This is a genomic window from Erwinia sp. CGal63 (assembly GCF_037026505.1).
GTDB lineage: Bacteria > Pseudomonadota > Gammaproteobacteria > Enterobacterales > Enterobacteriaceae > Erwinia.
Genome location: NZ_JAKUMN010000010.1, coordinates 1 through 85,272 on the forward strand (window position 1 = coordinate 1; position 85,272 = coordinate 85,272).

Here is an 85,272-nt window from a genome sequence, read left to right on the forward strand (position 1 = left end):
CAGCTTCCTGAACCTGCTGAGCCGCTGGTGTAAACCGTTGTGCCGTCTCAGTGGTTGCGCATTATAGGGAGTTCTCGACGGCTGACAAGCGTTTATTACAAATAAATTACCGACAGCCGTATTTTTCTACAAAACGTCTTTTTTTACTGCGCTTTGCCTGATAAAGCAGCAAATTCATGGGTAAAACGCGTTACCTGCTCCCAGTCTGTGTACTCTACTTCTTTACTGGCATCCGTTTCGCCGCCGGTCATACGCATAATCAGCTGGATCATAAAGCGATCGAAGAAACCGTAGCGCGGATAGCGCAGCGCGCCAGCAAACACGGCGCAGCAGTCAGGCTGCCACGGCGAGCTCAGTAAAAACTTGCGCGTATAGGCATTAGTCTGCGGCGTGCGCTTTTCAGGCTTGCGCGCCGTGAGGTTTACCGAGAAGAATCCCGACGGACGCTGTTTAAGCGCCTGCAAATGCTGTTTTACGAACTTTTCTACCTTCGGATGGAAATGCCCGTAGCGAATAGAAGCGCCGATCAGCACGCGATCGTACTTTGCCCATTCGATATTATCCGCGTGCAGGATATTGATCGTATCGCACTCCTGCTGCGCTTTAAGTTGGTTAGCTATAAAGGCCGCGATTTCCCGGGTTTGTCCGTCGCGGCTGGAGTAAAGGATAAGTGCTTTCATAAGTTTCAACTTTTGTTACTCGCGCCAGAACGTCGGCGTGAACAGAACCAACAGCGTAAAGACCTCAAGACGACCAAACAGCATCGTCAGAATCAAAATCCATTTCGCCGCATCATTCATAGTAGTGAAGTTATCCGCTACTACCCCTAAGCCAGGCCCAAGATTGTTCAGCGTGGCGGCAACGGCGGCAAAGGCCGAGAAGTCATCCACGCCCGTGGCGATGATGGCCAGCATACTGAGCAGGAAGACCAGCGCGTAGGCCGAGAAGAATCCCCACACCGCTTCAAGTATTCTCTCAGGCAGCGCTCGCTGTCCCAGCTTAATGGTATAGACGGCATTTGGATGTACCAGACGCTTTAATTCACGCGAGCCTTGTTTAAACAGCAGCAGAATACGGATCACTTTCAGGCCGCCGCCAGTCGATCCGGCGCAGCCGCCGATAAAAGCGGAGCAGAGCAGCAGCACCGGTAAAAAAAGCGGCCAGCGGGCGATACTGTCCGTGGTGAAACCGGCGGTGGTCGCCATAGAAACGACCTGGAAAAAAGCCTGGTTCAGCGTCTGCATACCGCTTTGATAAACATTGTGCGCCCACAGCACTATCGTACAGATGATAACAAGCGTGAACTGCACGCCGATAAACATGCGAAATTCCGGATCGCGCCAGTAGACGCGCAAATTACGTCCGCTGAGCAGCGTAAAGTGCAGACCGTAGTTACAGCCGGAGATCAGCAGGAAGATGGCGATAATGGTGTTGATGGTCGGACTATGGAAGTAGCCGATACTGGCGTCATGCGTCGAGAAGCCGCCGATAGCGATAGTGGAAAAGCTATGGCCGATGGCGTCAAACAGCGGCATTCCCGCCAGCCAAAGCGCCAGCGCGCAGATAACCGTGAGCAGCACGTAGATTAGCCAGAGCGTTTTCGCCGTTTCGGCAATTCTGGGACGCATCTTGTTATCTTTCAGCGGGCCGGGCATTTCGGCGCGATAGAGCTGCATACCGCCAACGCCCAGAATCGGCAGGATAGCCACCGCCAGTACGATGATCCCCATGCCGCCAAGCCACTGCAGCATCTGTCGATAGAACAGGATGGCTTTCGGCAGCGAATCCAGCCCCACCAGCGTTGTCGCGCCCGTGGTGGTCAGCCCGGAGAAAGATTCAAAGAACGCGTCAGTAAAAGAGAGATTGGGATGTTCGGCAAAGATAAAAGGCATGGCCCCAACGCTGCCCAGTACTGTCCAGAACAGCACCACGATCAGAAAACCTTCGCGCGGCTTCAGCTCGCTTTTCTGTTTGCGGTTCGGCCACCACAGCAGCGAGCCGATCAGCAGCGCCATAAAGAAGGTTTGCGTAAAGGCTCGCCCGGCGCCGTCACGATAGATTAGCGCCACCAGGCCTGGCACAATCATGGTGCCAGAGAATAAAATGACCAGTAAACCCACGATGCGGGTGATGGCACGAAAATGCATGTGGCCTTTCCTTTCTTGACAGGATGTTAGTCGACAGGGGCCAGATGAAGCGCCCCTCTGCTGAAATCGGCGAGATGGCGCTTGAAGTCCGCTACCTGCGCGTGCGGTAAAGCCAGCGTCAGCGAGACGCACTGCAGGAACTCGCTGTGCCGCAGCTGACCGTGAAAGCGGGCAATCATTCTTTCGATTTCCGCCAGCTGCGCGTAGTCGCAGGAGAGCGTAAAGGTCAGCATCGGCACCTTTTGCTGCCTGGGCAGCGCTTTTAACGCCTGCTGCACGCCGCCGCCGTAAGCCTTAACCAGGCCGCCTGTGCCCAGCATAATGCCGCCGTAATAGCGCACCACCACCGCCGTTATCTCGCCAACGCCGCTACCCATCAGCTGGGCCAGCATCGGTTTGCCCGCCGTGCCGGAAGGCTCGCCGTCATCAGAGAAACCGAGCTGTTGCGAATCGTCAGGCGCGCCCGCTACCCAGGCCCAGCAGTGGTGCCTGGCGGCAGGATGTTCGCTTTTAACCTGTTGCAGAAAAGCGCGCGCCGCTTCCACGCCGTCGGTATGAGCCAGCAGCGTGATAAAGCGACTTTTTTTAATTTCCTCGCTAAAGCTGAAGGTTTCAGCGGGAATATCGTATGCGTCCATCAGTCCAGCTTGAGATCCCTGGTCATATTTTCCACGCCCTGCTCGCGGATCACCACGTTGTCTTCGATGCGGATGCCGCCGTAAGGCTTCAGCGCCTCAATGCGCGCCCAGTCAAAGTGGTGGCTGAACCGGCCTTCGCGCCACGGCGCCAGCAGCGATTCAATAAAATAGATGCCGGGTTCGATCGTGAGCACCATGCGCGGTTCGAGAATGCGCGTACAGCGCAGATAAGGATACTGCTGCGGCGCGGCCAGATGCGTGCCGCAATCGTCCTGCATAAATCCGGCCACGTCATGTACCTGCAAGCCAAGCGGATGGCCGACGCCGTGCGGCATAAACGGCCCGGTCAGGTTTTCCGCCACCATCGCCTCTTCGCTCAGGCCTTTCACCAGCTGATGTTTTAACAGTAGCTTAGCCAGGCGATGATGCATCTGCTGATGATAGTCGGTATAGCGCACGCCCGCTTTCAGCGTGGCGATCAGCGCCAGCTCCTCTTCATTCATATCCTGAACAAGCTGCGCATAGTCGCTGGCCGAATCCCAGGCGTAGCTGCGCGTCAAGTCGGCGGCGTAGCCGTTATATTCCGTGCCGGCGTCCAGCAAAAAGCTGCGCGGCTGCTCCGGCGGCAGATGATCAAGCTTAGTGTAGTGCAGCACAGCGGCGTGCTCGTTCAGCGCCACGATGTTGCCGTAAGGCACGTCGATATCGCGATGTCCGGTAGCCGCAAGGTAGGCGATGTTGATATCGAACTCGCTCATGCCGGAGAGGAAGGCTTCTTTCGCCGCGCGATGACCGATCACCGCCGTCTTTTGCGCTTCGCGCAGGCAGTAAAGCTCATAGTCGGTTTTATAAGAACGATGGTAGTGCAGAAAATCGATCACGCCTTTTGGGTTGACGGCGGCGGCGTTAATACCAAGCTGCGCGGCGCGTTCCGGCACCGGGCCGATATAAGCGACGTTTTCACGTTGTGTCGGCAGCAGTTGGCCAATCTCATCGGCTTTTTTCAACGCCGAGATCTCGATTTCATCTGTCCAGAAGCTTTGCGGTAGCGGCTCGACGTTGTGCCAGTAATCCACCGGCGAATAGAACCAGAGCTTCGGCTTATTGACGCCGTCGACCCACAGCCAGCAGTTGGGCACGCTGGTGATCGGCAGCCAGGCTTTAAACTGTGGATTCACTTTGAAAGGGTAGTCGTGGTCATCCAGGAAAACCGTCAGCAGTTCGCCGGAATGGATCAGCATGGCATCCAGCTTAAAGCGGGCCAGCACCTGCTGCGCGCGCGCCTGTAGCGTTTTAATATGCTCCTGATAAAGGGCGCTCAACGAGTCCATCACTTTGCCTCCGTTAATCACGAAATTGAGCGCATCTTAGCACGCCGTCGCCGTTTTGCCGCGCCTGTGATCTTGTTTGCAAATAAGCAAACTCTCGTTTGCAAATAATTAACATCAACCGCACACTCTCGATCATCTGGTATGACCAGATCCCTTAAGCGCGGCAGCAGGAGAGAAGAATGCTTTACCAAGGCGACACCCTGACTCTGGACTGGCTGGAAAATGGCATTGCCGAACTGGTTTTTGATGCGCCCGGTTCGGTCAACAAGCTGGATACGCAAACCGTCGCCAGCCTGGGCGAAGCGATTAGCGTGCTGGAACGGCTTACCGATCTGAAAGCGGTGCTGCTCAGTTCACGCAAGCCCACTTTTATCGTCGGCGCGGATATCACCGAATTTCTGTCGCTGTTCGCCGCGCCGGCCGAGCAGCTGACGCAGTGGCTGACCTACGCCAACGGCATATTTAATCGTCTCGAAGATTTACCGGTGCCGACGCTGTCGGCGATACAGGGCTACGCGCTGGGCGGCGGCTGCGAATGTGTGCTGGCGACCGATTTTCGCATCGCCGCGCCGGACGCGCGGATCGGCCTGCCGGAAACAAAGCTGGGCATTATGCCGGGCTTTGGCGGTTCGGTACGCCTGCCGCGCCTGCTGGGCGCCGACAGCGCGCTGGAGATTATCGCCGCCGGAAAAGATGTAGATGCACAAAAAGCGCTGGCGCTGGGCCTGGTGGATGCCGTGGTGCCGGCCGATAAGCTGCGCGACGCCGCTCTGGCTATACTGCGCGACGCCATTAGCGGCAAACAGCCGTGGCGCGAGCGCCGCCAGCCGAAGCTGCAGCCGCTGAAGCTCAGCAAGATCGAAGCCATGATGAGCTTTACCACCGCCAAAGGCGTAGTGCTGCAAACGGCAGGCAAACACTACCCTGCTCCACTGACGGCGGTAAAAACCATTGAGGCCGCAGCCACGCTGAGCCGCGACGAAGCGCTGCTGCTCGAAACCCGGGCTTTTGTGCCGCTGGCGCGTTCCGACGAAGCCCGCGCGCTGGTCGGCATTTTCCTTAACGATCAGGCGCTGAAGGCGAAAGCGAAAAAGCTGGCGCGGGACGCGGCTCCGCCACAGCAGGCTGGCGTACTGGGCGCTGGCATTATGGGCGGCGGCATCGCTTATCAGTCGGCCAGCAAAGGCGTGCCGATAATAATGAAGGATATCAATCCGGCTTCGCTGACGCTCGGCATGAACGAAGTGGCCGGCCTGCTGAACAAGCAGCTTGAGCGCGGCAAAATCGATGCTATGCAGCTGACGACCGCGCTCGGCGCTATTCATCCAACCCTAAGCTACGAAGGGTTCGAGCGGGCCGATGTGGTGGTCGAAGCGGTGGTGGAGAATCCTCAGATCAAAGCGGCGGTGCTGGCGGAAACGGAACAGCATCTTGCCAAAGAGGCCGTGCTGGCCTCCAACACTTCCACTATCCCTGTCAGCCAGCTTGCTCAGGCCCTGCAGCGCCCGGAAAATTTCTGCGGCATGCATTTCTTTAACCCGGTGCATCGGATGCCGCTGGTCGAGGTGATCCGCGGCGAGAAAACTTCTGACGCTACGCTGGCGAAAGTGGTCGCCTGGGCAGGAAAAATGGGCAAAACGGCGATCGTGGTCAACGACTGTCCCGGCTTTTTCGTCAACCGCGTGCTCTTCCCCTATTTCGCGGGCTTCAGCCTGCTGCTGCGGGACGGCGCGGACTACCGCCAGATTGATAAGGTGATGGAGAAAAGCTTCGGCTGGCCGATGGGCCCTGCGTGGCTGCTGGACGTGGTCGGCATCGATACCGCGCACCATGCGCAGAGCTTGATGGCCGACGGCTTCCCGAACCGAATGAAGAAGGATTATCGCGACGCCATCGACGTGCTGTTCGAGGCGAAGCGTTTCGGACAGAAAAACCAGGCGGGCTTTTATCGCTGGGAGAAAGACAGCAAAGGTAAACCGAAAAAAGTTATCGATCCTGAAGGCGATAAGCTGCTGCAGAGCGTTTGCCAGCCGCAGCGCGTGTTCAGCGACGAGGAGATCCTCGCCCGTATGACGATTCCGATGGTCAACGAGGTGGTGCGCTGCCTGGAAGAGAACATTATCGCCACGCCGGCCGAAGCGGATATGGCGCTGGTCTACGGCCTGGGCTTCCCGCCGTTTCGCGGCGGCGTCTTCCGCTATCTGGACACGCTGAGCAGCGCCAGCTTCGCCAGTCAGGCGGGCTATTTCGCCAGCCTCGGCCCGCTTTATCAGCTTCCCGTCAGCCTGCAGGAAAAAGCGCAGCGCAAAGAGCTGTGGTATCCCCAGGTTCAACCGGCCGATGCCGTCCTGAAAACGGCGTAAGGAAAGAATGATGGAAAAAGTCGTAATTGTTGATGCCGTACGCACGCCGATGGGCCGTTCGAAAGGCGGCGCTTTTCGCCATGTCAGGGCCGAAGATTTGTCGGCGCATCTGATGCGCGCGCTGCTGAGCCGCAATGCCGCGCTGGCGGCGGAAAGTCTGGACGATATCTATTGGGGCTGCGTGCAGCAGACGCTGGAGCAGGGTTTTAATATCGCCCGTAACGCCGCCCTGCTGGCGGAGATCCCGCACCGGGTTCCGGCGACGACCGTTAATCGCCTGTGCGGCTCGTCGATGCAGGCGATGCACGACGCCGCGCGAGCCATTATGGTCGGCGACGCCAGCGCCTGTCTGGTCGGCGGCGTCGAGCATATGGGCCACGTGCCGATGAGTCACGGCGTCGATTTTCATCCCGGCCTGGGTAAAACCGTGGCGAAAGCCGCCGGCATGATGGGTCTGACCGCAGAGATGCTGGCGCGAATGCACCATATCGACCGGGAAATGCAGGACGCGTTCGCCGCCCGATCGCACCAGCGCGCCTGGGCTGCTACGCAGGCTGGCCATTTCGCCGAGGAAATTGTCGCCACCAGCGGCCACGACGGCGACGGCGTACTGAAGCGCTACGATTTTGACGAGGTGATCCGGCCTGATACAACGGCGGCGGGACTGGCGGCGCTGAAGCCCGCGTTCGATCCGGTTAACGGCACGGTGACGGCAGGCAGCTCGTCGGCGCTTTCCGACGGCGCGGCCGCTATGCTGCTGATGAGCGAGTCGCGCGCCCGCGAGCTGGGACTGAAAGCGCGAGCGCGGATCAGATCGATGGCGGTGGTTGGCTGCGATCCGTCGATTATGGGGTTTGGGCCGGTGCCCGCTTCACGGCTGGCGCTGAAGAAAGCGGGCCTGAGCGTGGACGATATCGATCTGTTTGAAATGAATGAGGCTTTCGCCGCTCAGGTGCTGCCGTGTATTAAAGAGCTTGGCCTGATGGATAAGCTGGATGACAAGGTCAACCTGAACGGCGGCGCGATAGCACTGGGCCACCCGCTGGGCTGTTCCGGCGCGCGCATTAGCACTACGCTGCTGAACCTGATGGAGCGGCGCGACGCGCAGTTTGGCCTGGCGACCATGTGCATCGGTCTGGGCCAGGGCATCGCTACCGTACTGGAAAGGATTTAATACCGTCCTTTGCGGACGGTATTTGACCGGAGATCGCGGTTCAGATAAAGGCGAAGGCGTCGCCGAACATCTGTTCCGCTTTCGCTTCGCGCTCGGCGCAGAAACGATCGCGCGCGATTTTCGCCATTTCAAAGCGGCCGGCGATATAGATTTCGTAATCGGCCAGGCTGCTGTGGTCGTTCATTACCGCCGTCAGCACAGTGCCGCTGCGCCCTTCCCAGCCTGGCTCAGGCTGTTCCACTACCGGAATCACCTTCAGGTTAGGATGCTTCACCGCCAGCGCTTCCAGCTCGTCCATATCGTACAGGTGCTTCAGCTCGCGGCCGCCCCAGTAGATTTCAATATGGCGCTGCGGCTGCTGCGCCAGCGCGGTCAGCAGGATGGAGCGGGCGTAGGAAAAGCCAGTGCCGCCCGCAATCAGGATCAGCGGTCGCTCGCTCTCTTCGCGCAGCCAGGCGTCGCCGTGCGGAATATCCACGGTGATCCTGCGCTGCTCCTGAATCCGCTCCATGACCGCCATAGCGTAGAGGTTGAGTTCCGAAGCGCCGATATGCAGCTCGATAATCTCTTTCTCCATCGGCGTGGAGGCCAGCGAAAACGGCCGCTTGTCGCGTTCGTCCATCACCACCATCAGATACTGACCGGCCCGGAAGCTGAAATCGGCTTCCGGCACCATGCGGACTCGGTAAACGGTATCGGTTATCGCCTCTACCGAGATCACTTTACAGCTTAGCGTTGTCATGCATTCCCTCTGTCGGGTCGATTAATTGCCGGGCGCTTATTTGCGCGTGGGCGACTCACTGAAGATGCCCAGTTCATCCCATATCGCATCAATGCGCGCGGTGACGGCGGGATCTTTACGAATTGGGCGACCCCATTCGCGCTGGGTTTCTCCCGGCCACTTGTTGGTGGCGTCCAGGCCCATTTTCGATCCCAGTCCGGAAACCGGCGAGGCGAAATCCAGATAATCAATGGGCGTGTTTTCTACCAGCACCGTATCCCTGGCGGGATCCATACGAGTAGTAATAGCCCAGATGACATCGTTCCAGTCGCGCGCGTTAACATCGTCGTCACAAACAATAACAAATTTAGTGTACATAAACTGACGAAGAAATGACCAAACGCCCATCATTACCCGTTTAGCGTGGCCCGCGTACTGTTTTTTCATCGTCACGACCGCCAGGCGATAGGAGCAACCTTCCGGCGGCAGATAGAAATCGACAATTTCCGGGAACTGCTTCTGCAGGATCGGCACGAAGACTTCGTTCAGCGCTACGCCCAGCACGGCGGGCTCGTCCGGCGGACGGCCGGTATAGGTGGAGTGATAGATGGCGTCGCGGCGCTGCGTAATATGCGTAACGGTGAACACCGGGAAGTTATCAATCTCATTATAGTAGCCGGTATGGTCGCCATACGGCCCTTCCGGCGCGACTTCGCCCGCTTCGATATAGCCTTCCAGCACGATTTCAGCACTGGCCGGCACTTCCAGATCGTTGGAAATACACTTCACGACTTCCGATTTCGTGCCGCGCAGCAGCCCGGCGAAAGCGTATTCGGAAAGCGTGTCGGGAACCGGCGTGACAGCGCCCAGAATAGTGGCGGGATCGGCACCCAGCGCGACGGAAACCGGGAAGCGTTCGCCAGGATGGTGTTGCGACCACTCCTGGAAATCGAGCGCGCCGCCGCGGTGCGACAGCCAGCGCATGATGAGTTTGTTTTTGCCGATCACCTGCTGACGATAGATACCAAGGTTCTGCCGCTCTTTATGCGGGCCGCGCGTGACCGTCAGTCCCCAGGTAATCAGCGGCGCGGCGTCTTCCGGCCAGCATTTCATTACCGGAATGCGGCTTAAATCGACCTCGTCGCCCTGCCAGACCTGCTGCTGGCACGGCGCGTCGCGCAGGCGCTTCGTCGGCATATTTAAGACCTGTTTCCACTGCGGCATCTTGTCGAAAAAGTCGCGGAAACCGCGCGGCGGCTCCGGCTCTTTCAGAAAGGCGAGCAGGCGACCGACTTCGCGCAGCGCTTTTACATCCTGCTGGCCCATACCCAGCGCAACGCGGTCTGGCGTGCCGAAGAGATTGCAGAGCACCGGCATACTGTAGCCTTTCGGATTTTCAAACAGCAGCGCCGGCCCGCCGGCTCGCAGCGTGCGATCGGCGATTTCGGTCATTTCCAGATCGGGATCGATCTCTTGCGTAATACGTTTTAATTCCCCGCGCTGCTCCAGCAGGGAAAGGAAGTCGCGTAGGTCGTGATATTTCATGACTTCTCATCAATACGGTCAGTGAATCGGCCATTATAGGGAGGATTAAGGCGTTGTGCTTAGTTTTTCGCGGCAGGAAGCCGCCGCTCTCTTCCTGCCGCGGCGAAATCTTTTTCGCCAGAAGGTTCCGGTAAACCAGCCGATCCGTTTATTACTACAGTAAATAAGCTTTCTGCTTTACTTCATCCGGCTACCCCGAACGATTTCAGGCATCATCCAGCCCGCATGTTGCTATAACTGTCACGCTATTTTTGCTATTCTTAGCGCCCCTGTAATTGCAAAGTGACGTTATGGAATCCTGGTATTTACTTTATTGCAAACGTGGCCAGCTTACCCGCGCGAAAGAGCATCTTGAGCGTCAGGCGGTGCATTGTCTCAGCCCCATGATTGCCTTAGAGAAACTGGTGCGCGGCAAGCGTACTCAGGTGAATGAGCCGCTGTTTCCGAACTATCTGTTTATCGAGTTCGACCCGGAAGCGATTCATACCACGACCATCAGCGCCACGCGCGGCGTCAGCCATTTCGTGCGCTTCGGCAGTTTGCCGGCAACCGTGCCGCAGGATGTTATCGAGGCTTTGCAGACGCAGACGACGGCGACGCTGCCCGATCCGGAGCTGCCGCAGCCCGGCGACAGAGTGCTGATCACCGCCGGGGCTTTTGAAGGACTAAAGGCTATTTTTACCGAGCCGGACGGCGAAGCGCGCTCTATGCTGCTGCTGAACCTGCTGAACAAGCAAATCGTACGTAGCCTGGACAACCGGCAGTTTCAGAAGCTTTAAGCTGCCGTCAGACGGAACAGCGCGCGGGCGTTGCGATCGCACTGCTCTCCCAGCGCCGCAGCTTCTTCGCCGCGCAGCAGCGCCACCTGCTCCACAATATGCGGCAGAAAGCAGGGTTCGTTGCGGCGCGAGGCCGGACGAGGACGCATATCGCGCGGCAGCAGGTAAGGCGCATCCGTTTCCAACAGCAGCCTGTCGGCCGGGATCAGCGGCATCAGTTCGCGCAGCTCCAGCCCGCGACGCTCGTCGCATACCCAACCCGTAATACCAACCGAAAGTCCCGCAGCCAGACAGGCTTCCAGCTCCGCTTTGGTGCCCGTAAAGCAGTGGACAACGGCGCCGGAGAGCTTTGGCAGCCAGGGATTCAGGATGTCGAGAAAGCGATCGTGCGCTTCGCGGCAGTGGAGAAAGACGGGCAGCTGTAGATCGGCGGCCAGCTCCAGCTGAGCGTTAAAGGCGTAAGCCTGCTGCTCCGGGCCGCAGATGTTGCGGTTAAAATCCAGGCCGCACTCGCCAATCGCCACCACTTCCGGGCTTTCGGCCAGCCTTCTTAGCGTGGCCGCCGTTTCCGCCGACCATTCGCTGGCATGATGCGGATGCACGCCTGCAGTAGACCAGCAGTAGCCAGGCCGACGCTTCGCCAGGCTGTGCGCCTGCTGGCTCTCCAGCGCGTTGGTGCCGGTAATCAGGATGCCGGTCACGCCTGCGTCAACGGCGCGTTTCACTACCTTGTCACGATCTTTGGCGAACTGCGTGCTGGTCAGGTTGACCCCAATATCAAACATAGCGTGTTCCAAACAGTAACCGCCCTGACGGGCGGTTATTTTTTTAATTGTGCGGGCCTTAGCGGTTACTCAGGCTCCTCGTCACTCTCTTCGCGGCGTAGTCCGGTATAGAAGCGGGAGAAGAAAACGCCGACTTCAAACAGGCAGTACATCGGGATCGCCAGCAGCGTCTGGGAAAGCACGTCCGGCGGCGTCAGCAACATGCCGACCACGAAGGCGCCTACCAATACGTAAGGCCGCTTTTTCTTGAGTTCTTCCGGCGTGGTCACGCCAGTCCAGCACAGCAGCACGATGGCGATAGGCACCTCAAACGAGACGCCAAAGGCCATAAACAACGCCATCACGAAATCGAGATAGTTGTTGATATCGGTGGCAATCTGTACGCCATGCGGCGCGGTTTTCGCAAAGAAGCCAAAGGCCAGCGGGAAGACGATAAAGTAGGCGAAAGCCATCCCCACATAGAATAGGAATGAACTGGAAATCAGCAGCGGCACCACCAGCCTGCGCTCGTGGCGGTACAGCGCGGGCGCAATAAAAGCCCAGATCTGATAAAGGATGACCGGCACCGCGATGAAGATGGAGACAATCATGGTGAGCTTGACCGGCGCAAAGAAAGGCGAAGCCACGTCGGTCGCGATCATACTGGCGCCAGCGGGCATCTGTTTCAGCAGCGGTGCGGAAACCAGCTGATAGATATCGTTAGAAAAGTAAGCCAGGCAAAGAAAGATCGCCACGACGGCGATAATGCAGTTCAGCAGACGCTTACGCAGCTCAATCAGATGGCTGATAAGCGGTTGGGTATCTTCAACAGCCATGTTTAGCGTTCATCCGGTTGGGTGGTGGAGACAGGCGCACGGCTGGAGAGCGGCGACGCTTCTTCGGTTACGCCAGGTTTCGCCTTTGCGGCAGCCGGTTTTGCGGCGCCTGCTTCGCTGGCGTTTATAACGCCTTTAGCGTCGGTAACGACATTCGGCGCGGCGGCGACGCCGGGCTCATAAGGCGCGCTGGCGGCGGCTGGCGGCTCGTTGGCCTCTGTAACCGCAGACGATGGCGCGACCGGTTCGCTGGCGGCAGAGGAAACGTGAACCACCGGCGCGGCCGTTTCGGCAGCGGGCTGCGCTGCTGTGACAGCGGCAGAAGCGGCGGGCGCCTGCACCGGCGCGCTGGCCTGATGATCGGCCGCCGCCGGCGTCACGCCATCATGCGACTCGGCATTTTTCACCAGCGGATTATGAATGGTGTTCGCTTCATCATCCGCTTTCTCGTTTTCGCCCAGATATGATCGCTTCATCGACTCTGCGGTTTGCTTCAGCTCCTCCATCGACGCCTTCAGTTCGGGCGTCAGGCTGTTTTTGCTGGCCTCTTCCACTTTTTTCAGGCTGTCCTGCAGCTCCTGCAGCTTCAGCTCCTGCGCCAGCTCATTTTGCACGTTAGCGGCCAGCGAGCGCAGCGCGCGGATCCAGCCGACCACGGTTTTCACCGCTACCGGCAAACGCTGCGGGCCAAGCACCACCAGACCGATAATAAAAACCAGAATCAGTTCACTAAAACCTATGTCGAACACGGCTTACACCTTGTCGTTCTTAACGTCTTCTTTCTTCACTTCAGTATGCTGCTTATCGGCCAGCGTGGCTTTGAAGTCGGCATCATCGGCGTGCGTTTTCGGTTTCTCGTCTTCGTCGCTCATGGCTTTTTTAAAGCCTTTGATCGACGACCCCAGATCGGAGCCAAGACCGCGTAATTTTTTGGTGCCGAACAGCAGAACCACGATTACAGCAATGATTAACAATTGCGTGATACTAATACCGCCCATATGTGTCGCCTCTGATATCAAATAATGCGGGTTTCGCAGTATATAAGCCGGGCTGACGGCACGCAAAGCGCCGCCAGCCTCTCTTTACCTTTCATGACAGTCAGTCGGTTTTACGCCATCCTACCAGCCAGCTTACCAGACCGCCCGCCACCATCGCGGCCGACAGCAGATCCCATTGCGGCCTGGTCAGCAGGATCGCGGTGCCGCTCAGCAGCAGCGTGGCGCCGACGCCGAACAGATAGTGGGATTGATGATGGCGAACGCGATCGTTTCTCAGGTCATGCGTGAGTTTTTCAACGCTGTGCTTCAAATGCTTATGGTGCTTCAGGCTTTCATAAAACAGCTCCGGCAGTTCCGGCAGTTTTTCCGCCCAGAACGGCGCTTTATCTTTCAGCGCACGCACGATGGCCGGAATGCCGATCTGATCCTTAATCCAGTCTTCCAGGAACGGTTTGGCGGTCTTCCACAGATCGAGCTGCGGATAGAGCTGGCGGCCGACGCCTTCGACATACAGCAGCGTTTTCTGCAGCAGCACCAGCTGCGGCTGCACTTCCATATTGAAGCGGCGCGCGGTGTTAAAGAGGTTTAGCAGCACGTGGCCGAAGGAGATCTCCGCCAGCGGCTTTTCAAAAATCGGTTCGCAAACGGTGCGGATAGCGAACTCAAAATCCTCTACGTTGGTATCCGGCGGCACCCAGCCAGAGTCAACGTGCAGCTCGGCCACCTTACGGTAGTCGCGATTAAAGAAGGCGATAAAGTTTTCCGCCAGGTAGCGCTTGTCCTCTTTATTCAGCGAGCCAACGATGCCGCAATCGATACCGATATACTGCGGATCTTCGGGATGCTCATAGCTGACAAAGATATTGCCCGGATGCATATCGGCATGGAAAAAGCTGTCGCGGAACACCTGGGTAAAGAAAACCTGCACGCCGCGCTCGGCCAGCAGTTTCATATTGACGCCACGCTGCTCAAGCTGCGCCACGTCGGAGATAGGAATACCGTAGATACGCTCCATCACCAGCATGCCTTCGCTGCAGTAGTCGGAGTAGATTTCCGGCACGTAGAGCATATTGCTGCCTTCGAAATTGCGGCGCAGCTGGATGGCGTTGGCCGCTTCGCGCAGCAGGTTCAGCTCGTCGATCAGCGTTTTTTCGTAATCGGCCACCACTTCCTGCGGACGCAGACGACGACCGTCCGGCAGCAGACGCGGCACCCAGGCCGCCATGCGGTTGATAAGCTTCATATCCGCTTTGATCACCGGCAGGATATCCGGGCGAATCACTTTGATGACCACTTCCTTGCCGTTTTCTTTCAGCGTGGCGGTATGCACCTGCGCGATAGAGGCGGAAGCGAGCGGCGTGATCACGAAGTCATCAAACAGCGTTTCCACTTTACAGCCAAGCGACAGCTCAATTTGCTTTTTCGCCAGCACGCCGTCGAAAGGCGCAACTTTGTCCTGCAGCATCGCCAGCTGATCGGCGATATGCGGCGGAAAAAGGTCGCGGCGCGTGGACATCATCTGCCCGAACTTGATCCATACCGGGCCAAGCTGCTCCATCGCCAGGCGGATACGTTCGCCCAGCTGGCGCTCTTTATGCAGATTAGGCATCCAGAACAAGGTTCTGCGCCACAGGCGCAGCGGCAGCGCCAGACGGGTTTTCGGAATCAGCTCGTCAAGGCCGTAGCTGAGGAAAATGCGGATAATAAAATAGAGACGGCGTATTTCTCCGAGGGTCATTTGCCCTCCAGTTGGTTGAGACGGGTTTCCAACGCCGCCAGCTCGCGAGCGGCAGCGTCAACTTCTTCAGCAAACCAGGCCAGCTCCAGCGAGCCTGGCGCCAGGCGCCACTCTTCCGTCAGCGCCTGGCTAAGGTAGCTCTGCTTGCGAGTGACATCGCCGCGCAGCAGCTGCAGCCCGCGGCGAGCGGCCTGACTAAGGCCCTGAGCGGCGACATCGCCAATCCAGGGCGCGAGGTATTCAGCAGGATCCAGCTCGGCCAGATCGATCAGCGCGGAAAACTGCTGAACGACCTGCAGATCGCCTTCGACCTCCAGCTCACCGCTGCGGATCAAGCTGGTTAACTGCTGGCGATCGCGTAGCTTGCGCAGCGTGGCCAGGCGAGTTTTCACCCGGCAATCCGGCGTATCGCTCCAGTCGCCCAGCACATCGACCTGGGCTTCGCTAAAGATGAAGATCAGCGGCTGCTTCAGCTCGAATAGCTCTACGGCCAGGCTTTTGCCATTAAGACGCTGGCGCGCCGCTTTCAGGCCGCGATCGCGATAGAGAATCTGATTGAGCGCCGTTTCCAGCCCCGCGGTTAACAGCGGCGTTAAGGTCATTCGCTATCCTGTTCAGAACTTGAATCCGCGGTGCAGCGCAACGATGCCACCGGTCAGATTGTGGTAAGTGGTGTTTTCGAAGCCGACGTCATCCATCATCTGCTTTAGCGTATCCTGGTCCGGATGCATACGGATGGATTCGGCCAGGTAGCGATAGCTGCCGGCGTCTTTCGCCACCAGCTCGCCGATGCGCGGCAGCACGTGGAACGAGTAAGCATCGTAAGCCTTGCTCAGCGGCTCCAGTACCGGTTTGGAGAACTCCAGCACCAGCAGACGTCCGCCTGGCTTCAGCACGCGAAACATTGAGGCCAGCGCCTTCTCTTTTTCGGTGACGTTGCGCAGACCAAAAGCGATAGTGATGCAGTCGAAATAGTTGTCCGGGAACGGCAGCGCCTCGGCGTTGGCCTGCACATAGCTGACGTTGCCGATAATCCCGATGTTGCGCAGTTTTTCACGCCCAACCTTGAGCATGGAGCTGTTGATATCGGCCAGCACGACTTCGCCGGTTTCGCCTACCAGACGAGAGAATTTAGCGGTCAGATCGCCGGTGCCGCCCGCCAGATCCAGCACGCGCTGGCCTCGGCGCACACCGCTGCAGTCGATAGTAAAGCGTTTCCAGACGCGGTGAATGCCGAACGACATCAGATCGTTCATCAGGTCATATTTGGCCGCAACGGAATGGAAAACATCAGCCACCATTTCAGCCTTGTCGCTTTTCGCTACCGTCTGAAAGCCGAAGTGCGTGGTATCCTTTGATTCATCTGCCATTTGTTTTGCCTGCTCTGCAATCAGTTATCTGCCAAGTGTATCAGAGTCCCGCAGGCCAGGCACTGCCTTGCGGGTTATTCGTTGACTCGGGCCGCGCCTGGCCCGGTTTGCGTCGCCAGATACGCGACCTCGTCGTCATCGTCATTCTCTTGCTGCTCTGCCGCGTCCGGCATCGCCTGTTCCACCAGATGCGGATTGATAGGTCGCTTAATGGAGACGCCCAGCTGACGAAAGCTTTCCGTCTGCGCTATCAGGTTGCCCCGCCCTTCCGCCAGTTTTTTCATCGCCTGGCGATAGCTTTCACGAGCCTTATCGAGGTTTTGCCCTATTGCTGACATATCGTCGACAAACAGCCGCATCTTGTCGTAAAGCTTAGCCGCCCGATCGGCGATGCGCTGCGCGTGACGGCTCTGGTGTTCATAGCGCCACAGATTATTGATGGTGCGCAACGCCACCAGCAGCGTTGTCGGACTGACCAGCATGATGTTCTGGCTTAGCGCCTCGTTGATCAGCTCCGGCTGACGGTCGATCGCCACCAGAAAGGCGGGTTCGACAGGAATAAACATCAGCACGTAGTCCAGCGAGCGCAAACCGGGCAGCTGCTGATAATCTTTGCGGCTCAGCAGACGAATATGGCTGCGGATGGCGGCGATATGTTCGCCGATGGCCGCTTCGCGCGTGGCTTCATCCTCGCCGTTGAAGTAGCGTTCGTAGGCGACCAGCGTCATCTTGGCGTCGATCACCACATCTTTGCCCTGCGGCAGACGCACAATGACATCCGGCTGCATCCGGGCGTTGTGCTCGAGCTGGATATTGACCTGGGTTTCATACTCGTGCCCTTCGCGCAGGCCGGAAGCCTCCAGCACGCGACTGAGCACCACTTCGCCCCAGTTGCCCTGCATTTTATTATCGCCCTTCAGCGCTTTCGTCAGGTTGATCGCTTCCTGCGCCATCTGGGCGTTGAGCCGCTGCAGGTTCTGAATTTCATGGGAGAGCGTGTGGCGCTCGCGCGCCTCCTGGCCGAAGCCTTCCTGCACCTGGCGACGAAAGCCTTCCAGCTGCTCACGCAGCGGCGAGAGCAGGCCGTCCAGGCTCTGGCGATTCTGTTCATCGACGCGCCGGTTGCTGTGTTCGAAAATACGGTTGGCTAAGTGTTCAAACTGCGCGTTCAGCCGCTGCTCGCTGTTGACCAGCAGGCGCTGTTTCTCTTCCGCCGCCATTCTGCTCTCTTCAAGCCGAATGGTGACCTCGCGCAGCTCCGCTTCCTGCGCGCTATTGATCTCCAGCTGCGTGCGTAGCTCGCGCGCCAGCTGTTCAGCCTCGCCGCGCCAGTGGTCAAGCTGAGTCAGTTTTTCCTGCGCGGCCGCCAGCGAACCATGCAGCTGACGCAGCTCCAGCTCCTGCTGCTTTTGCGCCTGCTGCTGCTGGATCTGCTGCTGAGCCAGGCGATCGCGATCCTGTTTCAGCTGTTCGGCGGCCTGCTGCTGCAGCCTGCGCTCCGTTTCCTGCTGCGCGGCGCGCTGTTGGCTCTGATACCAGGCGATAAGCCAGCCGACCAGCAGACCCGCCAGGCCTGAACCGATGCCGTAACCGATTGTTGCATCCACGCGCTTTCTCCCGCACAAGCTTCTCTGGCAGAAAAGGTAAGGGCAGCCTGCGGCAATGTCGAGCTAAAAAGCGTGATGTAACGGCGCTGGCGGGAGTTTCATCGAAATGCCGGAGACGGCTCGAAGAATTTGCCCGGTCGGCGCGGTTAAAGAAGAGGAGCGCACGGCTCCCCTGAGGATATTTTCAATGCGATGGGCAACTGTTCGCCGCCCTCAGTGACGAGTCAGATCAAACGACGAGCCGCGTCGACCACGATGCGCACCGCATCGCTTTCGGTTTTCTTCATGGTTTCCGCGTCGGGGATTTCCTGCTGGGTACGGTTGACGATAACGCCCGCCACCATACCGGCGCGCAGGCCCTGGCTGGCGCACATAGTCAGCAGCGTGGCGGACTCCATCTCATAGTTCAGCACGCCCATCTGCTGCCACTCTTTCATCGAATTCTGGAAACGGCTGACCACACGACCGGAGAAAGTGTCGTAGCGCTCCTGGCCTGGATAGAAGGTGTCGGAAGAGGCAGTCACGCCAATATGCGTGGTGGCGCCAGCCGCTTTCGCCGCTTCGACCAGCGCGGTGGTGCAGGTGAAATCAGCGACGGCCGGGAACTCCAGCGGCGCGAAGTGCAGGCTTGCACCGTCCAGGCGAACGGAACCGGTTGTTACCAGCACGTCACCCACGTTGATTTCCGGCTGAATAGCGCCCGTAGTGCCGACGCGTAGAAAAGTGCGTACGCCAAGCTGCGCCAGCTCTTCCACAGCGATAGAGGTCGACGGGCCGCCGATGCCGGTCGAACATACCACCACCGCTTTGCCGTCGATTTCGGCTCGCCAGGTGGTGAATTCACGATGCGACGCCAGATGAACAGGATTCTCCATCAGCGCGGCAATTTTTTTAACGCGCTCAGGATCGCCTGGCACAATGGCAAGGGTCGCGCCCTGAAGGTCGGCTTTGGTTAAACCCAGGTGGAAAACGTCTGACTGTGCCATAGCAAGCTCCGGTTAAAAGGGGAAGGCGATAAAACGCTTACAGTAACGTAACCTTGCGTGAAATTGTGTGAGTAACTTCACTTGAGATAATGAAAATTACATTTGGAATTCATTGGAGCGTGATGATAGTCACATAAAAATGCCATTCAGCCTTATCGCTCTGTCAGAAATGCGCGGCGACGGCGAAGATGACAGCGTGACCTTCACCCGTTCGAAACGTAATCCTGGCTATAGTTAGCTGATTGCGCTACTGCATGCATGGAGAGGACAATGAAAACCGACGATAATCCGACTCAAACATCGAATAAGGGATTCGCTCCTGCGGTTTCACCTGCCGCAGCGACCACCATCGTTACCGACAGCGCCGATATCGTTTCCGGCGAAACGTCAATCCCGACCCAGGGCGAAAATATGCCTGCCTTTCACGCCAGGCCCCGCGACGCCAGCGGCCCGCTGCCGGTCATTCTGGTAGTGCAGGAGATTTTCGGCGTGCATGAGCATATTCGCGATATTTGCCGCCGTCTGGCGACGGAAGGCTATCTGGCCGTGGCGCCCGAACTCTATTTCCGCCAGGGCGATCCCGCCGACTACAACGATATCCCTACGCTATTTAAAGAACTGGTCAGCAAAGTGCCGGATACCCAGGTGCTGGCGGATCTGGATCACGTGGCGAACTGGGCGTCGCGCCACGGCGGCGATATGCGCAATATGGGCATTACCGGATTCTGCTGGGGCGGCCGCATCACCTGGCTTTACGCCGCGCATAATCCACAGCTGAAGGCAGGCGTCGCCTGGTACGGCAAGCTGGTAGGCGATAAGACGCTGCAGCAGCAGAAGCATCCGGTCGATGTCGCGGTCGATCTGAACGCGCCGGTGCTGGGGCTGTATGGCGCGCAGGATGAGAGCATCCCGGCAGAAAGCGTGGACAAGATGCGGCAGGCGCTACGGGCGGCGAACGCCAATTCAGAGATTGTGGTTTATCCCGACGCCGGGCACGCTTTCAATGCCGACTATCGTCCCAGCTACCATGAAGAATCCGCCAAAGATGGCTGGCAGCGGATGCTGAACTGGTTCCGACAGAACGGCGTTAAATAACGGCGCGGTCGGTCAACAGCGAAAAAGGGGCGCCCAAAGCGCCCCGATATCATTCAACACTCAGACGACGGCTTTACGCAGATTGCGGGCGGCCTGCACCATATTAGCCAGCGCCTGACGGGTTTCCGGCCAGCCGCGCGTTTTCAGACCGCAGTCCGGATTGACCCATAAACGTTCCACCGGAATACGCTTCGCCGCTTTACGCAGCAGCGCCTCCATCCACTCCACGCTCGGCACGTTTGGCGAATGGATATCGTACACGCCCGGGCCGATTTCGTTCGGATAGTCAAACTCCTCAAACGCTTCCAGCAGCTCCATATCGGAACGTGAGGTTTCGATGGTGATCACATCCGCGTCCAGCGCGGCGATGGAATCCATAATGTCGTTGAATTCGCAGTAACACATATGGGTGTGGATCTGGGTATCGTCCCGCGCGACAGCGGCGTTCAGGCGGAAAGCGTCCACGGCCCATTCCAGATAGGCCGCCCAGTCTGACTTGCGCAGCGGCAGACCTTCGCGCAGCGCCGGCTCGTCGATTTGAATAATGCCGATGCCCGCTTTTTCCAGATCCGCCACTTCATCACGCAGCGCCAGCGCGATCTGCTTAGCGATAGTTTCACGGGAAACGTCTTCACGCGGGAAAGACCAGCAGAGAATAGTGACCGGGCCAGTCAGCATCCCTTTTACCGGCTTGTCGGTCAGCGACTGCGCGTATTTGGCCCACTCCACGGTGATTGCCTGCGGACGGCTGACGTCGCCGATGATGACCGGCGGCTTGACGCAGCGGGAGCCGTAGCTCTGTACCCAGCCGTTCTGGGTAAAGGCGAAGCCATCGAGGTTTTCACCAAAATATTCCACCATGTCGTTGCGCTCCGCCTCGCCATGAACCAGCACGTCCAGCCCCAGGCGTTCCTGCTCGACGATCGCCTGCTTAATGTGCTCTGCGATACCGGTTCGATAGCGGTTTCCGTCCAGACGACCCTGCTTAAAGTCCAGCCGCAGGCCGCGAATTTCAGGGGTTTGCGGAAAAGAGCCGATGGTGGTGGTCGGCCACGCAGGCAGTTGAAAACGCTGGCGCTGCGCTGCGGCGCGTACGGGATAGCTGCTGTTACGCTCGCTCTCTTTCGCGCTGACGGCAGCCAGGCGCTCGCCAACGGCGGCATTATGCACGCGGGCGGAGTCGCGACGGGCGCGGATCGGCGCGCTCCAGGCTTCCAGCGACTGCGGATCGTTAGCGTTCAGCGCCTTGCTCAGCAGCGCCAGCTCCTGGCATTTCTGCAGCGCGAAAGCGAACCAGCTTTTCACCTCCTCATCCAGACGCGTCTCCGAACTCAGGTCGATCGGGCTGTGCAGCAGCGAGCAGGAAGAGCCGATCCACAGCTGTTTACGCTTGTCGACCAGCGGCCGCAGGCGCTCAAACCAGCTGCTGAGGTCGGCGCGCCAGACGTTGCGGCCATTGATCACGCCCAAAGAAAGCAGCCAGTCAGCCGGCACTTTGGCGTTCAGCGCAGCGATATCATCTTTGCCATGAACCAGGTCGACGTGCAAACCCTGTACGGGCAGCTTCACGATGGTATTGAGGCTGGAGCCGACGCTTTCAAAGTAGGTGGTCAGCAGCAGTTTGGTCTTTCCCTGCAGCGCATCGTAAGCCGGCTGGAAAGCGTCCAGCCATGCCTGCGGCAGCTCCAGTACCAGCGCTGGCTCGTCAATCTGCACCCATTCGATATCGCGCTTTGCCAGCTCGGCCAGCACCTGTTGGTAAACCGGCAGTATCTCCTGTAACAGGCTCAGACGGTCGAACGCTTCGCCTTTGACTTTTCCCAGCCAGAGATAAGTTACCGGCCCAAGCAGCACAGGCTTCACCTTGTGGCCCAGCGCCAGCGCTTCATCCACTTCGTCCAGAATCTGCGTCCAGCTCAGCCGGAAACGCTGACCTTTGGTAAATTCCGGCACCATATAGTGGTAGTTGGTGTTAAACCATTTGGTCATTTCGGCCGCCGCCGCCGGTTCGCCGGTTGGCGCACGGCCACGGCCCAGACGAAACAGGGTATCCAGATCCACCGAACCTTCTTTGTTCTGATGGCGCGCGGGCACGTTGCCCAGCAGCAGGCTGGTGGTCAGCACATGATCGTACCAGGCGAAATCGCCGACCGGCACGTAGTCCACTCCCGCCTGCTTCTGCTGCTCCCAATGGCGGGCGCGCAGCTCGCGGCCTACCGCCAGCAGCTCCTCCTGCGTGCTGTTGCCCGCCCAGTAGCTTTCCTGGGCTTTTTTTAGTTCGCGACGCAGGCCGACACGGGGAAAGCCGAGCGTATGGTTTAAAATTGTCATCAATACGTTCCTCAGTTATCGCCCGCTGTCGTGGCTATCGGGCTTTTAGACGTCCAGATGTTTACACATCTATAATCCGCAGGTACTGTATGGGCCACAAGCGCAAATTGTTCATTGTCGATGTGAAGGACTCTCATGATTGAACTCAAACACCTGCGAACGCTGCAAGCGCTGCGCAACAGCGGTTCGCTGGCCGCCGCCGCCGCCCAGCTTCATCAGACGCAGTCGGCCCTGTCTCACCAGTTCAGCGATCTGGAGCAGCGCCTGGGTTTCCGCCTGTTCGTGCGTAAAAGCCAGCCGCTGCGCTTTACGCCGCAGGGCGAAATTCTGCTGCAGCTCGCCGAGCAGGTGCTGCCGCAGATCCAACACGCGTTGCAGGCCTGCCACGAGCCGCATCAGACCACGCTACGCATCGCCATCGAGTGTCACAGCTGCATTCAGTGGCTGACTCCGGCGCTGAATAATTTCCGTAAAAGCTGGCCGCAGGTGGTGATGGACTTTAAATCGGGCGTGACGTTCGACCCGCAGCCCGCGCTGCAGCAGGGCGAACTGGACGTGGTACTGACCTCCGACATTCTGCCGCGCAGCGGGCTCTTCTATTCGCCGATGTTCGATTTTGAGGTCAGGCTGGTGCTGGCGCCCGATCATCCGCTGGCGATGGTGGAACATATTTCGCCTGAGGATTTGGCCAGCGAAGTGCTGATGATCTATCCGGTGCAGCGCCAGCGCCTGGATATCTGGCGCCATTTTTTACAGCCTGCGGGCGTCAGTCCGGCCCTGAAAAGCGTGGACAATACGCTGCTGCTAATCCAGATGGTGTCGGCGGGCATGGGCATCGCCGCGCTGCCGCACTGGGTGGTGGAGAGCTTCGAGACTCAGGGGCTGGTGGTAACGAAAACGCTTGGCCAGGGATTATGGAGCCGTTTATACGCTGCCGTACGCGACGGTGAGCAGCGGCAACCGGTAGTAGAAGCTTTTATTCATTCCGCCCGCCAGCACGCCTGCGAGCATCTGCCGCTGGTCAGAGACGCCTCCGCGCCAGGTGCGCCGCTGCCCGCTTCGCTCAGCCATTTATAATTGCCCTGCTTATCCGCCGTCGGCTTTTTGCTGACGGTATTCCTTTATCCGGCGTCATTTGTCTCTATAATGCGGCCAACGATCCTGAACCGATGAGATTTCTATGACCAATAACGACGTTTTGCGCAGCGTGCGCTATATGCTGAATCTGAGCGATGCCCAAATGGTCACCATTCTGGCGCTGGCGGAAAGTGAAGTGAGCGAAGCGGAGATGCAAAGCTTTCTGAAAAAAGAGGATGAAGCGGGCTTTCGCGCCTGTCCGGACGTGATCATGGGCTATTTCCTGAACGGTCTGATTTTCCAGCGCCGCGGCAAGAGCGAAGATGCGCCGGAACCCTCTATTGAGCGCAAAATGACGAATAATATTATTATTAAAAAATTGCGAATCGCTTTTGATTTAAAAACTACCGATATTATCGACGTGCTTAAACTGGCTGATTTTGCCGTAGGTCAGTCTGAAATTGGCGCGATTTTCCGCAAGCCTGGTCATAAAAATTATCGCGAGTGCGGCGATCAAATTTTAAGGAATTTCCTGAAAGGAATGACATTAAAATTAAGACCTGCTCCTGCTAAAAAACAATAATTCATTTCGCAGCCTTCGGGCTGCCTTTTATTAAAAGACGTCAGAAATAATAAATCACGCCGTAAAATAAATCTTTCCGCCTTACACTTTCTTGACAATATAAAATAACGCTCATATTATCCGCGATGCTATTTACATTCCGTAAATACGTTAACCATGAAAAAGGATATATCATGAGAGAGCTTAATACTACTGAAGTTGCCGCTGTGAGTGGCGCAGGTAAGATTCAGGAAAAAGCCACTGAAATTTATGGCTCCGTATTCTCCAGCCTGTATAAAGCGTTGTCGCTGGGCAATCTGGGCTATACCGCAGAGCAGGTAAAAACTGCGGGTGAGGATCTGGGCAGCCGTATTGGCGGCGCCATTGAAACAGGCATTAATAAAATTGCCGCGAAACTAAATGAGTTTGTCACTTCCATCGCTGGTTAAGTTATAGCTTTAGCAGGGCGCGACGCGCCCTGCTAAAGCATCGCGTTATTTTATCCAGCGTCGGTGTAGCCAAAGTGAAGCAAAAATCACCGCAGCGCCAATAATAAAGCTTGGCCAGTGCGGCTGCTGCTGCCATATCGCCAGATTAACCAGCAAGCCTGCAGGAACATGCATATTGTTCATAATCCCCAGCGTGCCGGCATCCACCTGCGTCGCGCCGTAATTCCACATAAAGTAGCCCAGCCCGGACGCCACAACGCCCAGCCAGATCAGAATGCTCCACTGCAGCGTCGTGGTCGGCAGCTTTTGCGGATTGCCCCACAGAAACCAGGCGACGACCGCGACAAGCGCCGCGCCCATATAGAACCATGAGAAAGCGGTATGCTGCGGCATCGGCCGTGTTTCCTGCAGCCGCTTGTAGCCCACCATGCCGACCGCGAAGCAGAGGTTAGCCAGCTGCACCAGCAGCAGCCCGTACCAGAAGTGATCGCTGACTTTGTCGTAGCGGATAATGGCCGCGCCCGCTACCGCCAGCAGCGCGCTCAGGAGATAGCCTGAACGCACGCCGCGACCGCTCATCAGATCGTAGATCAGCGTGATATAAAGCGGCGTCATCACTGTAAACAGCAGCAACTCGGAAACGCTGAGGTAGAGATAGGCTTCAAAGCTGAACAGGTACATCACGCCCAGCTGCAGCGCGCCTACGGCCATATAGAGCAGCAGCGTTGAAAGCCGGTGGCCGCGCCAGCGCAGAAACGGCAGGAACACCACGGCGGCCAGCAGCAGACGGATCAGCACCGAGAAGACGCTGTCGACCTGGCCCGCCAGATACTCCCCTATCAAGCTGAATGAAAAGGCCCACAAAATAGTGGTGACGATCAATAAGGTCACGATAAAAATCCCTGGTAAAAAAGTCGGCACAGTGTAGCGAAAAGCCTCTGCCGATGGGGAAATATCTGGTTGACATCCGGTCACAAAAAATACAGCGACGCCAGCTTCAGTGAACGGCCTCACACTCTTCTCTTTTCGCGGCGCAGGCATAGAGAGATATCCGCCACATAATTGGTTTTGGCTGTCATAAAACTGTCATCTTTGCGTCTCTCTTCACAGCGATCGCGCTCGCTTTCTTTTAGGCTCTGCCCGCTACGGTAAATATTCTTATTTATTCCTGCACGGATTCATAAAAGAGAAAAAACATCGCCATCGGAGGCTGTTATGTTATCTGTTTTCAAACCTGCGGCGCATCGGCCGCGCGTAAGCGCCAGCGAAATCGATCCGCTTTATCGCAAGCTGCGCTGGCAAATATTTTTCGGCATTTTCTTCGGCTATGCAGCCTATTATCTGGTGCGGAAAAATTTTGCGTTAGCCATGCCCTCGCTGATTGAACAGGGATTTTCCCGCGGCGATTTAGGATTCGCGCTTTCCGGTATTTCTATTGCCTATGGCTTTTCAAAATTTATTATGGGCTCCGTTTCGGATCGCTCCAATCCTCGCGTCTTTTTACCGGCCGGATTAATACTGGCGGCGGCGGTTATGCTGTTTATGGGCTTTGTGCCCTGGGCCACCTCCAGCATTATGGTGATGTTCGTGCTGCTGTTTCTCTGCGGCTGGTTTCAGGGGATGGGCTGGCCGCCCTGCGGACGCACCATGGTGCACTGGTGGTCGCAAAAAGAGCGCGGCGGCATTGTCTCCGTCTGGAACTGCGCGCACAACGTCGGCGGCGGCATTCCGCCGCTGCTGTTTTTGCTTGGCATGTACTGGTTTAACGACTGGAAAGCATCATTTTATATGCCTGCCTTCGCCGCCATGCTGGTGGCAGTTTTCGCCTTTGCGCTGATGCGCGATACGCCGCAGTCATGCGGGCTGCCGCCGATCGAGGAGTATAAAAACGACTATCCGCCCGACTACGATAAAAGCCAGGAGGAAGAACTCACTGCGAAACAGATATTTATGCAGTATGTGCTGCCCAATAAACTGCTCTGGTATATCGCGCTGGCTAACGTATTCGTCTATCTGCTGCGCTACGGCATTCTCGACTGGTCGCCGACCTATTTAAAAGAGGTCAAACATTTCACGCTGGATAAATCCTCCTGGGCCTACTTTCTTTATGAGTATGCCGGTATTCCCGGCACGCTGCTGTGCGGCTGGATGTCCGATAAGGTGTTTAAAGGCAATCGCGGCGCCACCGGCGTCTTCTTTATGCTGCTGGTAACGCTGGCCACCGTGGTCTACTGGCTGAATCCGCCCGGCAATCCCGGCGTGGATATCGCCTGTATGATCGTTATCGGCTTTCTGATTTATGGCCCCGTAATGCTGATTGGTCTGCATGCTCTGGAGCTGGCGCCGAAGAAAGCGGCGGGCACCGCAGCGGGCTTTACCGGGCTGTTCGGCTATCTCGGCGGTTCGGTGGCCGCCAGCGCCATCGTGGGCTATACGGTGGATTATTTCGGCTGGGACGGCGGCTTTATCGTGATGATCGGCGGCGGCGTGCTGGCGGTCGTGCTGTTGGTTATCACCATGCTGAGCGAGCGCAAACATAAAAGAGAGGTGATGCAATGAATAAGCTGATAGCCCTGCTGCTGCTGGGCGCTTCACTCGGCGCGACGGCGGCTGAAACAGGCAAAATCGTTATCGCCCATCGCGGCGCCAGCGGCTACCTGCCGGAACATACTCTGCCGGCGAAAGCGATGGCCTACGCGCAGGGATCCGACTTCCTGGAGCAGGATCTGGTGATGACGAAGGACGATCAACTGATTGTGCTGCACGATCACTACCTGGATCGCGTGACGGACGTAGCGGATCGCTATCCCAATCGCGCCAGAAAAGATGGCCGTTACTACGCTATCGATTTTACGCTGGCGGAAATCAAGGGGCTGAAGTTTACCGAAGGCTTTACGCTAAAGGACGGTAAAAAAACGCAGACTTTTCCGCAGCGCTTTCCCATGGGCAAATCTGATTTTCGTATCCATACCTTTGCCGAAGAGCTTGAGTTTATTCAGGGTCTGAACCAGTCGACGGGGAAAAATATCGGCATCTACACCGAGATCAAAGCGCCCTGGTTCCACCGTCAGGAAGGCAAAGATATTTCCGCGAAGGTGCTGGATACGCTTAAGCAGTACGGCTATACCTCGAAAAGCGATCGCGTTTATCTGCAGTGCTTTGACTACAACGAGCTTAAACGGATTAAAACCGAGCTGGAACCGCAAAGAGGCATGGAGGTAAAACTGGTACAGCTGATTACCGAAACGGCGTCAAAAGAGACTCAGGAGCAGCAAAACGGCAAGTGGGTCAACTACAGCTATGACTGGATGCTGCAGCCCGGCGCGATGAAAACGCTGGCGCGCTACGTCGACGGCATCGGCCCCGATTATCATATGCTGATAGCCGCCGGATCGGACAAAGAGACGCTGCGCTTCACGCCAATGGTGAAAGAGGCGCATCAGAACGGCCTGGTGGTTCATCCTTATACGGTGCGGGCCGACCAGCTGCCCGACTGGGCGGAAAACGTCGATCGGGTCTACGACGTTCTCTATAACCAGGCGGGCGTCGACGGCCTGTTTACCGACTTTCCGGACAAGGCGGTAAACTTTTTACAACGCTAAGATTTCCGCCTCTTTACGGAGGCGGTTTTCTTTCAGACGTTGTACAGCCTGCGCAGATAGTTCGGCACGGCGTTATCCACGTTGCTGCCAATCACTTCCAGCTCCGGCAGCAGATCCTTCAGGCGCTGGTGCGAGTTGCTCATAATGCAGCCCTTGCCCGCCATGCTCAGCATCTCTTTATCGTTCATGCCGTCGCCAAAGGAGATGCAGTCCGCCAGGCCAAAGCCCAACAGCCGCGAAACCGCATCCAGCGCGTGGCCTTTAGATACGCCGCCCGCCATCACTTCCAGACAGGTCGGCAGCGAGAAGCTGACGTTGACGCGATCGCCCCAGCGCGCGATCAGCGCCTCTTCCAGCGGGATCAGCAGCTCGGGTTTGGCGCAGGTGAAGAACACTTTACTGATGCCGTCGGTCGGCAGGGAGTCCGGCTGATAGGTTTGATAGTTGAAGTTGGACTCGCGGAAAAAATCCATCTCTTCCGACCGATGACGGTTCAGGAACCACTCTTCATCACGATAGACGTTGGTATAGATATCCTCGTGGCGATGATGTAAAGCAAACAGCTCAAGCGCGATATCTTCGTCCAGGTTGTGGCTGAAAATCAGCTCGCCGGCGGTGTTGTGCACGCGCGCGCCGTTTGAGGTAATCATATAAGCGTCAATGCCCAGGCTGTCGCGCATCTGGCCGACGTCAATATGGTGGCGACCGGTGGCAAAGACAAAATGGACGCCTTTTTGCGTCAGCAGCTGCAGCGTTTCGCGGGCGAAAGCGGATAAACGGTGATCCGGCGACAGCAGCGTGCCGTCGAGGTCGGAAGCAACAATCGGATACATAAAACCTCTGTTAATGGTGAGAAACGGTTGCCATATCTGAGCAGTAAAATCAGGAATGCCGGGCAAAAAACGCCGTAATGGCCTCCAGCGCTTCGGCGCGCATGCTGTCTTTTTCAAACAAGATCTCATGACGCGCGCCTGCAATAGTCAGCGGCCCTTCGCAAGGGTTGCCCGCCGCTTTCATAGCCTGGCAAAAGAGATCCTGCGCGCGGTTATCCACCACTTTTTCAGCGCCGGCCTGTAGCAGCAGCAGCGGCGTGACGATCTCTTTCGCCTGAGCCAGAATATTTTTTCCGGCCAGAATACCTTCTCTGACCCAGTGGTAGGTTGGCCCGCCGACGCGCAGCCCCGGATCGTCGGCGTAAAAGCGCAGGTTGCGGCGATAGCGCTCGCGGCTGTGGGTCAGCTGGTTCATGCCAAACGGCCGCGGCTGCCACTGACCTGTGCCTATCGCGTAGCCGTCGCGTACTGCCGGACGCTTTTCCGCCCAGTTAAGGATGCAGTGCGTCATCCACAGCGGCATCGGCAGAAAAATGCCGAACATGGGCGAGGCCAGCGCGACCGCGTCAAAAGCTCGCGGCTGCCGGGTCAGCATCAGCGTCAGGATCGCGCCGCCCATAGAGTGCGCCAGCGCATAGCGGCGCTGATAGCGGCGGCTGAGGATCTCTTTTAAGTAGAGCGTTTCCAGATCGTCCACATAGTGGTCGAACAGCTCCACATGACCGCGATGGGAATCCTGCAGCAGCCGTCCGGAACGTCCCTGGCCGCGATGATCGACGATAATGATGTCGTAACCGCAGTGAAAGAGATCGTAAGCCAGCTCGGGATATTTCACATAGCTTTCGATACGTCCCGGGCAGATCAGAATAACTTTGTCATGTTGCGGTGAGGTGAAGCGGACATAGCGAATGGGAACATTTTCCACGCCGGTAAATTCGTCCTCTTCCCGTCGCTGCCAGAACGCCAGCAGCGGGCCGGTGGCAAAAGCGGCGAAGGCCTGTTCACGCCGCCGCCAGGCCTGCTTGTTCATCGACCCGTTCTCCGCTTTTTTCTCATTCCGCACGCTCCTCGTAGCTCGTGCCGCCGCAATGGCGTATTGTGTCATACTTCTGCGCTATCAGGGAGTCTGACCCAATGACCATCCAATGGTGGCTGGCCTATCTTTTAACTACCAGCATCTTAAGCCTTTCGCCGGGTTCCGGCGCGATCAACACCATGAGTACCGGTATCAGCCACGGCTATCGCGGCGCGGCGGCGTCGATTAGCGGCCTGCAGGTTGGACTGTCGGCGCATATTCTGCTGGTCGGCATCGGGCTGGGCGCGCTGTTTTCACAGTCCGTGCTGGCGTTCGAAGTGCTGAAATGGGCGGGCGCGGCTTACCTGATCTGGCTGGGTATTCAGCAGTGGCGCGCCGCTGGCGCCATCGATCTGCAGGCCGTCACCAAAGCGATGCCGCGCCGCAAGCTCTTTCAGCGCGCGGTGCTGGTGAATCTCACCAACCCGAAAAGCATCGTGTTTCTGGCAGCGCTGTTTCCGCAATTTATTATTCCGCATCAGCCGCAGGCGATGCAGTATCTGGTGCTGGGCGTCACCACGGTCGTGGTCGATATTATCGTGATGATCGGTTACGCCACGCTGGCGCAGCGCATTGCGGCCTGGATTAAAGGGCCGAAGCAGATGAAGCTGCTGAACCGGCTGTTTGGCGGCATGTTTATCGCGGTAGGCGCGCTGCTGGCCTCGGCCAGGCGCATCGCCTGACCATTGCTGCTAGCGAAACGGCGCGTAAATAAGCGCGCCGGCTTTACTCCTCTTCGCCGTCGACGTGCTCGCGGATCATCACCATAAACGGCTTGCCGAAGCGCTCCAGCTTGCGCTGGCCGACGCCGTTGACGCTCAGCATTTCCGATGCGGTCAGCGGCATCTGCTCGGCCATCTCGATCAGCGTGGCGTCGTTAAACACCACATAGGGCGGAATATTCTCTTCATCGGCAATCGCTTTACGCAGCTTGCGCAGTTTGGCGAACAGCTTGCGGTCGTAGTTGCCGCCGAAGGATTTTTGACTGCTGCTGCGCGGTTTGACGCTGACCATACGCGGCACGGCCAGCAGCAGCGGCGCTTCGCCGCGCAGCACCGGACGCGCGGCCTCCGTCAGCTGTAGCGCGGAGTGCATGGCGATATTTTGCGTCACCAGCCCCAGATGAATCAGCTGGCGGATCACGCTGATCCAGTGTTCGTGGCTCTGATCGCGGCCAATACCGTAGACCGGCAGCTTGTCGTGCTGCATATCGCGGATGCGCTGGTTGTTGGCGCCGCGCAGCACCTCGACCACGTAGCCCATGCCGAAGCGCTGGCCGACACGATAGATGCAGGAAAGCGCTTTCTGCGCCTCTACCGTGCCGTCGTAACGCTTGGGCGGATCGAGACAGATATCGCAGTTATCGCACGGCTGCTGGCGCCCTTCGCCGAAATAGTTCAGCAGCACCAGTCGGCGACAGGTTTGCGCTTCCGCGAAGGCGCCCATCGCGTTCAGCTTGTGGCGCTCGATATCCTGTAACGGGCCGGGCGCCTTCTCTTCCAGACATTTGCGCAGCCAGGCCATATCGGCCGGATCGTAGAGCATCAGCGCTTCGGCTGGCAGGCCGTCGCGTCCGGCACGGCCCGTTTCCTGATAGTAGGATTCGATGTTGCGCGGAATATCAAAGTGCACCACAAAGCGCACGTTGGGTTTGTTGATGCCCATACCGAAGGCGACGGTAGCGACGACAATTTGTAAATCATCGCGCTGGAAAGCCTCCTGCACGCGAGCGCGATGCACGTTGTCCATCCCGGCGTGATAGGCGCCCACGCTCAGACCACGGCTTTGCAGACGCGCGGCGGTGTCTTCCACCTTCGCCCGGCTGTTGCAGTAGATGATGCCGCACTTGCCGCGCTGATCCTGCACGTAGCGGAGCAGCTGCTCGGTCGGCTTGAACTTCTCCACCAGCGTATAGCGAATATTGGGACGGTCGAAGCTGCTGACCAGGATAAGCGGATCGTCCAGCTGCAGCAGGCGCGCGATATCCAGCCGCGTGGTTTCGTCGGCGGTGGCGGTCAGCGCCATCACCGGCACCTCCGGCAGCCTTTGCCGCAGCTGGCCCAGCGCGCCATATTCCGGGCGGAAATCGTGGCCCCACTGCGAGATGCAGTGCGCTTCGTCCACCGCCAGCATCGCCGGGTTCCAGTGCGCCAGGTTATCCAGGAAGTTATCCATCATCAGGCGTTCGGGCGCGATATAGAGCAGCTTGATCCTGCCCGTGCGGCAGCCAGCGAAAACCTCCTGCTGCTCTTCGCGCGTCTGCGTCGAGTTCAGGCAGGCGGCGGCCACGCCGTTAGCCAGCAGCTGGTCGACCTGATCCTTCATCAGCGAGATCAGCGGCGACACCACCAGCGTCAGCCCGTCGCGCACCAGCGCCGGAATCTGATAGCAAAGCGATTTGCCGCCGCCGGTCGGCATAACCACCAGACAGTCGCGCCCTTCCAGCGAAGCCTGAATAATGGTTTGCTGGCCGGGACGAAACTGCTGGTAGCCAAAGGTTTCCTGCAAAACCTGTTGCGCCAGCATCTCATGAGTGATCACTGCAGCCGTAGACACGTATACCCCAACTTGATGGCGGGCGACGCATGATGGCCGCCCGGAATGCGTTAAAACAGGTCGTTCAGTATGACACCGACGCCGACCCTGGTCTGACGATGGTTATAGTCGATTAGCGATTCGCCGTAGCCGCTAAAGACCTGCGTATAGAAGCGGACATGTTCGGTAATCGGATAGCTCCAGCCCGCCTGCGCGCCGCCGAAGCCGCTGTTCCAGTTGTAGTTGCCCTGCAGGCTGAAAATGCTCTCGCCCAGCTGGTAACCGACCGTCAGGCGATAATACCCCATGTATTTGGTGATATCAGGGTTATCGTCATTATTTTCGTTTTCCGGAAGACGGTACCAGGGTTTGGCCTCCACCATCCAGTTGCCGTTTTGCGCCATCAAACGGGCATATACGCGGTTCCAGCTGCGGGAAGTCGGCTCAGAGCGGCCGTTGGACTGGTGGTTTAATCCCAGCTCCACGTCGCGCAGCGTCCAGCCGGCAAAGCTGTAGTCGGTCGCCCAGCCGAGGAAGATCTGCGGCTGATAGTCGGTTTCACGGAACGGCGACGAACCGCCGCGGTTGGAAAGCTGCCACCAGGACGCCTGAGTATAAGAGGCGGCAAGCACCGAGTTGTCACCTAAAATGCCCCGCCAGAGAGGAAAGGCCAGGCTAAGCTGGAATTTTACCTCGTCGTGCTTCGCCTTATCCGCCCAGTTATAGGATTCAATCGCCTCTTTATTGATATTGCTGGTATCGGTGTAGAGCAGATAGTTGCTTTCGTAGGGAAAAAGTACGAAAGGGTTGTCATGCTTTTCCAGAAGGTTAGCAATAATACTGCCGCGCACCGCGGGCTGGTCATGCACCTCTGAAACCCGGGCTTCCTGCGCCAGGGCCAGGCAAGGGAAAAGGAGCGCTGCAGCCAGCGGGCCTTTCAGCATCGACATAAAATTCTCCAGAACTAGCAGGGTTAATGGATAAAAAGCACGCCATTCTACACAGAATTAGTGGCCGACATTAGTGCTGTTTTTGTAAAGTGAATGGCCCGTTAACAGCGGATAAAAATAGTCAGTCCGATAAGCGGCTTAGAGGAAATATTTATGATTTCACCTGCACAGCTCGACCAGGCCGCCGCCCGCCGTCTGATCGGGGAGATTTTTGTTTATGATATGCCGTTCAACCGCGCGCTGGGCCTGAAGCTGGAGCGGCTGGAGCCGGAGTACGCCGAGCTGAGTTTCGCTAACCAGCCGCAGCTGGTGGGGAATGTCGCGCAAAAAATTCTGCACGGCGGCGTGATTGCGGCGGTGCTGGACGTCGCGGCGGGTCTGGTCTGCGTCAGCAGCGCGTTGACACGGCAGGAAACTATCACGGAAGAAGAACTGCGCCAGCGGCTGTCACGCATGGGCACTATCGATCTGCGCGTCGACTATCTGCGGCCAGGCCGAGGCGAGCATTTTATCGCCACCAGCAGTTTGCTGCGCGGCGGCAATAAAGTCGCGGTGGCGCGTGTTGAGCTGCATAATGACGCCGGACTTTATATCGCCAGCACCACAGCAACCTATCTTGTAGGCTAAGCCAACTTTAAAGGAGTGAGAGTACATGGATGCGCAGCAAACTCGTCAGGGCATTTTTTACGCGCTGGGCGCTTATTTTATCTGGGGCATCGCGCCCGCTTATTTCAAGCTGCTGCAGCAGGTCGCGCCCGGCGAAATCATGACGCACCGCGTGATCTGGTCGTTCTTTTTTATGCTGCTGCTGCTGAGCCTGAGTCGCAGCTGGAGCAAGGTGAAAGCGGCTTTTAAAACGCCGAAAAAGGTGCTGCTGCTGGCGGTGTCCGCCACGCTGGTGTGCAGTAACTGGCTGATCTTTATCTGGGCCGTGAACAACAACCATATTCTGGAAGCCAGCCTGGGTTACTTTATTAATCCGCTGCTCAACGTGCTGGTGGGCATGCTGTTCCTGGGCGAGCGCTTTCGCCGCTTGCAGTGGCTGGCGCTGGCGCTGGCCGCCTGCGGCGTGCTCGTGCAGCTGTGGAAGTTTGGCTCGGTGCCGATCATCGCGCTGGGCCTGGCGATAACCTTTTCGCTGTATGGACTGGTGCGTAAAAAGATCGGTATCGACGCGCAAACAGGGATGCTGCTTGAAACCAGCTGGCTGCTGCCCGCCGCCGCGATCTATCTTTTTGGCATTGCCGACAGCTCAACCAGCCATCTGACGCAGAATCCGACCTCGCTGAATTTGCTGCTGATCGCCGCTGGCGTGGTAACCACGGTGCCGCTGATGCTGTTTACCGCCGCCTGCACGCGTCTGCGTCTTTCTACGGTAGGGTTTTTCCAGTACCTCGGCCCGACGCTGATGTTCCTGCTGGCGGTGATTTTTTACGGTGAAACCATGACGCCGGATAAAGCAGTGACGTTCACCTTTATCTGGGCGGCGCTGGCTCTGTTTATTTTTGACGCGCTGGTGACGCTAAAACGTCATCGTTCGGCCAGCATTTAATTATTCTGTCGCGCCGGATGGACGCATCCGGCGTAATTAACAACTTATTAAAATTCGCAACCTTAATTTATCTTCGTAAATGAGTGCAAATGTTTTGGCACAGTGATTCAGGATAGTGCCAGAATAGCGGCGTGTTTAACTACCGAGGACAATATTCACTCCACCAGGATGAGAAGCAATAGCGTGGATGAGTTGTAAATTTATGGACACTTTGTTCATTTCCCTGATGCTCCCTGCTTTTTCCTTTAACCGGCCCTTCTGTCATCTTATCACCGATCGGCACTGGCGTTTCGCGCTGTAGCCTTTTCTCTACGGATTTTTTTCCGCGTTTATTCGCACAAATTTATTTATCTCATATTCCGGAGAGAGAAAATGCTGTACTGGTTATTACTGGCGCTCGCCATCGTATTTGAAATTGTCGGCACGCTGGCGATGAAATGGGCCAGCCTTAACGGCCACGCCGCAGGCTATATTTTTATGCTGACGATGATCGCCCTTTCTTATATTTCGCTCTGTTTCGCCGTTAAAAAAATCGCGCTGGGCGTCGCCTATGCGATATGGGAAGGCGTCGGCGTTCTGTTTATCACGCTGTTCAGCGTGATGCTGTTTGAGGAGTCGCTGAGCCTGATGAAAATTGCCGGACTGGCGACGCTGGTGACAGGTATCGCCCTGGTAAAATCGGGCACCGTAGCACGCAGGGAGACGAAACATGTCGCCGCTTAACTGGACGCATATCGCCTGGCTGGCGCTGGCCGTGGTGCTGGAGATCCTGGCTAATATTTTCCTGAAGTATTCCAACGGCTTTCGCCGCCCGCTTTACGGCCTCTCTTCGATAGCCGCGGTACTGGCCGCCTTTAGCGCGCTGGCGCAGGCCGTGAAAGGCATCGACCTTTCGGTGGCCTACGCGCTGTGGGGCGGATTCGGCATCGTCGCCACCGCATCAGCCGGCCTGATCCTGTTTGGTCAGCGCCTGACCTGGCGCGGCTGGTTCGGCATCGGCATACTGCTGGTCGGCATGGTGCTGATTAAGTTCGCCTGATAAAACGCTATAGCCAGTTTTTACGCTTGAAGTAGGCGTAAGGCGCCAGGCCCGCCAGGATCATCAGGCAGATTGCGCCAGGATAGCCGAAGCTCCATTTCAGCTCGGGCATGAATTCAAAGTTCATGCCGTAGCTGGAGGCGACCAGCGTTGGCGGCAGGAACACCACCGACACCACCGAGAAAATTTTGATAATGCGGTTCTGCTCGATATTGATAAAGCCCATTGCCGCCTGCATCAGGAAGTTGACCTTCTGGAACAGGGATTCGTTATGCGGCAGCAGCGATTCGATATCGCGCAGAATTTCGCGCGCCTGCTCCAGCTGATTGCCCGGCAGACGCGCCTTGCGCACCAGGAAGTTCAGCGCGCGCTGGGTATCCATCAGGCAGAGGCGCACCTTCCAGCCGATATCCTCCAGTTCCGCCAGCGTGGAGAGCGCGGCATCAAACTCATCGCCCTGCTGGCCTTCCATAATTACGCGGCTAAGCTTTTCCAGATCGCTGTAGATATTTTCGATTTCATCCGCCAGCTGCTCGATTTTGGTTTCGAACAGATCCAGCAGCAGCTCGTAGGCGTTGCCGTCGATCAGAGTCTGGTTGCGCGCGCGCATACGGTAGAGACGGAAAGCGGGCAGCTCGCGCTCGCGTAAGGTATAGAGACGTCCGTCACGGATGGTGAAGGCCACGGTTGAGTTGCCGGCATGGTCTTCCGCATCTTCATAAAAGAAAAAGGAGTGAATATGCAGACCGTCTTCATCTTCGAAAAAGCGTGCGGAGGCTTCGATATCTTCCAGCTCGGGGCGCGTCGCCAGGCTCTGGCCCAGCTCGCTCTGCACGCGATCGCGCTCGTTCTCTTCTGGTTCAATCAGATCGACCCACACCGAACTGGTCAGTTCGTCGGCGGTCTCTTCCAGCTCAAGGCGGGCAAGGCGGCTGCTTTCAAGTTTAAATGCGCTCAGCATAGCTGTACTCCCAATTCGTCATAACATGGGACGCGCCTGAACACGGGAGGATTCGGTCGATCTGACTCAGAGCGACGCGGGATGCGGGTCGCCAACAACCACGAAGGCTATCGGCGGAGAAGGATAGCCTTAGGAGTTGTACCTGTTTTCCAGGTCGATGAGCCAGTATCTACTGGGTGTGTCCAAGGCGAATGTCCTCTCAGGGTAATAGTGCGCGCATGTTACGCTGTGCCGAAAATGGCGTCAACAGCAACCCCGGATAATAAGGATTCGAATGAAACAGATCACCCGTTCCGATTTAAACAGCATGAGCGAACAGGCCGCCAGCGTGGCTCGCCTGCGTTCGCACCGTACGCTGCATGACGATCTCGCCGAGCCGGTACAGCGCCTGGCTATCGCCATGGAGCCAGGCACCTACATCCGTCCGCACCGCCATCCGCAAACCTGGGAGCTGCTTACGCCGCTGAAAGGACGCTTTGTGGTGCTGCAGTTTAACGACGCGGGCGAAGTGACCGATCGCACTCTTCTGGGCGAAGAGGTTTTGTTGCAGGAGATGCCCGCTTTTACCTGGCATGCGGTGCTGTCGCTGGATAAAGGCGGCGTGATTTTTGAAGTGAAGCACGGCCCTTATCGGGCGCTGGCGGAAGAGGACTGCATGCCCTGGGCGCCGCCGGAAGGCGGCGAAGGCACGGCCGAAGTGATGGCCTGGTACGCCAGCGCGCAGCCGGGCGATCGCTACTCGCGTTAAGCAAACCGGGCGGCGCCGCCCGGTAAAATCTTACACCGTTTCCAGCTTCGCGTAGGCGGCCACCAGCCACTTGATGCCCTGGCCCTGGAACGCTACCTGGAGTCGGCTGTGATCGCCGCTGCCTTCCAGGTTGACGATGGTGCCTTCGCCGAATTTGGCGTGACGCACGCGCTGGCCAAGCGTAAAGCCGCTGTCGTTTTGCGCCACCGGCGTGCCCATGCGCTGGTGGCTGACCGGCCGGCTGATGCTGGCGCGCAGGCGCACTTCTTCTATGCACTCTTCCGGCAGCTCGCCGATAAAGCGCGAAGGCCGGTGATAAACCTCTTTGCCGTACAGGCGACGCGTCTCCGCGTAGGTCAGCGTCAGCTTCTGCATGGCGCGCGTAACGCCGACATAGGCCAGACGGCGCTCTTCCTCCAGCCTGCCGCCCTCTTCCAGCGACATCTGGCTGGGGAACATGCCCTCTTCCATACCGACGATAAAGACCTGGCGGAACTCCAGCCCTTTGGCCGCGTGCATGGTCATCAGCTGCACCGCGTCCTGCCACTTATCCGCCTGGCCTTCGCCCGCCTCCAGCGCCGCGTGCGATAAAAACGCCTGCAGCGGCATCAGATCTTCGTCTTCATCCTGATAGCTGTACTGCCGCGTGGCGTTGACCAGCTCCTCAAGGTTTTCGATGCGCGCCTGGCCTTTCTCGCCTTTCTCCTGCTCGTACATCAGCCACAGTCCGGAATCCTTGATCACCCGATCGGTCTGCACATGCAGCGGCATTTCGCTGGTTTCCTGCGCCAGCGAATCCACCAGCTCAATAAAACGCTGCAGCGCCGAAGCGGCACGTCCGGCCAGCGCTTTTTCCTGCAGCAGCACGCGCGCGGTTTGCCACAGCGTCAGCTGCCGCTCGCGCGCGGTTTGGCGCACCACGTCCAGCGTGCGGTCGCCGATGCCGCGGGTTGGCGTATTGACCACGCGCTCAAAGGCGGCGTCGTCGTTACGGTTGGCAATCAGCCGCAGATAGGCCAGCGAGTCTTTGATTTCCTGACGTTCGAAGAAGCGCATACCGCCGTAAATACGGTACGGCATACTGGTTTGCAGCAGCGCCTCTTCCAGCACGCGCGACTGGGCGTTGCTGCGATAGAGGATCGCGCAGTCGTTCAGCGCGCCGCCGTTTTCCATCCACACCTTGATGCGGTTAACCACGAAGCGGGCTTCGTCCAGCTCGTTAAAGGCGCAGTAGATAGCGATCGGCTCGCCGTCGCTGCCGTCCGTCCACAGCTCTTTGCCCAGGCGACCGTTGTTATTGGCAATCAGGGCGTTGGCCGCTTTCAGGATGTTGTTGGTGGAGCGGTAGTTCTGCTCCAGGCGAATGGTTTCCGCGCCGTGGAAATCGTTAAGGAAGCGCTGAATATTTTCCACCTGCGCGCCGCGCCAGCCGTAGATCGACTGGTCGTCGTCGCCAACGATGATCACTTTGCCGCTGTCGCCCGCCAGCATTCTGATCCAGGCGTACTGGATATTGTTGGTGTCCTGGAATTCGTCCACCAGGATATTGGTGAAGCGCTCGCGGTAGTGGTTGAGAATATGCGGCTTGTTCAGCCACAGCTCGTGGGCGCGCAGCAGCAGCTCGGCGAAATCCACCAGCCCGGCGCGATCGCAGGCTTCCTGATAGGCCTGATAGATGCGCAGCCAGGTTTGCTCGACGGGATTGCCATAGCTTTCGATATGTTTAGGCCGCAGCCCTTCATCTTTTTTGCCGTTGATGTACCACATCGCCTGACGGGCGGGCCACTGCTTCTCGTCCAGGTTCATCGCCTTGATCAGGCGCTTTAACAGGCGCATCTGATCTTCGCTGTCCAGAATCTGGAAATCCTGCGGCAGATTCGCATCCAGATGATGAGCGCGCAGCAGGCGGTGCGCCAGGCCGTGGAAGGTGCCGATCCACATGCCGCCCTGGCTGGTGCCAATCAGCTGCTCGATACGGTGGCGCATCTCCGCCGCCGCCTTGTTGGTGAAGGTGACAGCCATAATGGAGTAAGGCGAACAGTTTTCAACCCCCAGCAGCCAGGCGATGCGATGCACCAGCACGCGAGTTTTGCCGCTGCCCGCACCTGCAAGCACCAGCAAATTGCTGCGCGGCGCGGCTACGGCCTCGCGTTGTTTATCATTCAAGCCGTCGAGAAGGTCAGAAACGTCCATAAGCACCGTCAGGTTAAGGGAAGCTGTTGCTCCACTGGATATTTAACCAGCGTATTATAACAACGCGGTCAGGGATGCCAACTGCGAAATTTCCAGCGTCGGCAGCAAACGACTGTCGCCAGCCCGCATCAGGTTGTCGTCGCGCAGATTGATCCAGCACGCCTGCATACCGCAGCGCACCGCGCCCGCTACGTCCGTTGTCAGGTCGTCGCCGACATGCAGGATATTTTCGCGAGGCAGATTAAGTTTCTTCGCCGCCAGATGATACATATCGTGATAAGGCTTGGCGCGGCCGTGCGGCCCGGCTCGCAGGATAAATTTAAAGTATTTATCCAGCCCGAACAGATGCGGCTCGGCGTTGCCGTTGGTGATCGCCACCAGCGGGATTTTCGCCGCCAGCGCGGCCAGCGTGCTGTGCGTCTCTTCAGGCACCTCGATCTGGCTGCGCCAGTGGGCGAAATGCGCCATCACTTCGCGCGAGCCTTTCTCCGCTTCCTGCGCGCTAAGGCCGATGTTGCGCATCGCCAGCTCCACCGCACGACGGCGCCATTCGCTGACGTCGTGATAAATTTCCGGCTCCTGCTCAAGCAGGCTGTCGCGCAGCTGCTGATACTGCAAAGGGGTAAACCCGGCCAGCGCCGGATGATAAGCCTGCAAAAACGCATGGGTTTCTTTGGCGGTGCGGCTGATCACCGGTCGATTGTCATAGAGCGTATCGTCCAGATCGAAAGTCATGGCCGCAACCGGGCGTAGCGAACGGTAAAAATGCATCAGGTTTTTCCTCGTTTGGCACGGGGATGCGCGGCGTCGTAAACCGAAGCCAGATGTTGAAAATCAAGATGGGTATAGATTTGGGTGGTAGTCAGGTTAGCGTGGCCCAGCAGCTCCTGTACCGCGCGCAGATCGCCGCTCGATTCCAGCATATGGGTGGCAAAAGAGTGGCGCAGCTTGTGCGGGTGAATATGGCTGGAAAGCCCCTGTTTTATTCCCCATTCCGCAAAGCGCTTTTGCACGTTGCGAGCCGAGATCCGTTTGCCCTGCTTTGACAGAAACAGCGCGTTATCCTCAGGCGCGAACAGCTCGCGCAGCGCCAGCCAGCGTTCTGTCCATTCCACCGCTGTACGGCCAATCGGCAGGCGACGCTCTTTGCTGCCTTTGCCCGATACCCAGACTTCGCCGGAAGCCAGATCGAGATGGGCGAGATCGATGCCCACCAGCTCGGCAAGACGCAGTCCCGCGCCATACATCACTTCCAGCATCGCTCTGTCACGCACCGCCAGCGGATCGTTAAGGTCGATATCCAGCAGGCGACTCACTTCGTCAACGTCGATGTTTTTTGGCAGATGGCGCGACGCACGCGGCGTGGCGACGCCTTTGGCCGGATTGGCTTTCAGTTTTCCCTGGCTGATTTGCCAGTCCAGAAAGCTTCGCAGCGCAGAGAGCCGCAGCGCGAGGCTGGCGGGCTTCAGTCCGGCTCGACGGCTGCGCGCGGCCAGCGAGCGCACCTGAGCCGCGTCCAGCTTCTCCCAGGCGGTAAGCTTCATCTCGTCCAGTACAGCTACGCAGGCGCCAAGCTGACGCTCATAGCTGATTTGCGTAAGCGGACTGAGCTGACGTTCCACTTTCAGATAGCGCAGAAAGCCCTCTACGGCCGGCTGTAGAGGCGAGGCGCTCATACTCTTTCCACCCAGCGCTGCAGCAGTTCCGGCAGCATCTGCGCGAGATGTTGCAGCAGCACCGTGCCCATGCCGGCCTGGTAGTGCTGGCTGTCGCGGCTGCTGAAGATCAGCACGCCCAGCTCGCCGCGCTCGCCCAGCAGCGACATCGCCACCGAGCCGACCGCTTTGGCCTGCGGCAGCAGCAGCAGCAGTTCCGGGCCGTTCAGGTTGCCCAGGTAGTGCTGCTGTTTGCCCAGCCGCTGGATACGTACCGGTTCGAAAGCCTGTCGCGACAGCGCCAGCTGCGTGAAGTCGGAAGGCGCGCCGATGCGCCACTTTTCGCTGAACAGGCGCACGTTGGCGCCCGCCAGACCCAACTCGCGCGCCCAGCGGTGCAGCCGGTTGAGCATTTCATGCAGGCTGTCGGCCGCCGCCATCCGCGCCTGAAGCGCTAAAAGCTGCTCGAACAGCCGATGGTTAGCGCTGGCCTGTTCCATCAGCAGCGTGATTTCCTCTTCCAGCTGCGCGATCTGATGCCGCTGGCGGCTTAGCTGCCACTCCACCAGAGAAACCGTGCCGCGTATCGGATGCGGCACCACCATCTGTTCGACCTGACGGGCGTTGCGGATAAAGAAATCCGGGTTTTGCAGCAGGTATTCGCTGACGGCTCGATCGTCCAGCAGGATGTCGCTGGCGGCCTCGCTGACATGTTTCATAGATGAATAAATCCGTCGTAAACGTGAGTGGCCGGCCCTGTCATATAGAGCGGATGACCCGGCCCTTTCCATGCAATATTCAGGCTGCCGCCCGGCAGATCGACGCGCACTTTTTCCGCCAGCAGCGTCTGCTGAATGCCGACCGCTACCGCCGCACAGGCGCCGCTGCCGCACGCCTGAGTTTCGCCCGCGCCGCGCTCGTAAACGCGCAGGCGAATATGCTCGCGGCTGACCACTTCCATAAAGCCGACGTTAACCCGCTCGGGGAAACGCTCGTGGCTTTCCAGTACCGGGCCTAAGGTTTCCACCAGCGCGGTTTTCACGCTGTCGACCTGCAGCACGCAGTGCGGGTTGCCCATCGATACCACGCCGCACATGACGGTCTGCTCCGCCGCGCGCATCAGATAGAGGTTTTCTGCCTTATTGGCGCGAAACGGCACCTGCTGCGGCTCGAAATTCGGCTCGCCCATATTGACGCAAACCAGCTCGTCCGGCGTGACGCTCAGCACCATCCTGCCGGTTTGCGTGCTGACGCGAATATCGTTTTTGTTGGTCAGCCCTTTCAGGCGTACAAAACGGGCAAAACAGCGCGCGCCGTTGCCGCACTGCGCCACTTCGCTGCCGTCGGCGTTGAAAATGCGATAGTGAAAATCGAGATCGGGATCGTAAGGCGGTTCCACGATCAACAGCTGATCGAAGCCGATCCCCAGATGCCGATCCGCCAGCCGACGGATCAGTTCGGGGGAGAAATAGACATTTTGCGTCACGGCGTCGACTACCATAAAGTCATTGCCCAGACCGTGCATTTTGGAGAACTGCATGTTTGGCTCCAGCGAGTGCGTCATGGGTTACTGAGCCGATTGCCGTTCCGCATCGGTGGTTTTTGACTGCTGCGGCGCGCCGTCGACGCTTTTCGGCTGTGCCGGCTTCACGCCTGTCTGCGGCTGTTCCTGCTTCGGAAAATAGAGAGGGCCTTTCAATCCGCATCCCGCCAGGCTGACTACGGCCAGCGCCAGCGCCATTCGGCAAATCATCTTCTTCATGCTTGTTCTGCTCATTAGTTGCTGCCTGTTGGTAGACTATCATCGCAGGTGAAGTGCTAAAAGCAACAGGAAAAAGGCGAAGCTGAGAGAAAGGAAAGCGGCGGTTCAGGTTAATGATGTTGGCTGGATTAAGCGGCCCATACGGATTGACAGGCTCCGTTTAGCCGAACGCTCGCTGGCCGGATGAACAGCGAGCGCTCGCCACGGACAGGCTACAAAAATTCCTCGCGCTGCGGAGTAAAGATATCCACCAGCACGCCACTTTCCAGGCAGACGCAGCCGTGTGGAATATGCGGCTTCTTATACAGGCTGTCGCCTGCTCTGACTTCGCGCTGCTCGCTGCCGATAGTAAAAATAAACGCGCCTGAACGCACGTAGGTAAGCTGTTCATGAGGATGAGTATGTACAGGGCCGATGGCGCCCTGCTCAAAAACAACCTCTACGCACATCATCTTGCCGCCGTGCGCCAGCACGCGACGCGTAACGCCTTCGCCGACTCTGTCCTGTCGTGAGTTTTTGTAAAAGAAAAACATAACCGCTTCCTTTGCAATAAACCAGATCGTTATTTTGATCATATACGGACGGTTTTCTATTCGGCAGAAAATTAATTTTGACAAAGATCATGCCGGTTGCAAAAAAAGCGCCTGTGAAAACGCCAGGCAGAAATAGCGCTGCTCCGTTGCGGGTTAAGCAGGTGCCTCTTTTATTGATGCGTATAAAGCCCAAACTTTATTGCCTGGCGCCGTCGGGCTACTACCGTAAAGAATTGCGCCGCTTGCAGCAAATAGCGAAGCCAAACCGGTGCCGCTGCGTCATTTCTGTATCTTTTTAAATAAACACAAGGATCCGGGCGGGACGGAATTTTTATTCTGTAGATAAGGAAGTCAGGGTTTGTCTCTCAATGCCAAAACCCGGCGGAAATGGCATCGATTGACCTGCGTCGTCAGTGCATCTGATAGCGCTGCGCATAATCGCTGGGATCGTTGCCCGGATCGGTCGCGCAGAGCTGCGCCAGCGTCTGGCTGCGGAATGGAATCACCTGGCAGCGATCGTCGACCTGCACAATCTGATAGAACTGCGGCAGATTGAAATTGATAAAGCTGGAGCCATAGGTAAAGCGGTCGTGCGAAGAGGAGTAAAAACGGCTGACGTCGCGCACCAGCTCTTCTTTGCTGCCTTCGCAATGGTGATAGATTTCGACCCGATTGGTTTCATCCAGAATGTAGATATTAAAGCCGCGATCGTCTTTGGTATCTTCAAAGAAGAACTGGATGATCCCTTCGCTGGCGTAGCCGTTGACCACCGTCGGCAGCCGCGTCTGATCCGTTTCCACCTTGATTGACAGGCCGTGCAGCTTGTTGTTTGAAATCGCGCCGTAAAACTCCACGGCGTTTTCCAGCTTCTGCACCGAGACGCTCAGTCGTTCAAAGAAGAGTCCCCAGGTCTGGCCGGCGACGCGGACGGCTTTAAAGCGCCCCGGCTCCTGACGCGTGCTGGAAAGACGCAGTTCAATACACTCCGACACCAGCTGCTGAACGCGAGTGCGGATAAGGCCGCGCAGATGCTGGCTGTAGCAGAAAACTTCGACGTTATCCGGCGGCGCGGCGTCCTGATGCATTTTGCCGAGAATGGTTTTCAGCGCCTCAATCATCGCCTGCTCGCCATTAAAATGCAGCGTGCGCACTTCGTTCCAGGAGTTGCGGTAGAGCAGATCGATACTGCCTATCAGGCACTGCTGCTGCTGGCCAAAGCTGAACACGTCCAGCTTGCGGAAGTCGAAATGCACCACCTGATTGCGAAAAGCCGCCGTAGGATCGTGTTCCAGGTTGACGATAATGGCCAGATGACGAATTTCACACGGGCTGTAGAGCGCTTTCGGCGTCGGCGCCGGCAGCCGCAGCGGGAAGTGGTGCGAAACGTCCGCCACCAGCTCCTGCAGTCTCGCCAGATCGCAAATCTCGTTGCCTTTGATATGCAGCCGGGTTTTGCTGGTCAGCAGGCCGTTAAACCAGGCCCAGGCCACCAGCTTGTTGAGATAGCGGTTATATTCCAGCGGCTGATGACTGATGATCGACTGCATGTCCGGCGACTGATTATAGAGATACCAGCCGGCGCGATTGGCGCGGCCGTGCGGCACATGAATAAAGGTCAGATGCGGCTCGGACAGATCGGGTGAAATCTGCGGGTTAACCAGCGTTACCTTGCCAGGCAGCGCTTCAAAAGCGGCGTAAAGCTTGCGCGTCAGCACGCCGATATCCTGCGGACTGGCGCTGACGCTTAAATTGTTGCGGCGAGCGAAACGGATCAGGTTGCGATAGCTCTGCATCATCGCGTCCAGCAGCTCGTTATGCGCCTCGCGCACGCGGCCGATTTTCCATTCGGCGCGGCTGTCCAGCATCGCCAGCCGCTGCCTGTCCCAGCCCCATTCGCTGACCAGCTGGCTGAGGATTTCCCTACGCCAGCCCGGCTCGCTGTCGATAGAGAGCTTCTCGCGCACTTTCAGATAGAAGCAGCGGCGCACCAGATCCAGACGCGCGTGATCCTCAATACTGGTGAGATAGTGCGTCACGCGCTCCAGCATCATGCAGTAAGGATCGAGGCCGTAAGAGACGATTTCGCCATCATGCAGGCGCTGTTTGATATCCATTGCCAGCAGCCTTGTGCCCGGATACTCCCAGGAATAGGCCTCCAGCAGCAGCGTTTTCAGCACCGCCTTATAGGGCGAATCGATACTTTTATAGAGCTGCCAGAGACTGGCGCCGAAGTACTCCTCGGCGGAAAGCGTGCCCAGGCCGCCCAGATCGAGCCACTCGTTCGGCGTCAGCACGCCTTTCTGATAGAGCGACAGCACATAGTCGTCGTAGTGCTCTTCTTCTTCGCCCGGCACCATGTTCCACAGGATGCGTTTGCCGGCCATGCGCACTGCGGTACGGTAGAACTCGTCCAGCAGCAGGATATGCTGCGTGGAGCCGCAGTCTTCGCCGCCCAGGCTGCCGCTTTCGTTATGACGGAAACGGTTCTCGTCGATTAAAAAGAAGCTGGCGTCGACGCCCATGCCGGCGCACCACTTCTGCAGCAGCACGCATTTTTTCTGCAGCGCCAGCCGCTCTTCGTTATCCAGCCAGGATTGATGACAAACCCAGATATCCAGATCGGAAGTGGCATTCTGGCCGACAGAGGAAGTGCTGCCCATTGAGTAGACGCCGGTGATCGGCATTTCGCCCTGCGGCGTCAGCGCGGCGGCGGCTCCGGATTCGCCTTCCAGAGCATCAAGGTAGCTTTTTTGGCTTTCATCAGGCGTGTAGAAGCTGATGCCATGTGGAACGTTACCCGCAAGGTAACCCGGCATCAGCGGATGATGATAATGTAGTAAAGTCGGCAGCAGACTGTAAACCTGTTGGAACGCAGGTCCCATCGCCGCCAGCGCGCGATCGACGCGCAGCTGGTTGATGGCATCCAGTCTCTGTTTCAGTGTCTCAATGTAGAGGTACAAGACTTCTCGCCTGATTATCCCAGTGCCTGCAAAGAACCCTGCTTCCGAAATTCGCCGCTTGATTTAGAAATAGTCGGGCGAATTATTGCTGGAAACGTGATCAATCTAACACCTGGTCGGTTGACGGTAAAGAAAGTTGCGCTAGCAAATAGTTTAGCACGTTTTACGCTCAACCAACCTGCAATGCCGGAATACCCGCCAGCGCCAGCCGTTTCAGGCGGCGGAAACTGACAGCCTTCCCGTATCAATGATAGGATAATCAGTGAACGATAAAAACGGTAACCCGCATGTCAGACAAAATTTTAAGAATAGCTACCCGCCAGAGCCCGCTTGCGCTGTGGCAGGCGCACTATGTTCAGCAGCGTCTGATGGCCTGTCATCCGGGCCTGAAGGTTGAGCTGGTGCCCATGGTCACCAAAGGCGACATCATTTTAGATACGCCGCTGGCTAAGGTCGGCGGCAAAGGCCTGTTCGTTAAGGAGCTGGAGCAGGCGTTGCTGGACGGCCGCGCCGATATCGCCGTCCACTCCATGAAGGACGTGCCGGTTCAGTTTCCGCAAGGTCTGGGTCTGGTGACGATTTGCGAGCGCGAAGATCCGCTGGACGCCTTTGTTTCGCACCGCTTTGATTCCGTAGACGCGCTGCCTCAGGGCGCTGTGGTCGGCACCAGCAGTTTACGCCGCCAGTGCCAGCTTAGCGCGCGCCGTCCGGATCTGGTGATCCGCTCGCTACGCGGCAACGTGGGCACACGCTTAAGCAAGCTGGATGCGGGCGAATACGACGCTATTATTCTGGCCGTGGCCGGGCTGAAGCGCCTCGGTTTAGGCGATCGCATTCGTCACGCCATGCCGGCAGAAGAGTCTTTGCCAGCCGTAGGCCAGGGCGCGGTCGGCATCGAGTGCCGCCTTGACGACGCGCAGACTATTACGCTGCTTGCCGCGCTGAACGACGAGGACACGGCAATACGCGTAAAAGCCGAGCGGGCGATGAATACCCGCCTGGAAGGCGGTTGCCAGGTGCCAATCGGCAGCTTCGCCGTGCTGGAAGGCGACGAACTGTGGCTGCGCGGCCTGGTCGGCTCGCCTGACGGCAGCGCCATGATCCGCGGTGAACGTCGCGGGCCGCGCGAAGATGCCGAGAAAATGGGCGTTTCGCTGGCCGATGAGCTGTTGAACAACGGTGCGCGCGAAATTCTGGCGGAGGTATATCAGGGAAACCCGCCTGAATGACCATTCTGGTGACCCGTCCGGCTCCGGCGGCGGAAGAGCTGGTAAGCCGTTTGCGCACCGCTGGCCGGGTCGCCTGGGCGATGCCGCTGATCGAGTTTACGCCGGGTACGGAACTGGACGCGTTGCCGGCGCGGCTGGCGGCGTTAAACGAGGGCGACCTGGTCTTTATCCTTTCGCAGCACGCCATTCATTATGCCCAGCCCGCGCTGAGTCGCGCTGGCGCAGCGTGGCCCCCAAGACTGAACTACTATGCTATAGGCCGCACTACCGCGCTGGCGCTGCACACCGTCAGCGGCCTGAACGTTGTCTGGCCGCTTGAGCGAGAAACCAGTGAAGTCCTGATACAGCTTCCCGCTTTGCAGCAGGTGGCGGGCAAGCGCGCGCTGATCCTGCGCGGCAACGGTGGACGTGAATTACTGGCGGAAACCTTGCAACAGCGTGGCGCTGATGTACAGTTTGTTGAATGCTATCAACGCTGTGCAAAAATTTACCAGGGCGCTGTTGAAGGCCGCCGCTGGCGCGATCGTCAGATCGATACCATCGTGGTCACCAGCGGCGAAATGCTGCAGCAGCTTTATTCGCTGTTCCCGGAGATAGATCGCGAGGAATGGCTTCTGCACTGTCGACTGATTGTCGTCAGTGAACGTTTGGCTACCCTTGCCGCCGAACTGGGTTGGCGCGATATCAGGGTGGCCGAAGGTGCCGATAACGACGCCTTACTGCGCGCGTTACAATAAACTTAAATATGGGATGTGCCACAATGACGGAACACAAAGAGTCCTCTGCCATGGTTGAAGCGACCACCCCGGAGGAAGAGATTTCAACGGCGAAGCAAAAGCCTGACCGTAAGCCGCGCAGCGGCGCGACGGCACTGGCGGTGCTGGCGATCGCCATCGCGCTGGCCTCGGGCGCCGGCCTCTATTTCCACGCCCGAACCCAGGCTCAGCAGCAGGCAGCGGCGACTCAGGCGCTGGCCGGCCAGCTGGCCGAACTGCAGCAGGATGCCGCAGGCGAAAAGCAGAATCTGGTGCGGCAGCTGGCCGCGCAGAGCAGCGAGCTTGATAAGGCGCGCGCTCAGCAGGCGGCCATGAGCAAACAGCTGGACGAGCTGAAAGAGAAAGTGGCGTCAATTTCCGGCAATGACGCTAACACCTGGCTGCTGGCACAGGCGGATTATCTGGTCAAACTGGCCGGACGCAAGCTGTGGAGCGATCAGGATGTCACCACCGCTGCCGCGCTGCTGAAAAGCGCCGACGCCAGCCTGGCCGATATGAACGATCCCAGCCTGATCGACGCGCGACGTGCGCTGACTCAGGATATCAGTTCACTCTCCGCCATTAGCCAGGTGGACTACGACGGCATTATCCTCAAGCTGAATCAGCTCTCCAACGGCGTGGACAACCTGCGTCTGGCGGACAACGACAGCGACGACGCGCCGATGGACGCCGACAGCGGCGAACTCTCCTCTTCCCTGCGCGAGTGGCGGCAGAATCTGGTGAAAAGCTGGCATAACTTTATGGATGATTTCATCACCATCCGCCGTCGCGACACCACGGCCGAACCGCTGCTGGCGCCAAATCAGGATGTCTATCTGCGCGAGAATATTCGTTCTCGCCTGCTGATTGCCGCCCAGGCCGTGCCGCGCCATCAGGATCAGGTCTACAAGCAGTCTATCGATACGGTTTCCACCTGGGTGCGCGCCTGGTTCGACACCAACGATGCGGCGACCAAAGCCTTCCTCAGCCAGCTGGACGAGCTGAGCCAGCAGAGCGTTTCGATGGATGTGCCGGACGCGCTGCAGAGCCAGCCAATGCTGGACAAGCTGATGCAAACCCGCGTGCGTAACCTGCTGGCCCAGCCCGGTGCTCAACAGCAGCAGGGAGAATAAGCATGCTTAAGGTACTGATTATTTTTGTTTTGCTGATGGCTGGCATCGTGCTTGGCCCGATGCTGTCAGGCCATCAGGGCTATGTGCTGATCCAGACCGACGGCTGGAATATCGAAACCAGCGTGACCGGGCTGGCGATCATTTTAATCCTGGCGCTGCTGGTAATTCTGTTTGTGGAGTGGATCCTGCGTCGCCTGTTTCGTACCGGCGCCAGAACCCGTGGCTGGTTTAAAGGCCGCAAGCGCAGCCGGGCGCGCAAGCAGACCAACGCCGCACTGATCAAACTGGCGGAAGGCGACCATCGCGAAGCAGAGAAGCTGCTGTCACGCAACGCCGATCACGCCGAACAGCCCGTGGTTAACTATCTGCTGGCCGCTGAGGCCGCGCAGCAGCGCCATGATGAGGCTCGCGCTAACCAGCATCTGGAACGCGCCGCCGAACTGGCCGGCAACGACCAGCTGCCGGTCGAAATCACTCGCGTACGTTTGCAGCTGGCGCGTAATGAGGATCACGCCGCCCGTAACGGCATCGATCGCCTGTTGGAGGTCGCGCCTCGCCATCCGGAAGTGTTACGACTGGCCGAGCAGGCTTACGTGCGCACCGGCGCCTGGAGCGCGCTGCTGGATATTCTGCCCGCAATGGAGAAAGCGAAAGTCGCCGACAGCGCGCATCGGCTGGCACTACAGCAGCAGGCCTGGCTTGGCCTGATGAACCAGGCGATGGCGGATCGCGGCAGCGAAGGCCTGAAGCGCTGGTGGCAGGATCAAAGCCGCAAAACGCGTCATGAGACGGCGCTACAGGTGGCGATGGCGGATCATCTGATCGTCTGCGACGATCATGAAAGCGCGCAGGCTATCGTGCTGGACGGCCTGAAACGCGGCTATGACGAGCGGCTGGTGCTGCTGATGCCGCGGCTGAAAACCGGCAATCCTGAACAGCTTGAGAAAGCGCTGCGCCAGCAGATTAAACAGCATGGCGCTACGCCGCTGCTGCACAGTACGCTCGGTCAGCTGTTGATGAAGCATGGCGAGTGGGAGCAGGCGAGCGAAGCTTTCCGCGAAGCGCTGAAACAGCGGCCTGACGCTTTCGACTACGCCTGGCTGGCCGATACGCTGGATCGCCAGAACAAGCCGGAAGAAGCGGCGCAGATGCGCCGTGATGGTTTGCTGCTGACGCTGAAAAATAATCCCTGAACCACTGTGAACAAAAGAACCGGGCGCCCTGCCCGGTTTTCTTTCGCCTGCATTTAGATAAAAAAACACCCGCCAGGCGGCGGGTGTAAAAAACAGGCCGAAAAGACAATCGGCTGGTACCTGACTCAACGTAGTGTCCCGGACACCGTTAAGGTCTTACGACGATAGCGGCAGTTGGACAACAGGTACCTTAAGGGCTCTGCATCATTCCCGGGTTTATGAAGCTTACGCGAACATAAGAGGTGGAATGAGCATCTACGGGGTGATTATAGCAGGTAGCGTGCCAGGTCTTTAGATCCGCAGAACTTACTTTTTAAAATCCATCAATTCAGGGAGTTACCAGGCACGCCGCCGAATGATGCGCCTGCGCCGCTGTTGTAAAAAAGCGACAGCCCACCGCAGCAGCGTCGCCAGCCGACGACAGGTTATGTAGAGACAGGTAAAGATCTGTTATTACAAAGGGTTGTATGTCGTCTTTAAGCGACAAGGCATGAAGAGGATAGCGTACGTTACAGATGCAAAAAGGCCAGCTCATAAGCTGGCCTTTTCTTAAGATGGTCGGCGAGAGAGGATTATTCCCCTGCGGGCCGTTGCTACGCTGTCTCGCTGCGCCCGGCGCAAACCTCTTCGGAGGTTCTCATTCTCTGGAGCTACAGACGCAAAAAGGCCAGCTTGTAAGCTGGCCTTTTTTTAATATGGTCGGCGAGAGAGGATTCGAACCTCCGACCCACTGGTCCCAAACCAGTTGCGCTACCAAGCTGCGCTACTCGCCGGATACTGCCGGTACTGCTGCTTAAAAAGCGTGTTTTTAAGCGAAAACCCTGCCTCGGCAAGGTTTCAAAATATGGTCGGCGAGAGAGGATTCGAACCTCCGACCCACTGGTCCCAAACCAGTTGCGCTACCAAGCTGCGCTACTCGCCGAAAACTGCGTACTGCTAAAGATTTTGTGGTGCGAAGAGAGGGACTTGAACCCTCACGTCCGTAAGAACACTAACACCTGAAGCTAGCGCGTCTACCAATTCCGCCACCTTCGCATACAAAATCTGGGGTGGCTAATGGGACTCGAACCCACGACAACTGGAATCACAATCCAGGGCTCTACCAACTGAGCTATAGCCACCACACCTGTTACTCGTCCTGCTTTACTACTTAACGCGGTAATACTACCACCGCAGCTCTCGCGCACAAACTTAATGGCGCGCCCGACAGGATTCGAACCTGAGACCTCTGCCTCCGGAGGGCAGCGCTCTATCCAGCTGAGCTACGGGCGCGTAGCGCCGTTGCGGATGGGCATACTACGGATTAAGGCCGATCCTGTCCAGTGCTTTTTTCACAAAAAATTCCGTTTGCTTACGCTTTGTGCGTTCTGTCTAAACTACAGGCGTTTTAGCGGGTTAATGCTTCTCTTTTAAGCTATCAGGCCGTTTAAACAGCGTTGATTAAAGATCGCCGCGAAGATGGTAGCGCAGATATTTCAGCAGGCTTAGCTGCCTGCCGAGGCGCGAAGGCTGTACGATCAGCCGATAAAGCCATTCAAAGCCCATTTTCTGCCATATTTTCGGCGCCCGCTTCACGTTGCCGGTAAAAACATCGTAAGTGCCGCCTACGCCCATATAGAGCGCGTCAGGATAGATTGCCTTGCAGTCGCGCATCAACACTTCCTGACGCGGCGAGCCCATCGCTACGGTAACGATTTTCGCGCCGCTGGCGGCGATGCGGGCGAAGAGCGCTTCGCGATCGGCTGGCGCAAAATAGCCATCCTGCGAGCCGACGATATTGACGTTCCACTGGCGCTTCAGCTTCGCTTCGGCCTGCTCCAGGATCGCCGGTTTGCCGCCTACCAGAAATACCGGCGTGCCTTCGCGTCCGGCGCGTTCCATCAAGCCTTCCCAAAGATCCGCGCCGGCGATACGGGATACGCTGGCCTGCGGATACTTTTTGCGAATAGAGCGCACGATGCTGATACCGTCGGCGTACTTATATTCCGCCTCGTCGATCAGCTGATGAATGTCCGGCCGGCTTTCCGCCGTCAGCACTTTTTCGGCATTGATCGCTACCAGCGTGCCGCTTTTCAGCTTCTCTCCCAGCCAGAGGTAGTCGAGGAATTCAGCCATATCGCGAAAGCCCAACAGCGTAATGCCGCGAATCGGGTATTGCGGCGGCGTAAAAGCGGAATCCATGATAAATCCTTAAAGTTACTGACCCAGGGGTTTTGGCTGCCGTACCGGACGCGCGCGAATCACGCCCGCGCTGTCAAACAGCCAGTAGAGCAGCTTGGCCGCGACGACTGCCGCCGCAAAAATCAGGCAGAAGAAGACCACGCGGGAAGCGAACGCGTCCAACCCTTCTCTGGCGAGCACGATCATATTAAACACCGCGCCGAAGCAGAAGCTTTGCAGGATAGCGGCCTTATAACGGTTACTCTCCTGACGCCCTTTAGCATAAAGCCAGTCGAACCATTTGATAATCATGCCGACCGCTACGGCGCCCAGCGGAATAAACCAGACGCCGCCCATCACCACCAGCGACCCCAACAGCGTCGGCGAAATCGCCAGGCCGGAATGGTTGTTTAACACTTCCCAGGTGAAGTAGTTGGCGCTGTTCAGCACCAGCGAAGGTCTGTCAGGCCACAGCCAGCCCGGAATAAAGACATAGAAATCTCTGACAATGGGCGCGAGTCCCTGAAAGTCGATTTTGTCGTAATTCTGCAGCAGCAGCCCCAGATTCTCCCACGGCGAGAATGTGTCGCGCGTCAGATAGAGGAAGGTATAAAACGCCTCGCTGCCGCTGACGTCAAGGTTATAGCGACGCAGCGCAAGCCAGAACATGCCGACGATCCCCGCCACGCCGGCGGCGGCCAGCATCCACAGCGTAATCCAGCCGCGGATGATGCCGATAAACAGGAACAGCGCGAAAGCGATGATAATGTTGGCGCGCGTGCCGCCGACGATGGCGTAGGTCAGCAGCCCGAAGGCGACGGTAGCGAGCAGAAACAGCAGCCAGCTTTTCAGGCCGGGACGCAAAAAATAGACCACCAGCATCGCCGGGATAAAGAAGTAGAAAAAGCGCTTTAGCGCCACGCCCGAGACTTCTGCCGAGAAAATCTGGCTGTAGCTGTGCAGCTTAAACAGCAGAAAGCCGTTATGCAGAAAGAAAACTAGCACCGTGCCGAGCGCAATCAGCGCCAGAATGCCCCAGGTCAGATGCGCCTCGACGCGGTTAACAGTAAAAGCCTGACGAGCAGGTTTCTCTGTCGTCGGCCTGAGCCGCGTTTTATAGCTGACGTAGTAGATAGCGTAAAAACCCGTGGCGGCAAGCATCGCCTGCAACAGGTATTCCGCGGGCACCACGGCTACATTGAATTCGAACACCAGTATGCTGGTCAGCGGAAAGCCGAAGTAAAAGGTCAGCAAAAATAGCAGCGAGAAAAAGACGTTGAAGTTAAACCGCACGCGCCGGAATTCTCGCCAGGTCAGCGTAAGGATCAGCCCCAGCGACAGCAGCCAGACCGTCAGCAGGCCCGCGAACTGTGAAAACATCATGGCGTTGCTCCTTCCGCCAGCGCCAGCGCCTGCCGCCAGCCCGTGATATAGGCCGGTTCAAAAAAAGCGATGGCGGATTTATCCAGCTTCGTCATCTGCCGCTTTGTTTCGGCGATAAGCGCGGGCGTCAGCTCGTCACCCGCAAAAAGCACCGGCACCTGCTGCTCGGCCAGATCCTGCCAGAACGGGTTTTTCCGGTTGACGACAAAGGGAATATTGGCCTGAATCAGCAGGCACAGCGTGCCGATACCCTGCTGACGTTCAAAGATAAAGTAGCCCAGATCGCAGCGGGCCAGCAGCGCCAGATAGGCGGCGAAGTCGAGCTTTTCGCTCAGGATGGTCAGGTTGGCGGCAAACAGCGCCTCGCCCGCTTCCCGCACTCGCTGAATATAAGCCTGATTGTTTTCCGGATAGCCCATCGGCACAATCACCTGCACGCGGCTGCCGAACTGCCGGTGAATCTCCTGCAGCGCCTGGATATGGCGGTTGCTGGCGTCACCAGAGTTGCCGACCAGCACGGTCAGCGCTTCGTTTACGGGCGCTTCCGGCAGCGCGACCTGCGCCATACGGGTCGGGAAATAGAGCAGCGAAGCAGGCACGTTGGGATGGCGCTGGTGAAAAACCGTAATATCGCCGCGAGTGGCGAAAACCTGCCCGATACGCTTCTGCGCCAACCGACGCATCAGGTAGAACAGGCGAAACTTAACGCCGCCAGCCTCTTCATAGAGATCGGCTCCCCAGATATGCCAGTAAGCCTGTTGGGGACGGATTTTACGCAGCAGCAGCGCCAGCCACAGCGTGGGATTAAACTGGCCGTGGAAGAAAAAGCGCGTCTGCCGGGAAGCTTGAGCGCGCGCCGTAACCGCATCGGCGATGCTCTTTTTATTCGTAAACCAACGAATTTCCAGTGCGGGATAACTGGCGGCCTCGGGTTCGCCCACGACCCAAAACAGGTGCTTTTCGCCAGGCTCTGCCATAACGTCGTTAAAGAACCGCAGTACGGTCTGGTTGTGATGCTCAATGGGCGAGCCAAGAACGTGAATCAGTGTTGTCATACTTGTCTTTGATAAAGAAAAAATACGCCTGTGCAGAGCGCGAAATAGACGATATAGGTCGCCATATAGGCCTGTGCTGCGCCAATAGCGCCGTGCAGCGGGATCAGCCACCAGGCGAACAGCGTCAGCAGCAGAAACTGACTGATTTCCGTCAGCAGATAGAAACGCAGCGAGGCTTTGGCGATCACCAGATAGCCGAAAACATAGGCGCCGACCTTAAAAACATCGCCGGTCAGCTGCCAGACAAAGAGATCGCGCATACCGGTAAACTGGCTGGAGAACAGCAGCCAAATCGCCACGTCGCGCAGCAGCCAGACGGTCAGGCTGACGGCCATCACCGCAGGCAGCACGAAGCCCAGCGAGCGCCGGATCTCCCGCGCAATCTCTTTCTTATCGGTCAGCTTCGACAGCGTCGGCAGCAGATAAACGCTGAACGAAGCGGTGATAAACTGCAGATAAGCGTCCGAAATGCTGGTAACGCCCTGCCATAAGCCAACCTGCTCCCAGCCATTGTGCGCCGCCAGCAGGTTACGCATCATTACCCAGGCGACCGGCAGCGTCACCGCGGTCATCAGCGCCATTAGCGTAAACTTGCCGAGATGGCGAACAATATCGCCGTGCCACTGCGGCTTAAGGAAGCCGAGCGGCAGATGGTCGCGCTTTGCCAGAAACAGCGCGGCGGGCACCACGACCAGCGCCGGTACCAGCGCCATGCCCACCAGCGCGCCGCTATAGCCGCCAAGCCAGTAGCAAACGAACCACGCCGCCACGCCGATTACGCTACCCACAATCAGCGACAGCGCGTTGCTCATCGCATCGCGAAAACCTTTAATTACCGCCAGCGCCAGATTCGCCCAGGCGATGCCGATCTGTACAAAAGCCACTATACGTACAACGTTCCGATAGTGGTCGTGGCCGAACAGGCCAACGCTAATCGGCCCGGCGAAAAGTAAAAACACGATCGCCAGCAGCGTGGAAAAGCCCAACACCATCGCCGAAGCCGTGCCGGTTACGGCGCGCAGCCGATCGGGCTGCTGCTGGTACTCCGCCACGTATTTGGTGACGCCGTTGAAAATACCGGCGCCAGCCAGCACGCCCAGCACGGTAATCAGCTGACGGAAGTTGCCCGCCTGGCCGACGCCCGCAGGCCCAAAAGAGACCGCCAGCATCTTCACCACCAGCAATCCGGCAGCGATTTTCACCAGCGTGGACGCGGCCGTCCACACCGAAGCCTTAGCCAGCGACATCAGAACCAGCTCAGCAGCGAGTTGATAACCGTTTTCTGATTGTTATCAGAAAGGTTATAGAACAGCGGCAGGCGCAGCAGGCGCTCGCTTTCAGATTGCGTATAGCTGTCGACGCCGTGGAAGCGACCAAAGCGCTGTCCGGCCGGCGACGAATGCAGCGGGATATAGTGGAACACCGCCAATATTTCCGCCTCTTTCAGCCAGTTGATTAGCGCGCTGCGGTCGTCGTTGTCGCGCAGCTTGATGTAGAACATATGCGCGTTGTGCTGACAATCCTTTGGTATGGTCGGCAACTCAATACGTCCGCTGGCCGCGATGGGCTGCAACGCATCGTAATAGTTTTGCCACAGGCGCAGACGACGCTCGTTAATGCGTTTCGCTTCTTCCAACTGCGCCCAAAGATAAGCGGCTTGTAAATCCGCCATCAGGTAGCTGGAACCGATATCGCGCCAGGTATATTTGTCCACCTGACCACGGAAGAACTGGCTGCGGTTGGTGCCTTTTTCGCGGATGATTTCCGCACGCTCAACCAGCGCCGGGTCGTTGATCAGGGTCGCGCCGCCTTCGCCGCCCGCCGTGTAGTTTTTGGTTTCATGAAAGCTGAAACAGCCGATATGGCCAAGGGTGCCCAGCGCTTTGCCTTTGTAAGTGGACATTACGCCCTGCGCCGCATCCTCAATGACAAACAGCTTATGCTTTGCCGCCAGCGCCATAATAGTGTCCATTTCACAGGCGACGCCCGCGTAGTGCACAGGCACGATCGCGCGGGTTTTTTCAGTGATGGCCGCTTCTATCAGCTTTTCGTCGATGTTGAGCGTATCGGGACGAATATCGACGAAGACAATGGTCGCGCCGCGCAGCACAAAGGCGTTAGCGGTGGAGACAAAGGTGTAGCTCGGCATAATGACTTCGTCGCCGGGCTGGATATCGATCAGGATAGCGGCCATCTCCAGCGAGGCGGTGCAGGAAGGCGTTAACAGCACTTTGCGGCTGCCGAAACGGTTCTCCATCCACTGCTGACAGCGGCGGGTAAAGCCGCCGTCGCCGCAAAGTTTGCCGCTGCCCATCGCAGACTGCATATATTCAAGTTCGGTTCCCACCACGGGTGGAGCGTTAAACGGGATCATAGCGTTACCTGTAGAGCCACCAGGCGGTGCGTTCAATCACGCCGCCGCAGCGTTGATAAAGTCGGAGCGCGGGCAGGTTGCCGAGCTGGGTAGCCACATGCAGGCGCGTCAGTCGTCGCGCGCGGCACCAGTCGATGGCCGCCTCGATCATGCGCTGACCGACGCCCAGCCCCTGCGCTTCCGGCAGCGTCGCCAGCAGGCCGATTCTGCCGCTGCCGTCGGCCAGCTCACGCAGCGAGACGAATCCCTGCAGCTCGCCCTGCGCATTGACAGCGATCAGGCACTGATGGTCGAAAGCGCCGAGCACGGCGTTTTCCACCCACTGCGCGTAAAAGCGTCCGCTGTCTTCTTCTTTGTACCAGGGCGCGCGGAAGCGGCTAAAGGCGAAAGCGCCGCTGGCGGCCTCGCGCAGCGCCGGAATATGTTCTTTACGGGCGATGCGAATACCTTCCGGCCTGCCGCCCTTGTCGGTGCTCAACACAAAATCCGCTTCGCCTTCCACAAAGCGAAAACCCAGCGCGCTTAAGGCGTCTAGTTCCGCTGTCTGCTGCGACGGAATTTTTACCTGCACCAAATCGTAAGCCTGCAGCGACGCCATATCGAGCGGCGCCTCGTGCTGATCGAGGCTTAACAGACCGCTGTTAAGGGTGAAAAAGGCGTTTTCCCAGGTCAAGGGGTCGACGTGTCCGTGCAGCGCTGACGCTTTCATCGCCAGATGCCTTTGGTGTCTACCAGCCAGCGCGAATGCAGGGTTTCGGCGTCAACGGTTTTAAACTGCTGATGATCCACCAGCATCACTAACACGTCCGCCTCACGCAGTGCCTGCTCCTGGGTAACCAGCACGCTTCGATCCGGCATGTTTTGCGGCAGCTCGTGGATATTCGGCTCTACCAGCTGCGTCACGCCCTGATGCCAGTCGGCGATCATGCGCGCCACTTCCATCGCCGGACTTTCCCGCAGGTCGTCGATATTGGGTTTAAAGGCCAGGCCAAAGCAGGCGATGGTGAGCTCGCTGGCGCGTTTATCGCTGGCCACCAGGCATTCGGCCAGCTTTTTCTTCACCTGCTCCAGCACCCAGTGCGGCTTGCTGTCGTTGACCTCGCGCGCGGTGCGGATCAAACGAGCCTGTACCGGATTTTGCGCCACGATAAACCACGGATCGACGGCGATGCAGTGGCCGCCTACGCCTGGGCCAGGCTGCAGAATATTGACGCGCGGATGGCGGTTGGCCAGCGCGATCAGCTCCCAGACGCTGATGCCCTGATCGGCGCAGATCAGCGACAGCTCGTTGGCGAAGGCGATATTGACATCGCGGAAGCTATTTTCGGTCAGCTTGCACATTTCGGCGGTTCTGGAGTTAGTCACCACACACTCACCTTCCAGGAAGATGGTGTAAAGGTCGCACGCTTTCTGCGAGCAGAGCGGCGTCATGCCGCCGATCACGCGATCGTTTTTAATCAGTTCCACCATCACCTGGCCCGGCAGCACGCGCTCCGGACAGTAGGCGATATGCACGTCAGCCTCTTCGCCCGCGTGCTGCGGGAAAGTCAGATCGCCGCGCGCCATCGCCAGCCATTCGGCCATCTGTTCGGTCGCGCCGACTGGCGACGTTGACTCCAGAATCACCAGATCGCCTTTTTTCAGCACGGGCGCGATCGACTCGGCTGCCGCTTTGACCCAGGAAAGGTCGGGCTGGTGGTCGTCTTTAAACGGCGTCGGCACGGCGATCAGAAAAGCGTCCGCCGGTTCCGGCCGCGTGGTTGCCCGCAGCCAGCCCTGTTCGACGGCGGTTTTCACCACGCTGTCCAGATCCGGCTCGACGATGTGGATTTCGCCTCGGTTAATGGTTTCGACCGCCCGCGCGTTGATATCCACGCCGATGACTTTTTTCTGGCGTGAGGCGAAGGCCGCAGCGGTAGGCAGGCCAATATAGCCCAGCCCGATAACAGAGATGGTATTGAACATTATAAAGAAACCCGGTTGGTTTTAAGGGCCTGCACAATGCGTTTGCAGGCCAGGCCGTCGCCGTAAGGATTGTGGGCGCGGCTCATGGATTGATATGCCTCTTCGTCCGTCAGCAGGCGCGTCACCTCGCGGACGATTTTTTGTGTGTCGGTGCCTACTAACCTGACGGTGCCCGCATCCACCGCTTCCGGACGCTCGGTGGTGTCGCGCATCACCAGCACCGGCTTGCCCAGCGAAGGCGCCTCTTCCTGAATACCGCCGGAGTCGGTCAGAATGAGCCAGGCGCGATCCATTAGCCAGACAAACGGCAGGTACTCCTGCGGCTCGATCAGTACTACGTTATCGATATCGCTGAGAATGCGGTTGACCGGCTCGCTGACGTTAGGATTCAGGTGCACCGGATAGACGATCTGCGCTTCAGGATGCTGGCGAGCGATATCGGCCAGCGCGCTGCAGATGCGTTCGAAGCCGTCGCCAAAGCTTTCGCGGCGATGTCCCGTCACTAGGATCAGCTTTTTGTCGGCGGCCAGGAAGGGATAGCGCGTCGCCAGGCTGGTACGTAGCTGTTCGTCGCTCAGCACGCGGTCGCGCACCCAGAACAGCGCATCGATAACCGTGTTGCCGGTAACGAACATGCGCGAAGCGGGCAGATTCTCGCGCAGCAGGTTCTGCCGCGCCGTTTCCGTCGGCGTGAAGTGCCAGGTAGCGAGGTGGCCAGTCAGCGTGCGGTTAGCCTCTTCCGGCCACGGAGAATAGAGATCGCCCGTGCGCAGTCCGGCTTCGACGTGACCGACCGGAATCTGATGATAAAAAGCTGCCAGGCTGGCCGCGAAAGTGGTTGTAGTGTCACCATGCACCAGCACCACATCCGGCCTGAATTCAGCGAAAACCGCCTTCAGCCCTTCCAGAATGCGGCTGGTGATCTCGGTCAGGCCCTGGCCGGGACGCATGATGTTCAGATCGTAGTCAGGGACAATAGCAAACAGCTGCAGTACCTGATCCAGCATTTCACGATGCTGAGCAGTGACGCACAGGCGCGCTTCTATCTCGCCATCCTGGGCGAGCGCATGAACCAGCGGAGCCATTTTGATCGCTTCCGGGCGCGTGCCAAAAACAGTTAACACTTTCACTGTTGTTCTCTTTCCTTCGTCTGTGTAACCGAAAACCGGCGCTTATCCGCGACGTCGGCGAATCAAAGCGGTTCCCGCGCCAGCCAGCGCGCCCACGGCGCCCCACATGATCATCATAAACAGGCGGCGCGGGCTGTCGCGCTTCACCGGCTCTTCCGGCGTGCGCAGATAGCGCCAGGTCTGGAAAGCGCTGTCCGGCTTCGGCCCGGCGTTCAGCGTGTTCAGCATGGCTCTGTTTTGATCATAGTCGAGATCGTAAGTCGGCCCGCTGGCCTGCAGATTTTCCAGCCTGGCCTGCAGCATGGCGCGGCCCAGCAGGAAAAGTTCGGAGTCGGGCAGCTGTTCGGAAGGCGTGCTGGTCTTCGCTTGTTCAAAGCCCTGCTGCTGCGCGATTTTCAGCGCCTGCCGCACGCTGTTGAGCTGCCGATCGTAGATTGCTTTCGCCACCGCTTCCTGACGCTGCACCTGCGCTTTCAGCTGCTGCGCGCGCGCGACCCAGCCGCCCGCCAGCTCGGCGTTAAGATGCTGCGAGGCGCGCCGGCCGGCGAAGGCGACGTACTGACGCAGCAGGGTATTGGCTTCCGGCGCGGTTTCCGCTATCAGCTTCACGCTGTCGTTAAGGCTTTTCGCCGCGTCGCCGGGCTGATACTGGATATTGGCGATCAGCTCGTCCAGCAGCGCCGCGTCATCGCGAGCCTGGCCGCTGCTGCGCTGCCTGTAATAGTCGGTCTGCAGCCAGAATTCACGGCGGGTATCATAAGACGCCAGCTGCATGACGAACTCCTGATAGGCTTCATCCGCAATGGCGGGCGCCGCTACCGGCACGCTGCTGTTGCGGCTGTCCAGATTGTTCAGGAACAGCTGCTGCGAGTAGTAGTTGCCCAGCATATTGACGGTAGGACGATCGGTTACCGCCGTGGTGCTCCATTTCGGCGTCATCAGTAGCGAACAGAGCCACGCCAGCAGCGCAAACAGCAGCGCGCAGCCGATAATCCACAGTTTGCCTCGCCATAACGCGCAGCACAGCCCGCGGATATCCAGTTCGTTCTCTGCAACGTCAGGATGCGTCATACATGATATTCCTTTTCATCAGGGTAGAGAGGTTAGACACGGGCTAGCGGGCTTTGCGCAGCCTTCTTTTTACTCTTTTCAGCATTCGCGCCACGCGCCACGCGCGCTTGATGCAGTAGCCGTACAGCATAAAAGCCAACAGAAACAGCACCAGCATCAGCCAGTCCGGCACAAAGTTCAGCGATTCGCCCAGCACGCCGACGCCAGCCAGCAGCGCGGCCGCCAGCGTAATCAGAAAGCAGGCCTGACGCGAGGTGAAGCCCGCGCGCATAATAAGATGATGGATATGCTGCCGGTCGGCGGAAAAGGGGCTCATGCCCTTGCTGAGACGGCGATACATAATGGCGACCATGTCCATCAGCGGAATGGCGATCAGCCACAGCGCCGTTACCGGCGTAATCGGATGGCTCTGTCCCTGTGTCGCTTCCAGCAGGATCCAGATAATGGTAAAGCCAATCAGCGTACTGCCGGCATCGCCCATAAAAACCTTGTAGCGACGGCCAAACACGCCCAGATTGAGCAGGATATAGGGAATGATGGCGGCGATCATTGCAAAGCACCACATCGCAAGGCTTTGCTGGCCGTCGACCATCAGAATGACGCCCATCGCCAGGAAGGTCACGCAGGAAAGACCGCCCAGCAGCCCGTCGATACCATCCACCATATTAAACGCGTTGATCGCCGCCCAAACCGCAAACAGCGTCAGCACATAACCGAAAGGGCCGACGATAAGTTCCCAGGGACCAAAGATAAAGCCCAGACTAAGCAGATAAAGCTTGGCCATGCTCATCATCACCACCGCAATGCCCGCCTGCACGCAGGCGCGTATCTTTACGCTGATGTCAAAGCGATCGTCAAGCGCCCCGACCAGCACCAGCACGCCAGCGCAGCTCAGGTATAGCAGGCTATGGGGAATGTAGTAATCGGTAACGGCGAAAGCAAAACAGATGCCGGCGAAAACAGAGATGCCGCCGACCAGAGGAACGACTCCCTGGTGACGCTTGCGATAGTTGGGCTTATCCACAAGGCCCACTTTTTCAGCTGCTTTACGGGCGAAGAAGAGAAACACCAGCGAAAACAAAAATATTAAAGCAAGCTCAGTACTCATATTGAGTAAATTCACATTAACCAGCTCTCTGCTAAGAATCTCCGTGTTACAGCAATTTTTGTGCCATAAAACGCCGTTTGATTCTGGTTTCCATTGTGCCCCGCGACAAAATCGACAGAAAAGCCAGATTTTCCGCCGGTTGCACCTTTAATTTAATTCTCCAGTGGCAACATCGTATAGCCCATAAACGAAAAACGCCACGTCTGAGCGCGGCGTTCCCCGAGTTTTCTTGTTTTTTCCGGCTTGCGCCGTTGCGGCAAGCCACAGCGCAAGCCAAAAAAGAGAGGGTCGATCGCTCAACCCTCTCTTTCGGCAAACCAGCCGTGTTACGAACGCTTCATCATGTCGAAGAATTCATCGTTGGTTTTGGTCATCGCCAGCTTGTTGATGAGGAACTCCATCGCGTCGATCTCACCCATTGGATGGATGATTTTGCGCAGGATCCACATCTTCTGCAGCTCTTCGGAGCTGGTGAGCAGCTCTTCTTTACGCGTACCGGAACGGTTGTAGTCGATAGCAGGGAACACGCGCTTCTCAGCGATTTTACGCGCCAGATGCAGTTCCATGTTGCCCGTACCTTTAAACTCTTCGTAGATCACTTCATCCATTTTCGAGCCGGTATCAACCAGCGCGGTAGCGATGATGGTCAGGCTGCCGCCCTCTTCCACGTTACGCGCGGCGCCGAAGAAGCGTTTTGGACGATGCAGGGCGTTAGCATCCACACCACCGGTCAGCACTTTACCGGAAGCCGGCACCACGGTGTTGTAAGCACGAGCCAGACGCGTAATGGAGTCCAGCAGGATGATGACGTCTTTTTTATGCTCAACCAGGCGCTTGGCTTTTTCGATAACCATTTCGGCAACCTGCACGTGGCGGGAAGCTGGCTCGTCGAAGGTAGAAGCGATCACTTCGCCTTTCACCAGACGCTGCATCTCGGTCACTTCTTCCGGACGCTCGTCAATCAGCAGCACCATCAGCACGCAGTCAGGATGGTTGTAGGCGATGCTCTGCGCGATGTTCTGCAGCAGCATGGTTTTACCCGCTTTCGGCGGCGCCACGATCAGGCCACGCTGGCCGCGACCGATTGGCGAAGCCAGATCCAGCACGCGTGCGGTTAAGTCTTCGGTAGAGCCGTTACCGCGCTCCATGCGCAGACGCGAATTCGCGTGCAGCGGCGTTAAGTTTTCAAACAGGATTTTGCTGCGGGCGTTTTCCGGTTTGTCATAGTTAACTTCGTTAACCTTCAGCAGGGCGAAATAGCGCTCACCTTCTTTCGGCGGACGGATCTTGCCGGAAATGGTGTCACCAGTGCGAAGGTTAAAGCGGCGGATTTGGCTGGGGGATACGTAGATGTCGTCGGGGCCGGCGAGGTAGGAACTGTCTCCAGAGCGGAGGAAACCAAATCCATCCTGCAATATCTCCAGCACGCCATCGCCGAAAATATCTTCGCCGCTTTTTGCATGTTGTTTAAGGATGGCGAAGATAATGTCCTGTTTACGCATGCGCGCCAGGTTTTCCAGCCCCATATTTTCGCCGAGAGTTATCAGGTCAGAAACCGGCGTATTTTTTAATTCGGTAAGATTCATAATGGTGGGTTCTTAAACTCGGGGTAAATCTCGAAATGTTTGTCGTCAATGGTATGGCGAAAAATCCATGCCTGTTAATGGCTTTCTTGTCGGACTCCCGACGATCGCGTGCAGGAATACGCGGATCCGATACGGGGAGACGGTAAGGACAAGGTGCCGGAAATTCTGGATACTAACCGTCAAGATTGCTGAATATCTGTAAAACTCAGACGAATACAGTGTTCAACAAGGAGTAAAGCTTAGATTCAAACTACAGGTAAGTGCGTAGTGCAGTAAAAGTAAGTTAGCACGCCCGGTAGCAAACGTCCAGCCATGAGCTAAAAATATGCCGGACAAAAATAAAGCGGCGGCCGAAACAGGAAGCGCGCCTGCGATAAGCGCTGCATACCCTGTTGCGAGCCGCCTGACGGGCCGTTTAGCCCAGGTTCGCGTTCAGGAACTCTTTCAGCTGGCCTTTAGACAGCGCGCCAACTTTGGTCGCCGCCACTTCGCCGTCTTTAAACAGCAGCAAAGTAGGAATGCCACGAATCCCATACTTAGGCGCGGTGCCCGGGTTTTCGTCGATATTCAGTTTGGCGATGGTCAGCTTGCCGTCGTATTCTTCGGCGACTTCGTCGAGGATCGGGGCGATCATTTTGCACGGACCGCACCACTCTGCCCAGAAGTCGACCAGCGTCAAGCCTTCTGCTTTCAGTACGTCGGTTTCAAAGCTGTCATCGGTCAGGTGGACAATTTTATCGCTGCTCATGTCTTACTCCAAAAGATTATGCCTGGCTGCGTGGCGTAAAATCTGCCAACTTAGGTTGACTTTATTTCACCGGATACGCTTTCGTAAAGCAATAGTAAGCTGATATTCTACCACACTATGAGCAAAACACACTTAACCGAACAGAAGTTTTCCGACTTCGCCCTGCACCCACAGGTCATTGAAGCCCTTGAAAATAAAGGCTTTCATAACTGCACGCCTATTCAGGCGCTGGCATTGCCATTCACCCTTAACGGGCGTGATGTAGCGGGACAGGCGCAAACCGGTACCGGGAAAACGATGGCGTTTCTGACGTCAACGTTCCATCATCTTCTTTCTCACCCCGCGCCGGAAGGCCGTCAGGTTAACCAGCCACGCGCGCTGATCCTGGCACCGACTCGCGAGCTGGCCGTGCAGATCCACGCCGACGCAGAGCCGCTGGCGCAGGTGACCGGTCTGAAGCTCGGCCTGGCCTACGGCGGCGACGGCTACGACAAGCAGCTGAAAGTGCTGGAAAGCGGCGTCGATATTCTGATCGGCACCACCGGCAGGCTGATTGACTATGCCAAACAGAATCACGTCAATCTGGGCGCGATCCAGGTCGTGGTGCTCGATGAAGCCGATCGGATGTTCGACCTCGGCTTTATTAAAGATATCCGCTGGCTGTTCCGCCGTATGCCGGCCGCGAACCAGCGTCTGAATATGCTCTTCTCCGCCACGCTCTCCTTCCGCGTGCGCGAACTGGCGTTTGAAAACATGAACAACGCCGAATATGTGGAAGTGGAACCAGAGCAAAAAACCGGCCACCGTATTAAAGAAGAGCTTTTTTACCCTTCCAACGAAGAAAAAATGCGTCTTCTGCAGACCCTGCTGGAAGAAGAGTGGCCGGATCGCGCCATCATCTTCGCCAACACCAAGCATCGCTGCGAAGATATCTGGGGCCATCTGGCTGCTGACGGTCATCGCGTCGGCCTGCTGACCGGCGACGTGGCGCAGAAAAAACGCCTGCGTATTCTGGACGACTTCACTAAAGGCGATCTGGATATTCTGGTCGCGACCGACGTGGCCGCTCGTGGTCTGCATATTCCTGCCGTGACGCATGTTTTCAACTACGATCTGCCTGATGATTGCGAAGACTATGTTCACCGCATCGGTCGTACCGGTCGCGCGGGCGCCAACGGCCACTCGATCAGCCTGGCCTGTGAAGAGTACGCGCTGAACCTGCCGGCAATCGAGGAGTATATCGGCCACAGCATCAGCGTAAGCCGCTATAACAGCGACGCGCTGATGACCGATCTGCCGCCGCCGAAGCGTCTGACGCGCAGTCGTCCCGGTAACGGGCCGCGTCGCAGTGGTGGCCCGAACAACCGCCGCAGCGCGCCGCGTAACAATAACCGTAAACGTTCAGGTTAACGCCATGCCGAGCGCCTCATCGCTTTATGCTGCAATAGATTTAGGATCTAACAGCTTTCATATGCTGGTGGTGCGCGAGGTGGCTGGCAGTATCCAGACCGTTGCGCGCATTAAACGCAAAGTGCGTCTGGCCGCCGGCCTGGACAGCGACAGCCGTCTTTCCCTTGAGGCGATGACGCGCGGCTGGCAGTGCCTGGAACTCTTTTCGGAGCAGCTACAGGATATTCCGGCGGAGCAGATCCGCGTGGTCGCTACCGCGACCCTGCGTCTGGCCGTCAATGCCGGTACCTTCCTCTATAAAGCGCAGGAGATCCTTGGCTGCGCCATTAATGTCATCAGCGGCGAGGAAGAAGCCTGCCTGATTTATCAGGGCGTGGCGCACACCACCGGCGGCTCCGATAAGCGTCTGGTGGTCGATATCGGCGGCGGCAGCACCGAGCTGGTTACCGGCCGCGGCGAACAGCCTGGCGCCCTCTTTAGCCTGCCGATGGGCTGCGTCACCTGGCTGGAGCGCTACTTCGGCGATCGCCATCTGGGCAAGCTTAACTTTGACGAGGCGGAGCAGGCGGCCAGCGCTATGATCCGCCCGGTAGCGGAAAAACTGCGCGAACAGGGTTGGGAGATTTGCGTCGGCGCTTCCGGCACCGTGCAGGCGCTGCAGGAGATCATGATGGCGCAGGGCATGGATGAGCGCATCACGCTCGCCAAGCTTCAGCAGCTGAAGCAGCGCGCCATCCAGTGCGGCAAACTGGAAGAGCTGGAAATCGAAGGGCTGACGCTGGAGCGCGCGCTGGTTTTCCCCAGCGGCCTCTCTATTCTTATCGCCATCTTCACCGAACTGAATATCAGCAGTATGACGCTGGCCGGCGGCGCGCTGCGCGAAGGCCTGGTGTACGGTATGCTGCAGCTACCGGTGAATCGCGATATTCGTAGCCGTACGCTGCACAATATACAGCGGCGCTTTGCTATTGATGCCGATCAGGCGGAGCGCGTGCGGACGCTGGCGGAAAGCTTTACCCGCCAGGTGAGCCACAGCTGGAAACTGGATGAACGCTGCCGCGAGCTGCTTAACAGCGCCTGTCTGATCCATGAGATCGGCCTTAGCGTCGATTTTAAGCAGGCGCCGCAACATGCCGCCTACCTGATTCGCCATCTTGATCTGCCGGGCTTTACGCCTGCGCAGAAAAAGCTGCTGGCGACGCTGCTGCAAAATCAGGTTAACGGCATCGATTTAGCCCTGCTCAGCCAGCAAAACGCGGTGCCGCCGCGCATGGCGGAAAGAATGTGTCGACTGCTGCGGCTGGCGATTATCTTTGCCAGCCGTCGCCGCGACGATACCTTGCCAGCGGTTCGTCTGCAGGCCGAGGACGACAATCTGCAGCTGACGCTGCCGGCTGGCTGGATGACGGCGCATCCGCTGCGCGCGGAGCTGCTGGAGCAGGAAAGCCGCTGGCAGAGCTACGTTCACTGGCAGTTAACCCTCAGCTGACTATGGCTCAGGCGCAGCGATTCGCGTTTCATCAGGCGCGAATCGCCGCATTTCACCTGGGCGTCGCAAAGGCGATAATTGCCGTCTAACCGGCGCTTTTCGCCTTATCCAGCATCGCCCGCAATCCCGCGACGCGGCTCTGCCCGGTCTGCATCCGCTGTTCCGGACTGACGACTTTGCGCTCGGTTTCCCACGCCAGATCGTCCTGAGGCAGTTCCAGCAGAAAACGGCTCGGTTCCGGACGAATCGTTTCGCCATACTGGCGGCGTTCGCGGCATAGCGTAAAGGTCAGCTCTTTCTGCGCGCGCGTGATACCGACGTAAGCCAGTCGCCGCTCCTCTTCCACATTGTTTTCATCGATGCTGCTTTGGTGCGGCAACAGCCCTTCCTCCATGCCGACAAGATAAACATAAGGGAACTCCAGGCCTTTTGAAGCGTGCAGCGTCATCAGCTGCACCTGATCTGCCTCTTCATCACTTTCGCCACGCTCCATCATATCGCGCAGCGTAAAGCGCGTGACCACCTGTGTCAGCGTCATCGGCTCGTCGATATCGCTGCCTTCCAGCATTTCGGTCATCCACTGAAAAAGCGTATTGACGTTTTTCATGCGCATTTCGGCGGCCTTCGGGCTGGCGGAGGTCTCAAACAGCCAGCTTTCGTAATCGATGCCGCGGATCAGATCGCGTACCGCGGCGACCGGCTCGCGCTCCGCCAGCTGCGCTATCTCCCGCAGCCAGAAAGTAAACCGCTGCAGCGATTCCAGCCCGCGCCCGGTCAGCGTCTGACTCAGTCCCATATCAAAGCTGGCGGTGAACAGGCTTTTATTGCGCTGCATCGCCCACTCGCCCAACTTGCGCAGCGTGGTTGGCCCGATTTCCCGTCTTGGCGTGTTGACGATACGCATAAAGGCGCTGTCGTCATCCGGATTGGTCAGTATCCGCAGGTAAGCGAGCAGATCTTTGATCTCCGGTCGCGAAAAGAAAGAGGTGCCGCCGGAGATTCGGTAAGGAATGCGGTTCTGCATCAGCATTTTTTCAAAAACGCGCGACTGGTGGTTGCCGCGATAAAGGATGGCGTAATCCTTGTACTGCGTTCTGTTGATAAAATGATGCGCTATCAGCTCGCCGGTAACGCGTTCGGCCTCGTGCTCTTCGTGGTTAGCCGTTACCACTTTCAGCTCTGCGCCATAGCCCAGCTCCGAGAACAGGCGCTTTTCGAATACGTGCGGATTGTTGGCGATCAGAATGTTGGCTGCTTTCAGAATACGTTCGGAAGAGCGATAGTTTTGCTCCAGCTTGATCACCTGCAGCGCCGGAAAATCCTCTTTCAGCAGCACCAGGTTCTGCGGCCTCGCGCCGCGCCAGGAGTAAATAGACTGATCGTCGTCACCTACCACCGTAAAACGCGCTCGCGCGCCTACCAGGAGTTTTACCAGCTCGTACTGGCTGGTGTTGGTATCCTGATACTCATCCACCAGCAGATAGCGGATGCGCTGCTGCCAGCGTTCGCGCGCTTCCTGATTGCGCTGGAAAAGCAGCGTCGGCAGCAGGATCAGATCGTCAAAGTCCAGCACGTTGCAGGCTTTCAGATGCTGATCGTAAAGGCTGTAGCAGTGAGCGAAAATCTTATCGCGTTCCGATTGCGCGGCGGCGGCGGCCCGCGAAGGATCCATCAGATCGTTCTTCCAGTTAGAAATCGTCGAAACCAGCTGCTGCAGCAGATTTTTATCATTTTCCAGCCACTGCTCGGTCAGCTCTTTTAACAGCGCCAGCTGATCCTGGTCGTCAAACAACGAGAAGTTGGATTTCATGTTTAACGCGGCGTATTCGCGCTTGATAATTTCCAGTCCCAGCGTATGGAAAGTGGAGATCATCAGGCCGCGCGCCTCTTTGCGGCCCAGCGTTTGCGCCACACGCTCTTTCATCTCGCGCGAGGCTTTATTGGTAAAGGTCACCGCAGCGATATGGCGGGCCTGATAGCCGCATTCGCGGATAAGATGGGCGATTTTATTGGTAATCACGCGCGTTTTGCCCGAGCCCGCACCGGCCAGCACCAGACACGGCCCGGTGACGAATTCGACGGCTTGTTGCTGACCAGGATTAAGACGCATAGGGATTTACTCGATGAAATGACAGAGGGAAAGAAATCACAGCGTGGTAGTATAGCCAGCAGCATCCATACGACTCAAGGTACGATCATGGCAAAAACCGCAGCAGCACTCCATATCCTTGTAAAGGAAGAGAAACTGGCGCAGGACCTTCTGGCACAGCTGGAACAGGGCGCTGATTTTGAAAAACTGGCGAAAAAGCATTCAATCTGCCCGTCAGGCAAAAAAGGCGGCCACTTAGGCGAGTTTAAACAGGGCGCGATGGTGCCGGCTTTCGATAAAGTGGTGTTCTCCTGCCCGCTTATCACGCCTTACGGGCCGCTGCATACCCAGTTTGGCTATCACATTATCAAGGTGCTGTACCGCAACTAAGCGCGTCGCCGCCAGCGACTTTCGGCTGCCGTTGCGTAGCCGGAAGTCGCCTGTTTTCCCCTGTTCCCTTGCCCAGCAGCGTCTCCGCGTCCTTCCCCTGAATAAATATTGTACAGAACCGGTAAAAAAAGGCTAAATTCGTACGGCTTGATAAAAAAGCTCACGGCAGGATCCGTGATTTAGTCACCTCAGGGAGAGAAAAATGCATCCAGTGCTACAGGCTTTAAAACAGCGGGCAGCCGCCTGGACTCAGTTCCGCCGCGACCTGCATCAGCATCCGGAAACGGGGTTTGAGGAAGAGCGCACCAGCCAGCGAGTGGCGGAAAAGCTGAAAGAGTTCGGCTACAGCGTACACCAGGGAATGGCGAAAACCGGCGTGATCGGCACGCTGAAAGTTGGCAACGGCGGAAAAGTACTGGGATTACGTGCCGATATGGACGCGTTGCCCATGACGGAAAACAGCGGTAAAGCCTGGAGCAGTCAGAACAGCGGAAAGTTTCACGGCTGCGGTCATGACGGCCATACCACCATTCTGCTTTGCGCCGCAGAGTATCTGGCACAGCATCGAAATTTCAACGGCACGCTTCATCTGATTTTTCAGCCAGCGGAAGAGTTGCTGTGCGGCGGGAAAGCGATGCTGGAAGATGGCCTGCTGCAGAAGTTTCCATGCGATGCGCTGTTCGGCCTGCATAATATGCCTGGCCTGCCGACCGGCCATTTTTACTTCAGAAAAGGGGCCATGATGGCCTCATCCGATCGGGTGCATATCACCGTTACCGGTGTCGGCGGCCACGGCGCCATGCCGGAAAACAGCGTTGACGCTACGCTGGTCGCCTGCCATATCGCCGTCGCCCTGCAAACTATCGTTTCCCGCAACGTTACGCCTTTCGCTCAGGCAGTGGTGACCATTGGCAGCATCCAGTCCGGCGAGGCGGCCAATATTATCAACGAGAAAGCGGTATTGAAGTTGAGCGTCAGAGCGCTCGATCCGCAGATTCGCCAGCTGTTGCTGAAGCGCATTGATGAAATCGCCCGACTGCAGGCACAAAGTTTTAATGCCGTCGCGGAAGTCGCGCATATTAATGGCTGCCCGGTGCTGGTTAACAATAGCGAAGCGACCGATTTTGCTATCGATGTAGCGCGCGAGCTGGTCGGCGAGGCTTCAGTTTGCGCCGAGGCGCCCGCGTTGATGGGCAGCGAGGATTTCGCTTTTATGCTGGAAGCGCAGCCAAAAGGCGTTTATCCGATCGTCGGCGCGGGCGAAGGCGCCACGGTGCATAATCCGGCTTACGATTTCAATGACGAACTCATCGCGCCGGCCGCCGCTTACTGGTGCCTGCTGACGCAGCGTTATTTGCGATAAACAAGACGAATGATGGCGCCGAAACAGCGGCAGTAAGCGTAAAAAAAAGCGCGGCAGTCGCCGCGCTCTTCCCTTCCCGATGCGGATTAGCCCGCAACCGCGATGCGTTTCATATCGGTCATGTAGCCACGCAGCTTGCTGCCTACGGATTCGATAGGATGATTGCGGATCGCTTCGTTCACGTCGCGCAGCTGCGCGTTATCTACCGTGGTCGACGCTGGCGCCGCTTTGCCCAGATCGCCCGCCTGCAGCGTGGTCATAAACTCTTTCAGCAGCGGTACGGCCGCGTAAGAGAACAGGTAGTTGCCGTATTCCGCCGTGTCGGAGATCACCACGTTCATTTCATACAGACGCTTACGCGCGATGGTGTTGGCGATCAGCGGAAGTTCGTGCAGCGATTCGTAGTAGGCGGACTCTTCGATGATGCCGGAAGCGACCATAGTTTCAAACGCCAGCTCGACGCCCGCTTTCACCATAGCGATCATCAGTACGCCCTGATCGAAGTAGTCCTGCTCGGCGATTTTGCCTTCAAACTGCGGCGCCGTCTCGAAGGCGGTTTTGCCGGTTTCTTCGCGCCAGCCCAGCAGTTTTTTATCGTCGTTGGCCCAGTCGGCCATCATGCCGGAAGAGAATTCACCGGAGATGATGTCATCCATATGCTTCTGGAACAGCGGCGCCATAATGGTTTTCAGCTGTTCGGAAAGCTCGAACGCGCGCAGTTTCGCCGGGTTTGACAGGCGATCCATCATCAGCGTGATACCGCCCTGCTTCAGCGCTTCGGTCACGGTTTCCCAGCCGAACTGGATCAGTTTTTCCGCATAGGCTGGATCGGTCCCTTCCGCCACCAGCTTGTCGAAGCAGAGCAGCGAGCCGGCCTGCAGCATACCGCACAGAATGGTCTGTTCGCCCATCAGGTCGGATTTCACTTCGGCCACGAAAGAGGACTCCAGCACGCCGGCACGATGGCCGCCGGTCGCCGCCGCCCAGGCTTTGGCGATCGCCATGCCTTCGCCTTTCGGATCGTTTTCCGGGTGAACGGCGATAAGCGTAGGTACCCCGAAGCCGCGCTTGTACTCTTCACGAACCTCAGTACCCGGACATTTCGGCGCCACCATCACTACCGTGATGTCTTTGCGGATCTGCTCGCCGACTTCCACGATATTGAAACCGTGCGAGTAGCCCAGCGCCGCGCCATCCTTCATCAGCGGCTGTACAGCCTGCACAACGGCGCTGTGCTGCTTATCCGGCGTCAGGTTAACCACCAGATCCGCCTGCGGGATCAGTTCTTCGTAGGTGCCAACCTTGAAACCGTTCTCGGTCGCTTTACGCCAGGAAGCACGCTTTTCCGCGATGGCTTCCGCACGCAGCGCATAGGCGATATCCAGGCCGGAATCGCGCATGTTGAGACCCTGGTTGAGCCCCTGAGCACCACAGCCAACAATGACGACTTTTTTGCCTTTCAGGTAGCTTGCTTCGTCCGCAAACTCGTCGCGCGCCATAAAGCGGCATTTACCTAATTGCGCTAACTGGTTGCGCAGGTTCAAAGTGTTGAAGTAGTTAGCCATGGAAACTCCTGAGGTTGTGTTCATCTTTTATTTGTTGGTGATACGGCATCACCCTCTTGATTCCCATCATATGACAGGAAATGTATTGCTTAAATTGATATATTAACAACGTCATATTGCAATTACTGCAACGCAAAAATGAGGCCGACAGCGCATGGATTTACGCGATCTGAAACTTTTTCTGCATCTGGCCGAGAGCCGCCACTTTGGCCGTAGCGCGCGAGCGATGCACGTCAGCCCTTCTACCCTTTCCCGCCAGATTCAGCGGCTGGAAGAAGACCTCGGCCAGACGCTGTTTCTGCGCGACAACCGTACCGTGACGCTGACCGACGCCGGCGAACAGCTGCGGCAGTTTGCCCAGCAAACGCTGTTACAGTATCAGCAGTTGCGCCACGCTATCGGCCAGCACGGGCCGTCGCTGAGCGGCGAGCTGCGCCTGTTCTGTTCGGTGACGGCGGCCTACAGTCATCTGCCGCCCATCCTGGATCGGTTTCGCGCTGAGCATCCGCTGGTGGAGATCAAGCTCACCACCGGCGATCCCGCTGACGCGGTGGAGAAAGTACAGAGCGCCGAGGCCGATATCGCTATCGCCGGACGGCCGGAGACGCTGCCGGCCAGCATCGGATTTACCGCGCTGGGCCCGATTCCGCTGGTGCTGATCGCGCCGGCGCTGCCCTGTCCGGTACGCAGCCAGGCCAGCCAGCCGGAACCCGACTGGCCGCAGATCCCGTTTATCCTGCCCGATCAGGGGCCGACCCGGCAGCGTATCGATCTCTGGTTTCGCCGCCGCCGCATCGCTAACCCGCTGATTTACGCAACCGTGGCCGGACATGAGGCTATTGTGTCGATGGTGGCGCTGGGCTGCGGCGTCGCGCTGATCCCTGACGTGGTGCTGGAGAACAGCCCGGAGCCGATCCGCAACCGTATCCTGGAACTGGAAAATATTGATATCGTCGCGCCGCTGGAGCTGGGCGTTTGCGTGCAGAAAAAGCGGCTCAACGAGCCGCTTATCGATGCTTTCTGGAGCCTGCTTTAGCCTGCCAGGAAGAAGCTGAAGGCCGGATTATCGGTTTCGTCGTGGCAGTCGTAGCCCAGAGCCGCCAGGTGTTCCTCGAACTGCGGTTCGTTCTCTCCCAGCTCAAAGCCCGCCAACACGCGGCCATAGTCGGTGCCGTGGCTGCGATAGTGGAACAGCGAAATGTTCCAGTGCGTGCCCAGCGTCTGCAGAAAACGCAGCAGCGCGCCGGGCGCTTCCGGAAACTCGAAGCTGTAGAGACGTTCGCGCAGCGGCTTCGACGGTCTTCCGCCGACCATATAGCGCACGTGCAGCTTCGCCATTTCGTCATCGGAAAGATCCACTACCTTGTAGCCGCCCTCATTCAGCAGCTGCAGTATTTCCTGACGTTCTTCCAGACCGCGCGTCAGCCTCACGCCAACAAAGATGCAGGCGTTGTCCGGATTGGCGAAGCGGTAGTTGAATTCGGTGACCGAACGGCCGCCCAGCAGCTGGCAGAATTTCAGGAAACTGCCTTTCTGCTCGGGAATGGTGACCGCCAGCAGCGCTTCGCGCTGTTCCCCCAGCTCGCAGCGTTCGGAAACGTAGCGCAGACCGTGGAAATTGACGTTGGCGCCGGAAAGAATATGCGCCAGCCGCTCGCCTTTGATCTGATGCTGCTGGATATACTTTTTCATACCCGCCAGCGCCAGCGCGCCGGAAGGCTCCGCTACGGCGCGCACGTCTTCAAACAGATCTTTCATCGCCGCGCAGATAGCGTCGCTGTCTACGGTGATGATGTCGTCCAGATATTCCTGACAAAGCCGGAAGGTTTCGCTGCCGATACGTTTTACCGCCACGCCTTCGGCAAAGAGCCCAACGCGTGGCAGATCGACCGGCTCGCCCGCTTCCAGTGCCGCTTTCAGACAGGCTGAATCTTCCGCCTCCACCGCGATCACCTTGATCTGCGGCATCAGCTGCTTGATCAGTACCGCCACGCCAGCGGCCAAACCGCCGCCGCCAACCGGCACGAAAACGCGATCGATATGCGCATCCTGCTGCAGCAGCTCCATCGCCAGCGTGCCCTGTCCGGCAATCACCATCGGATGATCGAACGGCGGCACGAAGGTATAACCCTGCTGCTGCGCCAGCTCGATCGCTTTGGCCTTCGCCTCGTCGAAATTGGCGCCAAACAGGTAAGTCTCACCGCCAAACGCCCGCACGGCATCGACTTTGATGTCTGCGGTCGCCACCGGCATCACGATCAGGGATTTTATCCCCAGCCGCGTCGCCGAGAGCGCGACGCCCTGTGCGTGGTTGCCCGCCGAAGCGGTGATCACGCCGCAGGCTTTCTGCTCTTCGCTCAGCGAAGCGATCATCGCGTAAGCGCCGCGCAGCTTGAAGCTGTGCACCGGCTGGCGATCTTCGCGTTTCACCAGCACCGTGTTGCCAAGACGGGAAGAGATTTTCTCCATCTTTTGCAGCGGCGTAACCTGCGCAACCTCGTACACCGGCGAGCGGAGCACCGCTCGCAGATACTCCGCGCCGCAAGGCTCGGCGGGTAGCGGTTGAGACTCTGCCATATTTTTTAGCCTCCCAGCTTGCTCTTGTCACGTACGGCGCCTTTGTCTGCGCTGGTCGCCAGTAAGGCGTAGGCGCGCAGAGCGAAGGAGACCTGACGTTCACGATCGTGCGGCGTATAAGCCGCATCGCCGCGCGCCAGCTCTTCCTCACGACGGGCGTGCAGTTCATTATCCGGCACATCCAGTTTGATGCCGCGATTTGGAATGTCGATATCGATCATATCGCCGTCTTTTACCAGCGCGATGGTGCCGCCGCTGGCTGCTTCCGGCGAGGCATGACCAATTGAAAGTCCGGACGTGCCGCCGGAGAAACGCCCGTCGGTGATCAGCGCGCAGCTTTTCCCCAACCCCATGGATTTCAGGTAGGTGGTTGGATAAAGCATCTCCTGCATACCCGGCCCGCCTTTCGGCCCTTCGTAGCGGATCACTACCACGTCGCCAGCCACCACTTTTCCGCCCAGGATAGCGGATACGGCATCGTCCTGGCTTTCATAAACTTTCGCCGGGCCGCGGAAAGTCAGGATCTCTTTCTCTACGCCTGCGGTTTTAACGATGCAGCCATCTTCCGCCAGGTTGCCATACAGCACGGCCAGGCCGCCGTCCTGGCTGTAAGCGTATTCGCGGGAACGGATGCAGCCTTCCTGACGGTCATCATCCAGCGTTTCCCAGCGAGTATCCTGCGAGAACGCCTGCGTAGTGCGGATACCGGCCGGGCCGGCGCGAAACATTTTCTTCACCGCTTCGTCTTTGGTCAGCACGATATCGTACTGATCCAGCGTCTCTTCCAGGCTCAAGCCCAGCACGTTTCTGACGTTGCTGTTCATCAGGCCCGCACGGTGCAGTTCACCCAAAATGCCCAGCACGCCGCCCGCGCGATGCACGTCTTCCATATGATATTTCGGGGTGCTTGGCGCAACCTTGCACAGATGCGGCACCAGGCGCGACAGCCGGTCGATATCAGACATGTTGAAGTCGATTTCGCCTTCCTGCGCCGCGGCCAGCAGATGCAGAACGGTATTGGTGGAGCCGCCCATCGCGATATCCAGCGTCATCGCGTTTTCAAACGCCGCCTTGCTGGCGATATTGCGCGGCAGTACGCTTTCGTCATCCTGCTCGTAATAGCGTTTCGCCAGACCGACGATGCGTTCGCCCGCTTTCAGGAACAGTTCTTTACGGTCGGCATGTGTCGCCAGCAGCGAGCCGTTGCCCGGCTGCGACAGGCCCAGCGCTTCCGTCAGGCAGTTCATGGAGTTGGCGGTAAACATACCGGAACAGGAGCCGCAGGTCGGACAGGCCGAGCGCTCGATTTTGTCGCTGTCCTCGTCGCTGACGTTCGGGTTGGCGCCCTGAATCATCGCGTCGACCAGATCCAGCTTGATGATTTTGTCGGAAAGTTTAGTTTTACCGGCTTCCATCGGGCCGCCGGAAACAAAAATCACCGGAATATTCAGGCGCAGGGAAGCCATCAGCATACCCGGCGTGATTTTGTCGCAGTTGGAGATACAGACCATCGCATCGGCGCAGTGAGCGTTGACCATATATTCGACCGAGTCGGCGATCAGCTCGCGCGAAGGCAGAGAGTAGAGCATGCCGCCGTGCCCCATCGCGATGCCATCATCAACGGCGATGGTGTTGAACTCTTTGGCGACGCCGCCGGAAGCTTCGATCTGCTCGGCAACCAGTTTGCCCAGATCGCGCAGGTGTACGTGGCCCGGTACAAACTGCGTAAAGGAGTTGACCACGGCGATGATTGGCTTGCCGAAATCGTCATCGGTCATACCCGTGGCGCGCCACAGCGCGCGGGCACCAGCCATATTACGGCCGTGAGTGGTGGTGGCGGAACGGTACTTAGGCATGCTCATACTCCAGAATCAGATAATACACGGGCGTCAAACGACGCCCGCAAATGTCATTGTTATGGGTTTACCGGATCCAGCCAGCCCCATTTGTCTTCGGTTTCGCCAGTGAACAGGCCAAAGAAAGCGGACTGAATGCGGGTAGTGATCGGGCCGCGTTTGCCTTCGCCGACCTGGATACCGTCCACGCTACGCACCGGCGTGATTTCCGCCGCGGTGCCGGACATAAAGATTTCGTCGGCCAGATAGAGCGATTCACGCGACAGCACCTGCTCGCGCACTTCGATGCCCATATCTTTCGCCAGCTTAATGATCGCATCGCGGGTGATGCCCGGCAGCGCGGAAGAGGTAAACGGCGGCGTAAACAGGATGCCATCTTTTACTTCGAACAGGTTTTCGCCAGCGCCTTCGGAGATATAGCCCTGAGTATCCAGCGCAATACCTTCCTGATAGCCGTGACGGCGCGCTTCGCTGCCCACCAGCAGAGAGGAAAGGTAGTTGCCGCCCGCTTTTGCCGCGGTCGGCAGCGTGTTCGGCGCGACGCGGTTCCAGGAGGAAACCATCGCATCAATGCCCTGCTCCAGCGCTTCCGCGCCCAGGTACGCGCCCCACGGGAAAGCGGCGATAATGACGTCGGTGCTGTAACCATCCGGCGGATTCACGCCCAGGCCCACGTCGCCGACAAACACCAGCGGACGAATATAGGCGCTGGTCAGTTTATTGACGCGCAGCACCTCGCGGCAGGCTTCCATCAGCTCATCAACGCTTTGGGTCACAGGAAAACGGTAGATTTTTGCAGAGTCGCGCAGACGCTGCATATGTTCACGATGGCGGAAGACTACCGGGCCTTTGTGCGAGTCGTAGCAGCGGACGCCTTCGAATACCGAGGTGCCGTAGTGCAGCGCGTGGGACATCACGCTAACCTTCGCGTCTTCCCACTTAACCATCTCGCCATTGAACCAGATAAAGTCAGCTTTCTTCGTCATTCTTCTTTTCCTTTCGCGCTCAGGCGCGGATTTGTTGTGTTGTCTGGTGCTGGATGTGAACGGTAGCAACATCCATCAGCTTGCTTAACTGTGTTGACAGTAAATCGACCGGGCGCTGGCTGGCAACGGTCATCGCAATATTTATGCTGTCGCTGTTTTCGCCTGAGGACATATTCATGGCGCAAACCTGGAAACCGCGATGGCGAACCACACGCAAAATGCGCTCCAGGATTTCAGGACGCAGGCGCGCCTCTATGGATAACTGATGCTGCATCATGAGCTTTTCTCCATCATATTTTCGTTGCTGGCGCCCGGCGGCACCAGCGGCCAGACGTTTTCAAGTTCGTCGATAGCGACGTGCAGCATGTAAGGCCCTTCGCTGTTCAGCAAAGCGTCCAGTGCTGCGGCGACCTGGTCTTTACGGGTGATGCGCTGGCCTGGAATATCGAAAGCGCGAGCCAGCATCAGGAAATCGGGATTATCAGACAAATTGGTTTCGCTGTAGCGCTCCGAGAAGAACAGCTGCTGCCACTGGCGCACCATGCCTAAACGCTGGTTATCCAGCAGGACAATTTTTACCGGCAGCTGCTTGCGCTTGATGGTGCCCAGCTCCTGCACATTCATCATAAAAGAGCCGTCACCGGAAACGCAGATAACGGTATCTTCCGGCCGGGCAACCTGCGCGCCTACCGCAGCGGGCAAACCGAAACCCATAGTGCCCAGGCCGCTGGAGGTGATGAAATCTTCCGGCTGGTTAAAACTTATATGCTGCGCTGACCACATCTGATGCTGGCCTACGTCCGTCGTCACTACGGCGCGCGCGGGTTTCCGCTCGGAAAGCTGCTTTAAGAACAGCGGCGCGTAAATTGCTTCGCCAGGATGGTCGTAGCGCCAGCCATGATCGGCTTTCAGCTGTTGTACGTGCTCGCGCCATGCGCCGATATCCATTGGATGGTACAGATCGGGCAGCAGCCTGTTGAGATCGCCCTGCAGACCGACGTGCGCCTGGCGCAGCTTGTTCAGCTCGGCGGGATCGATATCCATATGAATAACGCTGGCGTGCGGAGCGAAGGTGTCCAGCTTGCCGGTAACGCGGTCGTCGAAGCGGGCGCCGACGGCAATCAGCAAATCGCACTGCTGTACGGCGTAGTTGGCCGCTTTAGTGCCGTGCATACCTAACATGCCCAGATAGCAGGGATCCTGCGCGTCGGGCGCGCCCAACCCTTTCAGCGTGGCCACGGTTGGGATACCGGTTTCGCGAGCGAAGGCGCGCAAAGCCTCAACCGCGCCCGCCATTCCAACGCCGCCGCCTACATAGAGGATCGGTTTTTTTGCCTGAGAAAGCATAACGCGAGCCTGTTGCAGCGCCTGATGAGGATGTTCCGCCTCATCTTCAACCGCCGCCAGATGCGCGGTCAGTTCGCCGCTGGCCAGCTGAATATCTTTAGGTATGTCGATCAATACCGGGCCAGGTCGTCCGGATTGGGCAATGGCAAAAGCTTCAGCCATCACTTCCGGCAGCTCTTCCAGCGAACCAACCAAAAAACTATGTTTGGTGCAGGCCAGCGACAGCCCGAGCACGTCGATCTCCTGAAAAGCGTCTGTGCCAATCAGGCCGCCCGCGACCTGACCGGTGATAGCGACAACCGGAACAGAGTCCATCATCGCATCGGCAAGACCGGTGATCAGATTGGTCGCGCCAGGCCCGGAAGTAGCGATGCAGACCCCCACTTTTCCGGTAGAACGGGCGTAGCCGATAGCGGCCATAGCGGCGCCCTGCTCGTGCCGGCACAGTAGGTGTTCGACGCCGCCATCGTAGAGCGCGTCATAGACGGGCATAATCGCACCACCCGGATAGCCGAAAACGGTTTCGACTCCCTGCCCACGCAACGCCTGAACCACCCACTGAGCACCATTCATAGTTATTTCCCCGCCTCTCGCTGGGAACAACAGCATTTTATTCTACTGTTCATCTTCTGTTCCTCTGTCGTTGATCGCCTGTAAGCACTGTCCAAAAAAAAACCCCCGGACCTTTCGGTGCGGGGGTTCTTCTGAAATCAGGCTTGATTTTTAAGCCTTTCTTTCTCCGAGCGTAGCCCCGCACGGCGTGATAATAATCACGACGACGTTGATAATGACAAGGCTTAGGACTCGTAGAAGGGCTTTCATTTGTATTCGATAATTTCACTTGTTCGAAGTAATGCCTACAGAGTTATCACAGTTATCCGTCCGTGTTCAACTTTTTTCATCATTTAATTTTATGACGCAGTGCGCGATTAATAAGAAAACAATGAATAATCAAAGCGTAAGCCAAATACTGAAAATTTTTCATTACCCACGCACCGTAATCGCTTTCACCTGTGAGATCTGCGAGCGGCTCCGAAATTTCGCTAAACCATTTTTGTAAGCGAGTAAATTTTTTGCGAGCCGCCTCGGTAAGCCAAAGTTCGGCTATCGCCCCGGCGCCGGCAGCAAGAGACAATAACGGCCATAAGGAGTCACCATGTCGTTATCTGTTACCTATACACGCGCGGCTATCGGCGTAGAAGCGCCTTTGGTTACCATCGAAGTGCATTTGAGTAACGGCCTGCCTGCGCTGACGCTGGTCGGCCTGCCGGAAACCACAGTTAAAGAAGCCCGTGAACGAGTCAGAAGCGCGTTGATTAATTGCGGCTTCACTTTTCCTGCACGGCGTATCACCGTTAATCTGGCGCCTGCGGATCTACCTAAAGAGGGCGGCAGGTACGATCTGCCTATCGCTATAGCGATTCTGGCCGCCTCAGAGCAAATCAATGGAGAAAAACTCGGGGAATATGAGCTGTTGGGCGAGCTGGCGCTGACAGGCGCTGTAAGAGGCGTACAGGCCGCTATTCCTGCGGCAATGGCGGCGGCGGAATCAGGCAGAACGCTGATCCTGTCGAAAGACAATCGTCACGAGGCGGGCCTTGTCAGCCATGCGCAAAGTCGTCTGGCAGATAATCTGCTGGAGGTTTGCGCTTTTTTCAACGGACAGGCGGAACTGGAACAGGCCGATTATACGCCGTCTGAGTCGCCGCTGCCTTCAGAAGACTTAAGCGAGGTGATTGGCCAGCAGCAGGCCAAAAGAGCGCTGGAGATTACCGCTGCCGGCGGTCATAACCTGCTGCTGATAGGCCCGCCTGGCACAGGCAAAACCATGCTGGCTTCACGGCTGATTGGACTGCTGCCGCCATTAAGCGATCGTGAAGCGCTTGAGAGCGCCGCTATCGCCAGCGTGGCGAGTACGTCGCTGGCAAACCATCAGTGGCGTCAGCGTCCTTTCAGAACGCCTCACCACACTTCTTCCCGCTATGCGCTGGTTGGCGGCGGCGCCTTACCCAAACCCGGCGAAATTTCGCTGGCGCACAATGGCGTCCTTTTTCTTGACGAGCTGCCAGAGTTTGAACGCAGAACGCTGGACGCGCTGCGGGAACCGATTGAATCTGGCAGCGTTTGCCTTTCACGCGCTAAAGCAAAGGTAACCTATCCGGCCTGTTTTCAGCTGGTCGCCGCGATGAATCCCAGCCCTACCGGCCAGCATGGCGCGAGGCATAACCGCAGCACGCCGCAACAAACGCTGCGCTACCTCAATCGCCTTTCCGGCCCTTTTCTCGATCGGTTTGACCTCTCGCTGGAAGTGCCTTTGCTGCCGCCCGGCACGCTTAGTCAGGCAGCCGCTGGCGAATCCAGCGCCGCGGTACGTCAACGCGTGTTGGCTGCCAGAGCCATTCAGCAGGCTCGCGCGGAAACCATCAATGGGAAATTAACCTCTGGCGATATAAGGCAATATTGTGAAATCAGTAAAGAAGATGCCCGCTGGCTGGAGGAAGTATTAAATCAGTTAGGGCTTTCGGTTCGCGCCTGGCAACGCATTCTAAAAGTAGCCAGAACCATTGCTGATTTAGCCGGAAGCGAAAAGATTAACCGGGAACATTTACACGAAGCATTGAGCTATCGCGCAATAGACAGACTGTTGCTTCACTTACTTAACAGTCTGGAATGAGGTTTACCTTGCAAAAAAGCGTTTATCGCTGACAATAAAGGGGCCGAAGCCCCTTTATTGTTAATCATCACTGTCCGAGTAGTCTTCAACGCCTTCCATCTGCGGCTTGCCGCCGGAAAGCGTATGAAAACGTTTAGGACGTTTGATGCGCGTCATATATTTTGACCAAACCCGTTCTGCTTCGGTCTGGGGTTCGCGTACGCCGCGACATACTTCAATAAACAGACGCTCTTCTTCCGTTACTGGCTCACGCTTTGCCAAATCCAGCTCGTTAAAAGCGTAACCATAACGCTCAAGAAGTTGAGCTTCTTTGATGGTGAAATCACCGTGACGGGAGAACCCGCGCGGGTAATGTTTGTTATCAAAAAAACGATTCGTTGTTGCGAAGCTTTCCGCCATTTTACACGCTCCTAACTCTTTTATGGCCGTGCTATTTATGGCGCGGAGTATTAGATACGCTTGACAGAGTGTAAAACAAAACATTTAAATCATGACGACAAATGATTTTCAGGAGACGGATGTGGATACGGAATTATTAAAAACCTTTCTTGAAGTGAGCAGAACTCGCCACTTTGGACGTGCCGCTGAAGCGCTCTATCTCACCCAATCTGCCGTTAGTTTTCGTATCAGGCAGCTGGAAAATCAGCTCGGTGTTAACCTTTTCACCCGCCATCGCAACAATATTCGGCTGACGTCGGCGGGAGAACGACTCCTTCCCTACGCAGAGAGCTTGATGAGCACCTGGACGATGGCCAAGAAAGAGGTTGCTCATACCCAACAGCATCACGAGCTTTCAATCGGCGCCAGCGCTTCTTTATGGGAAGCCTACCTGACGCCCTGGCTACAGACGCTGTATGAAAACCGGGAAGATTTGCATCTGGAAGCAAGAGTGGCTCAGCGCCATCTGTTGGTAAAGCAGCTACATGAACGCCAGCTGGATCTGTTGATTACCACCGAATCGCCAAAAATGGATGAGCTGACCAGCCAGCAGATCGGTCATATTTCATTGACGCTCTATCGTTCACGGAAATCTGAGAAACGTGAAAAATATGACTATATTAAGCTGGAATGGGGCGCGGATTTCCATCAACACGAGAGCTATCTGGCAGGCGCTGACGACGTGCCCGTACTGACAACTACCTCGGCGCATTTAACGCGTCAGCTGCTTCATACTACAGGTGCATGCGCTTTCCTGCCGGATCTCTGGCACAGCGAATATGCCGACCTGATCGTTATTCCGGATACGCCTGTTGCTGTTCGCCCGCTATATGCCGTCTGGTTGCAAAACAGCGACCAGCAGGCGCACATCAGGCAGCTGCTGAAGTTTCCTGTGAATTTATCCTGATTAAACTACTCATTCGTCATGAAATAATGGTCAGCTCGCTGGCCATTTTTAATGGGTGATTATCACTGTTAAAGAAAGGAGATCGGAAAAGATGAGAGTTTTAAAAAGGAAGGTATAGCTGTAAAGCCAGATAAAGAAAGGAGAGATCGATGACTACGGTAACCCTGCTACGGCCGTTTTCAGCACAAAAAAAATCCTTTGCCGAAGCAAAGGATTATTTTCTGGCAGGGGCGGAGGGACTCGAACCCCCAACACCCGGTTTTGGAGACCGGTGCTCTACCAATTGAACTACGCCCCTAAATAGGGTGGCGGAACGGACGGGGCTCGAACCCGCGACCCCCTGCGTGACAGGCAGGTATTCTAACCAACTGAACTACCGCTC

Annotated in this window: 77 protein-coding genes, 6 tRNA genes and 1 pseudogene; 26 read left to right on the forward strand and 58 right to left on the reverse strand. The window is 57.6% G+C overall.

Going from position 1 to position 85,272, the window contains the following annotated elements; translation table 11 throughout:
- Positions 1–143: 143 nt before the first annotated feature.
- The 4 genes from hemG to pepQ are packed head-to-tail and all read right to left on the reverse strand — an operon-like array spanning position 144 to position 4,116.
- Positions 144–680 (reverse strand): menaquinone-dependent protoporphyrinogen IX dehydrogenase, encoded by a 537-nt coding sequence (gene hemG / locus MKZ79_RS20685; protein WP_336144509.1) that lies wholly within the window; start codon positions 678–680, stop codon positions 144–146.
- A gap of 15 nt (positions 681–695) precedes the next feature.
- The gene (gene trkH / locus MKZ79_RS20690) at positions 696–2,147 is read right to left on the reverse strand and encodes a Trk system potassium transporter TrkH (RefSeq protein WP_336144510.1); all 1,452 of its coding nucleotides are present in this window, start codon (positions 2,145–2,147) and stop codon (positions 696–698) included.
- Positions 2,148–2,173: 26 nt separating this feature from the next.
- A complete protein-coding gene (locus tag MKZ79_RS20695) occupies positions 2,174–2,785 on the reverse strand; it encodes an IMPACT family protein (RefSeq protein WP_336144511.1) in 612 nt (203 codons plus the stop codon).
- On the reverse strand, positions 2,785–4,116 hold the full coding sequence (gene pepQ / locus MKZ79_RS20700) for a Xaa-Pro dipeptidase (protein ID WP_336144579.1): 1,332 nt from the start codon (positions 4,114–4,116) through the stop codon (positions 2,785–2,787). Before pepQ ends, MKZ79_RS20695 begins: the two co-directional genes overlap by 1 nt.
- A 179-nt stretch (positions 4,117–4,295) precedes the next feature.
- Here pepQ and fadB point away from each other — a divergent pair, with 179 nt between their 5' ends.
- Positions 4,296–6,479: a fatty acid oxidation complex subunit alpha FadB gene (gene fadB / locus MKZ79_RS20705; RefSeq protein ID WP_336144512.1), complete on the forward strand. Its 2,184-nt coding sequence runs from the start codon at positions 4,296–4,298 to the stop codon at positions 6,477–6,479.
- 10 nt (positions 6,480–6,489) lie between these two features.
- Positions 6,490–7,653, forward strand: coding sequence for an acetyl-CoA C-acyltransferase FadA (gene fadA, locus MKZ79_RS20710; protein ID WP_336144513.1), 1,164 nt, complete (start codon positions 6,490–6,492; stop codon positions 7,651–7,653).
- A 40-nt stretch (positions 7,654–7,693) separates the two neighbouring features.
- Here fadA and fre read toward each other — a convergent pair whose 3' ends face one another.
- Positions 7,694–8,395, reverse strand: a complete 702-nt coding sequence (gene fre / locus MKZ79_RS20715) for an NAD(P)H-flavin reductase (protein WP_336144514.1) — start codon at positions 8,393–8,395, stop codon at positions 7,694–7,696.
- 36 nt (positions 8,396–8,431) lie between these two features.
- Positions 8,432–9,919 (reverse strand): 4-hydroxy-3-polyprenylbenzoate decarboxylase, encoded by a 1,488-nt coding sequence (gene ubiD / locus MKZ79_RS20720; RefSeq protein WP_336144515.1) that lies wholly within the window; start codon positions 9,917–9,919, stop codon positions 8,432–8,434.
- Between the two features lie 290 nt (positions 9,920–10,209).
- On the opposite strand from ubiD, the gene rfaH reads away from it, so the two are divergent.
- Positions 10,210–10,698, forward strand: a complete 489-nt coding sequence (gene rfaH, locus MKZ79_RS20725) for a transcription/translation regulatory transformer protein RfaH (RefSeq protein WP_336144516.1) — start codon at positions 10,210–10,212, stop codon at positions 10,696–10,698.
- Here the strand turns inward: rfaH and tatD are convergent.
- The 9 genes and pseudogenes from tatD to udp form a co-directional block, all read right to left on the reverse strand.
- Positions 10,695–11,483 (reverse strand): 3'-5' ssDNA/RNA exonuclease TatD, encoded by a 789-nt coding sequence (gene tatD, locus MKZ79_RS20730; protein ID WP_336144517.1) that lies wholly within the window; start codon positions 11,481–11,483, stop codon positions 10,695–10,697. The genes rfaH and tatD overlap by 4 nt on opposite strands.
- A gap of 65 nt (positions 11,484–11,548) precedes the next feature.
- A complete protein-coding gene (gene tatC, locus MKZ79_RS20735) occupies positions 11,549–12,298 on the reverse strand; it encodes a Sec-independent protein translocase subunit TatC (protein WP_336144518.1) in 750 nt (249 codons plus the stop codon).
- A gap of 218 nt (positions 12,299–12,516) precedes the next feature.
- Positions 12,517–13,047, reverse strand: a pseudogene (gene tatB, locus MKZ79_RS20740) (Sec-independent protein translocase protein TatB); the annotation flags it as partial.
- Between the two features lie 3 nt (positions 13,048–13,050).
- Entirely contained in the window at positions 13,051–13,296 is a 246-nt protein-coding gene (gene tatE, locus MKZ79_RS20745) for a twin-arginine translocase subunit TatE (protein WP_336144519.1), read from the reverse strand.
- A 100-nt stretch (positions 13,297–13,396) separates the two neighbouring features.
- On the reverse strand, positions 13,397–15,034 hold the full coding sequence (gene ubiB, locus MKZ79_RS20750) for a ubiquinone biosynthesis regulatory protein kinase UbiB (RefSeq protein WP_336144520.1): 1,638 nt from the start codon (positions 15,032–15,034) through the stop codon (positions 13,397–13,399).
- Positions 15,031–15,636 (reverse strand): ubiquinone biosynthesis protein UbiJ, encoded by a 606-nt coding sequence (gene ubiJ, locus MKZ79_RS20755; protein ID WP_336144521.1) that lies wholly within the window; start codon positions 15,634–15,636, stop codon positions 15,031–15,033. The genes ubiB and ubiJ overlap by 4 nt, the downstream gene beginning before the upstream one ends.
- Before the next feature lie 12 nt (positions 15,637–15,648).
- Positions 15,649–16,404, reverse strand: coding sequence for a bifunctional demethylmenaquinone methyltransferase/2-methoxy-6-polyprenyl-1,4-benzoquinol methylase UbiE (ubiE, locus tag MKZ79_RS20760; protein ID WP_336144522.1), 756 nt, complete (start codon positions 16,402–16,404; stop codon positions 15,649–15,651).
- 74 nt (positions 16,405–16,478) lie between these two features.
- A complete protein-coding gene (gene rmuC, locus MKZ79_RS20765; RefSeq protein WP_336144523.1) occupies positions 16,479–18,011 on the reverse strand; it encodes a DNA recombination protein RmuC in 1,533 nt (510 codons plus the stop codon).
- Positions 18,012–18,235: 224 nt separating this feature from the next.
- Positions 18,236–18,997 (reverse strand): uridine phosphorylase, encoded by a 762-nt coding sequence (gene udp / locus MKZ79_RS20770; protein ID WP_336144524.1) that lies wholly within the window; start codon positions 18,995–18,997, stop codon positions 18,236–18,238.
- Positions 18,998–19,267: 270 nt separating this feature from the next.
- On the opposite strand from udp, the gene MKZ79_RS20775 reads away from it, so the two are divergent.
- Positions 19,268–20,092, forward strand: coding sequence for a dienelactone hydrolase family protein (locus MKZ79_RS20775; RefSeq protein WP_336144525.1), 825 nt, complete (start codon positions 19,268–19,270; stop codon positions 20,090–20,092).
- A 60-nt stretch (positions 20,093–20,152) separates the two neighbouring features.
- Here the strand turns inward: MKZ79_RS20775 and metE are convergent, their stop codons facing one another.
- Complete coding sequence (gene metE, locus MKZ79_RS20780; protein ID WP_336144526.1) at positions 20,153–22,423, reverse strand: 5-methyltetrahydropteroyltriglutamate--homocysteine S-methyltransferase; 2,271 nt, start codon at positions 22,421–22,423, stop codon at positions 20,153–20,155.
- A gap of 135 nt (positions 22,424–22,558) precedes the next feature.
- On the opposite strand from metE, the gene metR reads away from it, so the two are divergent.
- The 3 genes from metR to MKZ79_RS20795 all read left to right on the forward strand — a co-directional run bounded on the left by metR (position 22,559) and on the right by MKZ79_RS20795 (position 24,511).
- On the forward strand, positions 22,559–23,500 hold the full coding sequence (gene metR / locus MKZ79_RS20785) for an HTH-type transcriptional regulator MetR (RefSeq protein WP_336144527.1): 942 nt from the start codon (positions 22,559–22,561) through the stop codon (positions 23,498–23,500).
- 103 nt (positions 23,501–23,603) lie between these two features.
- Positions 23,604–24,083, forward strand: a complete 480-nt coding sequence (locus MKZ79_RS20790; protein ID WP_336144529.1) for a DUF1456 family protein — start codon at positions 23,604–23,606, stop codon at positions 24,081–24,083.
- A gap of 125 nt (positions 24,084–24,208) precedes the next feature.
- Positions 24,209–24,511, forward strand: coding sequence for a hypothetical protein (locus tag MKZ79_RS20795; RefSeq protein WP_336144530.1), 303 nt, complete (start codon positions 24,209–24,211; stop codon positions 24,509–24,511).
- Positions 24,512–24,556: 45 nt separating this feature from the next.
- Here the strand turns inward: MKZ79_RS20795 and MKZ79_RS20800 are convergent, their stop codons facing one another.
- Positions 24,557–25,402 (reverse strand): carboxylate/amino acid/amine transporter, encoded by an 846-nt coding sequence (locus tag MKZ79_RS20800; RefSeq protein WP_336144531.1) that lies wholly within the window; start codon positions 25,400–25,402, stop codon positions 24,557–24,559.
- A gap of 324 nt (positions 25,403–25,726) precedes the next feature.
- Here MKZ79_RS20800 and glpT point away from each other — a divergent pair, with 324 nt between their 5' ends.
- Positions 25,727–27,070, forward strand: a complete 1,344-nt coding sequence (gene glpT / locus MKZ79_RS20805) for a glycerol-3-phosphate transporter (protein ID WP_336144532.1) — start codon at positions 25,727–25,729, stop codon at positions 27,068–27,070.
- A complete protein-coding gene (glpQ, locus tag MKZ79_RS20810; RefSeq protein ID WP_336144533.1) occupies positions 27,067–28,113 on the forward strand; it encodes a glycerophosphodiester phosphodiesterase in 1,047 nt (348 codons plus the stop codon). Before glpT ends, glpQ begins: the two co-directional genes overlap by 4 nt.
- 32 nt (positions 28,114–28,145) lie before the next feature.
- On the opposite strand, the gene yigL is transcribed toward glpQ, so the two are convergent.
- Both yigL and pldB read right to left on the reverse strand, forming a co-directional pair.
- Positions 28,146–28,946, reverse strand: a complete 801-nt coding sequence (gene yigL / locus MKZ79_RS20815) for a sugar/pyridoxal phosphate phosphatase YigL (protein ID WP_336144534.1) — start codon at positions 28,944–28,946, stop codon at positions 28,146–28,148.
- Between the two features lie 49 nt (positions 28,947–28,995).
- On the reverse strand, positions 28,996–29,976 hold the full coding sequence (gene pldB, locus MKZ79_RS20820) for a lysophospholipase L2 (RefSeq protein ID WP_336144535.1): 981 nt from the start codon (positions 29,974–29,976) through the stop codon (positions 28,996–28,998).
- 104 nt (positions 29,977–30,080) lie between these two features.
- On the opposite strand from pldB, the gene rhtB reads away from it, so the two are divergent.
- Positions 30,081–30,704, forward strand: a complete 624-nt coding sequence (gene rhtB / locus MKZ79_RS20825; RefSeq protein WP_336144536.1) for a homoserine/homoserine lactone efflux protein — start codon at positions 30,081–30,083, stop codon at positions 30,702–30,704.
- 43 nt (positions 30,705–30,747) lie between these two features.
- Here the strand turns inward: rhtB and recQ are convergent, their stop codons facing one another.
- On the reverse strand, positions 30,748–32,577 hold the full coding sequence (gene recQ, locus MKZ79_RS20830) for an ATP-dependent DNA helicase RecQ (protein ID WP_336144537.1): 1,830 nt from the start codon (positions 32,575–32,577) through the stop codon (positions 30,748–30,750).
- A 50-nt stretch (positions 32,578–32,627) separates the two neighbouring features.
- Complete coding sequence (pldA, locus tag MKZ79_RS20835) at positions 32,628–33,506, reverse strand: phospholipase A (protein WP_336144538.1); 879 nt, start codon at positions 33,504–33,506, stop codon at positions 32,628–32,630.
- Positions 33,507–33,659: 153 nt separating this feature from the next.
- On the opposite strand from pldA, the gene MKZ79_RS20840 reads away from it, so the two are divergent.
- The 4 genes from MKZ79_RS20840 (at position 33,660) to mdtI (ending at position 36,097) form a co-directional block, all read left to right on the forward strand.
- Positions 33,660–34,133 (forward strand): thioesterase family protein, encoded by a 474-nt coding sequence (locus MKZ79_RS20840; protein ID WP_336144539.1) that lies wholly within the window; start codon positions 33,660–33,662, stop codon positions 34,131–34,133.
- Positions 34,134–34,158: 25 nt separating this feature from the next.
- Positions 34,159–35,058: an EamA family transporter RarD gene (gene rarD, locus MKZ79_RS20845; RefSeq protein WP_336144540.1), complete on the forward strand. Its 900-nt coding sequence runs from the start codon at positions 34,159–34,161 to the stop codon at positions 35,056–35,058.
- A gap of 372 nt (positions 35,059–35,430) precedes the next feature.
- Positions 35,431–35,781: a multidrug/spermidine efflux SMR transporter subunit MdtJ gene (gene mdtJ / locus MKZ79_RS20850; protein ID WP_336144541.1), complete on the forward strand. Its 351-nt coding sequence runs from the start codon at positions 35,431–35,433 to the stop codon at positions 35,779–35,781.
- Complete coding sequence (gene mdtI, locus MKZ79_RS20855; RefSeq protein WP_336144542.1) at positions 35,768–36,097, forward strand: multidrug/spermidine efflux SMR transporter subunit MdtI; 330 nt, start codon at positions 35,768–35,770, stop codon at positions 36,095–36,097. The genes mdtJ and mdtI overlap by 14 nt, the downstream gene beginning before the upstream one ends.
- 7 nt (positions 36,098–36,104) lie before the next feature.
- Here mdtI and corA read toward each other — a convergent pair whose 3' ends face one another.
- Entirely contained in the window at positions 36,105–37,058 is a 954-nt protein-coding gene (gene corA, locus MKZ79_RS20860; RefSeq protein WP_336144543.1) for a magnesium/cobalt transporter CorA, read from the reverse strand.
- Positions 37,059–37,187: 129 nt separating this feature from the next.
- On the reverse strand, positions 37,188–37,244 hold the full coding sequence (gene ysgD, locus MKZ79_RS21300) for a YsgD/CorL family protein (protein ID WP_367317867.1): 57 nt from the start codon (positions 37,242–37,244) through the stop codon (positions 37,188–37,190).
- Between the two features lie 88 nt (positions 37,245–37,332).
- Between ysgD and MKZ79_RS20865 the strand changes: the two genes are divergently transcribed.
- Complete coding sequence (locus MKZ79_RS20865) at positions 37,333–37,806, forward strand: WbuC family cupin fold metalloprotein (RefSeq protein ID WP_336144544.1); 474 nt, start codon at positions 37,333–37,335, stop codon at positions 37,804–37,806.
- 30 nt (positions 37,807–37,836) lie between these two features.
- Here the strand turns inward: MKZ79_RS20865 and uvrD are convergent, their stop codons facing one another.
- From uvrD to MKZ79_RS20905, 8 genes are all read right to left on the reverse strand, one after another.
- Complete coding sequence (gene uvrD, locus MKZ79_RS20870) at positions 37,837–39,999, reverse strand: DNA helicase II (protein ID WP_336144545.1); 2,163 nt, start codon at positions 39,997–39,999, stop codon at positions 37,837–37,839.
- Positions 40,000–40,053: 54 nt separating this feature from the next.
- Positions 40,054–40,770, reverse strand: a complete 717-nt coding sequence (gene yigB, locus MKZ79_RS20875; RefSeq protein WP_336144546.1) for a 5-amino-6-(5-phospho-D-ribitylamino)uracil phosphatase YigB — start codon at positions 40,768–40,770, stop codon at positions 40,054–40,056.
- Positions 40,770–41,675: a tyrosine recombinase XerC gene (gene xerC, locus MKZ79_RS20880; RefSeq protein ID WP_336144547.1), complete on the reverse strand. Its 906-nt coding sequence runs from the start codon at positions 41,673–41,675 to the stop codon at positions 40,770–40,772. Before xerC ends, yigB begins: the two co-directional genes overlap by 1 nt.
- Positions 41,672–42,373: a DUF484 domain-containing protein gene (locus MKZ79_RS20885; protein ID WP_336144548.1), complete on the reverse strand. Its 702-nt coding sequence runs from the start codon at positions 42,371–42,373 to the stop codon at positions 41,672–41,674. The genes xerC and MKZ79_RS20885 overlap by 4 nt, the downstream gene beginning before the upstream one ends.
- The gene (gene dapF, locus MKZ79_RS20890) at positions 42,370–43,194 is read right to left on the reverse strand and encodes a diaminopimelate epimerase (protein ID WP_336144549.1); all 825 of its coding nucleotides are present in this window, start codon (positions 43,192–43,194) and stop codon (positions 42,370–42,372) included. The genes MKZ79_RS20885 and dapF overlap by 4 nt, the downstream gene beginning before the upstream one ends.
- A 27-nt stretch (positions 43,195–43,221) precedes the next feature.
- Positions 43,222–43,416 (reverse strand): LPS translocon maturation chaperone LptM, encoded by a 195-nt coding sequence (gene lptM / locus MKZ79_RS20895; RefSeq protein WP_336144580.1) that lies wholly within the window; start codon positions 43,414–43,416, stop codon positions 43,222–43,224.
- A 212-nt stretch (positions 43,417–43,628) separates the two neighbouring features.
- Positions 43,629–43,949 (reverse strand): cupin domain-containing protein, encoded by a 321-nt coding sequence (locus MKZ79_RS20900; protein WP_336144550.1) that lies wholly within the window; start codon positions 43,947–43,949, stop codon positions 43,629–43,631.
- 410 nt (positions 43,950–44,359) lie between these two features.
- Positions 44,360–46,909 carry a class I adenylate cyclase gene (locus MKZ79_RS20905; protein ID WP_336144551.1) on the reverse strand — a complete coding sequence of 850 codons (2,550 nt, stop codon included), beginning with the start codon at positions 46,907–46,909 and terminating at the stop codon, positions 44,360–44,362.
- A 287-nt stretch (positions 46,910–47,196) separates the two neighbouring features.
- Between MKZ79_RS20905 and hemC the strand changes: the two genes are divergently transcribed.
- From hemC to hemY, 4 genes are read left to right on the forward strand one after another with little or no spacing between them, the layout of a single operon-like run.
- The gene (hemC, locus tag MKZ79_RS20910; RefSeq protein WP_336144552.1) at positions 47,197–48,138 is read left to right on the forward strand and encodes a hydroxymethylbilane synthase; all 942 of its coding nucleotides are present in this window, start codon (positions 47,197–47,199) and stop codon (positions 48,136–48,138) included.
- On the forward strand, positions 48,135–48,875 hold the full coding sequence (gene hemD, locus MKZ79_RS20915) for a uroporphyrinogen-III synthase (RefSeq protein WP_336144553.1): 741 nt from the start codon (positions 48,135–48,137) through the stop codon (positions 48,873–48,875). Before hemC ends, hemD begins: the two co-directional genes overlap by 4 nt.
- Before the next feature lie 23 nt (positions 48,876–48,898).
- The gene (gene hemX / locus MKZ79_RS20920; RefSeq protein WP_336144554.1) at positions 48,899–50,026 is read left to right on the forward strand and encodes a uroporphyrinogen-III C-methyltransferase; all 1,128 of its coding nucleotides are present in this window, start codon (positions 48,899–48,901) and stop codon (positions 50,024–50,026) included.
- A gap of 2 nt (positions 50,027–50,028) precedes the next feature.
- A complete protein-coding gene (gene hemY / locus MKZ79_RS20925; protein ID WP_336144555.1) occupies positions 50,029–51,219 on the forward strand; it encodes a protoheme IX biogenesis protein HemY in 1,191 nt (396 codons plus the stop codon).
- Positions 51,220–51,915: 696 nt separating this feature from the next.
- Here the strand turns inward: hemY and MKZ79_RS20930 are convergent.
- The 17 genes from MKZ79_RS20930 to trxA form a co-directional block, all read right to left on the reverse strand.
- A tRNA-Pro gene (locus MKZ79_RS20930) sits at positions 51,916–51,992 on the reverse strand.
- A 72-nt stretch (positions 51,993–52,064) separates the two neighbouring features.
- Positions 52,065–52,141, reverse strand: a tRNA-Pro gene (locus MKZ79_RS20935).
- 26 nt (positions 52,142–52,167) lie between these two features.
- Positions 52,168–52,254 (reverse strand) — tRNA-Leu (locus tag MKZ79_RS20940).
- 10 nt (positions 52,255–52,264) lie between these two features.
- Positions 52,265–52,340: transfer RNA gene (locus MKZ79_RS20945), tRNA-His, on the reverse strand.
- A gap of 74 nt (positions 52,341–52,414) precedes the next feature.
- A tRNA-Arg gene (locus MKZ79_RS20950) sits at positions 52,415–52,491 on the reverse strand.
- A 168-nt stretch (positions 52,492–52,659) separates the two neighbouring features.
- Positions 52,660–53,400: a lipopolysaccharide N-acetylmannosaminouronosyltransferase gene (wecG, locus tag MKZ79_RS20955; protein WP_336144556.1), complete on the reverse strand. Its 741-nt coding sequence runs from the start codon at positions 53,398–53,400 to the stop codon at positions 52,660–52,662.
- Between the two features lie 15 nt (positions 53,401–53,415).
- Positions 53,416–54,762: an ECA oligosaccharide polymerase gene (gene wzyE / locus MKZ79_RS20960; protein WP_336144557.1), complete on the reverse strand. Its 1,347-nt coding sequence runs from the start codon at positions 54,760–54,762 to the stop codon at positions 53,416–53,418.
- Entirely contained in the window at positions 54,759–55,817 is a 1,059-nt protein-coding gene (locus tag MKZ79_RS20965; protein WP_336144558.1) for a TDP-N-acetylfucosamine:lipid II N-acetylfucosaminyltransferase, read from the reverse strand. Before MKZ79_RS20965 ends, wzyE begins: the two co-directional genes overlap by 4 nt.
- Complete coding sequence (gene wzxE, locus MKZ79_RS20970; protein ID WP_336144559.1) at positions 55,814–57,064, reverse strand: lipid III flippase WzxE; 1,251 nt, start codon at positions 57,062–57,064, stop codon at positions 55,814–55,816. The genes MKZ79_RS20965 and wzxE overlap by 4 nt, the downstream gene beginning before the upstream one ends.
- The gene (gene rffA / locus MKZ79_RS20975) at positions 57,064–58,191 is read right to left on the reverse strand and encodes a dTDP-4-amino-4,6-dideoxygalactose transaminase (protein ID WP_336144560.1); all 1,128 of its coding nucleotides are present in this window, start codon (positions 58,189–58,191) and stop codon (positions 57,064–57,066) included. Before rffA ends, wzxE begins: the two co-directional genes overlap by 1 nt.
- Before the next feature lie 4 nt (positions 58,192–58,195).
- Positions 58,196–58,900 carry a dTDP-4-amino-4,6-dideoxy-D-galactose acyltransferase gene (gene rffC, locus MKZ79_RS20980; protein WP_336144561.1) on the reverse strand — a complete coding sequence of 235 codons (705 nt, stop codon included), beginning with the start codon at positions 58,898–58,900 and terminating at the stop codon, positions 58,196–58,198.
- Positions 58,897–60,159, reverse strand: coding sequence for a UDP-N-acetyl-D-mannosamine dehydrogenase (gene wecC / locus MKZ79_RS20985; protein WP_336144581.1), 1,263 nt, complete (start codon positions 60,157–60,159; stop codon positions 58,897–58,899). Before wecC ends, rffC begins: the two co-directional genes overlap by 4 nt.
- Positions 60,156–61,286 carry a non-hydrolyzing UDP-N-acetylglucosamine 2-epimerase gene (wecB, locus tag MKZ79_RS20990; RefSeq protein WP_336144562.1) on the reverse strand — a complete coding sequence of 377 codons (1,131 nt, stop codon included), beginning with the start codon at positions 61,284–61,286 and terminating at the stop codon, positions 60,156–60,158. Before wecB ends, wecC begins: the two co-directional genes overlap by 4 nt.
- Before the next feature lie 42 nt (positions 61,287–61,328).
- Complete coding sequence (gene wzzE / locus MKZ79_RS20995) at positions 61,329–62,357, reverse strand: ECA polysaccharide chain length modulation protein (protein WP_336144563.1); 1,029 nt, start codon at positions 62,355–62,357, stop codon at positions 61,329–61,331.
- A gap of 43 nt (positions 62,358–62,400) precedes the next feature.
- The gene (gene wecA / locus MKZ79_RS21000) at positions 62,401–63,480 is read right to left on the reverse strand and encodes a UDP-N-acetylglucosamine--undecaprenyl-phosphate N-acetylglucosaminephosphotransferase (protein ID WP_336144564.1); all 1,080 of its coding nucleotides are present in this window, start codon (positions 63,478–63,480) and stop codon (positions 62,401–62,403) included.
- A 311-nt stretch (positions 63,481–63,791) separates the two neighbouring features.
- Positions 63,792–65,051, reverse strand: a complete 1,260-nt coding sequence (gene rho / locus MKZ79_RS21005) for a transcription termination factor Rho (RefSeq protein ID WP_246762481.1) — start codon at positions 65,049–65,051, stop codon at positions 63,792–63,794.
- A gap of 415 nt (positions 65,052–65,466) precedes the next feature.
- Positions 65,467–65,799 (reverse strand): thioredoxin TrxA, encoded by a 333-nt coding sequence (gene trxA, locus MKZ79_RS21010; protein ID WP_125290733.1) that lies wholly within the window; start codon positions 65,797–65,799, stop codon positions 65,467–65,469.
- Between the two features lie 117 nt (positions 65,800–65,916).
- Between trxA and rhlB the strand changes: the two genes are divergently transcribed.
- Positions 65,917–67,209: an ATP-dependent RNA helicase RhlB gene (gene rhlB, locus MKZ79_RS21015; RefSeq protein ID WP_336144565.1), complete on the forward strand. Its 1,293-nt coding sequence runs from the start codon at positions 65,917–65,919 to the stop codon at positions 67,207–67,209.
- Positions 67,210–67,213: 4 nt separating this feature from the next.
- Positions 67,214–68,698, forward strand: coding sequence for a guanosine-5'-triphosphate,3'-diphosphate diphosphatase (gene gppA, locus MKZ79_RS21020; protein WP_336144566.1), 1,485 nt, complete (start codon positions 67,214–67,216; stop codon positions 68,696–68,698).
- An 85-nt stretch (positions 68,699–68,783) separates the two neighbouring features.
- Here gppA and rep read toward each other — a convergent pair whose 3' ends face one another.
- The gene (gene rep, locus MKZ79_RS21025; protein ID WP_336144567.1) at positions 68,784–70,808 is read right to left on the reverse strand and encodes a DNA helicase Rep; all 2,025 of its coding nucleotides are present in this window, start codon (positions 70,806–70,808) and stop codon (positions 68,784–68,786) included.
- A gap of 87 nt (positions 70,809–70,895) precedes the next feature.
- Between rep and ppiC the strand changes: the two genes are divergently transcribed.
- Positions 70,896–71,177, forward strand: coding sequence for a peptidylprolyl isomerase PpiC (gene ppiC / locus MKZ79_RS21030; protein ID WP_125290737.1), 282 nt, complete (start codon positions 70,896–70,898; stop codon positions 71,175–71,177).
- A 202-nt stretch (positions 71,178–71,379) separates the two neighbouring features.
- Positions 71,380–72,540 carry a M20 aminoacylase family protein gene (locus MKZ79_RS21035; RefSeq protein WP_336144568.1) on the forward strand — a complete coding sequence of 387 codons (1,161 nt, stop codon included), beginning with the start codon at positions 71,380–71,382 and terminating at the stop codon, positions 72,538–72,540.
- Positions 72,541–72,626: 86 nt separating this feature from the next.
- On the opposite strand, the gene ilvC is transcribed toward MKZ79_RS21035, so the two are convergent.
- Positions 72,627–74,105 carry a ketol-acid reductoisomerase gene (gene ilvC / locus MKZ79_RS21040; protein WP_336144569.1) on the reverse strand — a complete coding sequence of 493 codons (1,479 nt, stop codon included), beginning with the start codon at positions 74,103–74,105 and terminating at the stop codon, positions 72,627–72,629.
- 154 nt (positions 74,106–74,259) lie between these two features.
- On the opposite strand from ilvC, the gene ilvY reads away from it, so the two are divergent.
- The gene (gene ilvY / locus MKZ79_RS21045; RefSeq protein WP_336144570.1) at positions 74,260–75,141 is read left to right on the forward strand and encodes an HTH-type transcriptional activator IlvY; all 882 of its coding nucleotides are present in this window, start codon (positions 74,260–74,262) and stop codon (positions 75,139–75,141) included.
- On the opposite strand, the gene ilvA is transcribed toward ilvY, so the two are convergent.
- The 6 genes from ilvA to ilvL all read right to left on the reverse strand — a co-directional run bounded on the left by ilvA (position 75,138) and on the right by ilvL (position 81,693).
- On the reverse strand, positions 75,138–76,682 hold the full coding sequence (ilvA, locus tag MKZ79_RS21050; protein ID WP_336144571.1) for a threonine ammonia-lyase, biosynthetic: 1,545 nt from the start codon (positions 76,680–76,682) through the stop codon (positions 75,138–75,140). The genes ilvY and ilvA overlap by 4 nt on opposite strands.
- Positions 76,683–76,687: 5 nt before the next feature.
- Complete coding sequence (gene ilvD, locus MKZ79_RS21055) at positions 76,688–78,538, reverse strand: dihydroxy-acid dehydratase (protein WP_336144572.1); 1,851 nt, start codon at positions 78,536–78,538, stop codon at positions 76,688–76,690.
- 59 nt (positions 78,539–78,597) lie between these two features.
- A complete protein-coding gene (locus MKZ79_RS21060; RefSeq protein ID WP_336144573.1) occupies positions 78,598–79,524 on the reverse strand; it encodes a branched-chain amino acid transaminase in 927 nt (308 codons plus the stop codon).
- Between the two features lie 19 nt (positions 79,525–79,543).
- Positions 79,544–79,801 (reverse strand): acetolactate synthase 2 small subunit, encoded by a 258-nt coding sequence (ilvM, locus tag MKZ79_RS21065; RefSeq protein ID WP_125290744.1) that lies wholly within the window; start codon positions 79,799–79,801, stop codon positions 79,544–79,546.
- Positions 79,798–81,444 (reverse strand): acetolactate synthase 2 catalytic subunit, encoded by a 1,647-nt coding sequence (gene ilvG, locus MKZ79_RS21070; protein WP_336144574.1) that lies wholly within the window; start codon positions 81,442–81,444, stop codon positions 79,798–79,800. The genes ilvM and ilvG overlap by 4 nt, the downstream gene beginning before the upstream one ends.
- 150 nt (positions 81,445–81,594) lie before the next feature.
- The gene (gene ilvL, locus MKZ79_RS21075; protein ID WP_336144575.1) at positions 81,595–81,693 is read right to left on the reverse strand and encodes an ilv operon leader peptide; all 99 of its coding nucleotides are present in this window, start codon (positions 81,691–81,693) and stop codon (positions 81,595–81,597) included.
- 334 nt (positions 81,694–82,027) lie between these two features.
- Here ilvL and MKZ79_RS21080 point away from each other — a divergent pair, with 334 nt between their 5' ends.
- Complete coding sequence (locus MKZ79_RS21080; protein WP_336144576.1) at positions 82,028–83,545, forward strand: YifB family Mg chelatase-like AAA ATPase; 1,518 nt, start codon at positions 82,028–82,030, stop codon at positions 83,543–83,545.
- A gap of 60 nt (positions 83,546–83,605) precedes the next feature.
- On the opposite strand, the gene MKZ79_RS21085 is transcribed toward MKZ79_RS21080, so the two are convergent.
- On the reverse strand, positions 83,606–83,944 hold the full coding sequence (locus MKZ79_RS21085; RefSeq protein ID WP_336144577.1) for a DUF413 domain-containing protein: 339 nt from the start codon (positions 83,942–83,944) through the stop codon (positions 83,606–83,608).
- A gap of 121 nt (positions 83,945–84,065) precedes the next feature.
- Here MKZ79_RS21085 and hdfR point away from each other — a divergent pair, with 121 nt between their 5' ends.
- Positions 84,066–84,890, forward strand: a complete 825-nt coding sequence (gene hdfR, locus MKZ79_RS21090; RefSeq protein WP_336144578.1) for an HTH-type transcriptional regulator HdfR — start codon at positions 84,066–84,068, stop codon at positions 84,888–84,890.
- A 222-nt stretch (positions 84,891–85,112) separates the two neighbouring features.
- Here hdfR and MKZ79_RS21095 read toward each other — a convergent pair.
- Positions 85,113–85,188: transfer RNA gene (locus MKZ79_RS21095), tRNA-Trp, on the reverse strand.
- Between the last annotated feature and the right edge of the window lie 84 nt (positions 85,189–85,272).

Excerpts from the sequence above, each read along its gene's own strand:
- wzzE (WP_336144563.1), bottom strand. The coding sequence starts at position 62,357 with ATGACGCATCCTGACGTTGCAGAGAACGAACTGGATATCCGCGGGCTG.
- hemY (WP_336144555.1), top strand. The coding sequence starts at position 50,029 with ATGCTTAAGGTACTGATTATTTTTGTTTTGCTGATGGCTGGCATCGTG.
- trkH (WP_336144510.1), bottom strand. The coding sequence starts at position 2,147 with ATGCATTTTCGTGCCATCACCCGCATCGTGGGTTTACTGGTCATTTTA.
- rhtB (WP_336144536.1), top strand. The coding sequence starts at position 30,081 with ATGACCATCCAATGGTGGCTGGCCTATCTTTTAACTACCAGCATCTTA.
- mdtJ (WP_336144541.1), top strand. The coding sequence starts at position 35,431 with ATGCTGTACTGGTTATTACTGGCGCTCGCCATCGTATTTGAAATTGTC.
- wecG (WP_336144556.1), bottom strand. The coding sequence starts at position 53,400 with ATGGATTCCGCTTTTACGCCGCCGCAATACCCGATTCGCGGCATTACG.
- ubiB (WP_336144520.1), bottom strand. The coding sequence starts at position 15,034 with ATGACCCTCGGAGAAATACGCCGTCTCTATTTTATTATCCGCATTTTC.
- rfaH (WP_336144516.1), top strand. The coding sequence starts at position 10,210 with ATGGAATCCTGGTATTTACTTTATTGCAAACGTGGCCAGCTTACCCGC.
- fadB (WP_336144512.1), top strand. The coding sequence starts at position 4,296 with ATGCTTTACCAAGGCGACACCCTGACTCTGGACTGGCTGGAAAATGGC.
- yigL (WP_336144534.1), bottom strand. The coding sequence starts at position 28,946 with ATGTATCCGATTGTTGCTTCCGACCTCGACGGCACGCTGCTGTCGCCG.
- rho (WP_246762481.1), bottom strand. The coding sequence starts at position 65,051 with ATGAATCTTACCGAATTAAAAAATACGCCGGTTTCTGACCTGATAACT.
- fre (WP_336144514.1), bottom strand. The coding sequence starts at position 8,395 with ATGACAACGCTAAGCTGTAAAGTGATCTCGGTAGAGGCGATAACCGAT.
- ilvG (WP_336144574.1), bottom strand. The coding sequence starts at position 81,444 with ATGAATGGTGCTCAGTGGGTGGTTCAGGCGTTGCGTGGGCAGGGAGTC.
- ubiJ (WP_336144521.1), bottom strand. The coding sequence starts at position 15,636 with ATGACCTTAACGCCGCTGTTAACCGCGGGGCTGGAAACGGCGCTCAAT.
- udp (WP_336144524.1), bottom strand. The coding sequence starts at position 18,997 with ATGGCACAGTCAGACGTTTTCCACCTGGGTTTAACCAAAGCCGACCTT.
- gppA (WP_336144566.1), top strand. The coding sequence starts at position 67,214 with ATGCCGAGCGCCTCATCGCTTTATGCTGCAATAGATTTAGGATCTAAC.
- trxA (WP_125290733.1), bottom strand. The coding sequence starts at position 65,799 with ATGAGCAGCGATAAAATTGTCCACCTGACCGATGACAGCTTTGAAACC.
- ilvM (WP_125290744.1), bottom strand. The coding sequence starts at position 79,801 with ATGATGCAGCATCAGTTATCCATAGAGGCGCGCCTGCGTCCTGAAATC.
- lptM (WP_336144580.1), bottom strand. The coding sequence starts at position 43,416 with ATGAAGAAGATGATTTGCCGAATGGCGCTGGCGCTGGCCGTAGTCAGC.
- MKZ79_RS20900 (WP_336144550.1), bottom strand. The coding sequence starts at position 43,949 with ATGTTTTTCTTTTACAAAAACTCACGACAGGACAGAGTCGGCGAAGGC.
- ilvC (WP_336144569.1), bottom strand. The coding sequence starts at position 74,105 with ATGGCTAACTACTTCAACACTTTGAACCTGCGCAACCAGTTAGCGCAA.
- uvrD (WP_336144545.1), bottom strand. The coding sequence starts at position 39,999 with ATGGACGTTTCTGACCTTCTCGACGGCTTGAATGATAAACAACGCGAG.
- MKZ79_RS20795 (WP_336144530.1), top strand. The coding sequence starts at position 24,209 with ATGCTATTTACATTCCGTAAATACGTTAACCATGAAAAAGGATATATC.
- rffA (WP_336144560.1), bottom strand. The coding sequence starts at position 58,191 with ATGATCCCGTTTAACGCTCCACCCGTGGTGGGAACCGAACTTGAATAT.
- corA (WP_336144543.1), bottom strand. The coding sequence starts at position 37,058 with ATGCTGAGCGCATTTAAACTTGAAAGCAGCCGCCTTGCCCGCCTTGAG.
- fadA (WP_336144513.1), top strand. The coding sequence starts at position 6,490 with ATGGAAAAAGTCGTAATTGTTGATGCCGTACGCACGCCGATGGGCCGT.
- ilvD (WP_336144572.1), bottom strand. The coding sequence starts at position 78,538 with ATGCCTAAGTACCGTTCCGCCACCACCACTCACGGCCGTAATATGGCT.
- MKZ79_RS20790 (WP_336144529.1), top strand. The coding sequence starts at position 23,604 with ATGACCAATAACGACGTTTTGCGCAGCGTGCGCTATATGCTGAATCTG.
- wzyE (WP_336144557.1), bottom strand. The coding sequence starts at position 54,762 with ATGATGTTTTCACAGTTCGCGGGCCTGCTGACGGTCTGGCTGCTGTCG.
- tatC (WP_336144518.1), bottom strand. The coding sequence starts at position 12,298 with ATGGCTGTTGAAGATACCCAACCGCTTATCAGCCATCTGATTGAGCTG.
- ubiD (WP_336144515.1), bottom strand. The coding sequence starts at position 9,919 with ATGAAATATCACGACCTACGCGACTTCCTTTCCCTGCTGGAGCAGCGC.
- mdtI (WP_336144542.1), top strand. The coding sequence starts at position 35,768 with ATGTCGCCGCTTAACTGGACGCATATCGCCTGGCTGGCGCTGGCCGTG.
- glpQ (WP_336144533.1), top strand. The coding sequence starts at position 27,067 with ATGAATAAGCTGATAGCCCTGCTGCTGCTGGGCGCTTCACTCGGCGCG.
- MKZ79_RS21060 (WP_336144573.1), bottom strand. The coding sequence starts at position 79,524 with ATGACGAAGAAAGCTGACTTTATCTGGTTCAATGGCGAGATGGTTAAG.
- MKZ79_RS21035 (WP_336144568.1), top strand. The coding sequence starts at position 71,380 with ATGCATCCAGTGCTACAGGCTTTAAAACAGCGGGCAGCCGCCTGGACT.
- hemD (WP_336144553.1), top strand. The coding sequence starts at position 48,135 with ATGACCATTCTGGTGACCCGTCCGGCTCCGGCGGCGGAAGAGCTGGTA.
- MKZ79_RS20965 (WP_336144558.1), bottom strand. The coding sequence starts at position 55,817 with ATGACAACACTGATTCACGTTCTTGGCTCGCCCATTGAGCATCACAAC.
- glpT (WP_336144532.1), top strand. The coding sequence starts at position 25,727 with ATGTTATCTGTTTTCAAACCTGCGGCGCATCGGCCGCGCGTAAGCGCC.
- MKZ79_RS20695 (WP_336144511.1), bottom strand. The coding sequence starts at position 2,785 with ATGGACGCATACGATATTCCCGCTGAAACCTTCAGCTTTAGCGAGGAA.
- tatD (WP_336144517.1), bottom strand. The coding sequence starts at position 11,483 with ATGTTTGATATTGGGGTCAACCTGACCAGCACGCAGTTCGCCAAAGAT.
- MKZ79_RS20865 (WP_336144544.1), top strand. The coding sequence starts at position 37,333 with ATGAAACAGATCACCCGTTCCGATTTAAACAGCATGAGCGAACAGGCC.
- xerC (WP_336144547.1), bottom strand. The coding sequence starts at position 41,675 with ATGAGCGCCTCGCCTCTACAGCCGGCCGTAGAGGGCTTTCTGCGCTAT.
- metE (WP_336144526.1), bottom strand. The coding sequence starts at position 22,423 with ATGACAATTTTAAACCATACGCTCGGCTTTCCCCGTGTCGGCCTGCGT.
- rffC (WP_336144561.1), bottom strand. The coding sequence starts at position 58,900 with ATGAAAGCGTCAGCGCTGCACGGACACGTCGACCCCTTGACCTGGGAA.
- ilvA (WP_336144571.1), bottom strand. The coding sequence starts at position 76,682 with ATGGCAGAGTCTCAACCGCTACCCGCCGAGCCTTGCGGCGCGGAGTAT.
- rarD (WP_336144540.1), top strand. The coding sequence starts at position 34,159 with ATGGATGCGCAGCAAACTCGTCAGGGCATTTTTTACGCGCTGGGCGCT.
- MKZ79_RS20840 (WP_336144539.1), top strand. The coding sequence starts at position 33,660 with ATGATTTCACCTGCACAGCTCGACCAGGCCGCCGCCCGCCGTCTGATC.
- dapF (WP_336144549.1), bottom strand. The coding sequence starts at position 43,194 with ATGCAGTTCTCCAAAATGCACGGTCTGGGCAATGACTTTATGGTAGTC.
- rep (WP_336144567.1), bottom strand. The coding sequence starts at position 70,808 with ATGCGTCTTAATCCTGGTCAGCAACAAGCCGTCGAATTCGTCACCGGG.
- wzxE (WP_336144559.1), bottom strand. The coding sequence starts at position 57,064 with ATGTCGCTGGCTAAGGCTTCGGTGTGGACGGCCGCGTCCACGCTGGTG.
- MKZ79_RS20885 (WP_336144548.1), bottom strand. The coding sequence starts at position 42,373 with ATGAAACATGTCAGCGAGGCCGCCAGCGACATCCTGCTGGACGATCGA.
- hemC (WP_336144552.1), top strand. The coding sequence starts at position 47,197 with ATGTCAGACAAAATTTTAAGAATAGCTACCCGCCAGAGCCCGCTTGCG.
- hemX (WP_336144554.1), top strand. The coding sequence starts at position 48,899 with ATGACGGAACACAAAGAGTCCTCTGCCATGGTTGAAGCGACCACCCCG.
- metR (WP_336144527.1), top strand. The coding sequence starts at position 22,559 with ATGATTGAACTCAAACACCTGCGAACGCTGCAAGCGCTGCGCAACAGC.
- tatE (WP_336144519.1), bottom strand. The coding sequence starts at position 13,296 with ATGGGCGGTATTAGTATCACGCAATTGTTAATCATTGCTGTAATCGTG.
- pldA (WP_336144538.1), bottom strand. The coding sequence starts at position 33,506 with ATGTCGATGCTGAAAGGCCCGCTGGCTGCAGCGCTCCTTTTCCCTTGC.
- rhlB (WP_336144565.1), top strand. The coding sequence starts at position 65,917 with ATGAGCAAAACACACTTAACCGAACAGAAGTTTTCCGACTTCGCCCTG.
- hemG (WP_336144509.1), bottom strand. The coding sequence starts at position 680 with ATGAAAGCACTTATCCTTTACTCCAGCCGCGACGGACAAACCCGGGAA.
- ilvL (WP_336144575.1), bottom strand. The coding sequence starts at position 81,693 with ATGAAAGCCCTTCTACGAGTCCTAAGCCTTGTCATTATCAACGTCGTC.
- ubiE (WP_336144522.1), bottom strand. The coding sequence starts at position 16,404 with ATGGCAGATGAATCAAAGGATACCACGCACTTCGGCTTTCAGACGGTA.
- yigB (WP_336144546.1), bottom strand. The coding sequence starts at position 40,770 with ATGCATTTTTACCGTTCGCTACGCCCGGTTGCGGCCATGACTTTCGAT.
- MKZ79_RS20775 (WP_336144525.1), top strand. The coding sequence starts at position 19,268 with ATGAAAACCGACGATAATCCGACTCAAACATCGAATAAGGGATTCGCT.
- MKZ79_RS21085 (WP_336144577.1), bottom strand. The coding sequence starts at position 83,944 with ATGGCGGAAAGCTTCGCAACAACGAATCGTTTTTTTGATAACAAACAT.
- MKZ79_RS21080 (WP_336144576.1), top strand. The coding sequence starts at position 82,028 with ATGTCGTTATCTGTTACCTATACACGCGCGGCTATCGGCGTAGAAGCG.
- ppiC (WP_125290737.1), top strand. The coding sequence starts at position 70,896 with ATGGCAAAAACCGCAGCAGCACTCCATATCCTTGTAAAGGAAGAGAAA.
- pldB (WP_336144535.1), bottom strand. The coding sequence starts at position 29,976 with ATGAACAAGCAGGCCTGGCGGCGGCGTGAACAGGCCTTCGCCGCTTTT.
- pepQ (WP_336144579.1), bottom strand. The coding sequence starts at position 4,116 with ATGGACTCGTTGAGCGCCCTTTATCAGGAGCATATTAAAACGCTACAG.
- ilvY (WP_336144570.1), top strand. The coding sequence starts at position 74,260 with ATGGATTTACGCGATCTGAAACTTTTTCTGCATCTGGCCGAGAGCCGC.